Raw genomic sequence first — 115,343 nt, forward strand, 5'->3', positions numbered from 1 at the left:
GCGGCGAGCCGCACGGCTTCGGTCGGCCCGGCAATCCACCTGCCGATCTTCGACGCGGGTGAACTCCGCGCGCAACTGAAGGGACGCTATGCCGACTTCGATTACGCCGTCGCGACCTATAACCAGGCGCTCGTGACCGCGTTGAGCGAAGTCGCCACGCAAATTGCCGACGTGCGTTCGACGGATGCGCAGCTTGTCGATGCGCAGACTGCGCAGCAAGCGGCGCTGAAGGCTGCCGGACTGGCGCTCGCGCAGTACAAGGCCGGTCTCACGAATCAACTGACCGTGTTGAACGCCGACGTCAATGCGCTTGCCGCCGATCAGAGCGTCGCGAATCTGCGCATGAACCGCCGCGATCGGCAGATTGCGCTGGCGTCCGCGCTGGGCGGCGGCTTCGTCGACACGTCGTTCGCGGACTCGGGAGCGGCGGCGCGCGCCGACGTGTCCGCATCCGACACGCCTGCCGTCGCCGCGCGCTGAGCGGCTACCCATCGAATCTGCCTGGAGAATTGAAATGAGCGAAATCAACCCGCCGGTGCGCAAGCCGGTCGATGCCGCCCGCGTGAATCAAGATCCGTCGCCGTCGGGAGGCGACGATGTCGGAGGCGAACCCGCGACGCGGCGGCGCGGGATGCTGTTGGCGCTGCTCGGCGTAGCTGTCGTCGCGTCGTCGATCGCGTATGGCGTGTACTACCTGACGGTTGCGCGCTACCACGAATCCACCGACGACGCGTACGTCAGCGGCAACCTCGTGCAGTTGACGCCGCAGGTGGCGGGTACCGTCGTCGCCGTGAATGCTGACGATACGCAGATCGTGAAGGCGGGCGATCCGGTCGTGAAGCTCGACAATGCCGATGCGAAAGTCGCACTCGGCAACGCCGAAGCGACGCTGGGCCAGACCGTGCGGCAGGTGAGCGGTCTTTACGTGAACAACGATCTCTATGCGGCGAACGTCGCCCAGCGGCAGTCCGATCTGGCTCGCGCCCAGGACGATCTGCGCCGCCGTCAGGCCGTTGCCGGCACGGGCGCCGTGTCGGCGGAAGACATCGCGCACGCGCGCGACACCGTGACGGCCGCGCACGCCGCGCTCGACGCCGCGCGTCAACAGGCGCAAGCCAACCGCGCGTTGACCGACCGCACGACGATCGGCCAGCACCCGAACGTTCAGGCCGCCGCGTCGAAAGTGCGCGACGCGTATCTCGCCTACGCGCGTAATGTATTGCCCGCGCCAGTCACGGGCTATGTGGCGAAGCGTTCGGTTCAGGTCGGCCAGCGTGTGTCGCCCGGCACGCCGCTGATGGCGATCGTGCCGCTCGACGGCGTGTGGGTCGATGCGAACTACAAGGAAAGCCAGCTGCGCAACATGCGCATCGGTCAACCCGTCACGCTGACGGCCGACGTGTACGGCGGCAAGGTCAAGTACCGCGGCTGGGTCGTCGGTTTCTCGGCGGGCACGGGCAGCGCATTCGCGAGCCTGCCGGCGCAGAACGCGACGGGCAACTGGATCAAGATCGTCCAGCGTTTGCCCGCGCGCATCCAGCTGGATCAGAAGGAACTCGACGCGCATCCGTTGCGCATCGGCCTGTCGATGGAGGTCGATGTGGATACGCGCGACAACACCGGCCCGCAGCTCGGCGCGGCGTTGAATACGTCGTATCGCACCGATGTGTTCGCCGAATACGGCGCGCAGGCAGATGCCGAGATCGAGAAGATCATCGCGCAGAACATCGTGACCGGTCGTGCAGGGCCGACGGAGCCCGTCGTCTCGTCCACGCGTTCCGCAAAGCGCTACGCCAGGGACCGGAGCGGCGCCGAACAGCGCGCAGGCTGACTCGCGTCCCGGAGCGCGCGTCGCAGTCGCGCTCCGGGTCATTCAATCGTCTGACGGGCCGGACCGATGCGCCGGGCCTGTCGAATACTTCAGACCGGAAGCGAGATGAATTCCTCGATGCAATCTGCACCCGCACCGCTGACCGGCGGAAAGCTGGTTCTTGCGACACTCGCCGTCGCGCTCGCGACGTTCATGAACGTGCTGGATTCGTCCATTGCCAACGTTGCGATTCCCACCATCTCGGGAAACCTCGGGGTGTCCGTCGACGAAGGCACGTGGGTGATCACGCTGTTCTCGGCGGCCAATGCCGTCGCGATTCCGCTGACGGGCTGGCTCACGCAGCGCGTCGGTCAGATCAGGCTGTTCGTGGCCGCCATCGTGCTGTTCGTTTTCTCGTCGTGGCTGTGCGGCATCGCGCCGAACCTGCTCGTGCTGCTCGCAGCACGCGTCTTGCAGGGCGTCGTCGCAGGCCCGCTGATTCCGCTTTCGCAAGCGATCCTGCTGGGTTCGTATTCGAAAGAAAAAAGCTCGACCGCGTTGGCGCTGTGGTCGATGACCGCGACGGTCGGCCCGATTGCCGGCCCCGCGCTGGGCGGCTGGATCACCGACAGCTACAGCTGGTCGTGGATCTTCTACATCAACATTCCCGTCGGGCTGTTCGCGGCCGGCGTGACGTGGATGATCTATCGCGACCGTGAGACGCCGGTGCGCAAACTCCCGATCGACAAAGTCGGCCTGATGTCGCTCGTCGTATGGGTCGCAACGTTGCAGATCATGCTCGACAAGGGCAAGGATCTCGATTGGTTCAACTCGCCGGTGATCTGCGTGCTTACCGTCATCGCCGCGATCAGCTTCCTGTTCTTCCTGATCTGGGAATTCACGGAGAAGAACCCGATCGTCGATATTCGCCTGTTCGCGGTGCGCAATTTCCGCGGCGGCACGATTGCGATCTCGGTCGCGTATGCGGTGTTCTTCTCGAATCTGGTGATCCTGCCGCAATGGATTCAGGGCTATCTGGGCTATCGTTCGGTGGACGCCGGGCTCGTGACGGCGCCGCTCGGGATCTTCGCCGTGCTGCTCGCGCCCGTGATGGCGAAGATCATGCCGAAGTCCGATGCACGAGTGCTCGCGACGCTGGCGTTCCTGGGTTTTGCAGGCGTATTCTTCATGCGCTCGCATTACACGACGAACGTCGACCCCTATACGCTGGTGCTGCCGACGCTGTTGCAAGGCATTCCGATGGCACTCTTCTTTACGCCGCTGACCGCGATCATCCTGTCGGGATTGTCACCGGAGAGGATTCCGGCGGCCGCGGGCCTGTCCAATTTCGTGCGCGTGTTTGCAGGCGGCGTCGGCACGTCGTTGATCGCGACGGGCTGGAACAACCGGACGATTCTGCACCATGCGCAGCTCGCCGAGCAGTCGAGCGTGAACAACCCCGACTATACGAGCGCCATCGCGAACCTCCACGCGACGCTCGGCGGCGGCATGGATCAGGCCACCGCGTTCTTCGAACGCGCGTTGAATGCACAGGCCGCGATGCTCGGGCTGAACGACATCTTCTGGCTGTCGTCGATCATCTTCGTCGTGATCATCCCGCTGGTCTGGCTCACGAAGCCCGGCAAGGGCGGTGGTGGAGCAGCGGCGGGCGCGCACTGAGTGCAGTCGTTTCCGGCGGCGCCTCTCGTCGCCCGGTGACGATCGCCCGGTAGCCGCCGGGACCGTTGGTGCAAGACCTGCGGTCGATTCCGTTCCTGTTCGGGTGCCCTCCGGGCCGCAGACGTGATGCGGCCCGGTTCTTTCGACATCGCCCGGCGGCACAAGGGCGACTATATTTCCCGTTCAGCGCAGTGCCATCCTGATGCCAGCGCCAATTCGCCCGGTGTTGCGTACCGGTTCCGCGGCGACGGTAACCCGTCACGGGGCAAATCGACGTGGATGTGCGGTGTCGGCATGAACCGACATCGATCGAGTCGCGTCGGGTTCCATTACGCCTTCCACCGACATGCCGGGAATCGGGATGCCCGCCTGTGCCGCAAGCATCCTCGGCCGCGGACGGCTGCGCCGGATTGACACCGTCGCCTCGCACACCTGGCGCCTTCGGCGTTCGCAAGTGGACGGCGATCTGATCGCTACCGGAGCGGACGAAGTTCAAGATGCCCGGACGTGTGCCGGCGTGCGGGACGAGTGCGGCGCGCCGCAACTCGGCATCGCAGTGCCGGGCCGTTGTCGCTTCGACGGCCCTGCGCGGATCGGTTTTTCCGAGCGGTCCTGCCGCGGAAACAACCGCTGCGTGCGAGGCAATCGGTGCCGGCTATGGACAACGCGACTCGGCGGCACCGAAGCCCGGCGAGTTTGCGGGATCGACTCCGATCTTCGTTCCCGTAAGAACACTCTTCAGCCTGTCGTTCGCTATCGTGTACGCGCTCGACTTGGGCGATGACGCAATCAGGGTATGAGCGTGTGCGCAGTCCGGTCCTTGCTGCCGACGAGCCATCGTGGCGCCAATCATGGCAATTCTCATCGAGCATGTGTGTGCCGGCCCTTCGCCGGACCGGCGCGCTATCTGCGCGCTGTTTGCCCGGTGTCGTCCCGGGTGCCGCCAATCGACTTCCGACGGCGTTGTCGTCGCCGTCGTGTAATCGATGGGCACACGGATCCGATCAGGAAGATGCTTGAAACCGGAAAGGCAAGGATGATGGCCGCCGTCTTCGGACACGTGCTGCGCGAGACGGCGGAGGCCCTGTCCGCTGCGTGGCGGCGCGCCAACCCGATGGGGCGGAATGGCGCCGTACCCGGATACTCGGGCACGTCGTGGACGCGACGCCATCAATGCGTGAAAAGCTGTCGCTCTGCGCCGCTGATTGCCGCGTCATTCATCGCCATGATCGGCTCGACGTCGAAACCTTCGACACGCCATGCATCGATCCCGCCGGTGAGCGGCAATGCAAGCTTGACGCCGGACAGTCGCAACTGCCTGGCCACCGACGCCGCAGACACTTCGTTCGGACACGCACAATAGACGACGAGCGTTCGGTTCGCCCCATAGCGTTCCATGATCTGCGCGGGCTTGCGTTCATCGGCAATCACGGCGCCTGGAATGACGAACGGATCGCGCATGCGTCGTTCGGTGGAGCGGACATCGATCACGACCGGCCGCGGATTGTTCGCGAGCAACGCATGCAATTCACCGGCGCTGATCCGCGCCTTCTCGAGCGCATTGGCCAGCGTCAGTCGCCGGCAGTAGCGATACGCGACATACAGAAACGGTGCGATGCCGACCACGATGAGCGCGTGCCAGCCAAGACGGGCGACAAGGGAAAAGACCATGTCGATCTGCGAAGCGAAGATTGCGCCGATGGCCAGGCCGATCGATGCCCAAAGCGCGACGCCTGCGCAATCGTGCAGGACGAAGGAGCGCAACCTGACGGCCATCGCACCGCACAGGGGAACGGCAACGAGCGACAGGCCGGGTACGAACCGCGCCACGACCAGTACGCGGACGCCCCAGCGACCGAAAAAGCGCTCCGTGGTCCGGACGCACGTTTCACGCGACTGCGACAATTTGCAAACGGTATGAAGCGTGCGCTTGCCGTACCGCTTGCCGCCCTGAAACCAGACCAGGTCGCCGAGCACGCCGCCCATCACGGCGGCGCCGAGTATCGCCGCGAAATGCAGCACCGTCGCCGACGCAACGTGCGTGACGAGCGCAATGCCTGCGCCTACCGTGATCAAGGTCGGTATGGCAGGCAAAGGCAGGCCCAGCGAAGATCCAAGCACGTTCAGGAATACGACCAACGTGCCATACCGTGCGATCAGTTCATGCGAAATCATGATGCTCTCCTTGTGGCTTGCACGTACCGGTCTCGAAGGACGTTCATTGCGCAGCCCGAACTGCGACGGCCGACGCTGGCTCCGGACTTGCCGTCATCGAAACGGTCTGACACATCGAACCGGCGACAGAGGCTACCGGACCGCACATCGGAAGACATCTGGCCCGGAAGCACCGTTCGCTCGCACGGCGGCAAACACGGCGGCGCGGCGCCGTGTGCCGAGGTTCCCTGCCTTCGCCGCGGCCATGCTCGACCGGCGCGAATGGAATGACCGGGGGAAGAAGCCGATACGCGCTACCTGGCGACGGACGGCTCTTGTTCCGGCAAGTGTTTGGATGGCGGAAGCGTGTCCTTGCCGGGCCCAGCAGTTTCATTGACGTCCTGCCGATAGCGGTGCACGTCGCGCGTGACGAAGCCGATCTCGCGGCTCGGAATCTCGAACCATTCGGGGTGTCCGAACGAACGGCGAATATCCTCGAGACCGCTCGCCCAATGCTCGCGCATTGTCTCCTTGCTGAATTCGTAGTCCTTGTAGTGCCCCTCGAACGACTTGTTCTTGTAGATCAGGTGCACGACATTCACCGCGCTGCCGTCCGCGGTTTTCTGCGCCTCCTGCAACAGCGGGTGCGCCAGCCGCACGTTTTCGGGGATGTGTTCGAGCAGTGCCTTGATCATCTGCGCGTGCTTCTGGTTCTGCGACATGAACGCGGTGATGGCTCGCGTGCGGCTCGAATACTGGATGTCCTTGGTGCGCTCGCTGACATCGAGGAAATCGCCCGGCAGCTTGCCTCGCGAGCTCCACAGGTCGATCTGGAACACGAGCGTGTCCTTGTGCTGGCTTTCCCGGATGATCTCGGTGAGCGGCGTGTTGGAAACCAGCCCGCCGTCCCAATAGAACTCACCGTCGATCTCGACGGCCGGAAAACCCGGCGGCAGCGCGCCGGAGGCGATGAAATGCTCCGGTGCCAGGCGCATTTTCGTATTGTCGAAATAGACGAGATTGCCCGTTCTCACGTTGACAGCGCCGACGGATACGCGAATGTTCCCGTCGTTGATGCGATCGAAGTTTGCATACCGGAGAAGCGTTTCACGCAACGCCGACGTGTCGTAATAGCTGACCTGGTCGGGGCGTTTCCGGCCGATCCCGGCGAACGGAACATGCATGCGCGGGGAGAAGAACCCGTTCTGACCTTCCATCAGCGTGCGCGTGGCGGCCCATGCGCTCGACCACTTGCGACCGATGTCTTCGAGCCCGGGCCACGCCGGCATGAACGCGCCGAAGTGCGAGAGCGCATCGGTCGGCTGACTGATGGTATTCCAGAAGCCGCGTAACGCTTCCGCTCGATCCGCGGGCGCATTGCCGGCGATGATCGCCGTATTCAGCGCACCGATCGATACCCCGGATATTCTCGTCGGCTCCACGCCGACTTCGGCCATGCCTTCGTATACGCCGGCCTGGTATGAGCCAAGTGCGCCGCCGCCCTGCAGCACGAGACCGATTTCGTCGTACGCGGGGAGATCGATGCGATGGGGTTGCTTCAGCTTGTTACGCTGGCTCGAATACATGGTTTTCTCCTTACTGCATGAACCAGCCGTGGCTGACGACGATCGATTGTCCGGTGAGCGCGTTCGATTCGACGCCGGCGAGGAATGCAACGGTGTTCGCGACATCGGCCAGCGACGTGAATTCGCCGTCGACCGTCTCCTTCAGCATCACGTCCTTCACGACCTGCTGTTCGGAGATTCCCAGCGCCTTCGCCTGTTCGGGGATCTGCTTGTCGACCAGCGGGGTCCGGACGAAGCCCGGGCACACGACATTGGCGCGCACGTTACGCGGCCCGCCTTCTTTCGCGACAACCCGCGCGAGACCGAGCAACCCGTGTTTCGCGGTCACGTAAGCCGACTTGAGCTGCGAGGCCTCGTGCGAATGCACCGAGCCCATGTAGATCACCGAGCCGCCCTTGTTCGACGCGTACATGTGCCGGATTGCAGCCCGGGTCGTCAGGAACGCACCGTCGAGGTGAATGGCGAGCATCTTCTTCCAGTCGGAAAATGCGTAGTCCTCGATCCGGTTGACGATCTGGATGCCCGCATTCGACACGAGCACGTCAATGCCGCCCAGCCGGTCCACCGTTTCGGCCACACCCGCGTCGACCGCTTCCTCGCTGGTTACGTCCATCGCGACCGCAAGCGCTTTCCCGCCGTCGGCAACGATATCGTCGGCGACCTTCCGCGCATTCGCGAGATTCAGATCCGCGATCACCACCGTTGCGCCGTCTTTCGCGAGCTTGCGCGCGCACACTTCGCCGATACCGCTTGCCGCACCTGTCACGAGTGCAACCTTGTCATGCATTGCCATATGTCCTCCGGGAGCTTACTGGTTGACTGCGAGTTTCAACGACTCGACAGGGGCGAGATAGTCATAAGCCACTTCGCCGATATCGAGTGTGAGATTTGCTATGACGTGACGCGCGCCGATCACCTTTCGAACCGGCAGGTCGGCGACCGATGCGAGCGCGTGGGGATGCAGTTCGAGCGCTGCAGGCCCCTCCCAGGCGCCGATCACGTCGACATCGCGCAGGAAGAAGCGCACGAGTTCGCAGATGCGAGCCGAGCCATCGACGTGCGGAATCACCTTGAGCAGATAGTTGGGCGTATCGGCGAGCTTGCGGCGCTCGGCCGTCGTGTCGAGCGCGCGATACTTGTAGCCCATCGTTCCGGTGGCGATGCGCTGCGTACCGTAGTCGAGCGTGCCGAGCAGGGTGTCCTTGCCGTCGATGCAGAGCTTCGGCGAAGCCAGTTTCTTGGGAAAGCCCCAGATTTCGCGTCCGGCTGCGATCGGGCCTTCGTCGTCCAGATACATCGCGTGCGTGAAGTTGGCCCGGTTGCCGTCCTCGTCGAGCACGGAGATCACCTGGCCGCTTTCCGTGTAGTCGCCGAACCCCGACGAATCGGGCATGCGGATGAACTCGTAATGGACGATTGCTTTGTCGACCGTCAGGGGCTCCGGGACGACGGCCCGAAGCGCGTCCATGTCCGTCTCGTACGAGATGATGAAGTACTCCCGGTTGATGAAGCGGAAGGGCGGACGCGGATACGCCGGATTGTGCACGGGCATCGCAAAGGCGCTGTTGCGGATATCTTCTTTTGTCACGGATCGTTCCTCGGTTGGTGAGGTGCTGCGTAACACTCGTCGCCACGGCTTTTGCTGCCGCGGCGGATGACGAGCGATCGCGCAAGGCAGTGAGGATTCGCTGCGCGCGTTCGCACGTTTTTCTCTCTTACGGTGTCGCGTCGTTTCCCGGATCGCATCGGGCAGCGTGAGCGGCCACCGTCAGGACCAAGCGTAGGCGATGTCGTCTTGCGGCAATAGTCCTGAACAGGACCTCACCGTGTTGTCTCGGCGACAACAATCAACGACAGGAGGGCAGATGCACAACGATGAAGCATGCCGGCGTGGACACCGCCCATTCCCTATAGCGCGATGACCGTCTGGCTCGACGGATCGCCGGCATGTTCTCCGAGCATATTCTTCAGATCGCGCTCGATCGAGTTGCACATCGTCGAGATGGGAACGTCGTTTGCGCCGCCCTCGAACGGATTTTCCGTGCTTTCCCCAACCTGCTCGAGCGACGTGTACATCCACGATACCGCGACGCTGCATGGCACGACCAGCCACACCATGTTGCCGTGCATGAAGCCGCTCACGCCGTCATTCAGCCTGTCGAATTCGTGAAGCAATCCGAATGGGAAGGAGAAGCAGAAGAACCTCACGAACAGCGAGCTGACCGTCGCATACTGGCGTGGATAGGGAAAGTTCTTGAAACGTTCCGATTTCGACTGGAGATCGATGAAATCGCCGACGAGCTTTTGAAGCTCCATATAGAAGCTTGAATTCAGGTGCCCCGCCCGGTGCAGCATCCTGAGCGAGCTCCCTTGCAGGTTCAGCACGCATGTCGGGATCGACGCGGAAGAAAGCGCTTGCGCGGTTTCGGATGGAGACAGATATTCCGGCAACAACTTGCCGAGATCCTTTTCCCACTCCGGAACACGATAGAACCGGCGATATTCCGCGTTGTAGCGTTTGCTCGTGCTTTCCCAGACAAGCGGTCGACGCAGGTCGTATCGCAGCGCGGTCAGCCACGCAAGGTGCCGGTACACCAGTTTCCGGGCAATCGCTTCATCTTCGACCAGATCGCGCGTGAGCTGGCCCCAGCGGCGGCTTTTGCTCAGGATGTCGGTCCAGATGTCCAGCGCGTCCATTGCCCTGTTGTACGTTTGAACGTTCTTGAAGCCGACGATGAACGACGTTGCCGTTCCAAGCAGCACCACGATCGTAAGGGGTACGGATAACCATGTAAATGAGAAGAGCTTGTACAGCACAACCGGTACGGAGCCGCAAATGAGAAGTTCGTAGATTTTCCAGCGAGTCCAGATCAGGAACTCGGAGAACTTGTACGATTTTCCAAGATGCATTTCTTGTGCCTCGGGATATTGACGGTGATGACGAAAGCGGTTTGCGGACAACGTGCGTGGCAGCGCGACTTTCCGCTCCGTGTGACCACGGCACGAGCGCTTCCCGGGCGCTGCGCATTCGGTCTTCGTGACGGATGGGCGGAAGATCTTCCGTTGCGCATGATGCCCGACACTTGATTCGGCGGAACAGGTTTGATTGGTGCCGAACAGGCAACACCATGAGCCCGATCGCAGGTCTACCGGGCCATGCGGCGCCGACCTACGATGACTTCGTGCGGCGCATTGCCGCGAACGACTCCGCCTGACACGCGTGTTCGCCGTCGCGTCGAGGAACCCGCGACGCGGCCTGTCGACCCTGTTCGGCTTCGCCTCGAAGTCACCGCGATCGCGATATTCCGCTCCGGCTATCGAGGCACGACTACCGTTGCCGCGGAACCGATGTTGTTCCGGACGCGCGGCAGCACGCGGCGCTCGTGAAGGCGCACCGAGTAACGAAGCAGGCACCCGTTGCATCGAGTTCGGTGCCTGCCGTCGATCCTGCAGTTTTCCAACCGAAGGCAAAAATCATGTCGCAGAAAATCTTGATCGTGGGTGCCGGCTTCGCCGGAGTGTGGGGTGCACTGGGTGCGGCTCGCGTGCTTGACAAGGCCGGCGTGGGAAGCGGTGACGTGGAAATCACGTTGATCTCCCCGAAACCCGAACTGCAGATCCGGCCGCGGCTGTACGAAAGCGAACCGCAACGGATGGCCGCACCGCTGCTGCCGCTGCTCGACGCTGTGGGCGTGAAGTTTGTCGGGGGCAGTGTCGAGGAGATTTCGGTTCGCGAGAAGACGCTCAGCGTTGCGCTGGCCGACGGACAAAAGCGTTTGCTGGCGTATGACCGGTTGCTGCTGACCAGCGGCAGCTCGTTGAGCAGGCCGCCGGTTCCGGGGCTGGCGGAACACGCGTTCTCGGTCGATTGTATTGAAGACGCGGTCGCGCTCGATGCGCATTTCGCCGCGCTGGCGAAGCTGCCGGATTCTCCGGCACGCAATACCGTCGCCGTTGTCGGCTGCGGCTTCACGGGTATCGAGGTCGCCACTGAATTGCCGAAGCGCTTGCGCGAGTGGTTTGGCGCCGACGTTGCGAGTCGAGTCGTCGTGATCGGCGCGCAGGACGACATTGGTCCCGATCTTGGCCCCAATCCTCGGCCGTACGTATCGGAAGCCTTCGACGCGCTGGGCATCGAGACCGTACTCGGATCGCGCGTCGTGTCGGTCGGCGCAGACGGCGTTCGCACCGCGTCGGGCACCCATGTCGAAGCGATGACCGTGATCTGGGCCGGCGGGATGCGCGCGAGTTCACTGACGGCGCAAGTCTCGTCGCAGCTTGACCCGCTCGGGCGGGTCGAGGTGACCTCCGATCTTCGCGTGGCGGAAGCCCCCCACGTGTTCGTGGCGGGAGATGTGGCGCGCGCCCGGAGCGACGATGACGGGCACTATGCATTGATGTCCTGTCAACACGCGATCGTGATGGGGCAATTCGGCGGGCACAACGTCGCCGCGGATCTGATCGGGGAGGCCACGCTGGCATACCGGCAGCCGTTCTATGCGACCTGCCTCGACCTTGGAGAATGGGGCGCGGTTTACTCGGAAGGCTGGGATCGTCAGATCAAGCTGACGCACGCGGAAGGAAAGGAGCGCAAACAGATGATCAACACGCAGTGGATCTACCCGCCGGCGCCGAATCGTACCGAAGCGTTGGCAGCGGGTAACCCGCAAGCGTCGGTCGGCTGACCGATTCGCGCCGCCTGACTTGTGGCGAGATGCGCAGCGAGTCAGGCGGCCGGCGGCCGTGAGCGTCTTCGACAAATAGCCGCGCCGCCCGCCGCACGACGGGCGGCGAGTCAGTCGACGACGGTCACGATATTGACCGACCCCTGCCTGGCCATCTTTACGTACGGGCACAAGCGTTCCGCAGCTCGAACCATCTCTTCCGCCGTGCTTCGGTCTACACCAGGCATCCGGACCCGCACATCGATGACCAGTGCATAGCCGCCATCCATCGGATCGCGGCCAAACGTGACTTGCACCTCCACGGCAGTGTCGGTGATCTCCACTGCCGCGCGCTTCTCGATCAGGTTCAGCGCCCCATGGAAGCACGCGGCAAAACCCGCGGCGAACAGTTGTTCGGGATTGGTGCCGTTGCCGGGCCCGCCGAACTCGGCGGGCAGCCGCAGATCCACGGCAAGATTCCCGTCATCCGAACGCGCCACGCCGGATGCGCGGCCGTGCCCCGTCTCGCCGCCGGAAACCGTGACAGTCGTCGTATAGAGGGGATGGAAATCCCTGCCGCGATACCGGTCGAGGAGGGAAAGCGAGGGGGCTTGCAGCTTCTTGTCGTGCATGATGCATTCTCGTGTTCAAGGACGCGCGTTCCGATCCCGGTCGATTGATTCGTCGAAGTCGTCTTGCGAAGGCGGGCCGCACTGCCCGGGCAGACATCGTCTTCGGGAAATGGCATGGAACGAACGGTCATATCAGGAATGCGGCAATCTCGTGGTTCAGCCCGATTCCTGGTGAGTCCGCAGGACAAAGCCGCCCCCATGCTAAAGGAGTACGCGTGGCGGCGATATGGCTGCCGACGGAGACATGATGTTTCCCGTTCGACACCAATCCGGACCGGCAGTATCTGGCTGTCGCCGGTGCGCTTCATGATGGCCGGTGCGCCGATCCTGCTTGCCGCCGGGCCCGGCAAAACGCGGCTGCGGGCTCGTACCGCCGAGTGCGACGGTCGCGTGCCGGGCTTCAGCGATCCACGCACGCGCGCAGCGTTTGCGCGAGGCGGCGCGCTTCGCCCGCATCGGCGATGTTCGCGAAGCCGATGATGAGGCCGCGCGGCGTTTGCCGCGTGCGGCTGTTCGTATACCAGATGGACAGCGGCAAGATCGCGAGCCCCGCGTCGCGGGCACGCGCGGCCACGGCGACGTCGTCGACCGGGCCGTCGGGCCCCTCGGGGAACTGCACCGCGAACTGGATGCCGCCGACTGGCAATTCGACGATCAGCCGCTCGCCGAACGCCTGCTGCAACGCGTCCACGATCAGCGTGCGGCGCTCGCCGTACAGTGCGCGCATCCGCTTCAGATGGCGGGCAAAGTGCCCCTGTTCGATGAAATCCGCCATGGCCGCCTGCAGAAGCGTCGGCGAGCCGGCGTTCATGCTGCTCGCGACCCGTTCGACGCGCTCCACGGCACGCTCGGGCACGACCGCGTACGCAAGCCGCAAACCCGGATACATCGCCTTGCTGAACGTGCTGCAATAGATCACGTGATCCCGCCGGTCGAGACTTTTCAACGCCGGCAGCGGGCGGCCCAGATAGCGAAACTCGCTGTCGTAGTCGTCCTCGACGATCCAGCCGGACGCCTTTTCGGCCCAATCCAGCAGGGCGATGCGTCGGGCAAGCGACAGCGTATGCCCGAGCGGGCTCTGATGCGACGGCGTCACCAGCGCGAAGCGTGCCCGCGCGTCCAGCTGCATCGCGCGCTCGACGTCGATCCCTTCGGCGTCCACCGGCACCGGCACGAGCTGTACACCGGTCTCGGACAGAAAGCCGCGTGCGAGCAGATAGCCGGGATCCTCGAACCATACACGGTCGTTCGGACGCGCGAGGCTGCGCAGCACGAGTTCCAGCGTCGCGCGGTAGCCGCCGGTGATGAACACCTGTTCCGGCACGCAGGTGACGCCGCGCGACAGGGTCAGATAGGTGGCGATGTGCTCGCGCAGCGGCCGGTAACCCAGCGGATTCGGGTAGCCGAGCATCGCGCGGTCGCTGCTGCGCGCGTGCAGCGACACGAGCCGGTGCCATACCTTGCGCGGAAATGCGTCGAGCGCCGGGACCCCGGGTTGCAACGGGCGCGGCTCGCCGCTCATCGCGACGGCGATCGGCTGCGGGCGCGACGGAGCCTGACTGCCGGGCGGCACGCCCGACGCCCGTTGCGAGCCGGCGTCCGCGGCGCACGGTGCCTGTTCGACGCCACGCGCGGGCAGCGAACCCGTCAGCGATATCGGCAGGGACGGCGACACGAACGTGCCTGCCGCGCCGCGCATTTGCAGATAGCCCTCGTCGACCAGGATCATGTATGCCTGTTCGACGGTGCCGCGCGCGGTGTTCAGCTGGGTCGCCAGGCCGCGCAGCGCGGGCACGCGATCGCCGGGACGCAGATGGCCCGCGGCGATCGCGGTTCTGAACCGCTCGCAAATCTGCAGATAGACCGGCAACTGATGGTGCCGGTCGATTTCGATGCGCAGGGTGGGCGTTGACGCGGACATCATGGCCTTGTGGGTGACCGGAACGGATACGGTATGGACTAGTTGTATCGACGATTCTTGGCTCTTATCGATAGGACATGATTCTTCCACAATTGCGCCATGCGATGTGACGGGTATGACCTGCTTCGTCGGAGACGGCGCCCGTCACGCACCCCGCGCATTCGAATGAAATCCTTTCGTCAGGAGATTTGCGATGAAGATCGTTGTCATCGGCGGTTCGGGCCTGATCGGCTCGCGGGTCGTCACGCTGCTGGGCGAAGCGGGCCATCAGGCGCTTGCCGCATCGCCGCGCACCGGCGTCAACAGCATCACGGGCGAAGGCCTGACCGATGCGTTGATGGACGCGGACGTCGTCGTGGACGTGGCGAATGCGCCGTCATGGGAACCGCAGGCGGTGCTGGACTTCTTCCGCACGTCGGCACGCAATCTCGGCAGGGCCGAAGTGGCCGCGGGCGTGCGCCATCACGTTGCGTTGTCGATCGTCGGCTGCGACCGGATGCCGGAGAACGGTTATTTCGCCGCCAAGGTCGCGCAGGAGCAGGCGATCGAAACAGCGGGCGTACCGTACACGATCGTGCGCGCCACGCAATTCATGGAGTTCATCGGCGGTATTGCGGATTTCGGCACGGACGGCGGTACGGTCCGCGTCGGCGACGGGCTGTTTCAGCCGATCGCCGCGGAAGACGTCTCGGCGCTCCTCGCACAGATCGCGCTTGCCGGGCCGCTGAACGGCACGGTCGAGATCGCGGGCCCGGACCGCGCGCCGTTCGCGGAGATCGTCGCGCGCTATCTGAAGTCGGTAGGCGACACGCGCCCGGTCGTGACCGATCGCGACGCCCGCTACTACGGCGGCCGCGTCGAGGAAAAATCGCTCGTGCCGCTCGGGAATGCGCGACTCGGCCGCATCAGTCTCGACCAGTGGCTTGCAAGCAAGTGATTCGCGCCGGCACGTGCGGCGGTTCGCCGGCGCAGGCCGGCGAAGACCAATCGCGATGAGCGGTATCTGGGGGCAGCGGAAATGAATCAAACGGATATATCGGAGCAAGGCGTTCGGCGCGACTTGCCAGGTTGCGCCGACGCATTGTCGGCGAGCTTCGGTGCAAGCTATGCGGGCATCCTTGCGTTCGTCGCGGTGGCGAGCGAGGGGAGTTTCACCAAGGCAGCCGAACGTCTGGGCGTCGGCCGGCCGGCCGTGAGCCGGAATGTCCAGAAGCTGGAAGCGCAGTTGAGTACGCGGCTGTTCCAGCGGACCACGCGCATGACCGAACTGACTTGCGAAGGCCAGCGATTCTTCGAGAACTGCCACCAGGGCGTCGCGCAGATCGTCGAAGCCATGAACGACATGCTGGAACTGCGGCAGGGGCCGCCACGCGGCCTCATTCGTATCAGTTCGGCGGTGGGATTCGGCAGGAAAGTCGTGGCGCCGTTGCTTGAAACGTTTGCGCGGGCCTACCCCGACATCGTCATCGACCTGCTGCTCGACGACCGGCCGATCGACCTGGTGTCGGAGCGGATCGACGTGTCGTTCCGCAACGGGCGCATCGAGGACTCCAGCATCATTGCGCGGCAACTGATTCCGATGCAGATGGCGCTCTGCGCGGCGCCGTCGTATGTGGCCAGGCACGGCCTTCCGAAGCATCTGGACGATCTGGCCCGGCACGAGTGCATCAATTTCCGTCTTGCCAGCGGTCGCGTATTCGAATGGGAATTCAATGTCGACGGCCGCCTGCAAAAGTACCTGCCGACGTCCCGCCTCACGTTCAACGACTCGGATCTGGTGTTGCGCGCGGTTCTGAACGGATCGGGCATTGCGCAGATGGCGGGCTATCAGATTCGCGACCATATCGCATCGAACGAGCTCGTTGTCGCGCTGGCGCAGCATGTGCCGGACGATCGCGGCCACTATATCTGCTATCTCAGCCGGCAACATCTTCCGACGCGCATTCGTATCTTCATCGACTTCATGACCGAACAGATACGCGCACTCGACCTGAACTGCATGACGCGGTTCAATCCGGATATCGCGGCTGCCCCGTCGGCGGGATTGGTGGCGTGAAGCGTGCGTGAGGAGTCGTTCCGGCGCCGTCCGCAAAATCAACGGGTCGATCGGCCGCTGGCTCGACATGGCGGCGTCGCGCATCGCTGAAGAACGGATTACTACGGCTCGCGAGGCGACATCGCTGCGCCGACCGGCCATTTCCATCGATGTCTGTCGATACGAATCGACACCCGGCGCCAGCCTGAATGCCGAAGGCCCCCCTGTGATGGCACATCGCTTTCCCTATGTGACGCCATCGAATCCCGAGAATTGAAGCGATTTGTGCGACGATTCACCGTGAATCGCTTACACAGCCAACGCCGTACCCAAATTCCAAACAATTTTGCGCTCGCAACTGCGGACGCCTGACGGCGTCCGCGCTTGCACAGGCGTCCGTCCCTTTTTAGTATGAGGAAACCACGCCCGGGCCGGGCGCGCACGTTCACGCAACTAGGAGACCCATGCATCCCCGATCGGCCGCCCCCTATTCCATCGTGGTGATAGGCATTCTGATTGCCTGCGCACTGATGGGCCTGTGCGTGTTGCAGCTGTTCCAGAGCCGCCACGACGCGCTCGACCGTGCCGGCGAAACCTCGCGCAATCTCGGCCTGGTGGCCGAGCGCGACATCGAGCGCAATTTCGAGCTCTACGATCTGTCCTTGCAGGCGGTGATTCAGGGCCTGCAACGCCCCGACGTGATGACTGCTTCGCCGGCCTTGCGGCGTGCCGTGTTGTTCGACAACGCGATGACCGCGCAATTTCTCGGCTCGATGCTGGTGCTGGATGCGAGCGGCAACATCATCCTGGATTCGGCCAACGACGTGCCGCGACAGGGCAATTTCGCCGATCGCAAGTACTTCACCATCCACCGCGACAATCCGAACGCAGGGCTCTACGTCAGCGACCCGTTCGCATCGCGCCTGCGCAGCGGCATGCTCAGCATTGCGCTGTCGCGGCGAATCTCGAACCCGGACGGCTCGTTCGCCGGCATCGCGATCATTGCGGTCAACCTTGAATATTTCCACCAATTGTTCGCCGGCCTGTCGCTGGGGCAGCATGGGTCGATCTCGCTGATCGGCAACGACGGCATCATGGTGATGCGCCAGCCGTACGACGTGCACACGATTGGCCGCGATCTCAGCAAGGCGGCAACCTTTCGGCGGTTCCAGACGGCGCCAGATGGCACGTTCCTGGAAACGTCATCGATCGACGGCGTGCGCCGCCTCTACTACTTCAGGCACCTGCCGAAGCTGCCGCTGATCATCATGGTCGCGGAAGCCGAGCAAGACATCTATGCAGCGTGGCGGCACCGCGCAACGACGATCGGTGCGCTGGTGGCGACCTTCGGCGCCGCCTTCATCGCGTTGTCCGTCATGCTCGGCGCACAACTGCGGCGCCGGATGCGTGCGGAGTCCGAGCTTGTGCTGCTGGCGCGCACCGATGGTCTCACCGGCCTCAACAATCGCCGCAGCTTCGGGGAAGTGCTGGACCGCGAATGGCGGCGTGCGCGGCGCGCGCATTCCGTGTTCTCGCTGTTGTTCGTCGATGTCGATCGCTTCAAGGCCTACAACGACACCTACGGCCATCAGGCCGGGGACGACGCGCTGGCGGCGGTCGCGCGCTGTATCGGCGAGAACATCCGCCGGCCGGCCGATACCGCGGCCCGCTACGGCGGCGAGGAATTCGTGGTGCTGCTGCCGGATACGCCGCAGACGGGAGCGGCCCAGATTGCCGAGAGGATTCGTGCGGCGATCGACGAACTGGCACTCGAGCATGCCGGCAGCGAATACGGGCGCGTCACCGCCAGCATTGGCCTGGCGAGCTGGACGCCGGACCAGGATGGCGAGGCCGGCGCGGTGATCAAGGCGGCCGACGAGGCGTTGTATTACGCGAAGGCGACTGGCCGCAACAAGGTTGCAGCCCTTCAGCCCACCGACTCACCGCAGTCGGCCTGACCCCCGGGTTCCATGACGAGAGCGGTACGACATCGTGGCAGGGCCGGTCTTCCGCATCGGCAGGTTACGCGACGGCGTACCGGCGTCATCTCACGCCGTACACGGATTCCGCCGGATCGCATGCATCGTTGCGGCTTTCGTCACAACAGGCAGACCCGGCGCAGGGTGACCGTTCTCCGATAGACGGATTTATCGAGCCACGGCACGAACACATACTCGTCGTATGCGTCGCAACCGATCAGAATCCAGTGGGACAGAACGTTGGACATGATGGTCTCCTTGATTCCGCTCGTTTCGATGCGAAGGGTGCCGACGCGTCGCGATCGTCATCCGTCGTGCTCACACACCGTATACCCGGCGAGCATGGCGCCTATTCCCGAAACCGCGCGATGCACTTCATGCGCGGGATGTCGCGCGTCGCCGGAATAAACGGGCCCGCTCCTTGGTATGCGGATCAAGCACCGGACGCATCGAGGGGGAGGCGCCAATGAACGGCAAGGAGAGGCAAACCCGGGGCATTCCGGGCCGATCGCGGCGCGATCGCGAGGGTGCCCCGAAGGTGAACGAGGCATCGCGGTCATCGTCGCTCCAGGAGCGCGTCGGCATGCGTCCACCGTCGCGCAGCCGCGCGCCGCGTCCCGCGCAGCACGTGATCGACGCCGATGCAGATGCCGGCAAGCCGGCGTCGGCGCACGACGGGATGCACAAGGCCGCGCGAAGGCTGCAACTCGGTTCCGGCATCCTGCTGTGGCTCTATATTTCCATTCATATGGTCAATCACGCGCTCGGCATCTGGTCGATCGAGATCGCCGAGCGTGGACTGCACCTGGCCATCGCGATCTGGCAAAGCGCGCCCGGCACGATCCTGCTGTATGGCGCGGCCGGCCTGCATTTCGCGCTGGCGATCCGCACCATCTACGGCCGTCAACACTGGACGCTGCCGCCCGCCGAATGGCTCCGTCTCTGGGCGGGGCTGAGCCTGCCCATGCTGTTGATACGCCACGTCGTCGGGACCCGGGTTGCGACCTCGTTCTACGGTTTCGAGCCGAACTACGAACGAGTCATCGCGTCGCTCCTCACGAGCGGCACGCAGGGCCTGCAGATCGCGCTGCTCGCACCGGGTTGGGTGCACGGCAGTCTCGGGATGTGGTTTCATTTGCGCCGCCATGCATTGTTTCGGCGTGCCAAGTTTGTGCTGCTGGCCATGCTCGTCCTGCTGCCTGTGCTGTCGGCGGCGGGATTCGTGCAGATGACGCGCGCGATCGTGCCGGGAAGTCTCGCCGTACCGGCACCCGACGCGGCGCTGGTTGCGCACCGCGCCGCGCTCGACAGTTGGCGACATCTCCTGGTCGCCGGTTATCTGTCGTTGATTGCGGCTGCATTCGCCGGCGGTCAGTTGCGAAACAGGCTCTTCAGCGGCGGTTCCCGCGATCCATCCCGCGAGCAGCGGCGAACGGACGCATGAACGCCGCGCGCCCGCTCGCGGTTTGCGGTTCGCGTTCCGCGTACGTCGATTGCATCCCGCACGGGTGCACCGGCCGGGCAAAGACTGCTGACAGGAATTGACAGGGGCTTCGGCGATACTGTGCGCTTTCGCACCCATCGATCTGCACCCCCCTCGCAATGACAACCCATCAAGTTCCCGTCCCGCTGAAGGAATCGCTGGGCGAGCGGCAGTTCCACACGCTGTCCGACGTACTGCATTCGATCGAACCCGCGTTCGACCGGGCCGCATTTCTTGCGACGGCGCTCGACGGCCTTGACGGCTTGACGCTGATGGAGCGCGTCAGGCGCGCCAGCGTGGCGATCGACACGGCGGCGCGGTCGCTGCCCGGCGGATACGATGCCGTGCTGGAATTGTTGCAGGAGGCGGCGCCACGATTGGGCCGAGGCTTTGTCTCGCTGATCGCCCCCGATTATGTCGGGCAATACGGTCGGCACACCTTCGACCGTTCGATGGACGCGCTGAAATATTTCACGCCGTTCGGCTCGTCGGAATTCGCGGTGCGTGAATTCCTGCGCATCGACAGTGCGCGCGCGCTCGCAGTCATGGAAACCTGGTCGCACGATGCGGACGATGCAGTACGCCGGCTGGCAAGCGAGGGAAGTCGCCCGCGCCTGCCATGGTCGTTCCGGCTCCGCGAGATCGAGGCCGACCCGGCGCTGGCGGCGCGGATACTCGACAATCTTCGCGCGGACTCGAGCGCTTATGTACGCCGCTCGGTCGCGAATCACCTGAACGACGTGGCGAAGATGCATCCGGCATGGGTGCTCGATCGGGCCGAACGATGGGGCGGCGACGATCCGCATACGCGATGGATCGTCCGTCATGCGCTTCGCACCCTCGTGAAGCAGGGCGATGCGCGAGCGCTCGCGATACTCGGTGCCGAAAGTGCGCCTCGCCTGGAAGTCGGCCCGTTCGGCGTGACGCCCGCGCAGGTGGTGCTCGGCGAGTCGATCACGCTCGCGTGCGAGCTGCGTTCGACGGCCGAGGCGGCGCAGCGGCTCGTCGTCGATTATCGTATCGGCTATGTGAAGCAAAATGGCGATGCGTCGCCGAAGGTGTTCAAGCTGAAGGGACTGACGCTCGAACCCGGCCAGCGCATCACGCTCCGGCACAGTCGGGCGATCCGCGATTTCACGACGCGCCGGCACTATGCGGGCCGGCATGAGGTCGAGCTGATCGTCAACGGCCGGGTCGTGGCGCGATCGTTCTTCGAACTCGCGGTGTGAGTGGGGCTGTTTGCCGGGTCGACTTCGTCGTGCGAAGCGGCGTGAAGGCGGGATGAATGCCGACGCGATCGGGTAGCGCAGCGCGTGTTCCGGATGCGTGTCGATCGATCTGGCCGTGATCGGCACGCACGGACGGCGCGGTGCACGACGGCACCGTGCGGCTGACGGGCAAGGTCGGCTCGTTCTTCGAGCGCGATGCCGCGGTCGACGGGTTGCGAGCCGGGATGACCTGGGTCGAGATGAGGAAATCGAACACGTTCACGGTCTGAATCGCCGACTGCCGCGGACGTGTCGTATCGGTGCCGCATCGACGACGATGTTTGTTCCGTTACGCGATGCGATCCGCACCGGATCCCGCTAGTCGTCTGTCCGATCTCGACCGGGAAGCGATGACGTGGGGCGCGCGGCCGCCGCATCGTCGCGCGGATGTTCGCCTTGTCGCTGAACGTGATGTACGACGGCGTCGGTCAAGGTCGGAAAGAAGCTGGCGGGCCCGAATACGTCGAACAGGCCGTAAGCGCGCAGGCGATCCTTCACCGGCCCCTTCATTTCCGCGAAGTTCAGCGCGATGCCTTCTTCCCGGAGCTCGTCGCAAAGCGCCACGAGCCGATCCGCGGCGCTGACGTCGATATCGGTGACGGGCTCCGCCGCGACGACGATTCGACTGACCGGGCATGCCGACTGCGCGAGCGCGATGCGCAGATGCTCGCAGAAGATCTCGACATTCGCATAAAAGAGCGGGGCATCCCAGCGGAACAGCACGAGCCCGGGCGTCTGCACGGCGTCCGGATGCCGTGCAATGTCGTGATAGCCGCGCACGCCCGCCAGCCGGCCGAGCACCGCATCGTACGGATGCCATGCGCGCCAGACGAACGACAGCAGCGACAGCGCGCTGGCGAGCAGGATGCCGGGCACGACACCCATGCCGATGACGCCGGCAAAGCACAGCACCGAAATCAGGCATTCGCCGCGGCGCATCCGGTACAGCCGCACGACGCTGCGGACGTCGGCAATCCCGAACGCGGCGTAAATCACGACAGCGGCCAGCGCGGCGCGCGGGACGACCGTCAGCAACGTCGGCGCGGCAATGAGCAGCAACGCGATGCAGCTCGCCGCGACGAGGTTCGTGACCTGGCTTTGCGCACCGGCCGCAATCGCGACGGGGGTGCGCGATGCGCTGCTGCTGACCGCGCAGCCCTGCATCGCACCGGCCAGCAGATTGGCCGCGCCCAGCGCGACCAGTTCCTGATTGCGGTTCGGTGTGTCGCCTGCGCGTGCGGAAAGGGCACGCGACAGCATGCTGATGTCGGCGAACGACACCAGTGCGATGGCGATCGCGCCGGACGCGAGCGCGGTCACATCGGCGAACGAGACGACCGGAAGATGCGGCGCGGGCGTGCCGGCCGGCAATGCGCCGATCGTCGCGACCCCGTGCAGCGGCGACATGCGCGCGGCCAGCGTTGCCGCGAGCACGGCGATCAAGACACCGGGCCAGCGCGGCATCGTGCGCTTCATCAGCGCGATTGCCGCCAGCACGCCTGCGCCCAGCACACACGCATCGGTGGAAAACCGGTGTTCGACGAGGGCCCGCACGATCTGCGTCAGGCCGGAGAACATGTCGTTGCTCGCGACGGACATGCCGAACAGCTCGGGCAACCGGCCGACTGCGAGCGTGATGGCGATGCCGTTCAGGTAACCGTACTGGATCGGGCGCGACAGCAGATCCGTGACGAAACCGAGGCCGAGCGTACCGAGCAGGATGCAGATCGTTCCGGCCGACAGCGCCAGCGCGCCGGAAAGCGCGATGGCCCGCTGCGGGTCATGACCGGCGAGCGGGACGATGGCCCCGGCAATCAGCGCGGCCAGCGCCGAATCCGGGCCGAGGACGAGGATCCGGCTCGGGCCGAGCACCGCATAGGCGAGCAACGCGGCGATCGATGCGTAGAGCCCCGTGACGGCGGGCAGGCCGGCCGCCTGCGCGTAGCTCATGCCGACCGGCACCAGCACGGCCGAGAGCGCCAGGCCCGCATACAGGTCGCGCGCGAGCCACGCGCGCCGGTAGTTCACGAGTAGCGCAACGCCAGGGAGCATGCGGGCGATGCGTCCGGAAAGCGGCCGGTTCATCGCGGCTTCATCCGGAGGAAGTCCGGTCGAAAGGGATGGCTTGCTCCTGTAAATGCGCGTTCATCCCGATGCGGCCAGCTTCGACAGACGGACGAAATAGCGGTGCGAGAGGGGGGCATTGCATCAGATGACGGGGCCGGTGCCGTCGCACCGGATGCCGGCGCGGCGGCTCGACCACGCTCGATTTCACGCGGTCTTGAGCGCCGAAAGTTGCAGTGCCTGTGCAAAGCGGGCCAGCGTGGCGATCGATCCCGTCACGCTTTCGTACCGCTCGCGCCCGATCTGTCCGTCGAGTATCACCAGCATGCCGGCGTCGCGAGCGAGTGCGACGAGTGCCAGCGTGTCGAGTGCGGCTGTCTCGTCCTTGCCGGTCTGATTGCCCGAATCGGAAAGATGGGTAGCGTGTGACATGACGGCTCTCCTGGTGGCTCGAGATCGGGATACCGCGCAGCCGGTATCGGTGGTTTCAGTATCGTTGCTGCGCCCGTGCGATTCAATCGGCGTACCCTGAAGCTGCGGTAGGAATCGCGCGCATGCCGTCGGCAGATTCCTACACGGCACGCCGGGATCGACTTCGGAAGGAATCGTGCCGGCAACCGCCCGGCGCCCGTTGACCCACATCAAGCGCCTGTCACCGGATCGTACGGACGCGGCGCCCGGCGACCAGCCTTGGAACGCGAAGCGCGCGAAGACGATCGCGCGAGGAGGCGAGCATGCTTGCGATGATGTTTGACGGCACGACACCGACCTTGCGCGAGGCGCGCATGCCGGACCCGTTGCCGGCGGCGGGCCAGCTGCTGATCGACGTACACGCATGCGGCGTATGCCGGACCGATCTCCACGTCGTCGACGGCGATCTCCCGCATCCGAAGCTGCCGCTGATTCCGGGGCACGAAATCGTCGGAACGGTGCGCGTGGCTGGCGAAGGCGTGACGGGTTTTTCCGTCGGTGACCGGGTGGGCGTTCCATGGCTCGGATCGACGTGCGGTCATTGCGCGTATTGCGCATCCGGCCGGGAAAACCTGTGCGACAGCCCGGGATTTACCGGTTATACGATCGACGGCGGCTATGCCGAGTGCGCGGTCGCCGACCATCGGTATTGCGTGCACCTGCCGCAGCGCTATTCCGATCTGGAGGCCGCACCGCTGCTGTGCGCGGGCCTGATCGGCTACCGGACCTTGCGGATGGCCGGCAACGCTCGCCGCACAGGCATCTACGGTTTCGGCGCGGCGGCCCATCTGGTCGCGCAGGTCGCGCATCGCGAAGGTCGAAAGGTGTTTGCGCTGACAAAGCCCGGCGATACCGTGGCGCAGCAGCTCGCGCTGTCACTCGGTGCCGCATGGGCCGGCGGCAGCGACGAAACGCCACCGGAGCCGCTCGATGCCGCACTCATTTTCGCGCCGGTGGGCGCACTGGTGCCGGCGGCACTGCGTGCGGTCGACAAAGGCGGGATCGTCGTGTGCGGCGGCATTCACATGAGCGACATCCCGAGCTTTCCGTACGCGTGGCTGTGGGGCGAGCGCCGCATCGCGTCGGTGGCCAACCTGACGCGTGCGGATGCAGTCGACTTCATGCGGATCGCCGATACCCTGCCGCTGCAGGTCGAGGCAGTGCGCTACGCGCTGACCGATGCGAACCGCGCGCTCGACGACTTGCGGATGGGGCGTGTATCGGGTGCCGCCGTGCTCGGCATGCGCGGCTGATCCACCCGACGCACCCGCAGCGCGGTCAGATGCGCGCGAGCCCTTCCGAATCGACGATGCGAATCTGCTTGCCTTGCGCCGCGACGAGCCCCTGGTGCTGGAACTTCGACAGCATGCGGCTGACCGTTTCGAGCTTCATCCCGAGATATTCGCCGATTTCGTCGCGCGTCATCCGCAGCACGAATTCGGCGGCCGAGTAGCCGCGTGCCTTGAAGCGCGCGGAAAGATTCAGCAGGAACGCGGCCACGCGCTGCTCGGCGGTCATCGTGCCGAGCAGCAGCATCAGCGCGGATTCGCGGACGATTTCGCCGCTCATCATCTGGTACACGTGGTGCTGCATCGGCCGCACTTCGCGGCACATCTGCTCGAGCTGGCCGAACGGAATGATGCAGACGGTGCTGTCCTCGAGCGCGATCGCGTCGCCGTTGTGGTGCCCGGTGTGCACGCCATCGAGCCCGAGCGATTCGCCGACGATCTGGAAGCCGGTGATCTGCTCGTTGCCGTCGCGATGCATCACGACGGTCTTGAACGACCCGGTTCTCACCGCATAGATGCTGTTGAACGTGTCGCCCGCGCGAAACAGCGTTTCACCGCGCCTGACGTGACGCGTCGTGCAGATCATCGCGTCGAGCCGCGTCAGATCGTCGGACGAAAGGTCGGCCGGCATGCACACGGTACGCAGCGTGCATGTCGAACAGCGGGACGTGGCGCGTTTCGGCTGGTCCGTCGGTTCGACGGGATGCAGCGGGATGAACGGGCGTGACGGCACGGCCCTCGAGACATCGGCATTGCCCTGCATGATCGGCTCCGGTTGGGGGGGGCAGCGGCGAGCCGCCGTGGGGCGGGATCGCGCTGGCCGTTGTACCGGCGGCTTTGGTCCCTGCCGCCTTCCTGACGGGAGAGCCACACCGGGCAGGCCAGGAGACCGGTACGCCGGTCTCGACGATGATGCTGCCTTTGCTCCGGGAGGCACGCATGATTGGTTTTCTTGATCGGGAGTATGGATGTTGCGCGACGTCAGGAAAATCAGCCGGCATTGAAGATGCGGTAGGAGACTGGGAAGTCCTGTAGGACGTTTCCTACAAGGGGGTGGCATTTTTGCCGCGATCGTCGCCGGCGGGCGCGGAATCTGCCGGCGGGCGCCGACCGTGCTTCCCGTCGTCGTCAGAGTTCGTCCGGATCGTCGAACAGATTGTGACGCATCGCATAGCGCACGAGTGCCGTATCGTTCGGCATCTGCATCTTTTCGAGTATTCGCGTTCTGTACGTGCTGACGGTCTTGACGCTGACGCGGAGCGCCTGCGCGATTTCGGAAATCGACTGACCGGTGGTGACGCGCCGGAATACGTCGAACTCGCGGTCGGACAGGCGCTGGTGCGGCAGGAGGTCGGTCGGCTCGTTGAGGCTCTGCGCGAATTGCTCGGCCATGGTCAGGCTGACGTATACGCCGCCGGCCGCGATCTTGGTCAGTGCCGCGACCAGTTCCGCGCTGGCGCTTTCCTTGGTCATGTATCCGGATGCCCCCGCGCGGAATGCGCGCACCGCGTATTGCTGCTCGGCATGCATCGTCAGCACGAGGATATGCAAGGCCGGCTGTTCGTCCCTGATCTGCTTGATGAGTTCGATACCGTTGCGGCCGGGCATCGACAGGTCGAGCACCAGCACGTGTGCATCGGTGGCGCGTATCAGTGCGATCGTCGAAGCGCTGTCGCATGCTTCGCCCGCGACCTCGAAATCGCTGGCGTTCTGCAGGATGTGCCGCAGGCCGTCCCTGACGAGCGCGTGGTCGTCGGCGATGAGTACCCTGATCACGGCAGTGCGCTCCGTTGCCGGCTCGTGTGGAGCGGCCACGCGACGGCGTGGGTCGATTCTGTTCCCGGATCGGGCATCGCAATCGTCCGAGGTTGGTCGAAGGTCGTCATGGACACCGTCAACGACGGGACGATGGTCTTCGTCATACGGGCCAGATCGACGGGTCATCCGGTCCGCGGGTGCGGCAGAAATTGTCCGCGCTTTGCCGGCGTTCGCCAATCGGGACCGATGCGTACGGCCGGCACCGCGCGTGCTTGACCGGCGTCAACCGGATGGCGGCCGTCGGGAGCGGACTGGTTTTCCAACCCGATCGAAACCGGACGACGACAGGGAGGCGCCATGTCTGAACGGATCTTTGCAGCACTCGACGGCAGCCGCAGCGCGCGGCTCGCGGCTCGCGCTCGATGAGGCGATTTTGCTCGCTCAGTGAGACAGCAGGACCGGCACCGTCATCGTCTCGAGGATCGTGCGCGTCGCACCGCCCAGCACGCGTTCGTGCATGCGGGCATGGCTGTACAAGCCCATCACGAGCAGATCCGCGTGCAGGTCGGTCGCCCGGTTCAGCAGCGTCGCGCCCACGCTGACCGACCGTTCGCGCGGCGTCGTCGAGAACGACGCGCGAATGCCGTGGCGTTCGAGATACGCGGCGACGTCGACGCCTGCCGGCGTCTCGTCCGGAGCGGGACGCTTGTGGACGATCGTTTCGACGTTGACGAAGCGCGCGCCGGCGAGCAGCGGCAGCGCGTCGGCCATCACGCGCGCGGCTTCGCGCCCGCCGTCCCAGCCGATCAGCACGTTCTCGCCGAGCGTTCGCACGTCGCCCGCGTAGGGCACGACGATCGCCGGGCGTCCGCTGCCCATCACGACATCCGCGACGAAATGGCGTGCCACGTAGGTCGTGCGGTCGTCGGGGTCTTCCTGGCCCAGGACCAGCAGATCGGCATGTCGCGCATGCTGGATCGCGGCATCGGTCGCGTTACCTGCCGGCGACTGCCATTCGACGCTGCGTCCCGCGCGCTCGGCGGCCATCAGGAATCGATCCTCCGCGTCCTTGCGCCGCTGCTCGCACAGGCGCTCGTAGACGGCAAGCTTGAGCGGTTCGTCGGGCCGTCGCAACGGTTCGAAGAGGTCCTGGCAGACCACGTAGAGGCCGATCAGATGCGCGTTCCAGCGCCCCGCAAGTTCGAGCGCGAGGTCGACGCGCGTCGAGCAGCGCTCGCTGTCGTCGAGATGGACCAGCAGGGTCTTGTAGCTCAAGATGGCTCCTTTCCGGCCAATGCCGCAGAGGTTTCGGCGGGCGCCTTCGGTGGGCAACTCGCCGGGATCATCAGGACGGGGCACCTCGCGTGACGCAGCACGCGCTCGGCCACGCTGCCGAGGACGAGGCGGCGAAAACCGCGCCGTCCATGCGTGCCCATCACGATCAGGTCGGCCCCGATTTCGTCGACGAGGCTGACGAGCCGTTGCGGGATGTCTTCGCCCGCCGGCGCGACATCGGTGATCTGCGGCGTGCCTGACACGCCGCGCGCTTTCATGCGTTTCGCCGCGTCGTCCGTGACGCGCAGCCCTTCTTCACGGAACGCATCGATCAGGATCGACGGGTCGTATCCGTGCGTGTCGTAGGCCGGCACCAGGAAATCGACGACGTAGACGGGTGTCAGCCGCGCACCCGTTTCCGACGCGAGCGTCAGCGCGGCGTCGAGTGCGCGGGACGAAGCGTCGCTACCGTCGAGCGCCACCAGAATGTGCGAGTACATGGCGTGTCCGTTGAACGGATGTCGATGGAATCATCATCGGCGCGTGCGTGTCGATCGCGCTGATCTGGATCAAGCGTCCCGGTTGCCGCGAAGCACGCGCACTGCCGCGCGCGCCGCGATCCAGGTTTCGTCGGTCGGCTCGACCACCACGATGACCGCGCTCGACGAACCGGCACCGGCGACGAGGCGCGCGAGCGTATGCATCGGCCGGCTCAGTGCGACATCAGCACCGGCAGCGTCATCGACGACAGCACCGTGCGCGTGGCGCCGCCCATGACCAGTTCACGCCAGCGCGGATGGCCGTACGCGCCCATCACGAGCAGGTCCGAACCGGTTTCGTAAGCGCGCGACAGCAGCGTGTCGCCGACCGACGAGCCGGCGCCGGTACCGATATCGAGCACGTTGACGTCGCGCGCGTGGCGCGCCAGCATCAACGCGGCATCGGCGGCCGGAATGCGCGTGGTTGCCGCTTCCGAATCGCCGTCGACCACGGCGACGACCGTCGTGCGCTTCGCATGCTCGAGGAACGGCAATGCATCGTGCGCGGCGCGGGCAGCTTCCCGGCTGCCGTCCCAGGCGACGATCACCCGTTCGCCGAGCGACGGGAATTCCCCGGTGTACGGCACGAACAGCACCGGGCGACCGGCAGACAGCACGAGGTTCTCCGGAAACTGGTCGTCGATATAGGTCTCGGGATCGTTCGGGTTGCCCTGGCCGGCGATCACGAGGTCGGCAAGGCGCGCGGCACGCGGCACGGCCACATTGGCGCGCTCGTCGGCGCGAACCCAGGCTGCCGGCACGTTCGCGCGTGCCGTTTCCGCGTGAAACAGGCGCTCCAGCGCGGCGAACCGTTCGTCGCGCCGTTCGCGGTGCTCGCGGAAATAATCGGCGGAACCGGCCATCACGTAGAACGAATGCGGCTCCGGCGTGTAGACCGCGAACAGCCCGGTCAGATGCGCACCGAAGCGCCGGGCGAGACGCAATGCGAACTCGAGGCGCGAATGCGCACGGACGCTCGTATCGAGGTGCACGACCATGCTCTTGTAGCTCATCGGAATCGCTCCATCGACGGGTGATCCGCCAGTGCAATCCAGTCTACGAAGCAGGCTTTCAGCGCGCTTGACGCAGATCAACGGCAGCCGTGCGCCACGACGGCACAGTGAAACGGTCGCGATGCCGATGCCGGGCGGCATGACGCAGATGCCGACCGATCGATCGGATCGAACGAGTGAAGACGATGACCTGCACGCCTTGAGGACACCGAATGACATTTGCCGAACGGGCTGCGATCTCGCGTTGCACATGTTCGTGCCGAACCGTGGCTGACGGCGCGAATGGCATGCGCCGCCAACGCGGGCATCGTCGTGAGGGGCGCGTCGGCCCTGCCTGCCCGTGACGGCGAATCCGGGACGATCGGCATGCGCCAGTCCTGATGAACGAATGCGTCACCCTTTCCATTCGACATCGCTGCCGGGATCGTCGACAATCCGTCGTATTGCACCGCGCCCGCGCGTGCAAAGCCGCCCGAGAGAATCCTCAATGACCGGAATATCCATCAGGTCCGCCAATGTCGACGACGCACAGGCGATCGCCGATTTCCACGTCAAGGTCTGGCGGCATACCTATCGCGATCTCGCGCCGGCGCAAGCGCATGCCGTCCTCGACGAGCGCTATCGCGGTAAAAGATGGCGGGAAAAACTGGCGTCGAACGACGGCGATCAGCTGGTGCTCGTTGCGGTGGCCGACGACAGGATCGTCGGCATCGGGGCGGCCGGTGCGCCGTCTGAACCGATATTCGACGGCCGCGGCGAGATCAAATTCCTGTATGTCGATCCCGAATTCAAGCGTCGCGGCATCGGCCGCACGCTGCTTGCACAACTCGCGACGCATTTGAGCGGGTTGCGGTATCGGGGCGCCGCGTTGAGTGTCGTCAAGGGCAACGAAGCTGCGATCGCCTTTTATGAAGCGCTGAATGCGCGGTTGGCCGGCGAGTACATCGATGCGGGGCCGATCTGGCGGTCGCACAACATCGTCATGGTGTGGGACGACCTGGCGAATCTCATGTCCTGATCGAAACCCTGCCGCAAGCAACGACGCGCATCACGCGAGGCAGGCTCGCAGCCACGACGTGAACGCGGTCACGAGCGGCGTCCCGGTCAGCTCATGACGCGTGACGAGATAGTACGCATGACGCGACGGCACCGTCGCGCTGAACGGCCGCACGAGCGTGCCGTCGATCAGGTCGTCGCGCACCGACAGGCTGTCGCCGAGCGCGACGCCTTGCCCGTGCACCGCGGCTTCGACGCCGATATGCGCGTTGCCGATTTCGAGGATGCGGATGCCCGGCAGCTTGTCGGCGTTCGCTTCCGCCAGCCAGCGCATCCACGAGCCCGCATGCTCGCAGAACAGTGTGCGTCCGGCGAGATCCTGCACCTTGCGGATCGCATCGGGCCCGTTCATCAACGCCGGGCTCACGACCGGGAACAGCGCCGGATGCTCGAGCAGCTCGACGTGCCGGTTGCGCCAGTTGCCTTCCCCGTAGCGGATGCAGACGTCGACGTCCGTCGAATAGATCTCGCGTTCGTCGTTCGACGGAATCACCTTCAGATGGATCCCCGGATAACGCTCGAGAAAATCGCCGATGTGCCGGGCGAGCCAGCGCGACGTCAGCGACAGCGGCGTCGACACGACGAGATCGCCGACGGCGGCCGGCGAATCGAGCCTGACGGTCGCGTTCGCGATCATGTCGAACGCGGCGCCGACCGGCTCCAGCAGCGCCTCGCCTTCGGGCGTGAGCTTCACGCGCGCCTTTGATCGGACGAATAGCGCGACGCCGAGCGTGCTTTCGAGAATGCGGATCTGGTGGCTGACCGCGCTCGCGGTCACGTGCAGTTCGTCGGCCGCCGCCGACACGCTGCCGCGCCGGGCGGCGGCTTCGAATGCGCGAAGCGGGTTCAGCGGGGGCAGGCGGTTGCGCATCGGCGGGTGCGTCGGAGACGACGGTGCTGAGAAAAACTTCATTTAAGCGGAGTCAATTTCTCGCTACAACAAAAAAAATTGAATGCCTACAGTGGGGGCAATCCAACCGAGTCGAGGTCGACCGCAATGAGCCTTACCGAACCGATCGAACGCCTGTGGGGCGGCCGCTTCCAGTCGAAACCGTCCGACGCGCTGCAGAACCTGTCCCGCTCCGATCCGAGTTTCTACCGTCTCGTGCCGTACGATCTGGCGGGCTCCCGTGCGCATGCGCGCGAGTTGAACCGCGCCGGCATCGTGAACGACGACGACCTCGCGCAGTTGCTGGCCGCGATGGACGGCATCGCGCGCGACTACGCGGCCGGCGCGATCGCGCCGTCGCTCGCCGACGAGGACGTGCACACGTTTCTCGAGCGCGTGCTCACACAGCGGCTGCCTGCGCTCGGCGGCAAGCTGCGCGCCGGGCGTTCGCGCAACGACCAGGCGGCGAACGACCTGCGCCTGTACCTGCGCGACAAGGCACGCCAGCTCGTGCGCGGCGTGCTCGACCTGCAGCAGGCGCTGGTCGGCCAAGCGAGCCGGCACGTCGATACGGTGACCGCCGGCTTCACCCATCTGCAGCCCGCGCAGCCGATCGTGTTCGGCCATCAGTTGCTGGCGCATGCGCAGTCGCTGTATCGCGACGCCGACCGCCTGGTCGACTGGGACCGCCGCACCGCGCGCTCGCCGCTCGGCGCGGCCGCGCTGGCGGGCTCGGCGATCTGCGTGCGGCCCGAGCTGTCCGCGCAGGAGCTCGGTTACGACGCGCCGTGCGAGAACTCGATCGACGCGGTGGCCGCACGCGATCACGTCGCCGAATTCGCGTTCGTCGCGAGCATGCTGGCCGTGAACCTGTCCCGCCTGTCGGAAGAAGTGATCCTGTGGACGTCGCGGCAATTCCGCTGGGTGGAACTCGACGACGGTTATGCGACGGGCAGCTCGATCATGCCGCAGAAGAAGAACCCGGACATCGCGGAACTGACGCGCGGCAAGGCGGGGCGCCTGATCGGCAACCTGACGGGCCTGCTCGCGACGCTGAAGTCGCTGCCGCTCGCATACAACCGCGATCTCGCGGAAGACAAGATCGCCGCGTTCGATTCGATCGACACGCTCGAACTCGTGCTGCCGGCGATGGCGGGGATGATCCGCACGATGCGCGTGAACGTCGACGAGATGCGTCGCCAGGCGCCGCTCGGCTTCACGCTCGCGACCGAGGTCGCGGACTGGCTTGCGCTGACGGGCGTGCCGTTCAGCGAAGCGCATGAAATCACCGGCGCGCTCGTGCGTGCATGCGAGCGCGACGGCATCGAGCTCGCGGACGCCAGCGCGGAACAGCTGCAGGCCGTCGACCCGCGCCTCGCGCCGGCAGTGCGCGCGCACCTGACGCTCGACGCGGCCGTCGCCGCACGCGGCGGCGCGGGCGGCACGTCGCCCGCGCGCGTGCGCGAGCAGATCGGCCGTCTGAGCGACGCGATCGAACGCCAGGCCGCGTGGGCGGCCGACTACCGGGGGCCGTCATGCTGAGCGCATCCGATTCGCGCCGTCTCGACGGCGCACCCGGGCCGGCCGGCGCCGCGGCGGACGATACCGCCGGCCTCGTGCGCGTGCGCCGGCGCTACTGGGGTCGTTATGTCGCGTCGATCGCGATCATTGCCGCGCTCGCCTACGTGGCCGCCGCGTTCGCGCGCGGGCAGATCGAGTGGCGCGTCGTCGGCCAGTTCCTGACCGCGCGCTCGATTCTGACGGGGCTCGGCAACACGATCGTGATGACCGTCCTCGCGATGACGCTCGGGGTCGTGCTCGGCGTCGTCACCGCGGTGATGCGGCTGTCGTCGAACCCGGTGCTCGGCGCGATCGCGCAGGGCTACATCTGGCTGTTCCGCGGCACGCCGATCATCCTGCAACTGCTGCTGTGGTTCAACCTCGCCCTGGTGTTCCCGACGCTCGGCATCCCGGGTCTCGCCGAATTCCGGACCGTCGACGTGATGACGCCGTTCCTTGCGGCGGTGCTCGGGCTCGGCATCAACCAGGGCGCGTATACGTCGGAAGTCGTGCGCGCGGGGCTGCTGTCGGTCGACACCGGCCAGTACGAGGCCGCGAAATCGATCGGCATGCCGCGCCTGCAGGCGCTGCGCCGGATCATCCTGCCGCAGGCGATGCGCGTGATCGTGCCGCCGATCGGCAACGAGCTGATCGGCATGGTCAAGCTGACGTCGCTCGCGAGCGTCGTGCAGTACGCGGAGATGCTGCACAACGCGCAGAACATCTACTACGCGAACGCCCGCGTGATCGAGTTGCTGATCGTCGCGGGCATCTGGTATCTCGTGGTCGTCACCGTGCTGTCGCTCGCGCAGGCGCGCGTCGAACGGCGCTTCGCGCGCGGCGCGGGTCGCGCGGCGGGCCGCACATGAACGACACGACCCTCAACCATCGGGAGAACGTCATGACGAACGCGGTCGTTCGCGCGGTCGACGTGCGCAAGTCGTACGGCGATTTCCAGGCGCTGCACGGCATCACGCTCGACGTCGCGCAGGGCGAAGTGCTGTGCATCATCGGGCCGTCGGGCTCGGGCAAGAGCACGTTCCTGCGCTGCATCAACCAGCTCGAGACGATCAGCGCGGGCGCGCTGTGGGTCAACGGCGAACTGGCCGGCTACCGGCGCACCGGCAACCGGCTCCACGAGCTGTCGGAGCGCCAGGTCGCGCGCCAGCGGCTGGCGACGAGCATGGTGTTCCAGCGCTTCAACCTGTTCCCGCACAAGACCGCGCTCGAGAACGTGACCGAGGGCCCCGTGCAGGTGCTCAAGCGCCGCCGCGCGCAAGCGGAGGAGGAAGCGCGCGCGCTGCTCGCGCGGGTCGGGCTCGCGCACAAGTGCGACGCGTTTCCGGTCGAGCTGTCGGGCGGCCAGCAGCAGCGCGTCGCGATCGCGCGGGCGCTCGCGATGCATCCGCAACTGATCCTGTTCGACGAGCCGACGTCGGCACTCGATCCCGAGCTTGTCGGCGAAGTGCTGGCCGTGATGCGCGATCTCGCGAAGAGCGGGATGACGATGATCGTCGTCACGCACGAGCTCGGCTTCGCGCGCGAGGTGGCCGACCGCGTCGTGTTCATGGACGGCGGCCGGATCGTCGAGAGCGGGCCGCCGGACCAGGTGCTGTCCGCGCCGACGCACGCACGTACGCGCGATTTCATCTCGGCCGTGATCGCATGAACGGGCCGGGCGCCCCGACCCGCAGCGCCCGATCGATCGAGCCGTCGACGAGACCGGCGCAGCACCCCATTACTTCACTACGACAAGGCGACAACCCCATGAAAGCATCCGTCCTGACCCGCACGCTGTCCGCCGTCGCATTCGGCGCGCTCGCGCTTCATGCGTCCTTCGCAGTCGCGCAGGCCGCGAGCGCGAAGCGCACGCTGAACGTCGCGATCGTGCCGAACTATCCGCCGTTCGAATACAAGGATCCCGCGACCGACAAGCTCGCGGGCTTCGACGTCGATCTCGGCGAAGCGCTCGCCGCGAAGATGGGCGCGAAGCTGAACTGGGTCGAGACGAGCTTCGACCAGATGATGAGCGCGGTCGCGACGCAACGCGTCGACATGATCCTGTCCGGGATGACCGACCTGCCGACGCGCCGCGACGCGGTGACGTTCGTCGACTACATCGAGACGGGCCCGCAGTTCTACACGTTGAAGGCGCGCGCCGGCGAGTTCGCGCAGATGGGCGCGCTGTGCGGCAAGCGCGTCGGGTCGAGCCGGCGCACGTCGTTCCCGGACAACACGACCGCATGGAGCGCGGAGAACTGCGTGAAGGCCGGCAAGCCGGCGATCGTCGTGGTCGGCACCGACGGCTCGTCGGACGCGCGCATGCAGCTGCGCCAGAACCGCATCGACGCAGCCGTGCAGGGCGGCGAGACGCTGCCGTACCAGAACAGCCTCGAGCAGAACGCGTACGCGCCCGTCGGCAAGCCGTTCCTGTCGCAATACACGGGCATCGGCGTCGCGAAAAGCAACACCGCGCTGAGCAGCGCGCTGACGACGGCGCTCAACCAGCTGATCGCGGACGGCTCGTACCAGAAGCTGCTTGCGAAGTGGGGGCTGCAGGAGCACGCGGTGACGAAGGCGATGATCAACGGCACGCACTGAGCGCGCGATGGCGGCGCTTGCTCCCCGCTGGCCGGACGCGAAGCGCGCGTGCGTCGCGCTCGCGTTCGATCTCGACGGCCCGACCGGCGACGCGATGCTGAACGGGTCGATCTGGCGCAACCCCGCGTATTTCACGCTCGGCAGCTACGGGCCGTGGCGTGCGCTCGGCCGCTTGCTCGACATGCTCGCGGCGTACGACCTGCCCGCGACGTTCTTCGTGCCCGCGTGGGTCGCACGGACCTGGCCCGCGCAATGCGCGGCGATCGTCGAGCGCGGCCACGAGATCGGCTACCACGGCTACCGGCACGAAGCGTTCTGGACGCTCGAGCCCGAGCGGCAACGCGAGATCATGGCGCAGTCGGCCGACGTGTTCGCGCGTACGCTCGGCGTGCGGCCGGTCGGGTTCCGCACGCCGTCCGGCGACTGGAGCGCGGCGACGGTCGCCGTGCTGCGCGAAGCCGGCGTGCGCTATTCGAGCTCGATGCGCGGCGACGACCGGCCGTACCTGCTGCACGGCGAGGACGGCGAGCCGCCGCTCGTCGAGATACCCGGCCGCTGGGAGACCGACGATTACGCGTCGCTTGCGTATCACCGCAACCCCGATTATCCGGCCGGGCTCGACCGGATCGCCGGCTACGACGCGACGCTCGACAACTGGACGCGCGAATTCGACGGCGTATTCCGCGAAGGGCTGTGCCTGACGACGCTGCTGCATCCGAAGGTCTGCGGCAAGCCCGGCCGCATCGCGCTGCTCGAGGCATGGCTCGGTCATATGCGCGCGCAGGACGGCGTCTGGTTCGCGCGCTGCCGCGAAGTGGCCGACTGGTGGCTTGCGCAGCACGCGCGAGACGCGCAACCCACGCAACGGAGCGGCCTATGACGACACTCGCTTCCTGGCCGGGCGGCGCGCGATGCGCGGTCGCGATCACGGTCGACTTCAACGACATTCACGGTATCCAGACACGCGAGCCGCGCATCGTCGGCCGCGAGAAATCGCTGTCGGTCTGGCGCTACGGCGCGACGCGCGGCGTCGACCGGCTGCTTGCGACATTCGACGCGTTCGGCGTGCCGGCGAGCTGGTTCGTCCCGGGCATCGTCGCCGAAACGCATGCGGAAGCGGTGCGCGCGATCGCCGCGGCCGGCCACGAGCTCGGCGTGAACGGCTATCGCTGCGAAGACTTCGACGCGCTGCCGCTCGCTGCGCAGATCGACGCGTGCCGCGCCGGGCGGGCGGCGCTCGCCGACACGATCGGACGCGACGTGCAAGGGTTTCGCTCGTTTACCGGCAACTGGGCTGACGGCTTTGCGGATTTCCTCGTTGAGGAAGGCTTCACGTGGTCGTCATCGTGGCGTGGCGACGATCTGCCGTACGTGCATCCACGCGGCGACGGTGGCGACGGCGCGCGGCTCGTCGAGCTGCCGCTGCATTACGAACTCGAGGACGAGCCGTACTTCGAGTTCAACCTGTCGCCGCCCGTGCCGGCCGGTCAGCCGCGCATCGCGGCGTATCGCGACGTGCTCGACAACTGGCGGCGCGACGTCGACGGGTTCCGGCGCTTCGGGCTGTGCTGCGTGCTGCGGCTGCATCCCGAGATCATCGGCACGGCAGCGCGGATCGACTTGCTGCGCGCGTTGCTCGCGCATCTGCGTGACGCGGGCGACGTCTGGTTCGCGACGGGGCGCGACATTGCGAACTGGTGGCGTGCACAGGCGCCCGTCAACGCCCCGGGACATCCGGTCGACGTGTTCGCGCACTGCGTCGCAGAGGAGTCGGCGCGATGACGATGAAATCCGACACGCGCGCAACGCGGCTCGCGGCGTTCGTCGCGCAGACGCCCGCCGACGCATTGCCGGACGACGTCGTCGCGAAGGCCAAGCGTCATGTTCTCGATACGTTCGGTGCCGCACTGGCGGGCGCGTCGGCCGTCGAGACGCGCAGTGCCCGTGTGCTCACCGGCGCCGTCGCGCATGGCGGTGCGTCGCTGTGGGGCACGCGACGCGCCGCGGGCGCGCGCGATGCGGCGTTCGTCAACGGGATTGCCGCGCACGCGCTCGAACTCGACGATTCCGGCGGCTGCGATCATTCGGGCGCGGTCGTGCTGCCGGCCGTGCTCGCCGCGCTGTCGTGCGCGGAACGCCCGGTGACGGGCCGCGAATGCGTGGCGGCGATCGTGCTCGGTTATGACGTCGGCCGGCGCGTGCTCGAGGCAGCGGGCGGCTACTCGGTCCACAACGGGGCGGGCTGGCACTCGACGCTCAGCTGCGGCGTGTTCGGTGCGGCGGCCGCGAGCGCACGCGTGCTCGGGCTCGACGCCGCGCGTACGCGCGACGCGCTTGGCCACGCGGCGAGTTTCGCGGGCGGCCTGTGGGGCTTCATCCACGACGGATCGCAGACGAAGCGGCTGCACGCCGGGCGGGCGGCGGAGGGCGGCGTGCTCGCGGCGCTGCTCGCGCGCGAAGGCGTGAGCGGCCCCGCGCACGTGTTCGACGACGTGTGGGGCGGATTTTTCAACACGTTCGCCGCGCAATCGCAGGCGCCCGATGCATTGACCGACGGCCTCGGCGCGCACTGGAAGCTGATGCGCTGTTCGATCAAGCCGCACGCATCGTGCCGCAGCGCGCATGCGGCCGTCGACGCGACGCTGCAGCTCGCGGACGGCCGCACCGTCGAGGCCGGCGAGATCGAGCGGGTGGTCGTGCGCGCGAGCGCGTTCGTGGCCCGCATGTGCGGCGGTCGCGACCTGTCGACGCTGTCGTCCGCGCAGATGAGCCTGCCGTACGCGGTGGCGGCAGCGCTTGCATTCGGCGACACGGGGATCGGCGTGTATCGCGCGGGCCGGCGCACCGATCCGCGCGTGACCGCGCTGCTCGCGCGCATCGCGGTCGACGTCGATCCGGCGCTCGGCGATCTCGACGAGCCGACGGTGATCCTGCATCGCGCGGACGGGGGGCGGGAAGCGCGCCACGTGCCGATCGCGCTCGGCGACCCGCGCAATCCGCTGTCGGACGCAGCGCTGCTGGCGAAATATCGTGCGCTGGCGGGCATGGCGCTCGACAGCGTGCAGGTCGATGCGCTGGGCGACGTGTGCCTGTCGCTGGACCGGCAGGCGGACGCGCGCGTGTTGAATGACTGGCTCGCCGGCGATGCCGAAGCGGCGGAGGCAATGGTCTGAATCTCGACGTCGTGTCGAAACGGTACGGGCGTACCCGTCCGGGAGCGGGAATGAACGCGCCGCATCCGGAGCCGTGAGCGCGGGACGGGCCGTCCGCAGAGTTGGCCGCCGGTTAGCCGGACATTATGCTGCTGTCGATATAACGGGCAAACGCATTAAAAATAATCGTCCGGAAGCGACGAAAGAAGTGCGCTATACATCTCTCTTGCTGCATCGGCCATTTTCCGGGGGACATCGGGAAAAACGCTAATACTGCGTCAGGATTCAAATGTCTACCCCTATTTCCGGTAGCTGATCGCTCGAAGCCCGATCTTGCTTCGACAAATGACTCGTCGCGATTCAGCCCTTGCTCGCGAGCATCCGCATCGTGCCGTCACTCCGCGAAAGAACTCGGGTTTTGCGAGGCGGCACGGTGCGCTCACCGGCCGTGCCCCGGACTCACCCGGCCTGGCGCGCGCGCAAGAGAATTGCGCCTGTCTACGGCAGAAATAACGCCCCTGACATTGCCGTGCATATGGCAGCAATCTGAGCGTCCCGGATGCCGTTCATGCCAGACGCGTTACGGCGTGTCGTTACGTAACGTGCGTGAACGCTGCAATCGCGCAAACGTTGCACAGGGATATTTCGATTTATTCATACCTTTCGCATTCCAGGCATAGGTCATTGGTTTATCGAGGGTTTTCTGCGTCGCAACAAAAGAATGCGCCCCGGTGGCACGGATCGTGCATTAAACGCTATGTGCCGAAGTAGTTAATACCAGAACGTTAGACCAACCATGAATAAGATCCATATTCCGATATCCGGACGCGACGCGGGGGCGAAGCGGTCGATTCCGGACATTCAATCGATAAATCGCGTCCATTCGCCAATCCGTTCAGGGTGGCTCGGGCGCGGCATTTCCGTTGCCATACCGAATCGTGTTGACACGTCCTTGCGGCGGCCATGCATCGGCGCGGGGCGTGCGCCCAAGTAACCGGTAGTTCGTCCGTCGTCCGGAATCCTGGCGTGAATTGAACCGCCCGTTCGATAAAGGAGCATTCTATTTCATATAGGAATACGAATTTATTGATTGATTCATCGACGGATTGACGACGCCCGGGATGAATGGTGTCGATGCATCGGGATACCGAGGGCGGAGCATGTCCGGCATCAGTCGGGAAATGTCCGTTGGCGCGGCGATCGGTGCGAAGCACGGACGGTCGGGTGGCGCCAGCGCTTGATTGCGTGCGGGAAACCGGATGTTGAGGAATACCTAAATGTGCACACTCGAGTTCGTCGACGATTCGCGCCGTGCCGAAGACGACATCGTGCGCTTCGACGATGCATGCGGGCGCGCTTGACGGCAAATACGGGCGCCATCGTGCGCCGCCTGGAGAAGAACCATGTTCGGATTTCAGTCGATCATTGCGCGCTTGCTCGATGCACTCGTCGTGGTGCTGGGGGCAGCTGCCGCGTCGCATGTGCGGTTCGATGACGATTCGCTCGGCCGACCGGACGCGATGGTGGTCCCGTTTGTCGCGATGCTGACGCTCGCCGTCTTTCCGGGATTTCAGGTGTATCAGTCGTGGCGCGGGCGGTCGTGGATCGCGATGATCAGCCGCATCAGTGCTGCATGGGTCGCCGTGCAGGCATGCAACCTCGTGCTGCTGTTCGCGATGCACCGCGCCGATCAGGTGTCGCGGCTGTGGTTCGTCTACTGGACGGCGATCGCGGGATGCGGATTCATCGTCATCCGCCTGGCTGCCTATACGATGCTCGCACGCGTCAGGCATGCGGGCCTGAATCTTCGCAAGGTGGCGATCGTCGGAAACGGCGCGCATGCCGTGCGTGTGATCGAAACGCTTGCGCTGTCCCCGGCGAGCGGGTTTCGCCCCGTCGTGCTCCACGATCCCGCGGGATCGTCCAACGGCATCATCCCGGCGATCGCGGATTTCACCGAGTTCGCCGCGGCAGTGCGTGCCGAAGCCGCGACGGAAATCTGGCTCGCGTTGCCGATCTCCGAGGAACGGACGATCCGGCGCGTGCTGAAGACGTTCGGCGACGATCTGATCAATATCCGCTTCATGCCGGACATGTGCAGCATCGCGTTGCTCGGCGGAACGATGATGGATCTCGTCGGCATGCCGGCGATCAACCTCGTTGCGTCGCCGATGTCGCATCGCGCCTTGATGCAGAAGGCGCTGTTCGACCGGGTGTTCGCGGCAGCAGCGCTCGTCGCGCTGGCGCCGCTGCTCGGCATGATCGCGCTGGCGGTCAAGCTGTCGTCGTCGGGCCCGGTGCTGTTTACGCAGTACCGGAAAGGCGCCGATGGCCGGGTGTTCAGGATCTACAAGTTCCGCACGATGCGCGTGCACGCCGAACCGGCCGGCGTCGTGCGCCAGGCGACCCGGGGCGACGCGCGCATCACGCGCGTCGGTGCATTCCTGCGTCGCACCAGCCTCGACGAGCTGCCGCAGTTCTTCAACGTGCTGTGCGGCGACATGTCGGTCGTCGGGCCGAGGCCGCACGCCATCGAGCATGACGATCTGTACCGGCCGCTCGTCGAGGGATACATCCATCGTTACCGGATCAAGCCGGGCATCACCGGATGGGCGCAGGTCAACGGCTATCGCGGCGAGACGGATCACCTCGACAAGATGGTCGGCCGTGTCCAGCACGACCTCTATTACCTGCGCAACTGGTCCTTCGGGCTCGACATGAAAATTGTCGCAGCCACGGTGCTGAAGGGCTTCGTCCATCCGAACGCGTACTGAGCCCGGCCGTGATCGAACGCATTCTGGTCGTCTGCGACGGCAACGCATGTCGCAGCCCGATGGCGAGCGCCATGCTGGCACGTGCGTTGCCGTCCGTGCAGGTGCGCTGCGCAGGACTGATCGCGCTGGCGGGCCGGCCGGCCGCCCAGGCAGCGATCGACGTCATGCGCGAACGCGGCTTCGACATCACGTCGCATATCGCGCAACCGGTGCATCTCGGCTACGTGCGCGCATCGCAACTGATCCTCGCGATGACGCTCGTGCAATGTCGCGAGATCGAGCGGCGTTATCCGTTCGCGCGCGGTCGCGTCTTCCAGCTCGACCATGCCACGAAATGCGATATCGCGGATCCGGTCGGCCAGCCGGCGGAAGTGTTCGATGCCGTGGCGCGCCACATCGAGCGCGCGGTGGCGCACTGGATCGCGCGGATGCCCGCGGCTACTGCACGGGAGCACTGCTGACGCGACGCCACGTCGGTCGACTCGCCATGCGCATCGGCCTGACGTGTGCGTCGGCTGCGCACTGTCTTGGTTCGACGGGGGCGTGACCGACATGATCGGCGTGCCGGCAATCAATCTCGCGGCGTCACCGTTGCCACTGCATGCCATGTTCGGCAAGGGCGTCTTCGATCGCTGCTTCGCGGCCGGCGGCGCCGCTCGTCACCGCGGCACGACGGCATGCGTTTCAGCGGGCGCTGCAATGCCGGCTTCGATGCGCCTGCGTGCGCCCAGGGTGTTGCCCAGATGGCATCCGATGAACGCCCAGAAATACCAGTTGTAGCTGAGGTAGTAGAGCGTGTTGTCGGAATAGCTCTCGAGCAGATAGGCGGCGATCAGCGCAATGGCCATGGCGGCCGTCTTCCTGTCCGTTCCCGACCGGTGGATCGCCACCGCAAAGGCAAGGAACACGGCGAGGTAGAGGCTCAGCCCGACAATGCCCGTTTCATAGAGGGTCTGGATATAGGCGCTGTGTGCGTCGGCGCTTTCCTCCAGCGGGAAGAAGAAGTGCGAGTTGCTGCGGAACGAGCCCAGGCCTTTTCCGGTCGTGCGCGAATCCTCCGAATCGACCAGCGCGTACTGCCACAGAAGCTGTCGCCACGAATAGGAATCGATCTGTACCCCGCGATGCACGTCTTGCGCGGTGCCTGACGATCCCAGGTCGCTGAAGCGGTCCGAGATGGCAGGCACGAGCAGCAGGGCCGGGACCAGCGCCAGCATGACGAGCAGCTTGCGGTTCGCGAGGGCTGCATAGAGCGCGAAGGCCGCAGCCGTGGCGATCCACGCGCTGCGCGTTTCGGTCAGCAGCAGCAGCACGAGCAGCAGCCCGACATACAGCAGGCGTCCCGGAAGGATGCGGGGCAGCCGGTTGAGCCGCTGGAACCGTCTTTCGTAGAAGAGCGTGGTGATGACGAGCAGCAGGTAGAACGCAAGGATGTTCGGATGCTCGAACGTGGCGCTCAGTCGCCCGGCGAGCCGGTCGATGAACACGTACTGGAAGATGCCGAACAGCGCCACCGCGAAGGACGAGTAGATGATGCACTTGAGCAGGGCCTCGGCGTGGCCGGCGAGCGTGCTCGTATTGAACGCGATCGTGAACACCATGTACGTCGACAGCAGGCCGAGGAAGAGCCGGAAGCCTTCGCCGGCGTCGGGCGAGCGCGACAGCGTGAGCGCCGCATACGCGAGGTAGGCGAGCCAGATCAGCAGCGGCGCGTGCAGGGCCCGGATCCCCTTGCGCAGCACGACGAACATGCCTGCCGCGATGATGATGGCATTGAGCACCGCGCCCGGCGAAAAGCCGCCGCCGTCCACGCGCAGCGCACCGAACACGACATCGAGCGCGGACCGGATCACGATGATCGCAAGGAAGAGTCGACGAATGAGCGGCATGTGAGTTCCAGCGTGCAGGTGGTCGGTCGGGGCGGTGCGCTCGGGCGCGTCACGTCGGCCGGGTGGGGTTGGCTTCGCCGGCGGCGCTGCGTGCGTTGCGTCGCGCCGATCCGGCTCGCGGGCGGCCGAGCACCGTCTGGCAGAAGAAATCGAGGTCGCCCGTCAGCTTTACCCAGCCGAGATAGGCGAGCGTGACGCCGGCGATCTTGGCGGCGAGCGCGAGCGGCTGAAACGCGGTGTTCGCGGCCGGTGCGAGGCCGGCATGGCATGCGGCGAGCATGACTGCGATGCCGATCATGCAGGGCGTCGTGGGGCCGAACAGGTCGCGCAGCGAGCGGTGGAACCCGTAGCGCGCGAGGATGTGGAAGCCCTGCACGGCGTTGACGAGAAAGCTCCCGGCCAGCAGCCACGAGAACACGACCAGGTCGCCCGCGCGAATGCCGAGCGCCATCGCCGCGATGCTCGTGACGGCGGACAGCGCGCCGGAGAGCGACAGCAGATCGGTGCGCCCGATCGCCTGGTAGATCGCGCCGATCGACGACAGCACGACCTGCACGACGATCGACAGGCTCAGCACCGCGAAGATCGGCACCGCGCTGCCCCACTTGCTGCCGTACGCGAGGTGGATGATTTCCGGCGCGCAGACGAAGCAGCCGATGCCGGCGTATCCGCCGACGATCGTCAGCACGCGGACGACGTCGCGATACGACGAGAAGATCGCGTCCTTCTGCTGCTGCTGGGCCGCGTAGATCGGCTGCAGCGCGGGCGAGACGACCTGGGTGAGATTCGCGATCGGCATCAGCATCAGCCGGTACGACATGTCGTACAGGCCCAGCGCGTGGCTACCCATGATGCGGCCGATCATCAGCTTGTCGAGGTTTCTCGTGAAGTAGTTGATGAGATTGAAGACGAACTGGTATCCGGAGTAGGCGAGGATCGTCGAGAGGCCGCGGAAGTCCGGCCGGATCAACGGATTGAAGCGACACGCGAAGAGGGAGAACACGAGCATGAATGCCGCATACGACGTGCTCTTGACCGCAAGCGCAATGACGCCGCCGCCGCTCCAGGCGCTCCAGATCGCGACGGTGCCCGACAGCAGCGCCGCCGCCACTTCGATCACGACGATCGCACGGAAGCGCTGGGCCTTGCGCAGCAGCGCGAGCGGCACGATGCCCCAGCACGACAGTGCGATGGTGGCGCCGAGATAGAGCGAGATCCCGGTGTATCGCGGTTCCCGGTAGAAGGCGGCGAGGAACGGGCCGCCGAGCATGAAGATCGCGGCCAGCGCGCTGCCGACCAGCACGGTCAGCCATTGCAGCGTTGCGAGCTGTTCGCGACGCAACTGCTGGAACTGCACGATTGCCGGCCCCAGCCCCATTTCGCTGAGAAACGAGAAGAACGTGACGAGCACGGACAGCACGGCAATCATGCCGAAGTCTTTCGGGTTCAGCAGGCGCGCCAGCGTGCCCGTCACGAGCAGCTGCACGAGGATGTTGCTGTAGCGTCCGATGAAATTGATCGAGATGCTCGTGCGAATGGCGCGATTGAGGTTCGACATACGTTTGGTCTTCGGGATGCTACGCCGGCCTGCCGGCCGCGAGGAGCCTGTCGTTCGCCGGCGACGATCGCGCGCCGGCGCCGGTCGGACGATCGGTCAATACATCGTCAACTCATCAGCAATACTCATGCCATTGGCCCGCGCTGCCGACGTTGCGTGCCGGGGACGATCCGTACCGTCTCGGTTCATCACCACTGCGATTGTTACGTAACGCTCGCACCGCTTGCGCCGGACGTGTTACGTAACGGCACGCTCGCCCGACGGCCGTCGAGTCCGCTGTGCAGGCGCAGCTGCGAACGCGTTGGCTGTCCCGCGTGCCGCGCACGCGTACCGGTTTCGCGGCGTGCTTCGGTGTCGCGCGCCGTTCGAATCGTTTGGCATATTTCATGCTTGATCAGGTGCGTCGTCGTGTGCGGACGTGACGCGAGGCCTGGCCGGCAGTGCCTGCCGTGTCCGAAGGCCGAGCCCGCTCCAAGTGGTCGCGTGATCGGAAGGGCCCACGATGCAGGCGTGCGGCCGAAGCGTGGCCGCCGTGGATATCGATAACTACATCAAGTGCGCCGCGCGCGCCCGGCGTTGATTGCATACGGGGGAATCACAATGCTAATTCGCGTAGCCAGAATTCGAACCTATCCGCACGCGAGTGCATCTGCCGTCGATCGTTCGTGGTCCGAAGGAGTTGATGCGTTTGCCGACTACCGAGCGCAGGACAGTACCGGGACGGCAGGTGGCGAGCGCGCCGCGCGCGGTCCGTCGTAGCCGCGCGTGATCGTTCGCGGCTGGAGGGCTGCCCGCCGGCAATGCCGCTGTAGTGGGGCCGTAGCCGCAGCGCCTGACCAGGCGTGCAGTCGAGTCCGTCGCCGGCATGTGCCGCACGGTGGCGCCACGATACCCGGCGAGATCGCGTCGGAATCCGTCCAGATGATCCGTGTCGAGTCCGGCCGGCCGTGTACGGCGCCGGTTTCGACCAGAATTCGAGCAATGTCCATGATTTCGAGACACGCAGTGTCGTTGATGAATGCGTTGGCATCGGCTGCCGCAGGGATGCGCGGCCGCATGCGATGGCAGGTATGGTTCGCATGCGCTTCGCTCTGCAGTGTCCTGCCGGCATGCACGGTCGCGCCCGGGATGCGCATGGCGCGCTCGCCCAGCGTGGTGGCGACGAGCGCGAGCCCGTCGGGCCCGGAGCAGTCGATCGAAGTGCCGATCATTCCGGTCGACCTGCAACTCATCCGGCAGATCAGCGACGCGGACCGGCGCCAGAGCGTCGACCAGGTGCGGCCGCTCATCGCGAAGCCGTTGCCGTATCGCCTCGGCGTGGGCGACGTGCTGCAGATCACGGTGTGGGACCACCCCGAGATCAATGCGGCGCTGGGGCCGCAGCCGAGCACGCCGCAAAGCCGTCCGAACGATCCGTCGCAGGGGTTCGTGATCGACAGCGCGGGGAACGTGCAGTTTCCGTATGTCTCCAGCGTGCATGCGGCAGGCCTGACCGTCGACGCGCTGCGCGCGGCGTTGCTCGAGCGGCTATCGAAGGTGTTCGTGAAGCCGCAACTGACGGTGCGCGTGGCGTCGTACCGGTCGCAGCAGGTCTACGTCGATGGCGAAGTGAAGGTGCCAGGCGCGCAGCCGGTCAACGACATCCCGATGACGCTCTATGAGGCGGTTTCGCGGGCCGGCGGCTTCCTGCCGACGGCCGACGAAGGTCGCATGACGCTGATCCGCGACGGCTCGACCTACGATCTCAACCTGGGCCGCCTGATCGCGAAGGGTGTCAATCCTGCCGACATCCAGTTGCGCAACGGCGATCTGCTGCGTGTCGTGTCGCGCGACGAGAACGGCGTGTTCGTGATGGGGGAAGTCAATAAGCCCACGACTGCGTTGTTCATGAGGTCGGGCGGCCTGAACCTCAGCGACGCGCTGTCCCAGGCCGGCAGCATCAACACCGCCAGCGCGGATGCCGCGCAGGTCTTCGTCATTCGCGGCATGCAGACCGCCGGCGCGCAGGTGTATCAGCTCGATGCGCACTCGCCGGTGTCGATGGTGCTCGCCAACCAGTTCGAGCTGCAGCCGCGCGACGTCGTCTACGTCGGCGGCAACGGCCTCGTCCGCTTCAGCCGCGTGCTGCAACTGCTGCTGCCAGGCATCAACGCCGGCTTGACCGGCGCACTCATCACGAAATGATGGACATGATCCTGGTCGTCTGCGAGGGCAACATCTGCCGCAGCCCGATGGCCGCGGGGCTGCTGAAGCGCGCGTTGCCCGGGCTTCAGGTGCTGACCGCGGGCTTGACCGCGCGGCCCGGCACGGAAGTGGACCGCGATGCGCGCGAGGTCATGGCGCAGGTCGGCGTCGACATCGGCGCGCACGTCTCCACGCCGCTGTCGCCGGCGCTGATCCGCTCGGCAGACATCGTGCTCGCGATGACGCGCGAGCAATGCAAGCGCATCGAGTCGGCGAATCCGTTCTCGACCGGGAAGGTGTACCGGCTCGGGCACCAGCAGCAAATCGATATCGCGGACCCGTTCCGCCTCGGGCGCGCGGCCGCGACGGCCTGTCTCGCCGAAATCCAGCGAGCGCTGACGTACTGGCTCGACATCATTGGCCAACCTACACGATAACCGTCATGGAAGTGACTCAAAAACTCCGCCGCATTTCGCTGACAGGCGACGACGAGATCGACTTGTCCGAGTACCTCTCGGTGCTCCGGGAGCGCTGGAAGACCGTCGTCCTGTGCACGCTTGCCGGAGCGTGCATTGGCGCGAGCTACGTGTTCGTCGCGCAGCCGGTGTATCGAGCCGATGCGATGTTCCAGATCGAGGACGGCGTGAATTCGACCCAGGGCATGCTCGGGCAGCTCGCGTCCGTCTTCGACACGAAGCAGTCGGCCATCGCCGAGATCGAGGTGATCAAATCGCGCAAGGTCGTGATGGCGGCCGTTGACGAGCTGCATATCGAGATCACGGCCTTGCCGCGATATGTCCCGCTGGTGGGCGCGGCGATCGCGCGGCGCCATGCAGGCGACGGCCTCGCGCCGCCGATGCTCTGGATGTCGAAGTTTGCATGGGGCGGCGAGCGGATCGACGTGTCGCGCTTCGACGTGCCACGCGACACCTATGAAAAGCGCTACACGCTGGTGGCCGGGCAGGGCGGGTATTACGACCTGCTGGACCCGGACGGCAATGCGGTGCTGCACGGCAAGGCCGGCGAGCTGTCGCAGGCCGGCGCGATCGCCGTTCGGGTCGATCGGCTGACCGCCCGGCCCGGCACCCAGTTCCGGCTGGTCCGGACCTCCGCGCTGAAGGCGGCTGCCAAGCTCCAGACCGCACTCGCGTTCGATGACAAGAGCAAGCAGGCGGACATCATCAAGATGTCGCTGGACGGCCCCGATGCCACGCGCACGGCGCTCATCCTGAGCGCCATCGCGAACGCGTACCTGAAGCAGAACATCGACCGGAAATCCGCCGACGCCGAGCACGCGCTGACTTTTCTCGACGAGCAGTTGCCGGTTTTGCGCAAGCAGCTCGAAGCGGCGGAAACGCGCTACAACGATTACCGCAACAAGAAAGGCGCCACCGACATGGCGGAGGAGTCGAAGCTGTTGCTGCAGCAGGTTGTGGACAACCAGACGAAGCTGGGCGGGCTGCAACAGAATCGTGCCGAGCTCGGGCAGCGCTTCGCCGAAGGGCACCCGGCCATGCAGTCGATCGACGCGCAGATCGGCGCGCTCGACGAGAATCAAAAGAGGCTGAACAGCCGAATCGCGAGTCTGCCGAATACCGAGCAGGAAGCCGTGCGCCTGCTGCGCGACGTGCGCGTGAATACCGAGCTCTACATGAACCTGCTGGACAGCGCCCAGCAGTTGCGGATTACGAAGGCGGCCCAGATCGGCAACGTTCGCCTCGTCGACGATTCGGCTGAGCCGGAAACGCCCGTGTGGCCGAAAGGCCCCGTGATCGTCGCGGTCACGACGCTGCTCGGCCTCGTGGCAGGCACGATGGCCGCGTTTGCGCGGCGGATCTTCGTCGGCGGCGTGGAAAGGAGCGAGGACGTGGAGTCGGCCCTCGGCGTGCCGGTGTTCGCGGTGGTGCCGCGCAGCCCCGAGCAGCGGCGCCTGTCGCGGCTTATTCGCCGCAAGGTCGGCGACGGTGCGCGCGTGCTGGCGACCAGTTCGCCGGAGGACATCGCGATCGAAGGCATCCGGAGCCTGCGCACGGCGCTCAAGTTCGGGCTCGGCGGTGCGGCCAACAACATCATTGCGCTCACGGGGCCGCGCCCCGCCGGCGGCAAGTCGTTCATCTCGCAGAATCTCGCCGCGGTGCTGGCCAGCGGGAACAAGCGCGTGCTGCTGATCGACGGTGACCTGCGGCGCGGCCACCTGCATGAAGCGCTCGGCATCTCGCGGGAGCCGGGCCTTGCCGATGTGATCCGCGGCGCGAACCTCGCCGATGCGATCGTGCGCGGCGTGCTGCCGGGCGTCGACCTGCTGCCGCGTGGCGCGGAGAGCCTCAATTCCGCCGAGCTGCTGCTGTCCGATCGCCTGAAGGCGACGCTCGACGAGTGCAGCGCGGCCTATGACTTCGTGGTGATCGATACGCCGCCGGTGCTGGCGGTGACGGACCCGGTGCTGATCTGCCGCTACGCGGGCGTGTCGCTGCTGATCCTGCGGTACGGGCGCAGCCCGATCTCGGAGGTCGTCGATGCCGCGAACCGGTTGCGCAACGGCGGCGTGCGGCTCAACGGCGTGCTGATGAACGACATGCCGCTCGAACGCATGCAGTACGGCGCAGCGTATTACGGGAACAGCCGCTAGCCGGCCAGCGCCGGCGCGCCGAACCGGGCGCATCGGCTTCGATCGACCGACACACACCGGGGTGGAAGCATGAACGACACAGTGGCGATCATCATTCCGACGCGCAATCGCCGGGCGCTGCTGGCGCGCGCGCTGCAGTCGGTGTTCCGCCAGACGTACGCGCAGATCGAGGTCATCGTCGTCAACGACGGCTCGACCGACGATACGCGCGCGTTCCTGGACGCGCTGGCGGCACGCGAAGCGCGCCTGACCGTGCGCCACAACGAGCGGTCGATGGGCGCGCCGGCCGCGCGGAACCTGGCCATCGGGTTGTCCGACGCCGGCTTCGTGACGGGGCTCGACGACGACGACGAGTTCCTGCCGACGCGCATCGAGTCGCTGGTGTCGGCGTGGCATGCGCTCGATCGCCGCTCGGGAAACGTCGCGTGCCTGTTCACGGAGAGCGTGATGTTCGACGGCGTGACCCGCACGGTCACGCGCGACCGCAAGGAGAGCGTGAGCTACCCGGACCTGTTCAGGCACAACTTCATCGGCAATCAGATCTTCTGCCCGACCCAGCGCGTCCGGGCGATCGGCTGCTACGACACGGCGCTTCCCGCGTGGCAGGACCTCGACCTGTTCATGCGCATGACGAAGACGTACGGCAGCGCGCGCCGGATTTCGGACGCGAGCTACGTGTGCTACGCCGACGATCGGCCCGACCGCATCTCGAAGAATTCGGCGTCGCTGCGCCAGGCGTTCGACCTCATCTGCCGCAAGCATGCCGATGTGTCCGGACGGCTCCATCATCAGCTCTACATGCAGATCTTTTCGCAGTTCTACGGCACGCGGCCGACGTTCGACGACTGGAAGCGGCTCGTGACCTGGCGCGCGGACGTCGAGACCTTCATGCGGATGCTGCGCGCGGATATCCGCTGCCGCGTGCTGCGGCTGGGGCGGCCGGCAGGCGCCTGACCGGACGCGAAGCAGGGGCCGCACCGCCGGCCCACCGACGAACCGTGTGCACGCGCTCGACCAACGGCGCCGGAAGGAGAACCTGGTGATCGACCAACAAGTACGCGCCGCCGCCTCGAAACCCGGTTTCGGGTTCCTGACGATTGCGATCGGTGCGGACCGCTACCTGAAGCAGGCGGAAATCCTGTCGCTGTCGCTGCGCCGGAACATGCCGGGCGTGCCGATCGCGATCGTGTCGGATAGCGACCGGCTCAAGCCGCACTGCGACCTCCTGCTGCCGGTCGACCGGTCGATGCCGATCGCGACCGCGCAGAAGCTGCTGCTGGACGTCTACTCGCCGTTCGACGAGACGCTGTTCATCGACTCCGATTGCGTTGCGGTGCGCGACTTCAGCGACCAGATCGCGCGCATCCGCCAGTTTCCGTTCTCGCCGGTGATCCAGACGCTGACGCCGCCGGACGGCACCGACGAGTACTTCGCGGATCTCGGCATGGCGCTGCGGCAGGTGGGCGGGAGCGCGTTCCCGAAGTTCAACGGCGGCGTGTATTTCTTCCGGCGCGGGGACGCGTCGAAGGCGGTGTTTGCGCTGGCCCGCGACTATTTCCGCCACTACCGGGACTACGGCATCAAGCCGTTCGACCGCGGCGGCCCGGGGGACGAAACGGTCATCGGCCTTGCGCTTGCGCGGCTCGGCATGCTCGACCTGTACGACGACGGCGGCAGGCTGATGCGCACGCCGACGGGCCTGCGCGGGCGCCTGCTGATCGACCCGGTGAAAGGAGCATGCAGCTTCGAGCGCGCCGAGGGCATGGTGCATCCTGCCATCTGCCACTTCGCGGGGCCGTACTTGTTGACGCCTGAATACCGGCTCGCGGAAATCGCGCTGAGAACGGGCATTTCGCAGGCGAAGCTGTCCGGTCTGACGAAGGCCCGCGCGACCTGCGGTGCACTCGCCGCGCGCCTGATGCGGCTCGCGCGTTATCGGGTCGACGGTGTGAGGAAACGCGTTGACCGGATGCTCGTGACCGGAGGCGGGAAATGACGACCATCGACGACGGAATGGACGCGCAGCCGGTCGACCTGCGCCGCCGCCGCGTGCTGACGGCCGTGGCGGCCGCATCGTGCGCGTCGGTGGCCGGCACGCTGGGTGCGTCGGGTGCGCCGTCGGCGGCTGTGGCCGCGAGCGGCGCGCAACCCGTCGGCAGCCTGTTTTCCGCGCAGTCGATGTGGAACGCCAGGCCCGTGAGCCCGCGGCTGGGCGGCACGTCGATCCCGGCGGACCGGAATCGCGCGTATCTCGAGCAAGGCGCATTCGGCAGCCGCGTGTTCGACGGACTGTCGACCGATGCGGCCATGACGATCGCCGGCGCGACGGGCAACGACGGCGTGTGGGTGTCGGACGAACTGCGCAAGCGGCCGGTCGTGATTCCGCATTTCCCCGCCGCCACGCTGCCGGCGACAGGATCGGACGGGCACTGCGAGATTCACGATCGCACGACGAACCTGATTCATTCGTTATACGGACTGAAATACGACACCGCGGCGCGGACGTGGCGCGCGAAGAAATACACGGTGACGGATGCTGCAGGAACCGGCTGGGGCACGCCCGAGCGGCCCGACGGGCCGCGGGCTGCGGGCGTGTCGACTGCCGGCGGGCTGTTGCGCATTCACGAGGCCGAGACGCTGCGTGTCGCGCACGCGCTTGCCGTCGCGCTCGACGCGAGCGGGCTGCGCAGCGGGCCCGTGTATCCGGCGACGCTCGAGGATCGCGACGGCCTGACGCGTTATCGCGGCGCGATTCGACTTGGCACGCTGCTGATGCTGCCGCACGATTTCGACGAGAGCACGCTGACGATGCCGCATGCCCGCGCGATCGCGGCCACGCTCAAGACCTACGGTGCGCGCGTGGTGGATCAGACGGTCGGCACGTTCGCGATCTACGGGGAGATCGGCAGCGACTGGTCGCAGTCGACCGGCACGGGCGGCAAGTGGGTTGCGTCGTGGCAGGCCGACCTCACGCGGGTACGCGACGCGCTGCGCGAGGTCGCGGCGGCGGACGGCTGGCTCGATGCGAACGGCAACGCATTCGAGCCGCGGCCGTGGGCGGAGATGAACCTGTTGTCGATGCGCGGGCCGTGGGCCGTGACGGGCGGCGCATCATCGGCAACGGCACCAGCGGCGGTGGCACAAGCACAGGCAGGCTTCGACACCGTGCGCGGGATGTTCGTGCTGCCGGCCGGGGACCGGCCGCTGGCATACCGCAAGCTGCTGTACCTGCGCGACGATGCGACGCCTGGCGGCTGGTTCCGCTGGCAGGACGCCATGCGCTGGTATGTGAATCCCGCCCCGCGCGCGACGTACCGGATCACGGCGAGCGGGTTCGGCGAGGTCGCCGCGTCGGTCGAGATCCGGACCCGGGACGGCGCGAAGTCGCTGGTGGCCACGCGTCAGCTCGCGATCGGCGAATCCGATCACCTGCGCGTGCCGGACGACGGTGCGCAGTTGACGGCGATCCATGTGTCGAAGCCGGCCGGCGCGGCGGCGGGGATCCGGCTCGACTTCGTCAGGGTGGCGTGACGGCCGGTCGTTCGGGCCGTAGCGGGCCTGGTGCTGCGCCCGCACGGGAGGCGAAATGATGCAGTACAGAGGATTCCATGAAAGTTGCCTACGTCGTCAATCAGTACCCGAAGGTGAGCCACAGCTTCATTCGCCGCGAGATCCTCGCGCTCGAGAAGGCCGGGGTCCGGGTCGCCCGGTACGCGATGCGCGGATGGAACGGCGACGCGGTGGACGAGGCCGACCTCGCCGAGCGCGACGCGACCGGGTATCTGCTGAAGGCCGGTTTGCTGCCGCTGGCGATCGCGTCGATCCGGCAATGCGTGTCGCGGCCGAAGCGCTTCTTTCGCGCCGTCAGGCAGTCGCTCGAACTGATCGGCAGAACGGATCGCTCGCTTGCGCTGCATGCGATCACGCTGGCCGAAGCGTGCCTGCTGGCCGAGTGGATAACGCGCGATGGCGTCGCGCACCTGCATGCGCATTTCGGCACGAACTCGACCGAGGTCGCGATGCTCGCGTCGACGTTGTCGGGCGTGCCGTACAGCTTCACCGTGCACGGCCCCGACGAATTCGACAAGCCGGAATTCATCAAGCTGCGGATGAAGGTGCGCCACGCGAAATTCGTCGTCGCGATCAGCGATTTCTGCGCGAGCCAGATCTACCGGTGGAGCGCGTACGAGGACTGGGAGAAGGTTGCGATCGTCCGGTGCGGGGTCGACGCGTCGTTCGGCAACGGGCACGACGCGGCGCCCGCCGCCGAGCGCCGGCTGATCTGCGTCGGGCGGCTCTCGGCCCAGAAAGGGCACATGCTGCTGATCGACGCGCTCTCGGAGGTCGCGCAGGACATCGACGGCCTCGAGCTCGTGCTGATCGGCGACGGCGAAATGCGTGACGAGATCGAGGCGCTCGTGCGCGCCCGGGGGCTCGGCCATGCCGTTCGCATCACCGGGTGGAAGGACACGCAGGGCGTGCGCGAGGAATTGCTGGCCGGCCGCGCGCTGGTGCTCGCGAGCTTCGCCGAGGGGCTGCCGGTCGTGATCATGGAGGCGATGTCGCTGGGGCGCGCCGTGATCGCGTCCGGGATCGCCGCCATTCCCGAGCTCGTGCAGCCTGCCCGGACCGGCTGGCTCGTGTCGCCCGGCTCCGTTGCGTCGCTGGCGGAGGCGATCCGGCAATGCATGGCGATGACGGACACGGAGCACGCAGAAATGGGCGCGCGCGCGCGGCGGCTCGTCACGGAGCGGCACGATCAGGATCGCGAAGCGTCGCTGCTCGCGCGGCTGTTTGCCGGGCAGGCCCGGCCGGCGATGACCGGGAGGCGCGCATGATCGCAGCCGTCGTGGATGGGGTGTTGATGCTGGCGGCGGTTGCGTCGGTCGTGCCGGCGCTGACGCTGCTGGCCGAGGTGGGGATGTCGGTGCGCCGTGCGCGTCGGAACTGGCAGACGGGGGGCGGGCCGGAAGGTGGGCAGGAAAGCGTACCGCGTCCGTCGATTGCGGTGATCGTTCCCGCGCACGACGAAAGCCGGTCGATCGCCGCGACGCTGGATGCGCTGCTTCCCGACCTGACGGCGCGGGATCGCGTGGTCGTGGTCGCGGACAACTGCAGCGACGACACGGCCGCGATCGCGGCTCGTCTCGGTGCCGAAGCGATTTCGCGCGTGGATGCCGAGCGGCGCGGCAAGGGCTTCGCGCTCGAGTATGGCGTCGCGCATCTGGCCGGCGGCGCGGCGCCGCCGGACGCCGTCGTGTTCGTGGATGCGGATTGCCGGGTCGCGCCCGGCGCGATCGCGCGGCTTGCCACGCTGGCCTGCGCGAGCGGGCGCCCCGTCCAGGCGCAATACCTGCTGCGCGCACCGGCGGGGGCCGGGCTCGGGATGCGGATCTCCGAATTCGCGGTGCGCCTGAAGAACGACATCCGGCCGCGCGGCGGCCGGCATCTCCGCGCGCCGTGCCAGCTCGCCGGAAGCGGCATGGCGCTGCCGTGGCCGCTCGTTGCGTCGGTCACGCTCGGCACCGCGAACCTCGTTGAGGATCTCGCGCTGGGCATCGACCTGACGCTGGCTGGCCGCCCCCCCGTCTATTGCGGCGAAGCGCTCGTCACGAGCGAACTGCCGACGGTGGCATCGAGCCACCGCGTGCAGCGCCAGCGTTGGGAGCAGGGGCATCTGCGGATGATCGGCCAAATGGCGCCGCGGCTCTTGCTGGCCGCCGTCCGTCGCCGGTCGTGGGCGTGCCTCGCGGCGGCGCTCGACCTGCTGGTATTGCCGCTGACGCTGCTCGTGTTCTGCCAGGCACTGTTGGTGACGGTGTGTGCGGTCGCGTACCGGATGGGCGCGAGCGGCGTGCCGCTGCTGATCCAGTCGGCCGCGGCAGGCATGGTGGCGAGCGCGGTGGCGCTGGCGTGGCTGACAGGCGGCAGGGATCTGATCGGCTGGCGCGACTGGCTCCACGTCGGGTTCTACATGGTGCGCAAGGTGCCGATGTACGTCGGCATGGCGCTCGGGCGGCGCATCGGCTGGGTCCGGACCGACCGCGAGTAAGCGGGACGTGAATAAGCGGGAACGATTGCAAACGAATGCGGATGCGCGCGGCGAGCCGCGCCGCCGCGTCTATTCGGTGGCAGCGAGTTCCCGCCTGAGCCGGTTCGACGCGGCCACCCGGATCGTATAGGCGGCAAAGCGCGCGCCGCCGAGCAGGTAGCGGCGCCACAGGCGGCGCGGTTCGAGGATCAGGCGAAACAGCCATTCGATGCGCAACTGCCGCCAGAGCCGTGGCGCGCGCGGGAAACGCCTGGCCATGAAATCGAGGATCGCGCCGCCGTTGAGTATCACGCACGGCGTGTCGAGCGCGTCGCGCAGCATCATGGCGACGCGCTCCTGCTTCGGCATCCCCATCCCGAGAATCACGAGGTCCGCACGCGCCGCGGTCGCGCATTGCACGTACGCATGCGGCTCCTGGAATCCGTCCAGCGTCGCCACGACGCGCCCGCCGAGCTGCGCGACCGCGTCCGCTGCGCGGGACAGGTACGGCTCCGACGTGCCGAACAGGGCAATCGACTTGCCGTCGAACCCGCGAACGATCTGCGGAATCAGGTCGGTGCCGTTCATGTTTGCGCCGGGGTTCGCTCCGATCATTTTCAGCAGGACGGACACGCCGACACCGTCACGCAGGATCAGATCCGAGCCGCGCAGGTCCTCGAGGAACGACGGCGCGGACTTCGCCGTGACGATCGCGTGCGCATTGAGCCACGATACGACGAACGGGCGTTCGACCGTCGCGAGGCGCACGGCGAGTTCGTCCATGAAGCGTTGCGTGTCGCCGACCCACGTCGTTGCCGCGAGCAGTGCGATGGTTTGTCTGTTGAACTGATGGTCCGGAGCGGGGATCATGATGGCGTGTCGGTAGCGATCGATGGGAATGACCAGGGCGGCGGCGTGCGGGTGGCCGGCGGGCGTCAGTGCGCGAGCACCGGGGTTAGGCGCCACGGCGACGCGTACAGCGTCGTGTCGTCGGGGATGCCGTCGGCATACGCGCGCGGCAAATTGCCGGACGGCGACGCCGATGCGTTCGCCGCTGTCGCGTCTGCGGATGACCGACGCGCGATCGCCTGGGCCCGCACGCGTTGCGACAGGCCGTCGGCGCGCGTGCCTGGGCGAGACGGCGGCGGAGCCGCGTCGAAACGCGACGATACGGACGCGCCGGATGAGCCTGACGAGCCGTAGCGATGCGGATCGCGGCGGCGCGCGCTGCCGGCCGGTCCGGCCGTTGGCCCGTTCGATGCGAGCGCTCCCGTGCGCGGCTGGCGTCGCGTACCTTCGGTTGCATAGAGCGACAGCAACGATCCGCTGCGCGCGTTCGACGAGCGACCCGAGATGGACGACAGCGATGCGTCGGCGTCTTCCGGCGCGCCGCGCAGATGGGCGGGCGGAAGCAGCCTCGCGTACTGCGCGGCATAGGGGTCGTATGCCGGCGGCGTCGAATCGATCAGCCGATCGGCGGCGCGCTGCGCGTGCGCGGCCGGACATGGCATCGACGCGGCGATGACGATGGCGGCGTGAAGGAGGGAGCGCGCAAGCGGCCGCCGGCGCACACCGTTCGATGGCTCGGCGCCGCCGAATGTGTGCTCGCGGGGCGCTTCGGCCTGTCGTTCCCGCTGCGCGTGCTGCACGGACTGCACGTGCCGAAGCGCGTCCGGCGCGCATCGATCCGCGTTCCGAAGGCCGATGCCAGGCATCGGGCGCGCGGTGCCCGGATCGGGAATGCTGTCCCGCCAAGCCATCGCGCGTTCGCGCGTTGAACCCATGGTGTGTTTCCCCGGTGCCGCAACTGGTCTGGTGTTGTCGTATTGGTCGTTTGTCGTGCGTCGCGCGTGCGTGCCGCCGCGCTGCGTTCGTGGCCGGATCGGGCTTGCGCCGTGCGCCGCTTCGTGGGCATGCGCGGGCCGTGAACCATCGTTGTTCAGCAATTCGCATGCCACGGTGGATTGGGTTCACGGTCGGCCGGAATCCTGCGCGTTGCGCGCAATTCGGACGGTTTTGCGTGAAATTCGCGAGGGTGCCGGCGCAGCGTTCGGCGCATTGGCGGCGGGGCGTGTGGCTGTTACGGCGCGGGTAACGTTACGTGTTACGAACGAAGTAACGCGTAGTGGCTTCGGCGATGCGATGCGCTGCGCGTTTGCCCGCCGGCGAGCGTCGGCGGGCAGGGAAGACAGGCGTGCGGCAGTCGTTCAGCGCGAGCCGACGCGCTCGTCGTAGATCTGCTCGAGCGTCCTCGTGCACCTGTCGATATCGAACCGGCTGCGCATGAAGGCGCTGGCCGCGCGCCCCATCCGCGACAACGCGGCGTCATCGACGAGCAGCCGTGCGAGTATGCGGGCAGCAGCTTCCGCATCATGCGACGGGAGCGCGCAGCCCGTTTCGCTGTCGCGGATGCCCTCCAGCGAACCGCCCGAGATGGACGTGACGACCGGCACGCCGCAGGCCTGCGCTTCGAGGATCGCGATCGGCAGGCCCTCGGCGTCGCCGTTGCCGGCCGTCAGGCTGGGCAGGCAGAAGATGCGGGCTTCGTGCAGTTGGGCAAGCACCTCGTCCGAGCTGCGGGAGCCGAGAAACTGCACGGGCGCACCCAGCGCATCGGCAAGCAGCCGGGCTTCCTGCAGCAGCGGGCCTTCGCCGATCATCACGAGTTCGGCGTCGTGCACGAGCTCGCACACGCGCGCGAATGCGCGGATCATCGTCAGCGGCGCCTTCTTCTCGACCATGCGTCCGACGAACAGGATGCGCCGCGGCCGCTGCGCGAGCGGGAGCCCGGCCGGCCTGAAGCGCTCGACATCGACGCCGATGTACGCGACGGCGATTTTCGACGGCGGGATGCCGTAGTCGATCGCACGCCGCCGGATGGCGTCCGACACCGCGATGAACGATACCGCGGGGTCCCGCGCCATCTTCAGCAGGCGCTGCGGATAGGCGCGGCGGTGGCGCCCGCCGTGGCCGCTTTCCCACCATTCGCGGTGGACGTTGATGTCGTAGCCGTGCAGCGTGACGATCATCGGCAGGCCGGCGGCGCGCACGCTTGGCCAGATGTCGGTGGCGTCCGTGCCGAAGTGGGCGTGAACGAGCGCGACGTCCTGTTCCCGCAGCAATTGCACGAGCCGCGTGTGCGGCCGCCACGCCCAGGTACGCAGGGCCCGCAGGATCCGGCTGCGCCCGGGCGGCGCGAGATGGCGCGCGATGCCGGGCGTCGCGAGGCACACGGGGGCTTCCTCGAAGCCGACCAGGAGCGGTTGCCAGACGCGGATTGCGCAGGCCTGGTTGCGGATGAACGTCTCCGAGATCGAGAGGACGTTCGTGCGAAAGATGGCGACGCGGCGCAGGCGCGCGGCGTCGCCGGTTCGACGGCCCGGTGCGGTCGCGTCGGGCACGGGTGGGCTGCTGGCGTCGGTGGCGGCGGGCCGCGGCGGGGTGTCGGTGCTGGGCGTCATGGTGGAGGAAGTCGCTTCGGTCGTGTCCGGACTGTCACGGATGGTTCGGTTGCGCAGGCGGCGCGAACGACAGGGATTCGTCGACATTCGCGCGTATCGCGGCCGACACGCGCAGGGCGCCGCCGGCCGACAGGTGCTGCTGATCGATGTACAGCATCTGGTTGTCGGCGAAGAAACGGCACCGATGCGCATCGCACAGGGTCTTGACCGGATCGGCGAGCACGGTCGACGTTTGCGTGGCGACGGTGTCGAGCACCCGGTTGCCGCGCGTATCGAGATCGGTCTGGTCCACCGCGATGCTCGAACACGCGAGCGGATCGCGCGACAGGCCGTTCACGCGCTGGCGAATCCCGTTCAGGCAGCCGGCGAGCCGCTTGATCGGCGGGACGTTGATGAACGGTACGTCGCGCACGATCACGACCGACTTGCCGGCCTCCCTGAGCCGCGTGACCGCATTGGCGAGCCCGAACGCGAGCAATCGTGCGCGGTCTGCCGACGGTTGGCCGAGCGCCGTATAGGCGCCGTCGTCGCGCAATCCGGCCTCCCAGTATCCGGCGATGACGACGGTCCGGATGCGCGGATCGCCCGCAACCTGCGCGAGTGCCGCCGTGTTGAACGCCGCGCACTCGCCGACATTGCGCGGCGCGATGTCGACGCGGCGGCTCACGCCGATGAGGAACGGGCACGACGATTTAGTCAGTTGTGCGAAGCCAAATCCGCGTTCGGCGGCGATCCGACGCAGGCCGGGCGCCAGCGCAGCCGCGTGGCTGTCGCCGACGAGTGCGATATCGACGCCCGTCGTGCCGGCGCTCGCGCAGCGGGCCGAGCGGTTCGGGCGGGTGACGCCGTACGGCACGAGGCAGGGGTCGGGCGCCGGAACGGACTGCGCTTCGGCCGCGACGAACCGCTCGGGCCACCGTTGCGGATAACCGTGCGCGAACACCGACGATGCGAAGACGAGCGCGCCCGCCGTCATCACGCCCGCATAGCGGACGAGCACCGTGCGCTCGCGTTGCGGCCGGGAGGCGCGAAACGGCATTTCCACGTATACGAGGCTCAGCCAGGCGAGCGCGATCGACAGCAACAGCAACGCGCCGCGCACGGCTGCCGACGGCTCCGTTTCGCTGACGAGGCGCGCGATGCTGATCACCGGCCAATGCCACAAGTACAGCGAGTAGGAGAGCAATCCGAACCATCTGGCCAGCGGATGGCCGAGCAGCACCCGGTTCACGAACGCGCGTGGGGACGCGAGCAGGAACACGGTACCGGCGACCGGCGTGATGGCGGCCGCGCCGGGAAACGGTGTCGCGGCATCGTAGCGGAGCAGCGGGAACGCGATGCACGCGAGCCCGACGAGCGACAGCACGTTCTGGGCCGTGGCACGGTCGGCCGGGCTGTCGGGCGATGCGCGATGCGCATTCAGTACCGCGAGCAGCGTGCCGGCCGCGAGCTCCCAGGCCCGGAACGGGATCAGGTAGAACGCCGTGGACGGATGGCGCGTCATCTCGGCGATCGACGCGGTTAGCGACAGCACGATCAGGAGGACGATCGCGCCGACCAGCCGGCGCGGCGCCAGCTTCGAGAGCAGTGCGATGATGGCGGGCGCCGCGATATAGAACTGTTCCTCGATGGCCAACGACCATGTCATGAGGAGCGGGTTGTATTGCGAGACCGGCCGGAAATAGTCGATCGATTGCCAGAGCGTGACGTTCGACACCGACAGCACGCTGGCCACGGCGTCGCGGCCGAACGCCGCGAGTTCCCGCGGGGTCGCAACCAGCAGCATCGCGACGAACGTGCATGCGAGCACCACGAGCAGTGCCGGCACGATGCGTTTCGCCCGCCGCACGTAGAAGCGTCGATAGGAGAACGTGCCGTGGCGTGCCGCGTCGTAGATCTGGCCGCCCACCAGGAAGCCGGAGATCACGAAGAAGATGTCGACGCCGATGAACCCGCCGTCGAGCGCGAACCCGTAATGGAAGACCACGACGCTGAGCACCGCGAGCGCCCGAAGGCCATCGATGTCGGGCCGGTAGCCCGGCGTGCGGTGAGCGTTGTGTATCGCGGTTCCTGTCATGGCGTATCCGCGCGATCGTGACGGCCTTTCATGCCTTTCATGCCGCGGTGCCGCGCCCGATGCCGTGGTATTCGATGCCGCTGTCCATGAACACCCCGGATGCGTACAGATTGCGGCCGTCGAAGATGGCACGTGCAGCGAGTTTCCCGGCGATCAGCGCGAAGTCGGGGCTCTTGTAGGATTTCCACTCGGTCAGGATCACGAGCGCATCGCTTTGCTCGAGCACGGCGTTCTGGCTGTCGGAGAACGACAGTCGCGACCGTGCGGCGGGGTCGTGCGCGAGGTCGCGTTCGAACACCCGCTTCGCCTCGTCGATGGCGACCGGATCATGCGCACGCACCGTCGCGCCGTGCCGGAGCAGCGACGCGATGACCGTCCGGCTCGGCGCTTCCCGCATGTCGTCGGTGTTCGGCTTGAACGCGAGGCCCCAGACGGCGAACGTCCGGCCCGACAGGTTGCGGCCGAAGCGGCCGAAGATTTTCTCGAGGAAGGTCGTGCGCTGGTCGTCGTTGACTTGCTCGACGGCTTCCAGGATCCGCATCGGGTAACCGTGGGCGCGCGCGGCGTGCCGCAACGCATGGATGTCTTTCGGAAAGCAGGAGCCGCCGTAACCGACGCCTGCGTACAGGAAGTGATAGCCGATACGCGGATCGGAGCCGATGCCGCGGCGGACTTCCTCGATGTCGGCGCCGATCCGGTCCGCGAGGTTCGCGAGCTCGTTCATGAACGAGATGCGCGTCGCGAGCATCGCATTGGCCGCGTACTTCGTGAACTCCGCCGAACGCACGTCCATGTATAGCGTGCGCTCGTGATTCCGGTTGAACGGCAGGTACAGCTCGCGCATCATCGCTTTCGCGCGCTGCCCGGCTGCGTCGCTCGCGCTGCCGATGATGATTCGGTCCGGACGCATGAAGTCCTCGACCGCCGCGCCCTCCTTCAGGAACTCCGGGTTCGACACCACCGAAAAGCCGCACGCCATGCCGCGCGTCGTCAGTTCGCCCTGAACGATCTCGGCCACGCGCGACGCCGTGCCGACGGGGACGGTGGATTTGTCGACGATGGTTTTGAAGCCCGTCATGTAGCGGCCGATCGAGCGCGCGGCGCTCGCGACATGCGTGAGATCGGCCGAACCGTCTTCATCGGGCGGCGTGCCGACGGCGATGAACTGCAGGTCGCCGTGCGCGACCCCGGCTTCCAGGTCTGTCGTGAACGCGAGGCGCCCGGCGGCGCGGTTCCGGTCGATGATTTCCTTCAGGCCCGGTTCGTAGATGGGCACGCCACCGGAAAGCAGGATGTCGATCTTGCGCACGTCGACGTCCACGCATACGACGTCGTTGCCGATATCGGCGAGACAGGCGCCCGTAACGAGGCCGACGTAACCGGTTCCTATGATCGTGACTTTCATGACGTGTTCAGATGGGCTGCGAGTGAAGTGTCCGTCGCTGGCGCGATGGCGTGCCGGCTGCGTTGTCTGTATCGCCCGATCCCGCAAGCCGCAGACCCTATGAGCCGCGAGGTCGGGACGGGCTACTCCGCCGGCATCGTGCCGGCCGCATATGGCTAAAAGCAATCGACGTGCCAGCCGGCTTGAGCGCCGCGTGCGTGCTACTACCGCGTTCGGTATCCATCTTCGCGCAACGTGACGGGAGCCAGCGGTCGCCGCACGATCTGTTACGTGACAGTTGGCCGGGGCGGCACGTAACGTAGAGGCCAGGCTCAAGAGCCGGAATTTTCCAAATAAGACCGGGACGGAAATTGGGCCGGCCTCATTCAAGCGGCGCTACGCGATAAACGGCTCGTGAGTGCCTATGAAACTTTGGCCGGCACATGTCGCTACCGCGTCCAAATCTACCTGGCATCCGATTGGTGTGTTTCGTGTCAGGGTGCCTGTTACGGAGTGTCGTTACGTAACGGCTGCGAATGAGACCGGCGCAAACGTTCAACCATAAATACTCCGATTTATTCACATCTTTATGGATTGACATATAGGCCTTTGTTTTGTCGGGATTTTTCGCGCCTCTGAAACGAAATGGATGTATGTGGTATGAATTGTGCTGGAAGCGTGGTGTGCCAAAGCAGCGAATGCCATAACGTTTGACCAATCATGCATTGCATTCAGACTCCGATATCCGGACGCGACACGGGGCGACGCGGACGATTCCGGGTGTTCAATCGATCAATCGCTTCCAGGTACCCATCCACTGGCGGAACTGAACCGGATCGAGCAGGAGCTTCCGCAATTGCGTGACCAAATGCGTGCGGCGTTGCCGCGAGCAAAGGGGGCGTCGAGTAGAAACCCGAGCAGAGTGGTCCATACGATCAGGCCTTCGTGCGCCCAGATTTCCTCATTCTCCGCATTCGCCACGGCGCTGCATGACGCACGTGCGGTCGAGCCGCGGTTTGTCGAGTCTCTCCGGAATGTGTCAAATGAAGCGTCCCACCATTCGCGAGCTGCAACAGCAGCTCGGTCAATTGAACCTGATCGTCGAAGAAGCCAGGCAGAAAGAGAAGCAGGCCAGGCTCAAGGAGATTGCCGAGCACGTCAGGCAGTTCGGCATCACCGAAATCGAATTGCTGCGAGCGGCAGGCTTCATCAAGGCCAGGCCGCAGAAGGCGCCGGCGAAATACTACGACCCGAACACCGGCCGATCCTGGTCCGGCAAAGGCGCGCGTCCCAGGTGGCTGGTCGGCAAGAACCCGGACGACTATCTGATCCGGGAAGCGCCGCAGCCATGGTGGCCGGAAACACGCTGATTGCCGGGCAGGCGCCTGCTTCCGGCGTGACTCAAATGAGCTGAATTCCAGAGGCATCGTTTCACATGCGGAATCCAAACGAAGACCCGGACGATCCTGACCGTTCGGGTCTCAAGAAAAAAGCGAATTATCGTGCGCCGGCGCTCGAGAAGGGCCTCGATATTCTCGAGTTGCTCGTCGATCGCCAGTTCGGCATGGCGCAGGCGGACATTTGTCGCGCGTTGAAGCGCAGCCGGAGCGAACTGTATCGCATGATGCAGGTGCTCGAGGAGCGCGGTTACATCTACAGGGTGGATCGTTACGACCGTTACGCGCTGACCATGAAGCTTTACTTTCTCGGGCAACATCATGCGCCAACACGATCGCTTGGCGCGCTTGTCACGCCGCTCCTGCAGCAGTTCGCATTGCAGACTGTCCAGTCATGCTACCTGACGGTATTTGACGGCGACACGATGGTTGTCGTCGCAACGGCCGGCGCTGAAACGGAGTGGAACCTGGCGGTCCGGGCCGGCACGCGCGTTCCGCTGCACGGCAGCGCCGCGGGGGAGATGTACCTGGCATGTCAGGACGAAGACATGCGAAGCCGATTGCTTCGGAACATCGGGCACGATGTCGAGTCGTTGATCCCGCCACGCAGCGATGAAGCATTGCCGACCCATCAGGTAGGCGGCTATATCTGCCGCCCGAACGAGCGCATTCCCGGCATCACGGATATTGCAACGCCGATCGTCGACAAGTCGGGCTCGGCAATCGCCATCCTCGCTTGCCCATACCTGGCGCTCTCGGAAGAAGCAGGAGCGTTGTCGATCAAGCAGATCGGCGTCGCGCTGGGCGAAACGGCACAGCGCATCTCCGCGACGGTCGATCAGCGGTTTATGCAATCGGCCGTCGAGTTGCCGTCGCGTGAGCCGACGCGGAGTGCGCGTCGGGCGGGGTGAAGGAATCGCGGGGAGCAAATGATTCGGTGGGGCGAGCGTAACCCGTTGCGGAAGCACCTGTTGATCGATTGCAATGGACTCGCGCTTGAGAAAGAGGATGTCGTGCAGGGGGAATACGTCCGACGCGTGACAACGAACGTAACCGGGCGCTTGCGGAAGACGAAATTCGCGCGCTCGGTCGACTCATTCCGCCTGCACGCGTTCTGCATTCCATTGAGTCGGCAATATGGGTAAAAAAGAAACGATACCGACTCTGTTGTTGCGCGGACGGTAACGTCAAAGCGAGTCCAACGGACACGCTGACGAGTCGACCGGGATGTTGAAGTAACGACAGCTTCAACGCCGATGCAAGGTATTGCAAGGGAAGTGGAAGTTGGTTTATAAACACAAACGATTCGCATTTCCCTCCCACCTGCAGCCATCGATGTTGATACGTCGGCGGGTGGGAGATGCCGCCGACGCTGCTGACCTTGTCCACGACACATTTCTGCGCCTGATTGTCAAGCCAGCACTCAAGGATTTCGGGAGCGACGCTGAAGCGCGGGCTTATCTGCGTGCGATTGCGCAGGGGATGGGCATCGACCTATGGCGCCGCCGCGAAGTCGAGCAGGCATGGCTGAACGCGTTGGCGGTGTCCTCGGCGCACCCGGCGAGCACCTGGAAGCCTGGGGGCGATGGCTGGCGGGGCGTCCCGAGCATTGTTGTGCGTGGGAGCATATCGAGTCGGTCAGCCGTCGCTTGACCTATCTGCTGCGGTAGGCGCGGATCCCGTCTGCGAAGTGTGTTGTGTTGCGCGGAGTAATTATCGCCAAGAATATTTCGTTTAACGAATTAATTGGCAAATCGAGTCGCCATCGGTATGGCTACATCGGCGTCGACTCGCGGGTCGCGGGAGTCACGGCAGTCGGCCGCTTGCCAACAGGCAGTCCGGACCAGACGCTCGCGATACTCGAGCGCGGGCTGCCGATCAGGGTAACGCGAATACTTCCGTGGCGGACCGGGATCGACGCCAGGTGACGTGCAAGGCCACGCGCACCGCCGGATTCCGCGTGGTCGACTGATCCGCGAAAAAAAATATCCGGATTCGGTTCGCGTTTCTGGTCCTCATCCGGTTAACAGAGGAAAGGGGATCATTCGCGATGGGTTCATACGCTGAATGACGGCGTGGTGATCCAGCGTGAAAGTTGGTGACGATAGCGCCCGCCTGACACGCGGGAGCGCGGCCGTTGTCCGGTAAGCCGCGCAGACGTTGATTGGATAGCCGAAGGGCATCTTTTTTCTTGGCATTTCGACTTCAAAGGATCAAGACCTCATCAGACGAGCACGTTTGTCTTGCCCGCTGAGTTCGGCATGTCAGGAATGCCGTCAGCACCTCCAAAACGATACTGAGAGACGACGGTCCGCAACGCGCTACGGGGCAAAGCGGTCGTCGACGACGAAAGCTCGGACATTCGCCGCGCCACCGGTGCGTGATTGCCCGATTTCACACGAGGGAAATGTATGAATCTTTCCGAAGGCATCGATCCATCCGGCCTGCGGCCGGTTTCGAAGTCGCTTGCGATCTATGAATTGCGCGACGACGAGGTGGCCCGACTTGCCGACATTGCGCAGGAGTTGATCGCTCAATACGACAGTGTCGAGAGTGTCGCGTTCGCAAACGATTGCATGCTGGCCGCGCAGGAATTGCCGCGCTCGCTGCGTTCGCTGGCGCACCGCTATCGACAACTGGAACTGCCGTGCAGTGTGCTTCTGTTGCGCGGAATGCCGGTGGACGACACCCGCATCGGCCCGTCGCCGTCGCACTGGGACGCGCCATGGCGCAACCCGCGATCGCTGAATGAAGAAGTCATGCAATGCCTGATGACGTCGCTGCTGGGTGACATGTTCGGTTGGCGCACGCAGGAAAACGGTCGCTTCCTGCGTCACATCGTGCCGATCAGGAATGACCATGCCGAGCAACTCGGCGGCGGCAGCAGTGTGACGCTCGTGTGGCACAACGAGGAGGCGTTTCACGAGCATCGAGCCGACTTCCTTTCGATTCTTTGCTACCGCAACGACGAGCGGGCAGAAACGATTTTCTGCGGGATCGAGGAAATCGAGATTCCAGACGACATGTGGCGGGTATTGAGCGCCCAACGCTTCATGATTCTTCCGGACAAGTCGCACCTGCCCGAGCAGAACGTCAGCGAACACTGGCGACTTGACGATCATGTATTCGAGCACATCCGCCGCATGCACGAGAGCCCGGAGCCGGTATCGGCCCTGTCCGGGCTGCGCGCGAAGCCGTGGTTGCGGGTGGACGAGGCATTCATGGCAGCGCTGCCTGGCGACGAGGAGGCGCAGCGTGCGTTGCGCTGGCTGATCGACGCCTGCTATACGCATCGCACGAGCGTTGTGATGCACCCAGGCGACATGGTCTGGGTGGATAACAAGCGCGCCGTCCATGGACGCACCATCTACAACCCCAACTATGGACCGCGCCAGCGCTGGTTGCGGCGTGTCAATGTCCACGTCAACCTGCGCGAGACGTTGCCGTTCCGGCAGGCCCCTTCGATGCGCGAAATCCTGTGAGACACGAATGAATACGATGACACTAGAGATGCCCGGTGCGACCCAACCCGACGCGGACGTACGACCGCGGCTTGCGACGCAGCCGTCGAGGCTGCTGGTGCTTGGCAAGCACACGATCGACGAACTCGACTACGACCCATCGATGGTGCTCGAGGCGGTCGAGGGTGCATACCTTGGCCTTGCTTCCGGCGAATCGGAGAATCCGCGCAAGCTGATGAGCCAGCCGGCCGACAAGCATTCGGTTGCGTATTCGATGCTGGGCCGGGACGGTGGGCGTAAAACCGTCGGGTTCAAGACGTCGTATAAATACGATCCCGAGCACAACCGCGAACTACAGAAGTACTACACGACATTGCTGCTGTTCGACGATGAAACCGGCATGCCCGTTGCACTGATGGACGGCAGCCTGGTCGGGTCGCTGCGTACGCCGGCCGTGTCGGCCCTGATCGCGCGTGTAGCCGCGCCGCATGCCAGAACGGCACTTGTCGTCGGCACCGGAACGCAGGGGCGCATGGCGGCGCCGTTCCTGCTGACCGCCCTGCCGGACATCGAGCGGGTGATCGTACATGGCCACTATGAATCGGGAATCGATGCCGTGCGCAGCACGCTGAAGCGCTTTCACCCCGACCGTGACATCGAGGTGTCGACGGATCTCGCCGCGTCGGCGCGGGAGGCGGACATCGTGCTGGGTGTGGCCGGCGCCGGCGTACCGGAGACGGTGCGTCACGCGGCGCTGAAGCCGGGCGCTCTTGCACTGCTGGTCGGATACGGGATTCACGCCGACGCGCTGTATCGTGCCGACTACCGGATCGCGACGAGCGAGGCACAGATGTTGGTGACCGGCGTCGATCTCGTTGACGAAACCGGCAAACTTCCTGCTGTCGATGCGGAGCTGCCGGACATACTGCTCGGTCGCAAGCCGGCACGGCGCAATGATGGCGACATCGTCTACGCGTTCAACAGCGGAATGATCGTCACCGACATTGCGCTCGGGCGCGTGTTGGCCGACGCGGCTCGGGTGAAAGGGCTCGGCGAGGAAGTCGAACTATGGTGAGCGACATCCCCCGACTGCCCGCGTTGTGGGACCCGGCATTGCGCGATTTCGTGGACGGACATCACGCCATGATCCGCGATCTTGCGGACGGCTTCGACGCGCCGGTCCATTTCCTGTTTCCAGAGCGATTCGCCCGCAATGTCGCGGCGTTCCAGCGCGTGCTCGACGCATATCGGGTTCCGGGGCGCGTGTACTACGCGAAGAAGGCGAACAAGGCGCGCTGCTTCGCGCATAGTGCGGCAGAAGCAGGGATCGGCGTCGACGTCGCGAGTGCGGGCGAGTTCGCCGACGCGCTGGCCGCAGGGGTGTGCGGAGCCGACATCGGCGTATCCGGTCCCGCAAAGGCGAGTGCGCTGCTACGGCTCGCCGTCCTGCACGATGCGTTGATTGCCGTCGACAGTATCGACGAACTCGATCGTCTGGCCGCGATTGCGCAGCAATCGAATCGCGTCGCACGTGTTCTGCTGCGCATGGCGCCAGGTGTGCAAAACGGGAGTCGATTCGGTTTGAGCGCCGAGGCGCTCCGCCTGGCGCTGTCGGCGTGTGCCGCGATACGGTCGTCGGTCGCCCTTGAAGGGTTCTCGTTCCATCTGTCCGGTTACAGTGCAACGGCCCGCTGCAATCAGGCGGGGATCGCGCTGCGCGCGTGCATCGACGCTCGAGCGCTCGGTCTTGCGCCGCACACGATCAACATCGGCGGTGGCTTTGCGATGTCGTACGTGAGCGAAGGCGACTGGCTCGCATTCCAGGGCGCACACCGCGCCGGCGATTACCATGCAAACAAGGTATTCGACGGCTTCTATCCGTATTACTCGGCGTGCGGCGGTGCGCAGATGCTCGATGCAATCCTGGCCGGCATCCCTGATGCAGAATCGACGTCGCTCGCCGAACTGGTACGTGAGCATGGCCTGCAGGTCATGCTGGAACCGGGGCGCGCGCTGCTGGATCAGGCGGGATTCACGGTTTTCGCCGTGCAAGGCGTGAAGGATTGCGGCGACTATGGCATAGCGACCGTCAACGGCACGAGCTTCAGTGTGTCCGAGCAATGGTTCGCCAGCGAATTCCTGCCCGATCCGGAGCTGCTGATGTCCGTGCGCGAACCGTCGCGATCTCTGCGTGCGGCCGGCCCTTATCGCGCGTGTGTCGGCGGCGCGAGCTGCCTCGATTCCGACATGCTGACCTGGCGCAAGATCGCGTTCGAGCAACGCCCCGAACCTGGCGATCTCCTGATCTACCCAAACACGGCCGGCTATCAGATGGATTCCAACGAGTCTCCATTTCACGAATTGCCGCTCCCGCCAAAGCTTGTCTTGACGCTCGACGGTGCGCGGCCGCGTTGGCGCGTCGATCGCCATTCCCAGATCTCCGGAGCCTGACAATGAATGTACGTTTTCTCGGTGAACAAGCCACGATTACCCTGCCCGCGATCGTGTCGAAAGTATCGGATCTTATCGGCCGCACGCCGCTGTTCGAATTGATTCGCGGCGCCAACGGAGCGCGCATCCTGCTCAAGCTGGAATCGACGAATCCGACCGGCAGCGCAAAGATTCGGATGGCAAGGCAGATGCTTGACGAAGCGGAGCAGGACGGAAGCCTGCGGCCGGCCGGACGCGTGATCGAATCGACCTCCGGCAACACGGGTATGGGCCTGGCGCTATTGTCGGCTGAGCGCGGTTACCGATTTACCGCAGTCGTGGACTGCCACGCGTCGAAAGACAAGCTGCGCGCGATGCAGGCGTTCGGCGCGGAACTCGTCTACGTGAGCGAGGGTGAAGCACTCGCGACGGTGGACCGGGAGGCGCTTGCGGAGCGAATGGCCGCCGACGACCCGGACAGCATCTGGACCGAGCAGCATAACAATCCGGCGAATGGCAACGGCTATCGCGAGCTGGCACACGAGTTGCGCGAAATTCTCGGAGACCGAATCGACTTCCTGGTCGGTTCGGTCGGCACGGGCGGCTCGCTTTTCGGCACTGCGCGCGAACTGCTCGCGACGGGCTCCGCGCCACGTGTCGTCGGTGTCGAACCGGTCGGCTCGATCGCATTCGGCGGCGAAGGCGGATCCTATTATCAGTCCGGCACCGGGACACCGCCTGGCGCCGAGATTGGTGCATTGGTCGACTACGCGCTGCTCGACGAAGGGGTCAAGGTGACGGACGCGGCCGCATTCAATACCGCCCGCTACATCGCACGCAAGAAATCGCTGCTCGTCGGCGGCTCGGCAGGCGGCGTTATCTGGCATGCACTGAAGATGCTCGATTCGTTGCCGGCCGATTCGACGCTTGTCGTCCTGGTATGCGACGGCGGCGAGAAGTATCTCGACACGGTGTTCAACGACGAGTGGATGCGCGAGCGAAATCTGCTCGACGAGTCCGTCGCCCGCGAACTCGAACCTATCTTCTCCCGCGCCGTATGAAACTTCATCGACAAGTCTGGCTCGATGTCAGGAAAATCGGCTTGCTCGCTGCTCCTCTTGTTCTCACGCAGCTCGCCCAGGTGGCGCTGACGACGACCGACATTGTAATGATGGGCATGCTTGGGCCTCGCGAGATTGCCGCCGGTGGTCTCGCACTGACGATCTTCAATCAGTTTCGGACGATGGGGACCGGGCTCGTGACGGGGACCGGCAACCTGGTCGCGTTCGCCAACGGCCAGCAAGCTCACGCGGAAATCCTGCGGCTGGGGCGCGCCGGTTTTGCGCTGGCGACGCTTGCGGCACTGGTGTTTTCGCTACTGATGCTGTGTATCGAAATGCCGCTCGTCTGGCTCGGACAAGATCCTGATGTTGCAAGGCAAGCTTCGTTCTATCTTGCGGCAGCCGCACCCGGTATATTGCCGTGCCTGTGGTTCCAGGCGCTTCGGCAATATACCGTCGGCTTGCGCAAGCCAGGGCCGCTACTGGTGATCACGATCGTTTCGATCGTTGTCAACGCAGCGCTCGACTACGCATTGATGTTCGGCCGGTTCGGATTCCCCAAGCTCGGTTTGATTGGCATTGCCTGCGCAACCAGCAGCGTGTACCTGCTCTCTTTCATTGCGTTTCTCACGATCGCAAAGCGCCGGCCGGAACTGGCCGAGAACCTGTCGCTTGCTGTCTGGCGCACGGACGCCGAAGCATTGGCGCGAACGTGGCGAATGGGGCTGCCGATCGCGGCCACGTATGGGTCGGAAGCGGCGTTCTTCACTGTCCTGACGCTCGTGATCGGAACGCTCGGTACCGATGCGCTCGCCGCCCAGACGATCGTCAATCAGGTGATTTACATCGTATTCATGATTTCGGTCGGGTTGTCTCATGCATCATCGATCAGCATCAGCCACGCGTGCGCGCAGCACGACTATCGCGGCGCCCGGCGGCTCGGTTATACCGGACTCGGGCTTGGCGTCGGGGCCATGCTGATCGTTGCGCTGCCGTATCTCGTCACACCGACCCGCGTGCTTGCGCCATTCCTCGACAACAGCGTTGCCGCGAGTGCGGAAGTCCTGCGGCTCGCGGGAGGACTGCTGACGATCGCGGCGCTGCTGCAGATCTTCGATTGCAGCCAGAACATCGGTGTCGGCATTTTGCGGGGCCTCGGCGACGTGACAAGCTCGTTCCGTATCTCGATCGTCGGGTACTGGATGATCGGTCTGCCTGTCGCATGGGCGGCCGGTGTGCTGCTGGGGTATGGCATCTACGGAATCTGGAGCGGACTCGCGATCGGGCTTGCCGCCACGGCGTCGATGCTGCTTCACAAGTTCGAGGGCCGCCTTCGAGTGCTGACGAAACATGCACGCACGGAGCATTCGCGAACAAGCTGAATGGTCCCGATGTGCAAGCAGGTGACGGGTCGATACGCGAATGCTCGTAGTACCGCGCAGTATCGAACGCATCGATTGCCGGACCGTGCCGAACGTGCCCAAGCGTCGGTGCCCGGCGGCGATGGTCCAACACCATCGACCGCCGACCGCAGGGCGTTTGTCGCTGCTGCGAGTGCCGTGCCTGCTGCCCGGCTACGTACCGGTATGCGTCGCGAGACGACCTCCGGGCTTCCAGATGGATGGCGTGCGGGTCGTTGAGCGCGTGATGGCCCGCATGCCCTGTCCACCAAAGACGACAAGGCAGCTTTTTTTGCAACCGCTACCGGTGTGCAGCAAAGACGTCGTCATGCTCTCGGTGGCGTAGCCACTGACGAGATTCGCTAGTCATTACAGTGACGGCCAGCAGTCGCTCGAATGGATTTCCGATTAAATACGTCGATTGCCTGTCAGTTTTGACAGTCTGCCGGGATATACAAGAACAAGAAAATATGGCTGTATCAAAACGGTGGGATTCCTTTCGACATCGTTGTCCTCGCCTGACCGTCGCGATAATTGAATGTCACTGATTCTGATGGTGTGAATAATTGATAGCACTATGCGAATGAGTGAAATTGAAATTCTGACGAGTGGAAAGTTTTCCGAATTTGCCGGACTGCAAATTTGTCGAAATGGCGAACGCCATCAATTTTCTTGAAATTTCGTGCGACAGTATGGCGAATTGTTGATATGGCGTGCTTTGTTTTTGCGTAATGTGAAAGAAAGCTTCATTACATATTTTTTTGATGAGTAATGTTCCTGCCATCTGTACTCCGATATACTTGCGCAACGTCAAATTTAGAGCGTGGAATCCAGGCGCGGAGGTTAATCGGAGGTGTGCCCCGGTGACCGCCGGTTCGGATGTTGGAACTGAATGAATAAAATATGACGTGGTGCAAGTGGGTGAAATCGATCTGTCATCGGCTCTGGTGAGCGGTGCTGTTAATAATTAACAGTTTAATATTGCAGATGTTAATGGTATGAAGGGGCGAGTGCTGGTCTGCATTCGCTGTCAAATTATTCATTCCAAGAACTTGTTTATGAATGGCGATCGATTTTACGATGCCATTGCTCGCTGTCGTGGTGATGGCGCGCCGAGTGAAAATTGTGGTTGATCAGTAGCCCGTTATGGTCTTGACACTTCAGGAAATCGGAAGTCGATTGCCAGGGCGTACCAATGCATACGAATCTTGTCTTTTCAATAAGGGCCCGGCAAATTGGAGACCTTTTCTCGCATCATCGGCGAGATTCATCGCCCCAACGGCTTGACCGACGGGATGGATCAACTCGCGGAAAAAATTGGACGGGTGATCCCGTTCGACAAGTGTTTGATTTTGCATGTCGGAAGCGGCGATACAGCTTCTCATGGTCTGATCTATCGCTATGGTTTGGCGAAGGACGTCGCCGGAACCCGGCGAGGCTTGACTCTGTTTGGCGCCACGATTGACATCGACCAATATTTGAGTTGCTTCACGCTGTCCAACCGTCAGGACCATACATTTCATTGGCACGATCTCGATGCCGGATTGCCGCAGTGCGATGCGTTTGTCAATGACCTTGCGTTATATATGCGGGGAAAGGGCATTGTCGCCTGCATCGGAGCGCCCCCGGGCGATTCGACGGCGACCCGGACCGTTCTGCAGCTGAAGTGTGAAGACGCGACATTGCACTCGGCGCTTCTTCTGACCTTCATTGCCATGCATTTACATACCGCGTTGATTCAAAAGATCACGGGACAGAACCATCGGGATGCGGAACTACGCGCGGTGGATCTCGACCGGAAACCCTGCGAGGACTCGAAGGGAATTCAGTTTACGAGAAAGGAATCCGACGTAATCAAGTGGGTAGTCGAAGGCAAGACCGCCTGGGAAATTGGCCGGATACTTTCCATGTCGGAAAGGACGGTCAAGTTCCATCTGACCAACGTGTACGAAAAACTGCGTGTTTCGAACCGGGCACAAGCGGTGGCGAAAGTCAGCCGTCTGGGATTGATCTAGAGGAGTTCAGGAATGTCTTTCAAGGAAAAGGTCAAGGCGTTTGTTGCGCGTCACGGATTTACGTACAAAGCATACATTCTGTCGATTCTCTTTTTGCCGCCGGCGGCGGTTTACATCGCGTGGAAGCGTCCCGGCCTGCCGCCTGTCGGCCGCGTTTTGCTCTGCGTCACCGGCGTACTTGCGCCCCCATTGGTCGGCGTGGCCACAGCGTTGATCCTGAAAAGCGCGTTCGATCTGATCCGGACGGTCGTTTCCGTTTAGTTCGCCTGCTTGTGTCCGGATACGTTCCCCGTTTCCCGAGCTTTGTTTCAGCCCGCTTCACCATTCGCTCCATAGACTCCAATGAATGCCCGACTGCCAACCGTACATTTGTTCGATTGTGTTCGGGCAATAGCGGGAATACATGAGCCTTCACGCAACATTCCCTATAACTACACGTCCTTCTCCGATCGCGAGATCGTGATCCGCCTGCTCGGCGTAGAGGCGTGGTTGGTGCTCGACGCACTGCGCGCCGAGCGCCACACGGGCCGCTCGGCGCGGCTGCTGTGTGAGGTGCTCGGTGACATCTGGGCCGTGCGCCGCAATCCGTACCTGCAGGACGACCTGCTTGATAACCGAAAGCGTCGCGCGTTCCTGATCGGCACGCTGCATGACCGGCTGACCGAGATCGCAAGGCGTCGCCGTGTGCGTGTGGATGGCCAGCATGGTGGCGCCGGCCGCGAGCGCGCGTTGCGCGTCGAGATGCTCGAAGGCGCCGCGCAGCGTGCGGTGAACGAGTTCGCCGACGAATTCGAAAAAATGGCCGACCTGCGCCGCCGAGCGACCAAGGCGCTCGGCCGCTGCACGCAGAAGGACAACATCCGCTTCGACGGGCTGTCGCGCGTGTCGCACGTGACCGACGCGACCGACTGGCGCGTCGAATACCCGTTCGTCGTGCTGACGCCCGATAGCGAAGCCGAGATCGCGGCACTGATCAAGGCCTGCTTCGAGCTCGGCCTGACCGTGATCCCGCGCGGCGGCGGCACCGGCTACACGGGCGGCGCGGTGCCGCTCACGCCGTTCTCCGCGGTGATCAACACCGAGAAGCTCGAGCAACTCGGCGCGGTCGAGCTGACCGAGCTGCCGGGCGTCGCGCACAAGGTGCCGACGATCTTCTCCGGCGCGGGCGTCGTCACGCGCCGCGTGACCGAGGCGGCCGAGGCGGCCGGTTACGTGTTCGCGGTCGACCCGACGTCGCTCGACGCATCGTGCATCGGCGGCAACGTCGCGATGAACGCGGGCGGCAAGAAGGCCGTGCTGTGGGGCACCGCGCTCGACAACCTGGCCTGGTGGCGGATGGTCGACCCGGACGGCAACTGGCTCGAGGTCACGCGCCACGAGCACAACCAGGGCAAGATCCACGACATCGCGGTCGCGCGTTTCGAGCTGAAGTGGTTCGACGGCGCATACGCGCCGGGCGAGAAGCTGCTGCGCACCGAGATGCTCGAGATCGAAGGCCGCCGGTTCCGCAAGGAAGGGCTCGGCAAGGACGTGACCGACAAGTTCCTCGCCGGCCTGCCGGGCGTGCAGAAGGAAGGCTGCGACGGGCTCATCACGTCCGCGCGCTGGGTGCTGCACAAGATGCCCGCGCACACGCGCACCGTCTGCCTCGAATTCTTCGGCCAGGCGCGCGAGGCGATCCCGAGCATCGTCGAGATCAAGGACTACCTGTTCGAGACGTCGAAGCAGGGCGGCGCGATCCTCGCGGGCCTCGAGCACCTCGACGAGCGCTACCTGCGCGCGGTCGGCTACGCGACCAAGAGCAAGCGCAATTCGTTCCCGAAGATGGTGCTGATCGGCGACATCGTCGGCGACGATGCCGACGCCGTGGCGCACGCGACGTCCGAAGTGATCCGGATGGCGAACGGCAAGAGCGGCGAGGGCTTCGTCGCGGTGAGCGCGGAGGCGCGCAAGCGCTTCTGGCTCGACCGCAGCCGCACGGCCGCGATCGCGAAGCACACGAACGCGTTCAAGATCAACGAGGACGTCGTCATCCCGCTGAACCGGATGGGCGAGTACACCGACGGCATCGAGCGGATCAACATCGAGCTGTCGCTGAAGAACAAGCTGCAGCTCGTCGACGCGCTCGAAGCGTTCTTCCGCGCCGGCAACCTGCCGCTCGGCAAGACCGACGACGCGAACGAGATCCCGAGCGCCGAGCTGCTCGAAGACCGCGTCCAGCAGGCGCTGGAACTGCTCAAGCGCGTGCGGGCGCGCTGGGAATTCGTGCGCGACCGGCTCGACCAGCCGCTGCGCGAGGCGCAGCACTACCTCGTGCAGCTCGGCTACGAGGCGCTGGCCGAGAAGTTCGCGGATCGCGCGGACGAGCAGCCGGGCGCGACCGTGTTCCACATCACGCAGGACCGCACGGTGCGCATCTCGTGGAAGCAGGAGATCCGCGCGGAGCTGCGCGCGATCTTCAACGGCGGCGCGTTCAAGCAGATCCTCGACGAGGCGCAGGCGATCCACAAGCAGGTGCTGCGCGGCCGCGTGTTCGTCGCGCTGCACATGCACGCGGGCGACGGCAACGTCCACACGAACATCCCGGTCAACTCCGACAACTACGAGATGCTGCAGGACGCGCACGCGTCGGTTGCACGCATCATGAAGCTCGCGCGCTCGCTCGACGGCGTGATCTCCGGCGAGCACGGGATCGGCATCACGAAGCTCGAGTTCCTGACCGACGACGAGATCGCCGAATTCCGCGCGTACAAGCAGCGCGTCGACCCGAACGGCCGCTTCAACAAGGGCAAGCTGCTCGACGGCGCCGATCTTCGCAACGCGTACACGCCGAGCTTCGGGCTGATGGGCTACGAGTCGCTGATCATGCAGCAGTCCGACATCGGCGCGATCGCCGATTCGGTGAAGGACTGCCTGCGCTGCGGCAAGTGCAAGCCGGTGTGCGCGACGCACGTGCCGCGCGCGAACCTGCTGTACAGCCCGCGCAACAAGATCCTGGCGACGTCGCTGCTGGTCGAGGCGTTCCTGTATGAAGAACAGACGCGCCGCGGCGTGTCGATCAAGCACTGGGACGAGTTCAACGACGTGGCCGACCACTGCACGGTGTGCCACAAGTGCGCGACGCCGTGCCCGGTGAAGATCGACTTCGGCGACGTCACGATGAACATGCGCAACCTGTTGCGCAAGATGGGCAAGAAGAAGTTCAACGCCGGCAATGCGGCGGGCATGTTCTTCCTGAACGCGACCAACCCGCAGACGATCAACCTCGCACGCGGCATGATGATGGGCGTCGGCTACAAGGTGCAGCGCTTCGCGAACGACATGCTGAAGAACGTCGTGAAGAAGCAGACGCAGCACCCGCCGGCGACGACCGGCAAGCCGCCCGTGGTCGAGCAGGTGATCCACTTCGTCAACAAGAAGATGCCGGGCAACCTGCCGAAGAAGACGGCGCGCGCATTGCTCGACATCGAGGACAACAAGATCGTGCCGATCATCCGCAACCCGAAGTCGACCACCGTCGATTCGGAAGCGGTGTTCTACTTCCCCGGCTGCGGCTCCGAGCGCCTGTTCTCGCAGGTCGGTCTCGCAACGCAGGCGATGCTGTGGGAGGCCGGCGTGCAGACGGTGTTGCCGCCGGGGTACCTGTGCTGCGGCTATCCGCAGCGCGGCTCGGGCCAGTACGACAAGGCCGAGAAGATCGTCACCGACAACCGCGTGCTGTTCCACCGGGTCGCGAACACGCTGAACTACCTCGACATCAAGACGGTGGTCGTGTCGTGCGGCACCTGCTACGACCAGCTCGCCGGCTACGAATTCGACAAGATCTTCCCGGGCTGCCGGATCATCGACATCCACGAGTTCCTGCTCGAGAAGGGGATGAAGCTCGACGGCGTGACGGGCACGCGCTACATGTATCACGACCCGTGCCACACGCCGATCAAGACGATGGACCCGGTCAAGCTCGTCAACGAGCTGATGGGCACGGAGAAGGACGGCTACAGGATCGAGAAGAACGACCGGTGCTGCGGCGAATCGGGCACGCTCGCGGTCACGCGCCCGGACGTGTCGACGCAGGTCCGCTTCCGCAAGGAAGAGGAGATCCGCAAGGGGGCGGCGAAGCTGCGCGGCATCCCGGTCGTGGCCGGCGATGCGAGCGCACCGGCGCCGGCCGCGAACGGCGGCCCGGACGTGAAGATCCTGACGAGCTGCCCGTCGTGCCTGCAGGGCCTGTCGCGCTACAACGAGGACGCGAACATCGAGGCCGACTACATCGTGGTCGAGATCGCGCGCCAGGTGCTCGGCGAGAACTGGATGGCCGATTATGTCGCACGTGCGAACCATGGCGGGATCGAGCGCGTGATGCTATGAGCGAAGGGCCTCGTCAAACAAATGCAGACGCGGCCGGTTTTCGGGATCGAGCCTATGCGCCGGCGGTCAACGTCGCAACAACATGATCCTGAAGCTCGCGTTCTCGTGCATGGATAAAGAAGTGATCGCCGTCGAACCGATGAAGTGCGAACGGCCCGTCGCTGTAGCGACGCCATTCGCGCAGCGCGTCGATATCGACATGCGGATCGCGCAGGCCGCCGAATACGGTCAGCCCGCACGGCAACGTGAAAGGCGTATCGGGGCAATATCCTTCGGCGAGTGCCAGATCGGCGCGTAGCGCTCGCAGGAAGTGCCGAAGCCAGTCGGGCTCCGACAGCAGGGCGTCCGGCGTTCCGCCCATCGTCTTCAGCCAACGGATAAGGTCCGGTTCGGGCAATCGATGAAGCGATAACAGACGAGGTGCGACATGCGGTGCACGGTGTGCGGCACAGAACGCGTGGATCGGCTCGGGAAGCCCTCGGCGGCCGAGCTCCCTCAACCATTCGATACCGACGACACTGCCGAAACTGTAACCGAAGGTGCTGAATGGCTTGTCAAGGAGCCCGCTCGCGGCCCTTGCCAGTGCATCTACCATGGCGTCGATCGATGCGGGTGGCGCTTCCGCGAAGCGTGTTTGGCGTCCCGGCGGTTCGACCGCAACGACTTCAATCCAGCTGGGCAGGTCAAGCGCCCAGCGTCGATAGAGCAGCGAGCCCGCTCCGGCGTACGGGAAGCAGAACAGCCGATGCGTCGCGGCGGGTTGCGGGCGATGCAGGATGAACCAGGGCGTGATCTTGACTGGCATGCCGATTCAGAACGGAAGTCGTGAGGAGTCTCGGCCGCGATCCGACCCGGTGCGGCGCTCCGATGCCGGCACAGCGTAATCGGAAGGGCGGGTGACGTGTGCCGTCCGACGGTACAGGTTGACGATCCGACCCGGTCGTGATCGCTCCCGAAATCGGGAAGGGACACCACGTCCCGGCATCGGCGCCGCCCCTGGGCGCTGCCCCAACGAACAGGTTTTTCCGTACACGCAAGTTGGTATTCTGCGCTGCGCGATCGTCCCTGCGCGTTGCTGTCGCGGGCCGCCAACTTCGTACATCGAGACCATGAACGCCGTAATACTCGAAGCCGTTGAGAAGTCATACCTGATGGGTTCCGTCAACGTGACCGCGCTGCACGACGTCACGCTTGATATCCGCGATGGAAGACTGACTGTCATCGCCGGTGCGTCCGGCAGCGGGAAGTCGACGTTGCTGAATCTCGTCGGTTGTGTAGACCGGCCGGATCGCGGCCGCATCGTCGTTGCAGGCGAGGAGGTCGGCCGCTTGTCGGACGACGCACTGTCCGACTTTCGAGCTCGCCGGCTCGGCTTCGTCTTCCAGAACTTCAATCTGCTGCCGGTGCTCACCGCACACGAGAACGTCGAATATCCGCTGCTGCTAGCGGGTTCGCGACTGACCGAATCCGAGCGCGCGCTTCGCGTGCGGGACATGCTCGATGCAGTCGGCCTTGCGGACAAGGCGCATCACCGGCCAGGGCAGATGTCTGGCGGTCAGCGACAGCGGGTCGCGATCGCCCGCGCACTCGTCGGGTCGCCGAACCTCGTGTTGGCAGACGAGCCGACCGCCAACCTGGACAGCAAGACCGGACAGCAGATCATCGCGCTGATGCGGCGACTGCAACGGGAGCGGCGCGTGTCGTTCGTGATTTCGTCGCATGATCCGCAGGTGCTCGCGGCGGGCGATGACGTCGTCCACATTGCCGACGGCAGCGTGTCCACCGTGACACGCACCGATGCACAGGAGGCGTTCGCATGAAGACATTGTCGCTCGCGCTGCGCAACCTGCTGCGCAACCGTCGCCGTTCGATCACGACCTTGCTCGCGATGATCGTCGGCGCCCACGCGGTGCTGCTGTTCGGCGGCTATACGCGCAACATCACGTATGGTCTGCAAACCGATTATGTGAAGTACGGCGGCCACCTGCAGATCGAACGCAAGGGGTTCTACGAGTTCGGGAGCGGGAATCCTTCCGAGTACGGGATCGAGAATTACGAGGCGATCATCGATGCGGTGAAAGCCGACCCGGTACTGGCGCCCATGGTGCTCGTCGCGACCCCCACGCTGCAGTTGCAGGGTATTGCGGGCAACTTCGATGCCGGGTTGTCGCGCACCGCACTCGCGCTCGGCGTGCGTGTCGACGACCAGAACCGGATGCGCGACTGGAACGACTATCACTTTCCGGTGACGATTCCGCCGATGGCGCTCACCGGCACGGCAGGCGACGCAGCCGTGATCGGTACGGGCCTTGCGCGCGTACTCGAACTGTGCGGACCGCTCAAGGTACCCGACTGCAAGCCGCCCAAGAAGCCCGCAGACACGGCGAAGACCTCGCCGCTGCCGGCCGACATCGCGGCGCTCGCCGACGGGTTGCGCGACGTGCCGTCTGCCGCGACGGACGGGCGTCGGATCGAACTGCTCGCAGCGACCGCGCGCGGTGCGCCGAACGTCGCGGAACTGCAGGTGGTGAAGGCGGAACGGCAGGGGATCAAGGAATACGACGACATGTACGTGGGCTTGCATCTTGCGCAAGCGCAACGGCTCGTCTACGGCAACGAGCGGCCGAAGGCGACGGCTGTCGTCGTGCAATTGCGCCACACCGCGGATTTGCCCGCCGCGAAGGCCCGGCTTGAGACGTTGCTCAACACCAAATTCGCCGGTACGGACACGGAAGTGGTCGATTACACCGTGCTGAATCCGTTCTACGGCCAGGCGCTTGCGATGTTCACGACACTGTTCGGTTTTGTCGCCCTGCTGATCGCTGCGATCGTGCTGTTCACTGTCGGCAACACGATGAGCACGGCAGTGTTCGAGCGCACGGTCGAAATCGGCACGCTGCGCGCGATGGGATTACGCCGCACCGGCGTGCGTCGCCTGTTCCTGTGCGAAGGGTTGCTGCTCGGCGTGATCGGCGCGGTGCTCGGCGTCGTCAGCGCAGCGATGCTCGCCGGCGTCATCAACGTCAGCGGTCTTACGTGGACACCGCCGGGCCGCTCGCCGGTGCCGCTGATCATTCGCGTGTGGGGCGAGAACGACCTGATCGTCGGTACCGCGATCGGCCTGCTGCTGGTGTCGATGCTTTCCGCGTTGCTGCCCGCGCGCCGCGCGTCCCGAATGGAGATCGTCGATGCGCTCCGCTACGCGTGATCGAGCGACCGGACCCTGCACGAATGAAATGATGGCGAAATCTATTCGTCGGCGGTTTGTCATGTTAGCCTTCGCCGGGAGCTGCGCCGCATGGCTCGGTGCGTGCGGCGCACCCACCGAGCAGTCGGTTCCCGCGGGGCTGAATCTATCGCTGACGCAATCGACTGCGGCAGGCGCATATGTCGTGACGCTCGAGCCGCCCACGACGCCGCCGCCACTGAACCGGATCCATGCATGGACCGTCACCGTGAAGCGTGCGTCGGGCGAGCCCGTGCGCGATGCGCGCATCGACGTGAGCGGCGGGATGCCCCAGCACGGGCACGGTCTGCCGACGCGCCCTCGCGTCGTCCCGGACGACGGTAATGGCGTGTATCGGCTGCAAGGGATGAAGTTCAGCATGCCCGGGTGGTGGACGATCACGCTGAAGGTACGGGAGGCGCAGGGCGGCGACGACGTGACGTTCAACGTCGTGTTGCCGCCCGCGGTGGCGTCATGACGATCGAAACGGGCGCCATGCCCGTTTACTGGATGAATTCCATTCACGGAGAAGCTTCAATGCGAAGAGTCGTGCTGTACTGGATGATGTTGCTGCTCGCGCCGTTTGCATCTGGGATCGCGAGTATTGCCCACGCGGGGCCGGCGAACGAAGCATCGGCACCCGCCGCGGCCGCGCCCGTTACCGCTCGCGCCGACCGGCTGCCCGCCTATCAGCCGCGCTTCGGACGCACGCGCCCGATCGTCGCCGTCGTTGGCGAGAACTACTATACCGAGCTGACCGATTACGTCGTCCCGTATGGGATCGTCGCCGAATCGGGCGCCGCGGATCTCGTTGCACTGGCAACGAAACCGGGTCCCATCCGGATGTTCCCGGCACCGATGAACGTCATTCCGGACGAAACCACCGCGCAATTCGACCAGCGCGTGCCCGAAGGCGCGGACTATGTGATCGTGCCGGCCGTGCATCGCGACAGCGATCCGGCGCTGCTTGCATGGGTCGCCGAGCAGGCGAAGAAGGGGGCGACGATCATCGGCGTGTGCGACGGCGTCTGGGTCGTCGCACGCGCGGGTCTGCTGGAAGGCCGCCGCGCAACGGGGCACTGGTACTCGATGAACGACCTGCGCAAGAAGTTCACCGATACGCGCTGGGTCGATGGCAAGCGCTACGTTGCCGATGGCAAGGTCGTCACGACGACCGGCGTCACCGCGACGATTCCGGTGTCGCTTGCGCTCGTCGAAGCGCTCGCCGGTCGCGAACGGGCGCTGCAGGTCGCCGAGCGACTCGGACGCCCCGCGTGGTCATCCGAGATCGCAAGCGATCGCTTCAATCTCGGCTTGCCGGCGATGGCGACGATCGCGACCAACTACGTGTCGTTCTGGTCACATGAGGATTTCGGCATTCCGATCGCGCCGGGCGTCGACGAAATTGCGCTCGTGCTCGAAGCTGACGCGTATTCGACCACGTTCCGCTCGACTGCCTACACGGTTGCCGCGAACCGCGAACCGGTGCGCACCCGGCGTGGACTGACCATCGTTCCCGACCGCGTAACCGGCGTCGACGCGCCGACGCGTATGTTGTCCGCACCGATTACGCGCTATCCGTTGCATGCGCTCGACGCGTCGCTGAAGGCGATCTCGTCGGAATTCGGCAAGCGCACGGCCGCATGGGTTGCACTGCAGATGCAATATCCGGGCTACTGAGCAGCGCACCGCAGCTTCGACTTATTCATCCCCAGTCGTGCCGGTTTTCCACCCGTTCCGGGTGGAGAGCCGCGCTCGTCCCTGTCATTCCGTACTTGCTCCGGAGATTCCGATGCAGACGCATTCGATGGCGCGCCTGTGCGCTGCCGTGATCCTGGCACTTGCCTGCAGTGCCGCAAAAGCCGCGCCAGATCCACAGCGCATCCTCGCCGCGAGCGATGCCGTGCGCAACCCGAGCGAACCGTTCACGCTGAACGTCACGCTGACGCAATACACCGACGGCAAGCAAACGGATTCGAACGCACTGACCGCCTATTCGCGGATCAATCCGGCGAGCGGCCAGTTTCGCAGCCTGATCCGGTTCGCGGCGCCCGCACGCGACGCGAACAAGCTGATGCTCAAGAGCGGCAACGACCTGTGGTTTTTCGATCCCGCGAGCAAAGCGACGATCCGCATTTCGCCGCAGCAACGGTTGCTCGGGCAGGCGTCGAACGGCGACGTGGTCACGGTCAATTTCGCGCAGGGCTATCGCGCGCAGGTCGAGGCCGAGGAGGACGTGCAGGACGGTGAGCGCCAGACGCGCCGTGCATACCGGTTGAAGCTCGTCCAGAGCGTGTCCGACATGACCTATCACTCGATCGAAATGTGGATCGACGCGGCGGACTCGCGTCCGGTGAAGGCACGTTTCTTCAGTGAAAGCGGCAAGCTCCTCAAGACCGCATTCTATCGACGTTATCAGCAACAGCTGGGCGCGCTGCGGCCAACCGAGATCGTGATCATCGACGGGCTCAATCCGAATCTCGTGACCGTGATGCGCTATGCGGACTATGTCGCGCGCGAGATTCCGGACGCCTGGTTCCAGTCCGATTTCATGGCCCGTTTCCAACCGGAATGATGAAGCGACTCAGCATCGTCTGCATTGCGTTGGCCGGCGCGGCAAGCACGTGCCACGCGAGTGACGCGGAAGAGGCGGGCCTGGCGCTCGCCGACGCGACGCCGGTGCAGACGGTTGACGACGGCAAGTACCAGTTCAGCATCGAACCAGGCCTGCGCTTCGCTACCCTGCGGCCAGGCGGCACGCGGATGGCCACGCGCCTGTCGCTCGACCTGACCGCGCGCCATGCGTTCTCGAGCGGCTGGGGCATCAATCTCGCCGATCGACTCGACCTGAACGGTCCATTACGCTTCGATGACGACTCCGGTGCGATCAACACGCTGAAGGAACTGTACGTGGACGGTCGTGTGGGCGGCGGCAAGACACTGCTGCAGGCCGGCCGCGTCAACGTGAGGCTCGGTGTCGCCACCGGCTACAACCCGACCGACTTCTTTCGCGACAACGCGGTCCGCTCCGTGACATCGGTGGATCCCGCGAGCCTGCGAGAGAACCGGCTCGGCACCGTGATGTTGCGCGGTCAGCAATTGTGGGCAGACGGTTCCGTCAGCGCGCTTGTCGCGCCGCGCATCGCGGATCATGCAACCGACGCGTCGTTCTCGCCGGACTTCGGCGCAACGAATCAGCGCACGCGCTGGATGCTTCAGTTCAGCCAGCACGTGATCTCGGATCTGTCACCGCAGATCGTGATCTATGACGACGGAAAGCCGGGCAGTTCGCCGCAATTCGGCGTCAACCTGGTCCATCTCGTGAACAATGCGTGCGTCGGATACGCGGAATGGTCCGGAGGGCGAGGGCCGTCGACGCTCGCTCGCGCGCTCGGACGCCCGTATAGCGATGTCGCGTTTCGCTGGAAGCTCGCAACAGGCGTGACTTGCACGACGTCTCGCAATCTGTCCGTCACGCTGGAGTATGACCGGGATGGCGCGGCACTCGATCGTGCCGGCTGGCAGGCGCTGCGCAACGGCCCCCCGGCCAGCTACGCCGCGTATCGGGCGCTGTCGGCCGCGCAGCAAGACCCCGTCACGCGTGACGGGCTGTTCGCGATGGTCAGATGGCAGGATGCATGGTTCCAGCGTCTCGACCTGTCCGGTTTCGTCAGGTTGAACCTCGCGGATCGCAGCAGGCTCACCTGGCTCGAAGCGCGCTATCGCTTCGCCCGTACCGACGTCGCACTGCAATGGCAGATCAATGCGGGCGCGTCATCGACCGAATTCGGCGCACTGCCGCAGTCGAATCTTTGGCAGCTGCTCGTCAAGCACTACTTATGACGCGGAGCATGTGCGCATGTTTCGCGCGACGCGTGGCGCCGCACACATCGAGGAGCAATTCATGAAAAGCTACGTTACGTCGGGTAACGGACTGCCGCAATGGCCATCGCCGATCAGTCATGCGGTCGTCGCAAACGACACCTGTTACCTTAGCGGTCAACTGTCATTGGACGCCGATGGTCGCTATGTGCCCGGTACACCCGCGGAAGAGGCCAGACGCGCGTTCGCGAACCTGTTCAGCGCGCTCGATGCGGCAGGCTTCGACCCTCGGGATCTGGTATTCGTCGACATCGCGTTCGTCGACATCGGTGCGCTTGCGGAGGTGAACGAGGTATACGCGGACCTGTTCCCCGCCGATCGTCGCCCCGCGCGAACCGTATACCAGGCGGCCGCGTTGCCGTTCGGCGGCCAGGTGAAGGTGATGGGCGTAGCCGTTCGCGACGCCTCCCGTTGACGTGCGACGGGAGGCGGCCGGTCAGCGCTCGACGATGGGGCCGGAGAAGGCGCCGAGCAGGGCGACGAGCTGTCGTTGTTCCTCGTCCGACAACGCGATTTTCTTCAGTTCGCTATGCCCGATCGCAGCCGCCGGCGCGTCCGCGTAGTGCCGCATCACGGCTTCAAGGGACGCGAATTGTCCCGCATGCATATACGGCGGTCGCAGTGCGACGTTACGCAGGCTCGGCGTTTTGAACGCGGCAAGCATCTGCGGGTCGTCGGTCGAGATGAACTGCAGCTCGTCGCACTGCTCGGGCTTTGCGTCGCTGAACGGTCCCATGCAATTGAATTCGTCGTGCAGCACCTTGTCGACCGCCGCCGCGCGGCCGGTATCGGAGGCCGCTCCGCTGCGCGGCGGTACGCCGATGTTGTGGAACTGACGATCGCTCAGCATCGGCCCGGTGTGGCACGTCACGCATTGACCCTTGCTGATGAATACGCGCAGCCCCGCCTTTTCGACCGCGCTGAGCGCCGCGAGCCTGCCCGGGTCGCCAGTCAGGACACCATCGACGTAAGTATCGAAGTTCGACGGCCCGTACTGCAGTGTCGCTTCGTACGCCGCGATCGCCTTGCCGAGATTCGCGAACACGCGCGACACGTCGGTGCGCGTGCGTTCGTCGAGTGCCCGCCACGCCGCCTTTTCGACGTCGGTGCCAAGCGGACCCGCGTCGCGCGGCAACGCGCTCAGGTTGGGTAATGGTCCGAACAACGACTCGTATTCGCCACGATAGTGCTCGGCCAGCACATGTGCGGCGCGCAGCCGGGTGCCGGCGTGTTCGTTGTGATCCTCGATCGGCCCGATCGCTTGCGACCACACACTGTCCTTGCGGCCGTCCCAGAATAGCCATGGAGAGCCGGCCACGCCGACCACGGGCATCGTGCGGCGTACGCCGGTGCCCAGGCCGATCGCGAGGGGTCGCCCGTCCTCGAACTGGCGGTCGACGGCGTGGCAGCTGGCGCAAGCGATTGCACCGTTGCGGCTGAACCGCGGGTCGGCGAACAGCCGTTTGCCGAGCCGCGCCGCGTTCGCGGACGTCGCGACCCGATTCGACGGATCGGCCTTTGCGGGCGTGCTGGACGGCATGCGCATCGACTTGAGCAGCGCCTGCTCGTCGGCGCTCCAGCGATCCGGCGTATCGGCAGTTTCGGTCGCCGCGTCGGACGTGTGGGCGGGCCATGCACTCCAGACAAGCGTTGCGGCGACAACCGCGGCGGTCGCCAGCCCGTAATGCGTGCGGGACGGCCGGCGCACGCGCCGGCCCGGGTCACGCGATCGCATCGATCGTGCGCGGCGCCGGCAGCAGCGCGTGCGTGTTGCCGGACATCAACCACTTGCGTTGCACCGGCGCGACCGCCGCCAGCGGACCATTGGGGGCCAGAAACTGTTCCATCACCTTGCGATGGCCCCCCGAATTGCGAAAGACCGGCCAGTCGGTGCCGAACAGGATCTTGTGATTGATGTTCATGCGGAACAGCTCCGCGAGGGCGGTCGACCAACCCTGAGGATGCTGGGAACCGAGAAACGCGCTGATGTCGAGATACACATTCGGTCGATACGCGCACTGTCGCACGCACGCGTCGACGTGATGGACGGCGCCGTGCGCGAGGATGAAGTTCACGTCGGGAAAATCGAACGCCGCGCGGTCGAGCAGATCGGGGTGCGAGTACGCGAATTCGAGCGTCGGGCTGGTCGGACCCACGTGCAGCAGAACCGGCAGCCGGTGTGCGCGACAGATTTCATACAGCGGGTAGAGGATCTTGTCGCTCGGGCTGTAGCCGCAGGGCGGATACAGTTTCAGCCCGGAGAAGCCGTACTCGACCACGCCTTTCTCGAACAAGGCGACAGCGTCGGCACCCCAACGCGGATCGACTCCGCCGAACACGTGGAAGCGCTCGCCGTGGCGCTGCAGAATCGCATGATGCTCGGCGTACATCTCGGCGATCGTCAGGTCGCTCTTCATCACGTACGTGAAGTCGGGCAGCAGCAGGACGGCCTGTTCGATACCGGCCGATGCCATGTCGACTGCCAGTGCGTCGCCGAAGTGGTCCTGGCTCTGCGCGAGGTAGGTATCCAGGAGTTCCGAGCGGGATTTCCGAACGCCGTTTGCGACGAGCCGCACATGAACGTTGGCGCACAAGCCCTCGAGGAACGCGCTCGGGATAAAGCGCGTCGACGCAATGTGGCAGTGCGAGTCGATGATCGGGCCGCTGTAGATCGGATCGCTCATACCGATGCTTTGGCTGCGACAGCACGGTCGGCCTCGCGGCCGCGGAGCATGCCGAGCGCACGTTCCTTGAGGTCTGCCACGCGCTGCATCATGAAGTGGCCCGCATGAACCTTCCCGTCTGCGCGCGCGTAATCCGGCAAGGTGCCCCAGATCTGGAAGCCGTAATGCTCCCAGACCCGATGCGCGGGCGTGCCGTCGCGCACGTCGAGCGTCACCAGTTCGACATGGTCCAGATCGCATTGCAGTGCAATTTCGACGAATGCGGCGGGCAGCACACCGCCGCCTCGATAGGCATCGTGGATCATGCCTTTCGCGAGATCGGTGATGTGGCGATTGTTCGGGTTCAGGTTGCGGCGCAACGTGCACAGGCCGATCAGCTGTGCCGTGCTGGCGTAGATCGTCAGCAGACGTACCTTCTCCGCGGCGAGATTCGAGCGCAGTTCATCGAGGTAGCGGATCGCTTCCGCATCCGTGATGGTTTCGGCGAAACCGATGATCGGTGCGCTCTCGCTCGTGCGTCGCATCAGCTCGATGACCTGCGCCCCCAGTGCATCGTCGACGGTGTTCGCCCAACGATACGTGACATGCGTGACGTCGACCTTCGGCAACACGATCGGGTACTGTGCGCCGTCGGCAAGCTGGGTACGGATGGAGTCGTTCATGGGTGTCCCTGGGTCACATGGTTTCGAGGGCCACGGCGCTTTCGGCGCGTGGCGGCGTCGCGGTGTTGCAAAGGTCGTCGAGCACGGCCTGGAGGCCATGATCGATGAGCCATTGATCGTCGTAAATCGTGTCCAGATACTTGGTGCCGCTGTCCGGGAGTACCAGCACGATGTTGGCCGGGCCTTGCAAGGTCGCGATGTAGCGGCGCGCGGCCTGCGCGATCGCGCCGGATGAGCCTCCGAGCAACAACCCTTCGTCGAGCGCGAGACGGCGGCAACCGACGAATGCGTCGCGATCTTCGATGCGCATCGTGTCGTCGACGAGATGAATCAGGATGTTGCCGGGCTGGAAACTGAGGCCTGCGCCATTCTGCAAATGCGGTCGGTACGTGCCGCCGAACACGACCGAGCCGGCGGGTTCGACGCCGATCACGCGGGTCGACGGATCACGCTCCTTCACATAGCGCGCGATTCCGCTCAGATGGCTGCCGGTGCTGGCCGACACGATCACGGCGTCGAGCCGATCGGCCAGCTGGGAAACGATCTCCGGTCCGGTGGAGTAGTAATGGGCGTCGATGGCGGCCGGATTGTTGTACTGATCGAGGTTGACGCAGTTCGGCACGCTCGCGGCGATCGCTTTCGCGACTGCAATTCGCTTCTTCTGAAAACTGCCGGTCTCGTCCGGTTGTTCGACCATCTCCACCTCTCCACCGAATGCCCGCACGAGGTTCGCATTCGTCTTCGGTGTCTTCGGGTCGAGCACGCAAATGAAGCGATATCCGCGTGTTGCGCACAGCATGGCGAGCGCATGCCCCATGTTGCCGGACGTCGATTCGACGATCGACCAGCCCGGTTTGAGGCCATGATCGCGCTCTGCCTGGCGCAGAAGCTGGAGGGCGCTCCGGTCCTTGACACTGTTGCCGGGGTTGTAGCACTCGAGCTTCCCGAACACGCGAATTCGCCGGTGTTCGTTCGACAGGCTCTTCAGATAAAGCAGCGGCGTATCGCCGATCAGTTCGACAAGACTGTTTGCGTACATTCGAATTCTCCGACCAGCTGGTTGACGGTGGCTTGTGCGTCGTTCGCGAGTGGCGCGACGCGATCGGACGCGTGTGATCCGAACTGCTGTCACAGCGCGACTTTAGTGACCGAGGCCCCGGGTCTGTAACTGTCCGAACGGGCATCGGACCGGGCGGCCGTCACAGTTCGCCCGACTCCATGTCGCCGTACCCGGCATCCGCGAAGAATCGCAGTCGCGGATGCGGAAGTGCGTCGGGCGCAAGAATCGGGTTGTCGACGAACGTGCCGACGAGTCGCGCCAGGAGCGCCGCGTTCTGGTGAACCATGTGATGACTGCCGCCCAGCATTTCGATCTGGATCGGACGAAGCAGCGCAGAAGCAATGGCCCGCGCGCGCGTCGCGCAGGTCATTTCGTCGTATTCCCCGGTAACGAGCATGGCCGGGATTTCCGCGACCGAACCGTCGCGCTCGGACTCGATTCGATGCGCGCGGAAGTTCAGCAACTGCTGGCTGTAATCGATCATGTTCGTCGCGGACATGAAAGGCGCGTGCAGCCAGTGGCGCGTCGACGAATCGGACAGCGCGAACATCGATGCATGCCCGTCTCCGCGAGCATCGCTTCGTTCCCGCTTCTCCAGCAGCGCCATCATCGATTTCGCCATGCTGTCCGCAGCCTTCGGCATACGCGCGACGAGCGAACACATCGTGTTGAGATTGTTTTCGTAGGGGCTGTCCGCGCCGTCGTAGTCCTGCGCGCCGGCAAACGACGGTGCGATCAGGCTCATCGATGCGATACGGCCGGGCAGCGCTCGCGCCAACGCAAGCGCATATCGCGCCCCTCCGCACCAGCTCGCGACGTGAATCGCGTCGATCCGCTCGACGTCGAGCAACTCGGCCACGCTGCGTGCATAGCGGCCAGGGGCATCGGGATCGGAATAATACGCACGTGTCAGTCCTGCTTCGGCAGGCGTGTCATCTGCTTCGTCCACCAAATAGATGGAAAAATGCGGCGCCAATTCGGCAGCGAAATCATGCCAGACGTCGTGCGGGATGCCGAAGGCGTTGATGAGCAGCAAGGCCCGGGAACCCCCTCCGCAATTCAGATAGACATGCCCGTTTCCGGTCGTGATGCGCCGCGCGGACGGCAGGTCGACAAACCGGGGCGCGACGCGTCGCTCATGCGCTGCGGCGTGAGCGGCGACGCGCGAGGCGATCCGATCGCCCCAGTCGAAGTTGTCGCAGCACAGCCGGTGCACCCGGACGTCGGTGGGGAACTCGCGCGCGTCGTCGCGGCATCCAAGCGTCTGCGCTGCGTGCCGCAGGTTCGTATCGAGCAGGTCGAGCACTGCGTCCGGACCGTCTTGCACGGAGCGGGTTCGCGTCGGAACCTGCGCGAATCCGGCGACGCTCGCAGCGAGCGCTTGCCACGTGATGCGCAGGTCGCCGTACACGACGTGAAGGCCGGCCGTCGCTTCGGCCGCAAGCCAGGCCAGCACGGCTTCGGCCGTCAACAGGTGAGCCGCGCCGGCCGATTCGCCGGGCAATGCCAGCGGTTCATGCTGAAAGTAGGTATCGGCGCGCCGGCGCACCTCGAACACGGTATCGGCGACCGCATCGGCGAGCGTATCGAGCGGTGGTAACGACAGGGTACTCGCGTCGTCGATGATATCCGTGCCGTTCGCGAGCGCGTCGCCGAGCACGACGATGCATGCGTCGGTCATGGACGCCGCGTCGACGCCGAGCGCGGCCGGGATCGTCCGTGGCAAGGACGCGAATTCGCGCGTACGCCGGAGCTCGGGATCGTCGATGACGATAGCGATCCGCTGCGTGTCGGGGGCGCTCAGCGTATCGCGAAGTCTCGCAACGCGCGCGTTTGTTTTCGGGTCCGCCGCGGTGCGGGCGGCTGATGCCGCGTCGCCGGTGCCGAACGCGATGCGCATTGCGTCGAGGTCGCCGGCAAGCAGCAAATGGATGCTGCCGTAGCCGCCGGCGGAAGATGCCGTGCGCGCGTCGAGTGGTTGACCGTTCAACGGAAATCGATCGTTCATCGCCATCTCGCTACGCTTTCACGGACAACAGCATTTCGACGAGATCGACCGCGTCGCCGATGGTTTCGAGATTCGCGACCTGTTCCGTGTGCGATGCAAAGCTGACGCCAAGGCGATCCTCCGTCAGCGCCATCAGGGACAGCAGCGAAATCGAATCGAGCATCAGGTCCGACGTCAGCGACGTTTCGCGAGTCAGCATGTCCGGCGCGATATCGAGCGCGGCAATCTGTGGAATCAGTTCGGTAAGCGTAGCGAATACATTCGCGTGGTCGTCCATCGGATGCTCCAAGTGCCGTAGGGGTTTCGCTTTATAGCGTCAAGCCGCCGCACTGCCTACCTGCACTGACGTACAGGATTGGCGTACAGGTGAAACACTCGCCCGAACGGACAGGTTTCAGTCTTGAAAGCCGCCATTACATTGCCGGTTACCTTACCGACAGGGAACGACCATGACCCTCGCAAACGAAGCTGTGCTGATGGACAAAGCGACCTTCTCGCGCACGCTGCGCGAAACGCTGGACGAACAACTGACCCTCGATCATCCGATCTTCGCGGAGTTGTTTACGCCGCAGAAAAACTGGCGCTTGCTGAAGATCATCACGCTCGAGGGATACCAGATCACCCGGTACTTTCTCGAATACATCGAGAACCTGTACTTCCGTTGCCCGTTTCCCGACCACAAGCGCCGGCTGCTGTACAACCTGTTCGAGGAGGAGACGGGACGTTTCTCGAAGACGAAGAACCATGTCGAGCTCATGGAGGACTTCATTCGGGCGCAACGGATCAGCGACGAGGAGCGCGATGCGTGGGTACCGTCTGCCGCGACCCGTGAGTTGATCGAGTATCGGCTCGAGAACTGCAAGGGGGCGGGCACCTACCATATCGGTGCTGCCGCGGTGATGATCGCCAGCGAAGGGCAGAGTCTGGAAACCCGCGCAGGCGAAGCACGCCACGCCATTCTGGCGAAGTGCTATGGACTGACCGAGGAAGACACGCGCTTCTTCTCGGTTCACCAGAAGGAAGACGTCGCGCACGTCGCCGAGGGCATCTCGCTCGTGACCGATCTGTGCACGACCGTGGAGATGCAGCAGGAAGCCCTGTTCTCGGTGCGCCACACGTGCAAGCTGTTCTGGAACATGTATGAAAGCGCGGCACAAAAGTACTACGCGTCCGCGGAGGGCGTCGCGCACGCGTGACGGGAAAACGCCGATGATGACCTTCGATGATCTCGTCGCCCGCCTGCGCGACAGCAGTCATACCTTGACCTTTGTCGACGACAAGGGAGCCGAAACTGTCCGGACTTTTCACGAACTGTTCGAGGACGTGCTCGCTACGGTGGAGCGCGGCAACGCGATCGGCCTCGTGCCAGGGGCACGCGTCGGCATCGCGGCACCGAACGGCTACCCGTGGATCGTGTGGGACCTTGCGTGCATGGAGCTCGGCTGCGTATCGGTCGCTTTCCCGAACGATCGCCTGCCCGACACGTGCGACGCATTGATCGAGCGCTACCGACTGAGCGTACTTGCGGTGGATGCACGGTGGCTCGATTCCACCGAGTCGATCGCTGGCCGGGTCATCGATATCGACCCGGCCGACGCGCGCGGTTCGGACACGCGTATCGAGCCGGTGCTCGTCGAGCATCGGCCGGATACGCATTCGCTCGTGTTCAGCTCCGGCACGACCGGCAAGAACAAGGGGCTCGTGATGAGCCGGCGCGGTACCGCGCACCTGCTCGATCTGTATCGCGACGCGTTCGGCGTCGCGCCGGGCGAGCGCTTCCTGACGTTCCTGCCGTTCGCGAATTATCAGCAGCGGATGACGTATTACTTCTGCCTGTATCACGGTGTCGATCTCGTTTCCGTGCCGTTCCACGGACTCTTTCCGGGTCTCAAACGGCATCGCCCGACGTTCGTGATCGCGCCGCCCGTCCTGTACGAGACGCTGCATACCGTGGCGCGAGCGGCCGCCGGTCCTGCCGGCGATCCCTCGACGCTCGCGGAGCGCCTGAGCGCGCTGACGGGCGGCAACATCCGTTACATGATCACGGGGATGGCGCCGATCAAGCGCGCCGCACTCGATTTCTTCTGGGACTGCGGGATCGAGCTGTACGAGGCGTTCGGGATCACCGAGGCAGGGATGGTTGCCTGGAACAAGCCCGGACGCGTGCGAGTCGGCACGGTCGGTCAACCGGCGGAGCCCGGCAGCGTGTCGTTGTCGGAAGACGGCGAAGTGATCGTGACGCGAAGCGCACTGCTTTCGCTGGGTTATTTCGATGCGCCGGAAGAAGACATCCGCGCGACCTTCGTCGCTCCGAACGCGGTGGCGACGGGCGACATCGCCGAGTTCGACAGCGATGGCTTCCTGCGCGTCGTCGGTCGCAAGAAGGACGCAATCATCACGAGCAACGGCGAGAAGTTCCATCCCGAGCCCATCGAGGCGCTGTTGTATCGCGATCCACGTGTCGAGGTAGCCGTCGTGATGGCCGGCTCGCACGCGGGGCTGAGCGTCGTCATCGCCACGCGCCGGCCGGACGATGCCGAAGTAACCGGCGCGTTGCGCGAGCTCGTCCGGGCAGTCAATGGCACGCTTCCTGCGCAGCGGCAATTGACGAAGGTCATTTTCACCGACCGCGAATTCGACGTCGAAGGCGGCCTGCGCACCCGTAACCTCAAGCTCAATCGCCGCGCGATCGCGGACGCGTTCCTGCGCGACGCATGAGATCACGCTCTTGCGCGAGCCCCCGCGTCTGCGCGGCGGCTCGCGCCGACCTCATCCTGGACACACCATGACGACGCATCCGAACTCGAATCCGAACGTGTTTACGATGGATGTCGAACCGACCTCCATCATCGAGACGCTCGCGCACCACACCGAGCGGGACCCCGATCGCGTCGCGCTGACGATCTTGCGCGACGGCGAAGCGATCGAAAGCGAAAGCACTTTCGGCGATCTGTACGCCGGCATGATGCGCGTCGCGCGCGGCCTCGCGCACTTGACCGAGCCGGGGGCGCGCGTGCTGTTGCTGCTGCCGACCAGCGCCGAGTTCGTCTGCACGTTCTACGGGTGCCTTGCATCGGGCCGCGTCGCCGTACCGGCCTATCATCCGCAGCAGGTACGCAAGGTCGCGCAATGGTTGAAGCTGCAGGCCATTGCCGACAATTGCGGCGCAACGCTGATCGTCGCGCCTGCGACATCGATCGACACGCTCGCGACCTTGCGCGAATCGCAGCAATTGTTTTCCGGCTGCAAGCTCGTCACGTACGAAGCGCTCGTCGATGCAGGGGTGCCGGACGTGCCGGGGCTGCCGCACATGCCCGATGCGAGCGATCTGGCGTTCCTTCAATACACGTCCGGATCGACGGGCACACCGAAGGGCGTGATGATCACGCACGGCAACATCATCGACAACCAACGCGCGATCGCGACGTTGATGCAGCACGACCGCGACACGCGCATGTTGTCGTGGCTGCCGCTGTATCACGACATGGGACTGTCGATGCCGCTGCAGCTGGCGTCGATCGGGCTGTCGGTCGTCCTGATGTCGCCCGTTGCGTTCGTCCAGCAGCCGGGCCGATGGTTGCGTGCGATCTCGGCGCACCGGGCAACGACGTCCGGCGGGCCCAATTTCGCGTATGCGCTTGCGGCAGCTGCACTGAACGCAAGCGATGCCGGAGAGGCGCTCGACCTGTCGAGCTGGCGCGTTGCATTCTGCGGCGCCGAGCCGATTCATCGCGAGACGGTCACCGACTTTATCGACGCTGCGCACCCGCACGGTTTCGCGCCCGGGTCGTTCTACCCGTGCTACGGGATGGCAGAAGCGACGCTGATCGTATCGGGCGTCGGGTGCGGTGAAGGCGCCTGCTATCTGGACGTCGATAACGTGAAGCTCGCCGCGGGTGTCGTCGAGCCTGTCCAGCCCGACCACACGAATGTAAAGAGCCTCGTTTCGTGCGGCGGCACGGCGCCCGGCACCGAGATCCGGATCGCGGGCGCCGACGGTCGCCCGGTTGCCGATCCGAACGGTGTCGGAGAGATCTGGGTCCGCGGCGGCGCGATCGGCGTCGGTTATTACGGCAACCCGGACGCCACGCAGTCGACGTTCGGTGCGCATTTCGAGGCCGATCCGGACGCGCGTCCGTTCATGCGTACCGGCGATCTGGGCGCAATCGTCGACGGCCGCCTGTACGTGACCGGCCGCGTGAAGGACATGCTGATCGTCCGCGGGCGCAATCTGTATCCGCAGGATATCGAGGCGTGCGTGCAGGATGCGGTGCCGGCGTTGCGCCGCGGCTGCGGCGCCGCCGTGTCGGTGCACGTGGATGGAGAAGAGAAGCTCGTGATCATCCAGGAGGTCGGCCGCACCGCGCGCCGCACGATGGACCTGGACGCAACGCTGCGGGCGATGGTGATGGCGGTCGGCGAGGACTTCGGCGTCACGCCGCACGCAATCGTGCTGGTCGAGCCGGCGACCATCGAGAAGACGTCGAGCGGCAAGATCGCGCGCGCGCTGTGTCGTCGCGCGTATCTTCAAGGGGAACTGCGCGCCGTCGCCAACTGGACCGATGGAGCCTATGCGAGTGGCGCCGGTGCAGCGCCGGACTTGACGGCCGCGCCGGTAGTCGCACCGGCACCCCCGGACGTCGATTCAGGCACGACGCTGGTCGAGCGAGAGATCGCCGCCCGGATCGTACGGGTCGTCGCGGAACGACTGAAGATAGCCGAAACGCAGGTGTCTCGCACGGCCGCGTGGGTCGAGATGGGTTTCGATTCCATGAGCGCGCTGCAATTCTCGTTGAAGGTGCAACACGCGATCGGGCTGACGTTTGACGCAGCCGTGCTGTGGGATTGCGCGAATGTCGAGCAGCTCGCCGCGCATCTGGCCCGGATGGGCGGCGCCGCGGACGCGCTACGGTCGAGCGATGCACCCGCACCGGCTCCGGCGCGGGCTTCGGCCGATGAAGACGCGCAGGCGGCACGGTCCCCCGAGCAGCTCGCGGCGCTCTCCGATGCGGACGCCGAAGCGCTGCTGCTGAAAGAGCTGCAGCGTTGAGCCGTACCCCGGCAGTGCCGTCCCGCGAACGTCTGGAGTCGTACACATGAATGAGTCTAATCAGGCGCCCTCGGCGTCCCTCACGCCCGTGAAGCAAGCGTTGCTGAAGATCGACGCGTTGCGGCGCGAGCTGGCCGACGCGCGTGACGCGATGAACGAGCCGATCGCGATCGTCGGCATGGGCTGCCGTCTTCCCGGCGGCGCGGATTCCGCCGACGCGCTCTGGTCCATGCTCGCGGCAGGGACCGACGCCGTGGGCCCCGTGCCGGCCGATCGCTGGACGGATGCCGTCTACGACCCTCGACCGGGCCGCCGCGACACGAGCTACAGCCGGCACGGCGGTTTCATCGGCGACGTCGATCGTTTCGACGCGGCGTTCTTCGGCGTGTCGGACCGCGAAGCGCCGCACATCGATCCGCAGCAGCGTCTGCTGCTCGAATGCACGTGGCGAGCACTCGAGGACGCCGGCTTTTCACGAGAAACGATCGCGCCGTACCGAACCGGTGTATTTGTCGGTTCGTCGGTCGACGACTATGCACGGGTCAGCGAAGGCGTGCCCGACGCTGCGCTCAGCTACGCGCAAACGTCGCTGGGCACCGCGCGCCCCTTCGCGGCCGGCCGCATTTCCTACCTGTTCGGCTTTCACGGCCCGGCGCTGCATCTCGACACCGCCTGTTCGTCGTCGCTCGTCGCCGTCCATCTGGCCTGCCACAGCCTGCGCACCCGCGAGTCCGACGTCGCATTCGCCGGCGGCGTGAACCTGATGCTGTCGCCGGAGATGACGATCGCGCTGAGCGAGCTTCAGGCACTGTCGCCAAGCGGGCGCTGCCGGACGTTCGACGCGGCCGCCGACGGCTACGTGCGCGGCGAGGGCTGCGGTGTCGTCGCGCTGATGCGCCTGTCCGACGCGCGCGAGCAGGGCAGATCGATCCACGCGGTGATCCGCGGCTCCGCGGTCAATCACGACGGTCGCAGCAACGGGATGACCGCGCCGAACGGACGGGCGCAACGGGACGTGATCCGCGAGGCGCTCGAGCGCGCCGGCGTGTCGCCGGCTGACGTCGATTACGTCGAGGCACACGGCACGGGTACGCCGCTAGGCGATCCGATCGAGCTTCGTGCGCTCGAGGACGTGTATTGCCGCGGGTCGAGTCGCACCCGGGATTTGTACGTCGGCAGCATCAAGACGAATATCGGTCACCTCGAGTCTGCGGCTGCGGTCGCCGGTTTGATGAAGGTCGTTTGCGCGCTGCAGAAGGGTGAACTGCCGCGACACCTGCATTTCGACACGCCGACCGCACACGTCGACTGGCAGACCAATGGCATTCGCGTCGCGTCCGAGCATGCGGCATGGCCGTCGTCACGACCGGGCCGAAGGGTCGCGGCGATCAGCTCGTTCGGCATGAGCGGCACGAACGCGCACCTGATCGTCGAGGCGTGGCAGGGCGAGCACACGGCGCATTCGGACGCGAGCGTCGCGCTCTCCGGGCACGCGCGCTTCGACATCTGGCCGTTGTCCGCACACACGGCGCCGATGCTGAAGCAGGCGATCGGAGACTGCGCGGCGCATGTGCGCGCCGACGCATCGCTTGCACCGGATGCCGTCGCGAGCGCGCTGCGCACCAGGCGCGACAGCCATCGGCACCGTGTCGCGGTCGTCGCGGATTCGCGCGATGCGCTGCTCGACGCACTGTCGGCAGCGGAGCGGGCAACTTCCATGCGACACGTGCCGCCCGCGGGCGTCCGCGACCAGCTCGCGTTCCTGTTCACCGGGCAGGGTGCGCAGCGTGCGGGCATGGCTCGACAACTGTATCGGGACTTCGGGCCGTTTCGCGACGTATTCGACGCATGCGACGCACACGTCGAAGCGCAAGGCGAGCTGTCGCTCGTCGACGTGCTGTGGGGCGATCACCAGGACAGGATCCACGAAACGCGCCATACGCAGCCTGCGATGTTCGCGCTCGAGGTTGCCCTTGCGCGCTTGTGGATGCACTGGGGCGTCGTGCCTGACGTCGTGATGGGCCACAGCATCGGCGAGTACGCGGCGGCATGTATCGCCGGCGTGTTTTCGATCGAGGACGGCTGTCGTCTCGTGACGGCGCGCGGTCGGTTGATGGATACGCTCACCGCGCCTGGCCGCGCTCTCGCGGTGTTCGCGAACGTGAGTCGGGTCGCCGATGCCGTGCGCGACTTCCCGGGGCGTGCCGCGATCGCCGCGGACAACGCGCCGGAGAGCGTGCTCGTGTCCGGCGATCCGGACGCAATCGAAGCGCTCGAACGGCTGTTTGCAGCGCGCGGAATCGCGACGAAGGCGCTGGCGGCGTCGCGCGCATTCCATTCGCCGCTGATGGAGCCGATGCTTGCCGAATTCGGCGCAATCGCTGCGACAGTGCAGTATCGGGCGCCTGCCATTCCGATCGTATCCAATGTAACCGGCCGTTTCGAAACCGAACGTGTGTGCGATCCGGCGTATTGGGTCGAGCATGTCCGCGCAACGGTTGCCTTCCGCGCGGGTGTCGACACGTTGCTCGATGACAAGGTGACGACGGTCGTCGAGATCGGGCCCGGCAAGACGCTTTCGAGCCTCGTCGCCGCATGCGCCGGGGCCCGGGCCGGCAATGGCGATGTTGTCGCGTTGCCGTCGATCCACGGCGACGGGCGTGAGACGGAGCAGTTGTTGTGTGCCTTGGCGCATGTCTATATGGGTGGCCGTCGCGTCGACTGGCACGCCTACGAGCGTTCTCGAGCCGTGACGTCCTCGGCGAATCCCGCTCGCCGCGGCGTGCTGCCGCCGTACCCGCTCGAAGCCAGCCGTTATTGGGTCGGTTCCCGGGAGCCGGCGCAGCGGGCGAGGCTGCTGGCGAGCGCGCTCGCGGCAGGCAAGCACGCAAGTAACGGCGTGCTCGGTCGCCTGCTCCCGATACCTGCATCGGACGATCGTCGCTATGAGAGCGAGGTGTCCGATCAACATCTGCCGTTCCTGAGCGGACATGTTCTGCATGGAGCACTCGTTTTTCCGGCGGCAGGATTCGCCGAGGCCATGCTCGATGCCGCATCGCGGCGGAATGCCATTGCACCGGACGCCACGACCGACCGCTGGCAAGTCGCGAGCGCGGTGTCGTTCGACAACGCGCTCATGCTGGAAGCGGGGAAAGCGGTCACCTTCGGCACGGTCGTGCACGGAACCGGTGCCGCGCATACGAGCGACGAAGGGGCCCGGATCGAGATTCATGCGTGTCACGACACGGCGGCTCCCGAGCCTGAATGGATCTTGCAATGCGCGGGGCGGATCGGGTCGATGCACGGCGTACCCGAAGCGCCGCCGCTTGACGACTGGCGCGCGCAATGCCGTGACGCCGTGTCCGTCGACGGGTTCTATGAGCGATTGCACGCCACCGGGCTCGAATATGGTGGGGCGTTTCGTTCGATTCGCGCGCTGTCGCGCGGCGGCGATGCTGCGCTGGCCCGAATCGAGATCGGCGCGGACTGCACCGACGATACCGAGCGCTTCGTGCATCCGGCGCTGCTCGACAACGCGTTTCAGGCCGTTGCCGGCGCGCTGTGGGAGGCGGAGCTGAACACCGCGTTCGTACCGATCGGCATCGAACGGATCGCGTGCATGCCGATGCGGGGCGTGCGGACCGTGTGGTGCGCCGTGCGCGCACGGGTGCAGCGAAATCTCGCTACGGCTGATCTCTGGCTGTATGACGACGACGGTCGCTGCGTCGCAATCGTCTCCGAACTGCGGTTGCTCGCGGTCGACCCGAGCCGATTCAAGCGTGCTGCACCGCCGGCTGCAGTGCACCGGCACGAATGGCGGCCGCTGGTACCGACACACGAAGCGACCGGCGCTCCCATGGATGTCGTGCTGATCGGCAACGATTCGGCGTCGGACGCGGTGCTGTCGCAAGCGTGCGAAGCGGCGGGAGGCGCATGTGCAGTCGCGGCAATGCAGGCCGACGACATGTTCGACGGCGACGCCGGCGCACAGCGCATTCGTCTTGCATTGAGCGACGCTCTTGCATGCGTGGACGCACGACGAACCGTATTGCTCTATACGTGGCCGTCGTCCGACACTGCAACCGCGGACGACGAACTGGCTCGAGTCGGCGCCGCTTACCGTCGCTTCGCCAGCGTTTGGCGCGAAGTGCAGAATACCCATTGGCCGGCAGGCGCACCCGCCTTATGCATCGTGACACAGGCGGCACAGCGCGTACCCGGTGTCGACCGCCGCGTGTCTCCTTTTCAGGCAGCCGCATGGGGCCTCGCGCGCAGCCTCATGCACGAAAGCGGTGAAATTCCGGTGTTCGCGGTCGATCTGCCAGGGCCGGATGCCGCGTCGTGCGCGAGCGCGCTTGCCGCGCTGGCGGGCGCCACGGTGGCTGGCGAGACGCAGTTCGTGTCGCGGGGCGAGGTCGTGTACGTGCCGCGGCTCGTCAAACGCGACGTCGGCGCGGCGCAAGCGCTCGCGCGCGGCGCGTATCTGGTGACGGGCGGGCGAGGTGCGATCGGCACGCAAGTGATCGAGCGGCTGATCCGGAATGGCGTACCGAAAGTCGTGTCCGCAAGCCGCCAGTTGCCTGGAGACAGCGAGCGCGCACGGCTAGTTTCCATCGCCGACTCGCACGGTTCGATCATCGAGTTCGTGGCCGCCGATGTCGCCGCGGCGGCTGACGTGGACGCGCTCGTCCATGCGCTCGAAGCCGATGCGAAGCATCCGCTCGTCGGCGTCCTGCATGCAGCGGGCACGCTCGACGACGGCTTGCTCGCGACCCAGCCGATGTCCGACGTGATGCGGGTACTTGCACCGAAAATCGCCGGGACGTTGAACCTGCATCGCGCGACCGCGCATCTACCGCTGCGACACTTCGTGTCGTTCTCGTCGATCGTGGCCTGTATCGGTTCTCCCGGGCAATGTGCATACGCAGCGGCGAACGCATACGTGGACGCGCTGACGGCCTCGCGCAATGACGACGGCCTGCCCGGGCACACCATGAACTGGGGCCTGTGGGGCGGCAACGGGATGGTCGATCAGCTTGACGCGCACCAGTTGCGCCGTATCGCATCGTTCGGCCTCAACCCGCTCGATCCGGACGTCGCACTGGGCGTGCTCGATGCGCTGATCGCCGAACCGGACGGGCAGACGCAGATCTGGAGCGTCGAGGTCGATACGCTGATCAGACGTAGCCCGAGTCGGGCGATGGCGGCGTTGTTGTCGGAACTTGCGACACCGTCGAGTCCGGCGAGCCGCACATCCGGTGCCGGCCCGCGATTGCGCGAGCGCCTGGACGGCTTGTCCGCCGACGAACGCATGCAACTGCTGAGCGAACACATGACCGACGCAATCGCGACGACATTGCACACATCCAGCGCGCGAATCGCGCCTGATATCCCGTTGATCGAGCTTGGGCTCGATTCGCTGATGGCCGCGGAATTCCGCAATGCGTTGCGCACCGAACTGGGTGTCGATGTTCCGTTCGGGCGGTTGCTGGAAGGCGCGACCATCGACGACGTCGTGCGCACCATCGTGGCGATGCTCGATCGCGATGCGTTGCAGGCACCCGGGGTGACACAGCCGTCGCGCGCTGCAGACCGGATTGACGTGGTGTCGCGCGAAGCGACGTTCGGCCTGGAAATGGAAGGAGGGGAGCTGTGAGCTCGATCGAATTCATCAATGAACTGGCCGGGCGGGGAATCGAGCTCTGGGCCCAGGATGGCAAGCTGCAGTACAAGGCGCCGAAGGGCGCCGTCACGCCGTCGCTCGTCGACGAGTTGAGGACCCATAAGGCGACGCTCGTCGCGCTGCTCGAACAGTTTGCCGGCACCGCAGGCACCTATCCGCTTTCGTTTGCGCAAAAGTCGCTATGGTCGCTGCATCAGCTCAATCCCGAAAGTGCGGCGTACAACGTCACGTACGCGACCCGCATCGACGACGATGTCGAGGTGGCGACACTGCGTCGCTGCGTCGACTATCTGATCGCCCGTCACCCGATTTTGCGCACCGCGTACCGTGTGATCGATGGCGAGCCGCGACAGCAGGTCGGTTCGGACGCGCGCGCGCAGTTCACGGTCGATCGCGTGTTTGCGGCGGACGAAGCCGCCATCCGCCGGTGGATCGACGACGAGTCGAACCGCCCGTTCGACCTGACGCAGTCGCCGATCCGGCTCAAGCTGCTCCTGAACGAACATGACGGTGCAAACGCGATTCGCGTCGTTCTGCTGTTGAACGTACACCATATTGCCGCCGATTTCTGGTCGCTCGAAATCCTGCTCGGCGAGCTTCGCGCGCTGTACCGGCTCGCGCGCGCGGGCGAGCCGCTGAAGCTGCCGCGTCTATCGTTGCAGTACAAGGATTGCGTCGAGCACGAGCGCTCGCGGCTCGACGGGAGCGACGGCGAGCATCTCGCCGCGTTCTGGCGCCGGGAGCTGGCGCAAGGATTTCCGGTGCTGAATCTTGCGACCGACAGGTTGCGTCCACCGCGCAAGACGGAGCACGGTCGCGTATACGACTGGCCGCTCGGTGCGACGCTGTCGCAGCAGGTACGCGACACGGCCAGGCTGCTGCGCGTGACACCGTACATGTTGCTGCTTGCCGTCTACCAATTGCATCTGCACCTGCATACCGGACAGGAGCGGCTGATGATCGGCGCACCGACTTCCGGGCGCAACGTGCAGGGCAGTGAAGGCGTGGTCGGTCATTTCGTGAACACCGTCGTGCTCGCATGCGAGGTGCAACCCGACGATTCGTTCGACGACCTGCTGCGACGCACGCGCGAGATGATGCTACGCGTGCTCGATCATCAGGACTACCCGTTCCCGATGCTGGTCGACGCGCTGCGTCCGGCGCGCGATCCGAGCCGATCGCCGATCTACCAGGTGATGTACAACTGGAACCAGGCACGCGGCGATTTCGCCGCGCAAAACGCTGCGGACGTGCCGTTCTATCGGGAGCGCCTCGCCGCGTCGAGCACGGGTACGCGCGGCGCGACGCACGACCTGACGCTCAACGTCCAGGATCTCGGCGACGAATATTCGACCGCGTGGACGTTCAATACGGATCTGTTCGACGACACGACAATCGATCGGTTCGCGAACCAGTACAAACACCTCGTCGAGCAGGTGGTGGTTGACGCGACCCGACGCCTGAACCAGTACGGACTCGCGGTTGCACCGGCCGACGATGCGCAAAGCCGCATCGCCGCTGCGCATGCGTTCGCGCGCCACGCGACGGTCGCCGATTTCGATACGCTGCGGGATACGTCGCGCGGTGCATGGGAATTCGACGACCGGACGATCTCCTGCGGTGACGTGTACGGCGCGGTACGCGCTGTGCGTGCGCAATTCGACGCGCTCGGGATCGGTGTCGGCAAGTGCGTGGCAGTTCGCCTGGAAAGCGTCGCCGAGCGTGCAGTCGTGCTGCTTGCGATCCGTGCCGTCGGCGCGCGCTACGTCGTATCGCGCGACACCACCGACGGAAATGCCGACGCGGTGTGTCGGGGGCGCGGTGACGCGTGGTCCGGCTGGAACATTGGCGCTATCGACGTGGTGCGGGTACATCACGCCACCGCGCCGGACGATCGCATGGCCGCGGACGAGGCGGCGGCGGTCGAACCGCTGCTCGATTACGTCGGCCAATTGCTGCATCTGGACGCCGACACGACTGCGCTGGTCCTGCACGGTACTCAGGACGTGCTCGCGGCGGCGACGCTCGCTCAAGTCGTGCTTGCGGGCGGCATGGCACGCTTGTCCGAGCGGGCTTCGATCGGTGCGCTCGCCTCCGACGACCCTGTATACACGGAAATCGCGCGTGCCGAGCTCGACCATTTGCTCGCAGACGGCCCCGCGTTGATCATGCCGTCTCTTCTGTTACGGCACGCCGACGCCGCCGGCGTCGTGCGGGCACGCGCGCTTGTCGCTTATGGTGAGCATCCGCATGCGTTGACGGCGCTCGTCGACACGGATCGTGCCCCGGCGGCGGCAACCTTCGTGCCGCTGCGCTGCGCGGAAATCTTTCCGGCGATGTGCGCGTTCGTTGCGGCGCGAAATGGCTGGCGGCTTCTGGCACCGTCGTATCCGGGACGCGTAGCGCTCGTGCTCGGATCGTCTCGAAGCTTCGCCGACGATCGACAGGCCGGGAAACTGCATTTCCTTGACGGCACGTCGGACGCGGTGATCCCGCTCGAGACAGCATACCGGGACAGGACGCTCATATCGACCGGCGTTGCAGTCGTGCGCCGTGACGGCGATGTGCTGTGTGCGGACCCTTCGTTGCGCGTCGCTCGTCACCGGCCCGTACCGATCGAGATCGGCACGGTCGAGCAGACCATCTCGGCCGTTCCCGGTGTTGCCGCCGCAGTATGCGCGTGCGTCATCCGGGACACGCAGGAAATGCTGGTCGCGTACGTCGTCGCGGACGGCAGCGACCTGGATGCGGGTGTACTCGAGAATGCCGTTCGTTCGGCATTGAAGCAGGTTTTACCCGACTCGATGCACCCGGACGCGATCATGGTGCTCGATCGCCTGCCGCTCGACGCATGCGGTGCACTCGACGCGGACCGGCTCCCGCTGCCAAGCGCAAGCGAGACGGCCGTACGTCTTGCGTCGACCGACATCGAACGCAAACTCGCCGCGATCTGGGCCGATGTGCTCGGCCAACCGTCCGTCGGTGTCGACCACGATTTTTTCGAACTGGGCGGTGATTCGATTCTCGCTGCAGTCATCGTATCTCGCGCGGCGCTCGACGGGATGTATCTGAAGCCGCAGGACATCTTCCAGCATACGACCGTGGCCAGCCTGTCGACGGTGGTGCGCGAGACACCGGGCCTCGATGTCGATCAGGGGGCGGTGCACGGCGAGGCAGCACTCGGTCCCGCGGCGCAGTGGTTCGTCGAGCGGGTCGACGTCGATCGTTCGCACTTCAACCAGGCGTTGCTCGTTCCGCTCGGCGAGGCGCCCGACGCGAACATCATGGCCGAGGCGATCCGTGTCGTCGCGCGCCATCACGACGTGCTGCGTTCACGCTTCGTTGCGCGCGACGACGGAATGCATCACCTGTTTGCCGGTGACGACGGGTCGGACGAGGCTGATTTCTCGGTCGTCCGATGCGTCGATCCGGACGGCCGGCATTGCGAACGCGCCTGGCGCGATGCGATCGACGCAGCACAGGGCAGTCTCGACATCGAAAGCGGCAGACTGATGGCAATCAGGTGGCTCGAGAGCACCAGCGTGTCGAGCAGCCGGCTGCTGATCGTCGTCCATCACATGGCGATCGACGGCGTATCGTGGAGCATCCTGCTGCAGGATCTGGCGGATTGCTATCTGCGCTTGCGCGACCGCACGGCAGCGGCGTTGCCACTGAAGACGAGTTCCGTGAAGGCATGGGTCGACCAGTGGATCGCGCTTGCGCGCAGCGACGCGCTCGATGACGATCGCAACTACTGGCGGAGCGTGAACGCACAGGTGCGCGACGTGTTGAGCGGGCCGAAGCGGGTCGCGCTGATGCGCCACGGGCTTGCCCCGATCGTTCAGCATGCGTATCAGGAGTCGTCGCTCAGTTGCGCGATTACGCTCGACGCCGACCTGACGCACGCGTTTCGAACCACTGCACCGCGCGCCTATGGAACCGACGCGAATGACCTGCTCATTGCAGCGCTCCACGCGGGTTTTCGTGCGTGGAGCGGTTGCGATGCGTTGCTGCTGGACGTCGAGGGGCACGGTCGGGACGCGCTCGGCGAATCGATCGACCTGAGCCGCAGCGTCGGCTGGTTCACGTCGATCTACCCGGTGCTGGTCGACGTGCCGGCGGCCGCGTCGGACCCGTCGGCGCTCATCAAGTCGGTCAAGGCTCGACTGCGCGAGGTACCGCGGAAGGGCGCGAGCTATGGCGTGCTGCGCTATCTCGACCCGACGCCTCGGGCCGGCGACGACTCGCTCGTTGCGTTTCCGCAGGCGCCGATCCTGTTCACCTACCTCGGTCAACTGGAGCAATTGTCAGGGCCGTCGTCGCTTTATGGCGGGGCGCCCGAACCCGCGCCGGGCATTCGAAGCCCGCGCCAGCGGCGCACGCACCTGTTGGACATCGTCGCGTACGTGTCGCGCGGCAGATTGACCGTGGAGTCCAGCTTCTTCGGGGTGCCGGGCGTCGACGAAAGCATCGGCTGCCTCATGAGTCGCGTCGAAGAAGCGCTGACGATGCTCATTCGCCATTGCAGCGCCGACGGGGTCGGCGGATTGACACCTGACGACGTTCCGCAACTCGATGTCGACCAGCACGCGCTGGACGCGCTGCTGGATGAAATCGACGCACTCGAGCGCTGAACGAGGCGACGCGCCGTACGGCGCGTTCGTCGAGCATGACCGTACCAGGAATTCAGGATGACCCGAAACGTCGACACCATTTACTATCTCACGCCTCTTCAGCGAGGCATGCTCCACCATTCACGGCTCGATCCGGCGTCCGGCATCTACGTCGAGCAATTTTCCTGCGTGCTGGAGGGTTCACTCGACGTCGAGCGATTCCGGGGTGCTTGGGAAACCGTCGTGCACCGCCATGACACGCTCAAGACGTTGTTCATCCGCCTGCATGAGGAGAAGCCGTTGCAGGCCGTCCGGCATACGGTCGGATTGCCGTTCGATGTGATCGACTGGCGTGACCATGCGGCCGATGAACAAGCGAGTCGCTTCGAACTTCTGCTGGCCAGCGATCGCACGCGAGGCTTCGATTTTGGCGTGGCCCCGCTGATGCGCGTCACGCTGATCGTGCTCGGTAACGCGCGATATCGATTCCTCTGGACCTATCATCACGCGATCCTCGACGGTTGGTCGATGCCCTTGCTGCTCGGCGAGGTTTTTCAGCGCTATGCGCGTCCGGACGTGCCGCTGCCCGCCGTTACACAGGATTTTCGCGACTATGTCGCATGGTTGCGTACGCACGACAGCGCTCGTTCACTCGATTATTGGCGCGACATGCTGCGCGGCTATCGCACCCCGGCAGGATTCGCACCGTCGGTCGTCCCTTCGGCGGCAACACGTCCCACGGTCGACCAGGACGCACGTCGCACGCTCGCGGTATCGACCGGCACGATGCCGAAGGCGTGGATGGAGGCTGCCGCCCGCGCGTGCCGCCGCGATCGGGTGACGCTCAATACGCTATGCCAGGGCGCGTGGGCGACGCTCCTCGCACGTTATGCCGGCAGCAACGACATCGTGAGCGGAATCGTCGTATCGGGGCGTACGGCGGATGTGGACGGCATCGAGCGGATGGCCGGCTTGTTCATCAACACGCTGCCTTGGCGTGCCAGACTCGACGGCGAGCTCGATACGGCGACCTGGTTGCGAGGCTTGCAGGCGGACACGCAAGCGCTGGAGCAGCATGCGCAGAGCGCCCTCGCGGATGTGCTGAATTGCAGCGAGGTGTCACGCCAGAAATCGCTGTTCGATACGCTTTACGTGTTCGAAAACTACCCGGGCAGGGACGCGTTCGATCGGCTCGCGGCGAGTTGCGGGCTGCGGATCGACGACCCGCGTGCGGTCGAGGAAACGAGTTATGCGCTGGCGCTCATCGTATTGCCGACGGATACGCTGACGTTTCAATTGACGTATGACACTGCGCGATTCGACGCCGCGTTCATCGAACGCGTCGCCGAGCAATACCGTCGGCTGCTCCAGGTCCTGATCGACGCTACACCGCGTCAAGTTCGCGATCTCGTACTCGACGTGCCGTCGTCGCTCGTTGCAGGGCCGACCCGGGAGAAGCCTGCGCAATCGGCGATCGGCGACGCGACGTTGTACGCACCTATCGCCCGGCACGCAACCCGAATGCCGGATCGAATCGCGTTCTCGTCGCTGGATGACCGTCAGTCGCCGGGCGATGCGCGCGGTGTCACGTACGGCGTGCTCGCGGATCGCGTTCAGCGCGCCGTTTATCAATGGCGGAATTTCGGCTATCGGCCGGGCGAACGCGTACTGGTCGCGTGCGACGACCCTGTCTCTGGGCTCGTGCTGCTGCTGTCCGGACTGATGTACGGCGTCGATTGCGTGATCGCCGACCCTGATCTGCCATCGTCCGCGTTCGACGCCGTTACCGATCTCAGCTGGTGTCCGGAGCCGCTGCGAAGCTGCGTGACCACCGTCCGGCATACGCCGTTGACGGGTGTCGTCTGCTACGTGTTCGACGAGCGCGACCCGATGTATGGTCAGATCGACGGCACGATGGAAGACCATGCGGATCCGGCGCAGGGGGCCTGTTCGTTGCTGCGGCGCGACGCCGCCGGTGACTGGCGGGTCCTGCGTTACACGCATGCTCAACTCGTCGAAGCGGCGCGCGTGTTCTCGGCGACGTTTCCCGCGGGTGCGTCGCAGGATGTCGCCTTTGGCGAAGGGCTGTTGTCGCACACGGCGTTGTGGACGGTACTGGGGGCACTGAGTGCAGGATTGTCGCTCCGCCAGATTGCGAGCGCCGGTGATCCGGCGTTTCTGCAGCGGGCGGCTTTCGCGGATACGCACTGGCACAGCGTCGTCTTGAGTCCGGAGGCGACGCGCCACCTCGCGATCGCATCCGCCGACCTGTCGGGAGACGGGATCCGTGCGGACTGGGTGATAGCCGACGCACGCTCGTTGACGCGACAGGGTGCGGTCAGGCTCGCCGAGCTCGCGCCGCACGCGCAGCGCATCCGACGTCTGTGCTGGCCGGCGTGGTCGATTCCGCATGCCGTCTTGTCGGCAGACGTGTCCGACGGATTCGAAACGGGTGCGGTGTCTGCCGGCAGCACGGTATTCGTTGCGGACACGCATCTGAACCCGGCGGGCGTGGACGCACTCGGCAAGCTGGTCGTAACGGGACATTCCGTACCGGACCTGATGCTGCGCAACGGCAAGGCGGACCGGGACAACCTGATCGTCACGCGCAACGGTGCGTGTCTGCGCACCACGCTGGACGCGTGGCACACGGAACGTGGCTGCCATGCGCAACTGCCCGACACCGGCGCTTTCGCGGAACTGATGACGGTAGGCTGGCTCGATCTGGAAGTCGACGTCGCGCGCATCGCGGGCATCGACGAGGTCGCGCTCGTGGAGCGGATCTCGGATGGCGGCGACTGGGAGGTTGTACTTTTCCACGACAGTGCTGCCGTCGGCGCGGCGGATATCGCGCGCCGGCTCGTCGGCCGGCGCGGCGTGCCGGAACTGTCTCCCGGCGCGATCCTCGCCGTTGCGGATCTGCCGCGCTCCCCGAACGGCACCATCGACCGTGTGAGGTTGCTTGCCGGTGACGTCGAGATCCGCAGGGATGACGGTCATGTGGCGCCTCGGGACGTGGTCGAAACGGCGATTCACGAGATCTGGCGCATCCTGCTGAAGCAGCAGCGGATCGGCATTCACGACAATTACTTCGATCTCGGCGGGGACTCGCTTCAGGCAACCGTGATGCTGTATCAGATCAACGAGCGGCTGCAGCACCAGATCGACATGGACACGCTGCTCGCCGCGCCGACTATTGCCGGCCTGGCCGCCAGTATCGCGAATGGCAGTCTGAATCGCGATATGCCGCCCGTCGATTTGCGTGGGGAAGCGCAGCTCGATCCGGCGATCGAGACACGGCAGCCGTATGCCCGGCGACCGTATCGCACCGTGCTGCTCACCGGCGCCACGGGATTCCTCGGCGTGCACCTGCTCCACACGCTGCTCGCGACGACCGACGCTCGCGTGATGTGCGTCGTCCGTGCCGACGATCCGGTCGCCGGCGTACGGCGCATCGAGGCCGCAATGCAGTCGCATGGCTTGTGGGACGTGCGGCACGCGCATCGGATCATCGCCGTGCCGGGTGATCTCGGTGAACCGAACCTGGGTTTGTCGACCGCAGCATTCGAGGCGCTCGCAAGTGAAATCGATGCGATCTACCACAATGGGGCGCTGGTCAACTTCGTCTATCCGTACGCGACGCTGAAGCAGGTCAACGTGCTGGCCACCCAGGACATCATCAGACTGGCGAGCCTGCATCGGGTGACGCCGATTCACTACGTGTCGACGGTCGGTACGCTCGATCGCTATTCGGATGCATTGCCGGAAGCGCTTGCAGTGCCGTTCCACGAACACCTGACGAGCGGCTATGAACAGAGCAAATGGGTCGCCGAGCAACTGCTCGTTCAGGCGCACGCACGCGGCGTTCCCGTCACCGTGTATCGTCCGGCGCGGATCGTGGGACATTCGGAGAGCGGACGAATGAACCTGGACGATCTGTTTTGCCGGTTGATCAAGGGAATCATCTTGTTCGGAAAGGCACCTCGGGACGTCGGGTTCGACAACATCCTGCCTGTCGACGTCGTCAGCCGGATCATCGTGAGCGCGTCGCTCGAGCCGACTGCTGCGGGGCAGGGGGTGCACGTGATCAATCCGCGCTGGAACTCGCTGGATGCACTGGTCGATTTTATCGAGGACGAAGGCTTCCCGATCGAGCGGATGGGCTATGACGCGTGGCTTGCCGCACTGGCAGAGCATGTACGACGCGACCCGTCGCACCCGCTGTCGATGTTGATTCCGGTGCTGAAGAAGCTGAACCCTGCCGCGGATCCGACGGTCGGGCGCATTCTGCCGATCGACGTCACGCAACTGAAGCGGCTCGCGGGCGGCGTGCTGGCATCGAGCCTGCGGCCGACGAACGACTGGTTGCGCACCTTCTTCGACTACTTTTACGAATCGGGCTTTCTCGAACGGGCACACGCGAAGCTGGCCTCGGCGTGAGGAATTCGGGCGCGTCGGCAGCTCGCGCCGGCGCGCCTTTTCGAGGATCGATGCCTGCAACCGGCGATCGCGGGCTTGCGGCAAGCAGGTCGGGACGGGCCGGTCTGCGGGCCACGCCTGCGTCGCCGGGCGTGATCGCCGCAATGGTCGGGATTCATCGACTCGCGCGAACCCATGGAACCTCCAATCTCAAAATATTGCGTTAACCAGTTGAATTGGTTTATAAATAGTAATGATTCGCATTTTCTTTCTCGTCTCTCGCCTTTAAAGCCGAAGGGGTTGTTCCATGTCCGTCGCCCAACTCGCCGTGTATCACGATGTGCAGGCTCTTTATCGCGACCACCATGCCTGGTTGCAGGGCTGGCTGCGCAGGCGACTGGGTAACGCTTTCGATGCGGCGGACCTTGCCCAGGACGCATTTCTTCGCCTGATCCTCAAGTCGGTGCCGAAGCGCTTCGACAGCGATGCCGAGGCGCGGGCCTACCTGCGCGCGATGGCGCAGGGCATGTGCATCGACCTGTTCCGCCGCCGGCAGGTCGAGCAGGCGTGGCTCGATGCGCTCGCCGCGCAGCCGGAGCCCTGCGAGCCTTCGCCCGAATCCCGTGCGATCGTCATCGAGACGCTGATGGAAATCGGCGCGCTCATCAGCCGGCTGTCGGACAAAGCGAGGGACGCGTTCGTCATGGCGCAGATTCATGGCCTGTCCACTCGCGAGATCGCCGACGAACTCGGTGTATCGGCTCGCATGGTGCAGAAGTATCTCGCTCAGGCGATGCTGCAGCTGGCCCTGGTCGACGCCGGCATCAATCACTGACCGATGGCCGCCTCGTCGTCTTCCTCCACCGTGGAGCCCGGTACCCAGGCCGATTTCGAAAGCCTCGAGCAAGCCGCCAACTGGTTTGCGCTGCTGCACGCCGATGGCGGGAGCAGCGAGCATCGTGGCGCGTGGGCGGCGTGGCTGGCAGAGCGGCCGGAACATCGGCGAGCGTGGGCGCATGTCGAAGCGGTCAGCCGTCGATTCGCGCCGCTGAGGAGCGAGAGCCAGGGCGAGCGCGATGCTGCCGCAGCAGCCGTGCACGTTTCCGCGACACGTTCGGCGAGCCGGCGCCACGTGCTGGGCAGTCTCGCGGCGCTGGCCGGGACCGGTCTCGCCGGCTGGCTCGCCTGGCGTTTCACGCCGCTGCCGGCCCGCGTCATGGCATGGCGGTCGGATTACCGCACCGGCGTTGGCGAGCGACGGGATGTGCAGCTCGCCGACGGCACGCGAGTGTGGTTGAACACGAACAGTGCATTCGACGTTCACTACGACGACACCCAGCGGGTCCTGACGCTGACGATGGGCGAAATGCTCATCGATACGGCCAAGGACAGTCAGGGGCGTGCGTTCTTCGTCGACACGCCGAATGGCCGGATGCAGGCGTTGGGTACCCGGTTCACCGTACGGCAATCCGGCGCGCGCACGCTGCTGGCCGTATTCAACGGCCGGGTCGAGATTCGCAACCTGGCCGGGCACGTCGAAATCGTGCAGGCCGGTCAGCAGCGGCAGTTCACGGCGGATGCGATCGACGCGCCGGAGCGAGTCGATCCCGCACGCGAAACGTGGTCGCGCGGCGTGATCCTGGCTGACGACGTCACGCTCGACGCGCTGATCGCCGAACTGGATCGCTATCAGCACGGGCACATCGGCGTCGATCCGGCGGTGGCGGGCATTCGCGTCGTCGGCCGTTTCCCTGCCGACAACCCCGGCCAGATGCTCGCGATGCTGGAACGCGACCTGCCGATCCGCGTACGTCGCACGTTGCCGTGGTGGGTCACGATCGAAGCCCGGTGACGGGTGCGATGCCGGCCCGAGTCCGGGCTTCGGAGCGTATCTCGCCCTGCGGCAAAAAAACTCCGGTTCTGGTTCGCGTTTCCGGGCGTCATCCGATTAACAGATGAAAGAGGACCATTCGGAGATCAATCAGTGCTCTGAACGCCGACCCGGCGCCATCAGGCGGGGCAACTGCTCCGGCCTGACGGTGCCTGCTTCCGCCCGGAAACAGGCACCGTCGCGATGGCGACAGTCGCAGCCAGCATGGCGCCGCCCGAACGACCGGGCGCGGCCGCTATCAAGCCAAGGTATCCGGCTCTGTTAGACGCGCGATGGACCTCCCCTTGGTCACTTCATTCTCAAGGAATGCCGTCGATGCATTGCCCGTCGTTTTCGTCGAATCCCGATTTTTCGTTGCCCGTGCGCAGCGGCGCACGGATGCGCACCGCGCACCGTCCCGCTGCGCACGCCGTGCGCTGTGCCGTTGTCGGCATCGCGCTCGCCGGGAGCGGCGCGTGGCAAGTGGCGTCCGCCCAGTCTGCCGCCGGCGCGGCGGTGCCAGCGGCTACCCGGCGTTACGACGTTCCGGCCGGCCCGCTGTCTGCGTCGCTGAACCGTCTTGCCGATCAGGCCAACGTGATGCTCAGCGTGCCCGGCGACCTGACGGCCGGGAAGACCAGCGCGGGCGTCCATGGCACGTACTCGGTACAGGGTGCATTCCAGGCATTGCTGGGCGGCACGGGCCTGGAGCCGGTGCAGCAGTCCGACGGCAGCTTCTCGCTGCGCCCGGCTCCTGCCGCGGCGGCAGGTGCCGAAGCCGCCGTGCTGCCGGCCGTGAAGGTCCTCGGCAAGCGGATCGATGACGCGGTTCCCGAGGTTTATGCGGGGGGGCAGGTGGCACAGGGCGCGAAAGTCGGCCTGCTCGGCAATCGCGACTATATGGACACGCCGTTCAGCATCTCGAGCTATACGGAAAAGCTGATCCGCGACCAGCAGTCGACCAGCGTTGCAGATCTGCTGACCACGACGGATCCATCGGTCCGTGCGGCGATCGACAGCACCAACCGCTACGACGCGATTACGATTCGCGGGTTGCGTGTCGAGAACGGCGAGATCGCGCTCAATGGCCTGTACGGGCTCGTGCCGGCCTATCGCGTCGGCGCGGATCCGGTCGAACGGGTCGAAATCCTCAAGGGGCCGGGTGCATTGCTGAACGGGATGATGCCG

88 protein-coding genes and 1 pseudogene (2 of these 89 cut by a window edge) are annotated in these 115,343 nt (G+C 65.3%); 58 read left to right on the forward strand and 31 right to left on the reverse strand.

Annotation, left to right across the window (positions count from 1 at the left end):
• The 3 genes from ABD05_RS30570 to ABD05_RS30580 all read left to right on the forward strand — a co-directional run.
• Positions 1–480, forward strand: the 3' portion of a protein-coding gene (locus tag ABD05_RS30570) for an efflux transporter outer membrane subunit (RefSeq protein ID WP_047903939.1). It extends 1,038 nt beyond the left edge of the window; 480 of the gene's 1,518 nt are visible here — the last part of the coding sequence; its start codon lies beyond the left edge, outside the window; the stop codon is at positions 478–480.
• Between the two features lie 34 nt (positions 481–514).
• Positions 515–1,831 carry an HlyD/EmrA/EmrK family protein gene (locus ABD05_RS30575; protein ID WP_047903940.1) on the forward strand — a complete coding sequence of 439 codons (1,317 nt, stop codon included), beginning with the start codon at positions 515–517 and terminating at the stop codon, positions 1,829–1,831.
• Positions 1,832–1,936: 105 nt separating this feature from the next.
• On the forward strand, positions 1,937–3,490 hold the full coding sequence (locus tag ABD05_RS30580; protein WP_047903941.1) for a DHA2 family efflux MFS transporter permease subunit: 1,554 nt from the start codon (positions 1,937–1,939) through the stop codon (positions 3,488–3,490).
• A 1,170-nt stretch (positions 3,491–4,660) separates the two neighbouring features.
• Here the strand turns inward: ABD05_RS30580 and ABD05_RS30585 are convergent.
• From ABD05_RS30585 to ABD05_RS30605, 5 genes are all read right to left on the reverse strand, one after another.
• On the reverse strand, positions 4,661–5,665 hold the full coding sequence (locus ABD05_RS30585) for a DedA family protein/thiosulfate sulfurtransferase GlpE (RefSeq protein WP_053060005.1): 1,005 nt from the start codon (positions 5,663–5,665) through the stop codon (positions 4,661–4,663).
• Between the two features lie 293 nt (positions 5,666–5,958).
• Positions 5,959–7,230 (reverse strand): DUF3734 domain-containing protein, encoded by a 1,272-nt coding sequence (locus ABD05_RS30590; protein ID WP_047903942.1) that lies wholly within the window; start codon positions 7,228–7,230, stop codon positions 5,959–5,961.
• Positions 7,231–7,240: 10 nt separating this feature from the next.
• On the reverse strand, positions 7,241–8,023 hold the full coding sequence (locus ABD05_RS30595) for a 3-hydroxybutyrate dehydrogenase (RefSeq protein ID WP_047903943.1): 783 nt from the start codon (positions 8,021–8,023) through the stop codon (positions 7,241–7,243).
• Between the two features lie 15 nt (positions 8,024–8,038).
• Positions 8,039–8,818, reverse strand: a complete 780-nt coding sequence (locus ABD05_RS30600) for an acetoacetate decarboxylase (RefSeq protein WP_082146293.1) — start codon at positions 8,816–8,818, stop codon at positions 8,039–8,041.
• 320 nt (positions 8,819–9,138) lie between these two features.
• Positions 9,139–10,140: a bestrophin family protein gene (locus tag ABD05_RS30605; RefSeq protein WP_047903945.1), complete on the reverse strand. Its 1,002-nt coding sequence runs from the start codon at positions 10,138–10,140 to the stop codon at positions 9,139–9,141.
• 566 nt (positions 10,141–10,706) lie between these two features.
• Between ABD05_RS30605 and ABD05_RS30610 the strand changes: the two genes are divergently transcribed.
• Positions 10,707–11,915: an NAD(P)/FAD-dependent oxidoreductase gene (locus tag ABD05_RS30610; protein ID WP_047903946.1), complete on the forward strand. Its 1,209-nt coding sequence runs from the start codon at positions 10,707–10,709 to the stop codon at positions 11,913–11,915.
• Between the two features lie 110 nt (positions 11,916–12,025).
• Here ABD05_RS30610 and ABD05_RS30615 read toward each other — a convergent pair whose 3' ends face one another.
• Together ABD05_RS30615 and pdxR are read right to left on the reverse strand one after the other, a co-directional pair.
• Positions 12,026–12,526 (reverse strand): Ohr family peroxiredoxin, encoded by a 501-nt coding sequence (locus tag ABD05_RS30615; RefSeq protein ID WP_047903947.1) that lies wholly within the window; start codon positions 12,524–12,526, stop codon positions 12,026–12,028.
• Between the two features lie 400 nt (positions 12,527–12,926).
• Complete coding sequence (gene pdxR / locus ABD05_RS30620) at positions 12,927–14,447, reverse strand: MocR-like pyridoxine biosynthesis transcription factor PdxR (RefSeq protein ID WP_047904613.1); 1,521 nt, start codon at positions 14,445–14,447, stop codon at positions 12,927–12,929.
• A gap of 193 nt (positions 14,448–14,640) precedes the next feature.
• Here pdxR and ABD05_RS30625 point away from each other — a divergent pair, with 193 nt between their 5' ends.
• The 4 genes from ABD05_RS30625 to ABD05_RS30635 all read left to right on the forward strand — a co-directional run bounded on the left by ABD05_RS30625 (position 14,641) and on the right by ABD05_RS30635 (position 18,440).
• The gene (locus ABD05_RS30625; RefSeq protein ID WP_047903948.1) at positions 14,641–15,384 is read left to right on the forward strand and encodes an SDR family oxidoreductase; all 744 of its coding nucleotides are present in this window, start codon (positions 14,641–14,643) and stop codon (positions 15,382–15,384) included.
• 81 nt (positions 15,385–15,465) lie between these two features.
• The gene (locus ABD05_RS30630) at positions 15,466–16,503 is read left to right on the forward strand and encodes a LysR family transcriptional regulator (RefSeq protein ID WP_047903949.1); all 1,038 of its coding nucleotides are present in this window, start codon (positions 15,466–15,468) and stop codon (positions 16,501–16,503) included.
• A 7-nt stretch (positions 16,504–16,510) separates the two neighbouring features.
• Positions 16,511–16,759, forward strand: a complete 249-nt coding sequence (locus tag ABD05_RS38080; protein ID WP_141685166.1) for a hypothetical protein — start codon at positions 16,511–16,513, stop codon at positions 16,757–16,759.
• A 187-nt stretch (positions 16,760–16,946) separates the two neighbouring features.
• A complete protein-coding gene (locus ABD05_RS30635) occupies positions 16,947–18,440 on the forward strand; it encodes a sensor domain-containing diguanylate cyclase (RefSeq protein WP_047903950.1) in 1,494 nt (497 codons plus the stop codon).
• 140 nt (positions 18,441–18,580) lie between these two features.
• Here the strand turns inward: ABD05_RS30635 and ABD05_RS39345 are convergent, their stop codons facing one another.
• Positions 18,581–18,709 carry a hypothetical protein gene (locus ABD05_RS39345; RefSeq protein WP_258170546.1) on the reverse strand — a complete coding sequence of 43 codons (129 nt, stop codon included), beginning with the start codon at positions 18,707–18,709 and terminating at the stop codon, positions 18,581–18,583.
• Between the two features lie 218 nt (positions 18,710–18,927).
• Between ABD05_RS39345 and ABD05_RS30640 the strand changes: the two genes are divergently transcribed.
• From ABD05_RS30640 to ABD05_RS39350, 3 genes are all read left to right on the forward strand, one after another.
• A complete protein-coding gene (locus tag ABD05_RS30640) occupies positions 18,928–19,905 on the forward strand; it encodes a hypothetical protein (RefSeq protein WP_338012476.1) in 978 nt (325 codons plus the stop codon).
• Positions 19,906–20,063: 158 nt separating this feature from the next.
• Complete coding sequence (locus ABD05_RS30645; RefSeq protein ID WP_047903951.1) at positions 20,064–21,173, forward strand: DNA alkylation repair protein; 1,110 nt, start codon at positions 20,064–20,066, stop codon at positions 21,171–21,173.
• A gap of 140 nt (positions 21,174–21,313) precedes the next feature.
• Positions 21,314–21,442 (forward strand): hypothetical protein, encoded by a 129-nt coding sequence (locus ABD05_RS39350; protein ID WP_274521919.1) that lies wholly within the window; start codon positions 21,314–21,316, stop codon positions 21,440–21,442.
• A gap of 88 nt (positions 21,443–21,530) precedes the next feature.
• Here the strand turns inward: ABD05_RS39350 and ABD05_RS30650 are convergent, their stop codons facing one another.
• Together ABD05_RS30650 and ABD05_RS30655 are read right to left on the reverse strand one after the other, a co-directional pair.
• The gene (locus ABD05_RS30650; RefSeq protein ID WP_047903952.1) at positions 21,531–23,297 is read right to left on the reverse strand and encodes a SulP family inorganic anion transporter; all 1,767 of its coding nucleotides are present in this window, start codon (positions 23,295–23,297) and stop codon (positions 21,531–21,533) included.
• A gap of 186 nt (positions 23,298–23,483) precedes the next feature.
• A complete protein-coding gene (locus tag ABD05_RS30655) occupies positions 23,484–23,708 on the reverse strand; it encodes a hypothetical protein (RefSeq protein WP_047903953.1) in 225 nt (74 codons plus the stop codon).
• A 302-nt stretch (positions 23,709–24,010) separates the two neighbouring features.
• On the opposite strand from ABD05_RS30655, the gene ABD05_RS30660 reads away from it, so the two are divergent.
• On the forward strand, positions 24,011–25,000 hold the full coding sequence (locus tag ABD05_RS30660) for a zinc-dependent alcohol dehydrogenase family protein (protein WP_047903954.1): 990 nt from the start codon (positions 24,011–24,013) through the stop codon (positions 24,998–25,000).
• Between the two features lie 25 nt (positions 25,001–25,025).
• On the opposite strand, the gene fnr is transcribed toward ABD05_RS30660, so the two are convergent.
• The 6 genes from fnr to ABD05_RS30685 all read right to left on the reverse strand — a co-directional run bounded on the left by fnr (position 25,026) and on the right by ABD05_RS30685 (position 29,621).
• A complete protein-coding gene (gene fnr, locus ABD05_RS30665; RefSeq protein ID WP_047903955.1) occupies positions 25,026–25,799 on the reverse strand; it encodes a fumarate/nitrate reduction transcriptional regulator Fnr in 774 nt (257 codons plus the stop codon).
• Between the two features lie 365 nt (positions 25,800–26,164).
• A complete protein-coding gene (locus ABD05_RS30670; RefSeq protein WP_047904615.1) occupies positions 26,165–26,812 on the reverse strand; it encodes a response regulator in 648 nt (215 codons plus the stop codon).
• A gap of 423 nt (positions 26,813–27,235) precedes the next feature.
• On the reverse strand, positions 27,236–28,069 hold the full coding sequence (locus ABD05_RS30675; protein WP_047903956.1) for a universal stress protein: 834 nt from the start codon (positions 28,067–28,069) through the stop codon (positions 27,236–27,238).
• Complete coding sequence (locus ABD05_RS30680; protein WP_047903957.1) at positions 28,066–28,569, reverse strand: universal stress protein; 504 nt, start codon at positions 28,567–28,569, stop codon at positions 28,066–28,068. The genes ABD05_RS30675 and ABD05_RS30680 overlap by 4 nt, the downstream gene beginning before the upstream one ends.
• Positions 28,570–28,638: 69 nt before the next feature.
• Positions 28,639–28,773, reverse strand: a complete 135-nt coding sequence (locus ABD05_RS39355; protein WP_274521920.1) for a hypothetical protein — start codon at positions 28,771–28,773, stop codon at positions 28,639–28,641.
• Positions 28,774–28,781: 8 nt separating this feature from the next.
• Positions 28,782–29,621 (reverse strand): universal stress protein, encoded by an 840-nt coding sequence (locus ABD05_RS30685; protein WP_047903958.1) that lies wholly within the window; start codon positions 29,619–29,621, stop codon positions 28,782–28,784.
• 67 nt (positions 29,622–29,688) lie between these two features.
• On the opposite strand from ABD05_RS30685, the gene ABD05_RS30690 reads away from it, so the two are divergent.
• Together ABD05_RS30690 and ABD05_RS30695 are read left to right on the forward strand one after the other, a co-directional pair.
• Positions 29,689–29,895, forward strand: a complete 207-nt coding sequence (locus ABD05_RS30690) for a hypothetical protein (protein WP_047903959.1) — start codon at positions 29,689–29,691, stop codon at positions 29,893–29,895.
• Between the two features lie 114 nt (positions 29,896–30,009).
• Entirely contained in the window at positions 30,010–30,639 is a 630-nt protein-coding gene (locus tag ABD05_RS30695) for a GNAT family N-acetyltransferase (RefSeq protein WP_238594211.1), read from the forward strand.
• A 30-nt stretch (positions 30,640–30,669) separates the two neighbouring features.
• Here ABD05_RS30695 and ABD05_RS30700 read toward each other — a convergent pair whose 3' ends face one another.
• On the reverse strand, positions 30,670–31,548 hold the full coding sequence (locus ABD05_RS30700) for a LysR substrate-binding domain-containing protein (RefSeq protein WP_047903961.1): 879 nt from the start codon (positions 31,546–31,548) through the stop codon (positions 30,670–30,672).
• A gap of 126 nt (positions 31,549–31,674) precedes the next feature.
• Here ABD05_RS30700 and argH point away from each other — a divergent pair, with 126 nt between their 5' ends.
• From argH to ABD05_RS30745, 9 genes are all read left to right on the forward strand, one after another.
• Positions 31,675–33,108, forward strand: coding sequence for an argininosuccinate lyase (argH, locus tag ABD05_RS30705; protein WP_047903962.1), 1,434 nt, complete (start codon positions 31,675–31,677; stop codon positions 33,106–33,108).
• Complete coding sequence (locus ABD05_RS30710) at positions 33,102–33,995, forward strand: amino acid ABC transporter permease (RefSeq protein WP_047904616.1); 894 nt, start codon at positions 33,102–33,104, stop codon at positions 33,993–33,995. The genes argH and ABD05_RS30710 overlap by 7 nt, the downstream gene beginning before the upstream one ends.
• Entirely contained in the window at positions 33,992–34,795 is an 804-nt protein-coding gene (locus ABD05_RS30715) for an amino acid ABC transporter ATP-binding protein (RefSeq protein WP_047903963.1), read from the forward strand. Before ABD05_RS30710 ends, ABD05_RS30715 begins: the two co-directional genes overlap by 4 nt.
• A gap of 98 nt (positions 34,796–34,893) precedes the next feature.
• Entirely contained in the window at positions 34,894–35,727 is an 834-nt protein-coding gene (locus ABD05_RS30720; RefSeq protein ID WP_047903964.1) for an ABC transporter substrate-binding protein, read from the forward strand.
• 7 nt (positions 35,728–35,734) lie between these two features.
• Positions 35,735–36,607 carry a polysaccharide deacetylase family protein gene (locus ABD05_RS30725; RefSeq protein ID WP_047903965.1) on the forward strand — a complete coding sequence of 291 codons (873 nt, stop codon included), beginning with the start codon at positions 35,735–35,737 and terminating at the stop codon, positions 36,605–36,607.
• Positions 36,604–37,509 (forward strand): polysaccharide deacetylase family protein, encoded by a 906-nt coding sequence (locus ABD05_RS30730; RefSeq protein WP_047903966.1) that lies wholly within the window; start codon positions 36,604–36,606, stop codon positions 37,507–37,509. Before ABD05_RS30725 ends, ABD05_RS30730 begins: the two co-directional genes overlap by 4 nt.
• On the forward strand, positions 37,506–38,900 hold the full coding sequence (locus tag ABD05_RS30735) for an MmgE/PrpD family protein (protein ID WP_047903967.1): 1,395 nt from the start codon (positions 37,506–37,508) through the stop codon (positions 38,898–38,900). Before ABD05_RS30730 ends, ABD05_RS30735 begins: the two co-directional genes overlap by 4 nt.
• A 1,382-nt stretch (positions 38,901–40,282) precedes the next feature.
• Positions 40,283–41,653 carry an undecaprenyl-phosphate glucose phosphotransferase gene (locus tag ABD05_RS30740; protein ID WP_047903968.1) on the forward strand — a complete coding sequence of 457 codons (1,371 nt, stop codon included), beginning with the start codon at positions 40,283–40,285 and terminating at the stop codon, positions 41,651–41,653.
• A gap of 8 nt (positions 41,654–41,661) precedes the next feature.
• Positions 41,662–42,114, forward strand: coding sequence for an arsenate reductase/protein-tyrosine-phosphatase family protein (locus ABD05_RS30745; protein WP_047903969.1), 453 nt, complete (start codon positions 41,662–41,664; stop codon positions 42,112–42,114).
• Positions 42,115–42,312: 198 nt separating this feature from the next.
• Here the strand turns inward: ABD05_RS30745 and ABD05_RS30750 are convergent, their stop codons facing one another.
• Together ABD05_RS30750 and ABD05_RS30755 are read right to left on the reverse strand one after the other, a co-directional pair.
• On the reverse strand, positions 42,313–43,542 hold the full coding sequence (locus ABD05_RS30750) for an O-antigen ligase family protein (protein ID WP_047903970.1): 1,230 nt from the start codon (positions 43,540–43,542) through the stop codon (positions 42,313–42,315).
• 49 nt (positions 43,543–43,591) lie between these two features.
• Positions 43,592–45,100, reverse strand: coding sequence for a lipopolysaccharide biosynthesis protein (locus ABD05_RS30755; protein WP_053060006.1), 1,509 nt, complete (start codon positions 45,098–45,100; stop codon positions 43,592–43,594).
• A gap of 1,014 nt (positions 45,101–46,114) precedes the next feature.
• Here ABD05_RS30755 and ABD05_RS30760 point away from each other — a divergent pair.
• From ABD05_RS30760 to ABD05_RS30795, 8 genes are all read left to right on the forward strand, one after another.
• Entirely contained in the window at positions 46,115–47,284 is a 1,170-nt protein-coding gene (locus tag ABD05_RS30760; RefSeq protein ID WP_082146294.1) for a polysaccharide biosynthesis/export family protein, read from the forward strand.
• Positions 47,285–47,289: 5 nt separating this feature from the next.
• Positions 47,290–47,721 (forward strand): low molecular weight protein-tyrosine-phosphatase, encoded by a 432-nt coding sequence (locus tag ABD05_RS30765; protein WP_238594213.1) that lies wholly within the window; start codon positions 47,290–47,292, stop codon positions 47,719–47,721.
• A gap of 5 nt (positions 47,722–47,726) precedes the next feature.
• Positions 47,727–49,913 (forward strand): GNVR domain-containing protein, encoded by a 2,187-nt coding sequence (locus ABD05_RS30770; protein WP_047903972.1) that lies wholly within the window; start codon positions 47,727–47,729, stop codon positions 49,911–49,913.
• 69 nt (positions 49,914–49,982) lie between these two features.
• Complete coding sequence (locus ABD05_RS30775) at positions 49,983–50,867, forward strand: glycosyltransferase (RefSeq protein WP_047903973.1); 885 nt, start codon at positions 49,983–49,985, stop codon at positions 50,865–50,867.
• A gap of 85 nt (positions 50,868–50,952) precedes the next feature.
• Positions 50,953–51,909: a hypothetical protein gene (locus ABD05_RS30780; protein ID WP_148669177.1), complete on the forward strand. Its 957-nt coding sequence runs from the start codon at positions 50,953–50,955 to the stop codon at positions 51,907–51,909.
• Positions 51,906–53,444: a hypothetical protein gene (locus ABD05_RS30785; protein ID WP_148669178.1), complete on the forward strand. Its 1,539-nt coding sequence runs from the start codon at positions 51,906–51,908 to the stop codon at positions 53,442–53,444. The genes ABD05_RS30780 and ABD05_RS30785 overlap by 4 nt, the downstream gene beginning before the upstream one ends.
• A 77-nt stretch (positions 53,445–53,521) precedes the next feature.
• Complete coding sequence (locus tag ABD05_RS30790; protein ID WP_047903975.1) at positions 53,522–54,751, forward strand: glycosyltransferase; 1,230 nt, start codon at positions 53,522–53,524, stop codon at positions 54,749–54,751.
• Positions 54,748–55,965 carry a glycosyltransferase family 2 protein gene (locus ABD05_RS30795; RefSeq protein ID WP_082146295.1) on the forward strand — a complete coding sequence of 406 codons (1,218 nt, stop codon included), beginning with the start codon at positions 54,748–54,750 and terminating at the stop codon, positions 55,963–55,965. The genes ABD05_RS30790 and ABD05_RS30795 overlap by 4 nt, the downstream gene beginning before the upstream one ends.
• Before the next feature lie 69 nt (positions 55,966–56,034).
• Here ABD05_RS30795 and ABD05_RS38420 read toward each other — a convergent pair whose 3' ends face one another.
• The 5 genes from ABD05_RS38420 to ABD05_RS30820 form a co-directional block, all read right to left on the reverse strand.
• Positions 56,035–56,814 (reverse strand): WecB/TagA/CpsF family glycosyltransferase, encoded by a 780-nt coding sequence (locus ABD05_RS38420; RefSeq protein ID WP_047903976.1) that lies wholly within the window; start codon positions 56,812–56,814, stop codon positions 56,035–56,037.
• Between the two features lie 65 nt (positions 56,815–56,879).
• Positions 56,880–57,890 carry a hypothetical protein gene (locus ABD05_RS38425; protein WP_158361710.1) on the reverse strand — a complete coding sequence of 337 codons (1,011 nt, stop codon included), beginning with the start codon at positions 57,888–57,890 and terminating at the stop codon, positions 56,880–56,882.
• A 261-nt stretch (positions 57,891–58,151) separates the two neighbouring features.
• Positions 58,152–59,492, reverse strand: a complete 1,341-nt coding sequence (locus tag ABD05_RS30810; protein ID WP_338012478.1) for a glycosyltransferase — start codon at positions 59,490–59,492, stop codon at positions 58,152–58,154.
• Positions 59,440–61,482: an acyltransferase family protein gene (locus ABD05_RS39120; protein WP_053060010.1), complete on the reverse strand. Its 2,043-nt coding sequence runs from the start codon at positions 61,480–61,482 to the stop codon at positions 59,440–59,442. Before ABD05_RS39120 ends, ABD05_RS30810 begins: the two co-directional genes overlap by 53 nt.
• Before the next feature lie 37 nt (positions 61,483–61,519).
• Positions 61,520–62,887 carry a UDP-glucose dehydrogenase family protein gene (locus ABD05_RS30820; protein ID WP_047903978.1) on the reverse strand — a complete coding sequence of 456 codons (1,368 nt, stop codon included), beginning with the start codon at positions 62,885–62,887 and terminating at the stop codon, positions 61,520–61,522.
• A gap of 1,022 nt (positions 62,888–63,909) precedes the next feature.
• Between ABD05_RS30820 and ABD05_RS30825 the strand changes: the two genes are divergently transcribed.
• The 11 genes and pseudogenes from ABD05_RS30825 (at position 63,910) to ABD05_RS30880 (ending at position 78,998) form a co-directional block, all read left to right on the forward strand.
• Entirely contained in the window at positions 63,910–64,236 is a 327-nt protein-coding gene (locus ABD05_RS30825; RefSeq protein ID WP_047903979.1) for an H-NS histone family protein, read from the forward strand.
• A gap of 65 nt (positions 64,237–64,301) precedes the next feature.
• On the forward strand, positions 64,302–65,174 hold the full coding sequence (locus ABD05_RS30830) for an IclR family transcriptional regulator (RefSeq protein WP_047903980.1): 873 nt from the start codon (positions 64,302–64,304) through the stop codon (positions 65,172–65,174).
• Positions 65,175–65,604: 430 nt separating this feature from the next.
• Positions 65,605–65,805: pseudogene (locus tag ABD05_RS39125) on the forward strand (sigma factor); the annotation flags it as partial.
• An 869-nt stretch (positions 65,806–66,674) separates the two neighbouring features.
• On the forward strand, positions 66,675–67,745 hold the full coding sequence (locus tag ABD05_RS30845) for a TauD/TfdA family dioxygenase (RefSeq protein WP_047903982.1): 1,071 nt from the start codon (positions 66,675–66,677) through the stop codon (positions 67,743–67,745).
• A gap of 142 nt (positions 67,746–67,887) precedes the next feature.
• Positions 67,888–68,799: an ornithine cyclodeaminase family protein gene (locus ABD05_RS30850; protein ID WP_238594214.1), complete on the forward strand. Its 912-nt coding sequence runs from the start codon at positions 67,888–67,890 to the stop codon at positions 68,797–68,799.
• A complete protein-coding gene (locus ABD05_RS30855) occupies positions 68,793–70,175 on the forward strand; it encodes an alanine racemase (RefSeq protein WP_047903984.1) in 1,383 nt (460 codons plus the stop codon). The genes ABD05_RS30850 and ABD05_RS30855 overlap by 7 nt, the downstream gene beginning before the upstream one ends.
• Positions 70,176–70,177: 2 nt before the next feature.
• The gene (locus tag ABD05_RS30860) at positions 70,178–71,215 is read left to right on the forward strand and encodes a cysteine synthase family protein (RefSeq protein ID WP_053060011.1); all 1,038 of its coding nucleotides are present in this window, start codon (positions 70,178–70,180) and stop codon (positions 71,213–71,215) included.
• Between the two features lie 41 nt (positions 71,216–71,256).
• Positions 71,257–72,597 (forward strand): MATE family efflux transporter, encoded by a 1,341-nt coding sequence (locus tag ABD05_RS30865; protein WP_238594215.1) that lies wholly within the window; start codon positions 71,257–71,259, stop codon positions 72,595–72,597.
• A 1,253-nt stretch (positions 72,598–73,850) separates the two neighbouring features.
• Complete coding sequence (locus ABD05_RS30870) at positions 73,851–74,630, forward strand: helix-turn-helix domain-containing protein (RefSeq protein ID WP_238594216.1); 780 nt, start codon at positions 73,851–73,853, stop codon at positions 74,628–74,630.
• 12 nt (positions 74,631–74,642) lie between these two features.
• On the forward strand, positions 74,643–74,891 hold the full coding sequence (locus tag ABD05_RS30875) for a hypothetical protein (protein WP_047903986.1): 249 nt from the start codon (positions 74,643–74,645) through the stop codon (positions 74,889–74,891).
• A gap of 81 nt (positions 74,892–74,972) precedes the next feature.
• Positions 74,973–78,998 carry a DUF3683 domain-containing protein gene (locus tag ABD05_RS30880; RefSeq protein WP_047903987.1) on the forward strand — a complete coding sequence of 1,342 codons (4,026 nt, stop codon included), beginning with the start codon at positions 74,973–74,975 and terminating at the stop codon, positions 78,996–78,998.
• A 52-nt stretch (positions 78,999–79,050) separates the two neighbouring features.
• On the opposite strand, the gene ABD05_RS35460 is transcribed toward ABD05_RS30880, so the two are convergent.
• The gene (locus ABD05_RS35460; protein ID WP_047903988.1) at positions 79,051–79,803 is read right to left on the reverse strand and encodes a thioesterase II family protein; all 753 of its coding nucleotides are present in this window, start codon (positions 79,801–79,803) and stop codon (positions 79,051–79,053) included.
• A gap of 304 nt (positions 79,804–80,107) precedes the next feature.
• Between ABD05_RS35460 and ABD05_RS30890 the strand changes: the two genes are divergently transcribed.
• The 7 genes from ABD05_RS30890 to ABD05_RS30920 all read left to right on the forward strand — a co-directional run bounded on the left by ABD05_RS30890 (position 80,108) and on the right by ABD05_RS30920 (position 86,521).
• Positions 80,108–80,818, forward strand: a complete 711-nt coding sequence (locus ABD05_RS30890; RefSeq protein WP_047903989.1) for an ABC transporter ATP-binding protein — start codon at positions 80,108–80,110, stop codon at positions 80,816–80,818.
• Entirely contained in the window at positions 80,815–82,206 is a 1,392-nt protein-coding gene (locus ABD05_RS30895; protein WP_047903990.1) for an ABC transporter permease, read from the forward strand. Before ABD05_RS30890 ends, ABD05_RS30895 begins: the two co-directional genes overlap by 4 nt.
• 61 nt (positions 82,207–82,267) lie before the next feature.
• A complete protein-coding gene (locus tag ABD05_RS30900) occupies positions 82,268–82,702 on the forward strand; it encodes a FixH family protein (RefSeq protein ID WP_047903991.1) in 435 nt (144 codons plus the stop codon).
• A gap of 59 nt (positions 82,703–82,761) precedes the next feature.
• On the forward strand, positions 82,762–83,904 hold the full coding sequence (locus ABD05_RS30905) for a DJ-1/PfpI family protein (RefSeq protein ID WP_047903992.1): 1,143 nt from the start codon (positions 82,762–82,764) through the stop codon (positions 83,902–83,904).
• Positions 83,905–84,016: 112 nt separating this feature from the next.
• A complete protein-coding gene (locus tag ABD05_RS30910; protein WP_047903993.1) occupies positions 84,017–84,799 on the forward strand; it encodes an outer membrane lipoprotein-sorting protein in 783 nt (260 codons plus the stop codon).
• Positions 84,796–86,067: a hypothetical protein gene (locus ABD05_RS30915; RefSeq protein WP_047903994.1), complete on the forward strand. Its 1,272-nt coding sequence runs from the start codon at positions 84,796–84,798 to the stop codon at positions 86,065–86,067. The genes ABD05_RS30910 and ABD05_RS30915 overlap by 4 nt, the downstream gene beginning before the upstream one ends.
• Positions 86,068–86,083: 16 nt before the next feature.
• Positions 86,084–86,521, forward strand: coding sequence for a RidA family protein (locus ABD05_RS30920; protein ID WP_238594218.1), 438 nt, complete (start codon positions 86,084–86,086; stop codon positions 86,519–86,521).
• Between the two features lie 21 nt (positions 86,522–86,542).
• Here the strand turns inward: ABD05_RS30920 and ABD05_RS30925 are convergent, their stop codons facing one another.
• The 6 genes from ABD05_RS30925 to ABD05_RS30950 all read right to left on the reverse strand — a co-directional run bounded on the left by ABD05_RS30925 (position 86,543) and on the right by ABD05_RS30950 (position 92,797).
• Positions 86,543–87,841 carry a cytochrome-c peroxidase gene (locus tag ABD05_RS30925; protein ID WP_047903995.1) on the reverse strand — a complete coding sequence of 433 codons (1,299 nt, stop codon included), beginning with the start codon at positions 87,839–87,841 and terminating at the stop codon, positions 86,543–86,545.
• Positions 87,828–88,790: an amidohydrolase family protein gene (locus ABD05_RS30930; protein WP_053060014.1), complete on the reverse strand. Its 963-nt coding sequence runs from the start codon at positions 88,788–88,790 to the stop codon at positions 87,828–87,830. The genes ABD05_RS30925 and ABD05_RS30930 overlap by 14 nt, the downstream gene beginning before the upstream one ends.
• Positions 88,787–89,452, reverse strand: coding sequence for a GNAT family N-acetyltransferase (locus tag ABD05_RS30935; RefSeq protein ID WP_047903996.1), 666 nt, complete (start codon positions 89,450–89,452; stop codon positions 88,787–88,789). The genes ABD05_RS30930 and ABD05_RS30935 overlap by 4 nt, the downstream gene beginning before the upstream one ends.
• Before the next feature lie 13 nt (positions 89,453–89,465).
• On the reverse strand, positions 89,466–90,491 hold the full coding sequence (locus ABD05_RS30940) for a PLP-dependent cysteine synthase family protein (protein ID WP_047903997.1): 1,026 nt from the start codon (positions 90,489–90,491) through the stop codon (positions 89,466–89,468).
• 160 nt (positions 90,492–90,651) lie between these two features.
• Positions 90,652–92,520: an alpha/beta hydrolase gene (locus ABD05_RS30945; RefSeq protein ID WP_148669181.1), complete on the reverse strand. Its 1,869-nt coding sequence runs from the start codon at positions 92,518–92,520 to the stop codon at positions 90,652–90,654.
• 10 nt (positions 92,521–92,530) lie between these two features.
• Positions 92,531–92,797 carry an acyl carrier protein gene (locus ABD05_RS30950; protein ID WP_047903999.1) on the reverse strand — a complete coding sequence of 89 codons (267 nt, stop codon included), beginning with the start codon at positions 92,795–92,797 and terminating at the stop codon, positions 92,531–92,533.
• A gap of 172 nt (positions 92,798–92,969) precedes the next feature.
• Here ABD05_RS30950 and ABD05_RS30955 point away from each other — a divergent pair, with 172 nt between their 5' ends.
• From ABD05_RS30955 to ABD05_RS30995, 9 genes are all read left to right on the forward strand, one after another.
• Positions 92,970–93,716, forward strand: coding sequence for an iron-containing redox enzyme family protein (locus ABD05_RS30955; protein WP_047904000.1), 747 nt, complete (start codon positions 92,970–92,972; stop codon positions 93,714–93,716).
• A 13-nt stretch (positions 93,717–93,729) separates the two neighbouring features.
• Positions 93,730–95,238, forward strand: a complete 1,509-nt coding sequence (locus ABD05_RS30960; RefSeq protein ID WP_047904001.1) for an AMP-binding protein — start codon at positions 93,730–93,732, stop codon at positions 95,236–95,238.
• A gap of 67 nt (positions 95,239–95,305) precedes the next feature.
• Positions 95,306–97,570, forward strand: a complete 2,265-nt coding sequence (locus ABD05_RS30965; protein WP_047904002.1) for an AMP-binding protein — start codon at positions 95,306–95,308, stop codon at positions 97,568–97,570.
• Positions 97,571–97,616: 46 nt separating this feature from the next.
• On the forward strand, positions 97,617–103,226 hold the full coding sequence (locus tag ABD05_RS35385) for a type I polyketide synthase (RefSeq protein WP_082146300.1): 5,610 nt from the start codon (positions 97,617–97,619) through the stop codon (positions 103,224–103,226).
• Positions 103,223–107,887 carry a condensation domain-containing protein gene (locus ABD05_RS30975; protein WP_047904003.1) on the forward strand — a complete coding sequence of 1,555 codons (4,665 nt, stop codon included), beginning with the start codon at positions 103,223–103,225 and terminating at the stop codon, positions 107,885–107,887. Before ABD05_RS35385 ends, ABD05_RS30975 begins: the two co-directional genes overlap by 4 nt.
• A gap of 57 nt (positions 107,888–107,944) precedes the next feature.
• Positions 107,945–112,306 carry a thioester reductase domain-containing protein gene (locus tag ABD05_RS30980; protein ID WP_082146301.1) on the forward strand — a complete coding sequence of 1,454 codons (4,362 nt, stop codon included), beginning with the start codon at positions 107,945–107,947 and terminating at the stop codon, positions 112,304–112,306.
• Positions 112,307–112,592: 286 nt separating this feature from the next.
• Positions 112,593–113,120, forward strand: coding sequence for a sigma-70 family RNA polymerase sigma factor (locus ABD05_RS30985; protein ID WP_047904005.1), 528 nt, complete (start codon positions 112,593–112,595; stop codon positions 113,118–113,120).
• A 3-nt stretch (positions 113,121–113,123) separates the two neighbouring features.
• Entirely contained in the window at positions 113,124–114,137 is a 1,014-nt protein-coding gene (locus ABD05_RS30990) for a FecR domain-containing protein (protein ID WP_047904006.1), read from the forward strand.
• 534 nt (positions 114,138–114,671) lie between these two features.
• Positions 114,672–115,343 carry the start of a TonB-dependent receptor gene (locus tag ABD05_RS30995; protein ID WP_238594219.1) on the forward strand. It continues 1,641 nt past the right edge of the window, so the window shows 672 of its 2,313 coding nt (coding positions 1–672); it begins with the start codon at positions 114,672–114,674; the stop codon falls past the right edge of the window.

Source organism: Burkholderia pyrrocinia, assembly GCF_001028665.1.
GTDB lineage: Bacteria > Pseudomonadota > Gammaproteobacteria > Burkholderiales > Burkholderiaceae > Burkholderia > Burkholderia pyrrocinia.

What these genes read in the sequence shown, in the direction of transcription:
- ABD05_RS30575 (WP_047903940.1), top strand. Translation starts at nt 515, where the DNA reads ATGAGCGAAATCAACCCGCCGGTGCGCAAGCCGGTCGATGCCGCCCGC.
- ABD05_RS30580 (WP_047903941.1), top strand. Translation starts at nt 1,937, where the DNA reads ATGAATTCCTCGATGCAATCTGCACCCGCACCGCTGACCGGCGGAAAG.
- ABD05_RS30585 (WP_053060005.1), bottom strand. Translation starts at nt 5,665, where the DNA reads ATGATTTCGCATGAACTGATCGCACGGTATGGCACGTTGGTCGTATTC.
- ABD05_RS30590 (WP_047903942.1), bottom strand. Translation starts at nt 7,230, where the DNA reads ATGTATTCGAGCCAGCGTAACAAGCTGAAGCAACCCCATCGCATCGAT.
- ABD05_RS30595 (WP_047903943.1), bottom strand. Translation starts at nt 8,023, where the DNA reads ATGGCAATGCATGACAAGGTTGCACTCGTGACAGGTGCGGCAAGCGGT.
- ABD05_RS30605 (WP_047903945.1), bottom strand. Translation starts at nt 10,140, where the DNA reads ATGCATCTTGGAAAATCGTACAAGTTCTCCGAGTTCCTGATCTGGACT.
- ABD05_RS30610 (WP_047903946.1), top strand. Translation starts at nt 10,707, where the DNA reads ATGTCGCAGAAAATCTTGATCGTGGGTGCCGGCTTCGCCGGAGTGTGG.
- ABD05_RS30615 (WP_047903947.1), bottom strand. Translation starts at nt 12,526, where the DNA reads ATGCACGACAAGAAGCTGCAAGCCCCCTCGCTTTCCCTCCTCGACCGG.
- pdxR (WP_047904613.1), bottom strand. Translation starts at nt 14,447, where the DNA reads ATGTCCGCGTCAACGCCCACCCTGCGCATCGAAATCGACCGGCACCAT.
- ABD05_RS30625 (WP_047903948.1), top strand. Translation starts at nt 14,641, where the DNA reads ATGAAGATCGTTGTCATCGGCGGTTCGGGCCTGATCGGCTCGCGGGTC.
- ABD05_RS30630 (WP_047903949.1), top strand. Translation starts at nt 15,466, where the DNA reads ATGAATCAAACGGATATATCGGAGCAAGGCGTTCGGCGCGACTTGCCA.
- ABD05_RS30635 (WP_047903950.1), top strand. Translation starts at nt 16,947, where the DNA reads ATGCATCCCCGATCGGCCGCCCCCTATTCCATCGTGGTGATAGGCATT.
- ABD05_RS39345 (WP_258170546.1), bottom strand. Translation starts at nt 18,709, where the DNA reads ATGTCCAACGTTCTGTCCCACTGGATTCTGATCGGTTGCGACGCATAC.
- ABD05_RS30640 (WP_338012476.1), top strand. Translation starts at nt 18,928, where the DNA reads ATGAACGGCAAGGAGAGGCAAACCCGGGGCATTCCGGGCCGATCGCGG.
- ABD05_RS30645 (WP_047903951.1), top strand. Translation starts at nt 20,064, where the DNA reads ATGACAACCCATCAAGTTCCCGTCCCGCTGAAGGAATCGCTGGGCGAG.
- ABD05_RS30650 (WP_047903952.1), bottom strand. Translation starts at nt 23,297, where the DNA reads ATGAACCGGCCGCTTTCCGGACGCATCGCCCGCATGCTCCCTGGCGTT.
- ABD05_RS30655 (WP_047903953.1), bottom strand. Translation starts at nt 23,708, where the DNA reads ATGTCACACGCTACCCATCTTTCCGATTCGGGCAATCAGACCGGCAAG.
- ABD05_RS30660 (WP_047903954.1), top strand. Translation starts at nt 24,011, where the DNA reads ATGCTTGCGATGATGTTTGACGGCACGACACCGACCTTGCGCGAGGCG.
- fnr (WP_047903955.1), bottom strand. Translation starts at nt 25,799, where the DNA reads ATGCAGGGCAATGCCGATGTCTCGAGGGCCGTGCCGTCACGCCCGTTC.
- ABD05_RS30680 (WP_047903957.1), bottom strand. Translation starts at nt 28,569, where the DNA reads ATGTACTCGCACATTCTGGTGGCGCTCGACGGTAGCGACGCTTCGTCC.
- ABD05_RS39355 (WP_274521920.1), bottom strand. Translation starts at nt 28,773, where the DNA reads ATGCATACGCTCGCGCGCCTCGTCGCCGGTGCCGGTTCGTCGAGCGCG.
- ABD05_RS30685 (WP_047903958.1), bottom strand. Translation starts at nt 29,621, where the DNA reads ATGAGCTACAAGAGCATGGTCGTGCACCTCGATACGAGCGTCCGTGCG.
- ABD05_RS30695 (WP_238594211.1), top strand. Translation starts at nt 30,010, where the DNA reads ATGCGTCACCCTTTCCATTCGACATCGCTGCCGGGATCGTCGACAATC.
- ABD05_RS30700 (WP_047903961.1), bottom strand. Translation starts at nt 31,548, where the DNA reads ATGCGCAACCGCCTGCCCCCGCTGAACCCGCTTCGCGCATTCGAAGCC.
- argH (WP_047903962.1), top strand. Translation starts at nt 31,675, where the DNA reads ATGAGCCTTACCGAACCGATCGAACGCCTGTGGGGCGGCCGCTTCCAG.
- ABD05_RS30710 (WP_047904616.1), top strand. Translation starts at nt 33,102, where the DNA reads ATGCTGAGCGCATCCGATTCGCGCCGTCTCGACGGCGCACCCGGGCCG.
- ABD05_RS30715 (WP_047903963.1), top strand. Translation starts at nt 33,992, where the DNA reads ATGAACGACACGACCCTCAACCATCGGGAGAACGTCATGACGAACGCG.
- ABD05_RS30720 (WP_047903964.1), top strand. Translation starts at nt 34,894, where the DNA reads ATGAAAGCATCCGTCCTGACCCGCACGCTGTCCGCCGTCGCATTCGGC.
- ABD05_RS30725 (WP_047903965.1), top strand. Translation starts at nt 35,735, where the DNA reads ATGGCGGCGCTTGCTCCCCGCTGGCCGGACGCGAAGCGCGCGTGCGTC.
- ABD05_RS30730 (WP_047903966.1), top strand. Translation starts at nt 36,604, where the DNA reads ATGACGACACTCGCTTCCTGGCCGGGCGGCGCGCGATGCGCGGTCGCG.
- ABD05_RS30735 (WP_047903967.1), top strand. Translation starts at nt 37,506, where the DNA reads ATGACGATGAAATCCGACACGCGCGCAACGCGGCTCGCGGCGTTCGTC.
- ABD05_RS30740 (WP_047903968.1), top strand. Translation starts at nt 40,283, where the DNA reads ATGTTCGGATTTCAGTCGATCATTGCGCGCTTGCTCGATGCACTCGTC.
- ABD05_RS30750 (WP_047903970.1), bottom strand. Translation starts at nt 43,542, where the DNA reads ATGCCGCTCATTCGTCGACTCTTCCTTGCGATCATCGTGATCCGGTCC.
- ABD05_RS30755 (WP_053060006.1), bottom strand. Translation starts at nt 45,100, where the DNA reads ATGTCGAACCTCAATCGCGCCATTCGCACGAGCATCTCGATCAATTTC.
- ABD05_RS30760 (WP_082146294.1), top strand. Translation starts at nt 46,115, where the DNA reads ATGAATGCGTTGGCATCGGCTGCCGCAGGGATGCGCGGCCGCATGCGA.
- ABD05_RS30765 (WP_238594213.1), top strand. Translation starts at nt 47,290, where the DNA reads ATGATCCTGGTCGTCTGCGAGGGCAACATCTGCCGCAGCCCGATGGCC.
- ABD05_RS30770 (WP_047903972.1), top strand. Translation starts at nt 47,727, where the DNA reads ATGGAAGTGACTCAAAAACTCCGCCGCATTTCGCTGACAGGCGACGAC.
- ABD05_RS30775 (WP_047903973.1), top strand. Translation starts at nt 49,983, where the DNA reads ATGAACGACACAGTGGCGATCATCATTCCGACGCGCAATCGCCGGGCG.
- ABD05_RS30785 (WP_148669178.1), top strand. Translation starts at nt 51,906, where the DNA reads ATGACGACCATCGACGACGGAATGGACGCGCAGCCGGTCGACCTGCGC.
- ABD05_RS30790 (WP_047903975.1), top strand. Translation starts at nt 53,522, where the DNA reads ATGAAAGTTGCCTACGTCGTCAATCAGTACCCGAAGGTGAGCCACAGC.
- ABD05_RS30795 (WP_082146295.1), top strand. Translation starts at nt 54,748, where the DNA reads ATGATCGCAGCCGTCGTGGATGGGGTGTTGATGCTGGCGGCGGTTGCG.
- ABD05_RS38420 (WP_047903976.1), bottom strand. Translation starts at nt 56,814, where the DNA reads ATGATCCCCGCTCCGGACCATCAGTTCAACAGACAAACCATCGCACTG.
- ABD05_RS30810 (WP_338012478.1), bottom strand. Translation starts at nt 59,492, where the DNA reads ATGTCGACGAATCCCTGTCGTTCGCGCCGCCTGCGCAACCGAACCATC.
- ABD05_RS39120 (WP_053060010.1), bottom strand. Translation starts at nt 61,482, where the DNA reads ATGACAGGAACCGCGATACACAACGCTCACCGCACGCCGGGCTACCGG.
- ABD05_RS30820 (WP_047903978.1), bottom strand. Translation starts at nt 62,887, where the DNA reads ATGAAAGTCACGATCATAGGAACCGGTTACGTCGGCCTCGTTACGGGC.
- ABD05_RS30825 (WP_047903979.1), top strand. Translation starts at nt 63,910, where the DNA reads ATGAAGCGTCCCACCATTCGCGAGCTGCAACAGCAGCTCGGTCAATTG.
- ABD05_RS30830 (WP_047903980.1), top strand. Translation starts at nt 64,302, where the DNA reads ATGCGGAATCCAAACGAAGACCCGGACGATCCTGACCGTTCGGGTCTC.
- ABD05_RS30845 (WP_047903982.1), top strand. Translation starts at nt 66,675, where the DNA reads ATGAATCTTTCCGAAGGCATCGATCCATCCGGCCTGCGGCCGGTTTCG.
- ABD05_RS30850 (WP_238594214.1), top strand. Translation starts at nt 67,888, where the DNA reads ATGGTGCTCGAGGCGGTCGAGGGTGCATACCTTGGCCTTGCTTCCGGC.
- ABD05_RS30855 (WP_047903984.1), top strand. Translation starts at nt 68,793, where the DNA reads ATGGTGAGCGACATCCCCCGACTGCCCGCGTTGTGGGACCCGGCATTG.
- ABD05_RS30860 (WP_053060011.1), top strand. Translation starts at nt 70,178, where the DNA reads ATGAATGTACGTTTTCTCGGTGAACAAGCCACGATTACCCTGCCCGCG.
- ABD05_RS30875 (WP_047903986.1), top strand. Translation starts at nt 74,643, where the DNA reads ATGTCTTTCAAGGAAAAGGTCAAGGCGTTTGTTGCGCGTCACGGATTT.
- ABD05_RS30880 (WP_047903987.1), top strand. Translation starts at nt 74,973, where the DNA reads ATGAATGCCCGACTGCCAACCGTACATTTGTTCGATTGTGTTCGGGCA.
- ABD05_RS35460 (WP_047903988.1), bottom strand. Translation starts at nt 79,803, where the DNA reads ATGCCAGTCAAGATCACGCCCTGGTTCATCCTGCATCGCCCGCAACCC.
- ABD05_RS30890 (WP_047903989.1), top strand. Translation starts at nt 80,108, where the DNA reads ATGAACGCCGTAATACTCGAAGCCGTTGAGAAGTCATACCTGATGGGT.
- ABD05_RS30895 (WP_047903990.1), top strand. Translation starts at nt 80,815, where the DNA reads ATGAAGACATTGTCGCTCGCGCTGCGCAACCTGCTGCGCAACCGTCGC.
- ABD05_RS30900 (WP_047903991.1), top strand. Translation starts at nt 82,268, where the DNA reads ATGTTAGCCTTCGCCGGGAGCTGCGCCGCATGGCTCGGTGCGTGCGGC.
- ABD05_RS30905 (WP_047903992.1), top strand. Translation starts at nt 82,762, where the DNA reads ATGCGAAGAGTCGTGCTGTACTGGATGATGTTGCTGCTCGCGCCGTTT.
- ABD05_RS30910 (WP_047903993.1), top strand. Translation starts at nt 84,017, where the DNA reads ATGCAGACGCATTCGATGGCGCGCCTGTGCGCTGCCGTGATCCTGGCA.
- ABD05_RS30915 (WP_047903994.1), top strand. Translation starts at nt 84,796, where the DNA reads ATGATGAAGCGACTCAGCATCGTCTGCATTGCGTTGGCCGGCGCGGCA.
- ABD05_RS30920 (WP_238594218.1), top strand. Translation starts at nt 86,084, where the DNA reads ATGTTTCGCGCGACGCGTGGCGCCGCACACATCGAGGAGCAATTCATG.
- ABD05_RS30925 (WP_047903995.1), bottom strand. Translation starts at nt 87,841, where the DNA reads ATGCGATCGCGTGACCCGGGCCGGCGCGTGCGCCGGCCGTCCCGCACG.
- ABD05_RS30930 (WP_053060014.1), bottom strand. Translation starts at nt 88,790, where the DNA reads ATGAGCGATCCGATCTACAGCGGCCCGATCATCGACTCGCACTGCCAC.
- ABD05_RS30935 (WP_047903996.1), bottom strand. Translation starts at nt 89,452, where the DNA reads ATGAACGACTCCATCCGTACCCAGCTTGCCGACGGCGCACAGTACCCG.
- ABD05_RS30940 (WP_047903997.1), bottom strand. Translation starts at nt 90,491, where the DNA reads ATGTACGCAAACAGTCTTGTCGAACTGATCGGCGATACGCCGCTGCTT.
- ABD05_RS30945 (WP_148669181.1), bottom strand. Translation starts at nt 92,520, where the DNA reads ATGAACGATCGATTTCCGTTGAACGGTCAACCACTCGACGCGCGCACG.
- ABD05_RS30950 (WP_047903999.1), bottom strand. Translation starts at nt 92,797, where the DNA reads ATGGACGACCACGCGAATGTATTCGCTACGCTTACCGAACTGATTCCA.
- ABD05_RS30955 (WP_047904000.1), top strand. Translation starts at nt 92,970, where the DNA reads ATGACCCTCGCAAACGAAGCTGTGCTGATGGACAAAGCGACCTTCTCG.
- ABD05_RS30960 (WP_047904001.1), top strand. Translation starts at nt 93,730, where the DNA reads ATGATGACCTTCGATGATCTCGTCGCCCGCCTGCGCGACAGCAGTCAT.
- ABD05_RS30965 (WP_047904002.1), top strand. Translation starts at nt 95,306, where the DNA reads ATGACGACGCATCCGAACTCGAATCCGAACGTGTTTACGATGGATGTC.
- ABD05_RS35385 (WP_082146300.1), top strand. Translation starts at nt 97,617, where the DNA reads ATGAATGAGTCTAATCAGGCGCCCTCGGCGTCCCTCACGCCCGTGAAG.
- ABD05_RS30980 (WP_082146301.1), top strand. Translation starts at nt 107,945, where the DNA reads ATGACCCGAAACGTCGACACCATTTACTATCTCACGCCTCTTCAGCGA.
- ABD05_RS30985 (WP_047904005.1), top strand. Translation starts at nt 112,593, where the DNA reads ATGTCCGTCGCCCAACTCGCCGTGTATCACGATGTGCAGGCTCTTTAT.
- ABD05_RS30990 (WP_047904006.1), top strand. Translation starts at nt 113,124, where the DNA reads ATGGCCGCCTCGTCGTCTTCCTCCACCGTGGAGCCCGGTACCCAGGCC.